This window comes from Streptomyces sp. NPDC107581 (assembly GCF_055657175.1).
In genome coordinates this window covers 57,672-169,881 of record NZ_JBVKBH010000012.1, presented here as the reverse complement: position 1 = coordinate 169,881, position 112,210 = coordinate 57,672, and the positions used below count along the sequence as shown (strand labels likewise).

Sequence of the window (112,210 nt, the reverse complement as noted above, 5' to 3'; positions counted from 1 at the left end):
CGAGCCCGTCCCCAGCCAGCCGAGCGCCAAGGAACCCCGTGCCCACCCAGGCGATGAACAGCACCAAGGGCCCCGGTATCCGCATGCCCCACGGCCGTACGAGGGCGAGCGCCATGGCGACCCCGATGACTGCCATGCCGATGGTCGTGGTGTTGAGCACCACCCACCCGGCCAGACCGAACCCGCCACCGATCGGCAGCAGCCCCGCCAGCGCACCCACCACCCAGACGACCTTGATCAACGCGTAGGGCGTGATCACCAGAGCCGCCCCGTACGCCGCAAGCCGCCCGCCCCGGTCCAACCGATCCACTCGATGCAACCGGTCCAACCAGTTCAACCAGTTCAACCGATCCAACCGATCCAACCGGTCCATTGCGGGCTCCCCTTCTCTTCCTGCTGGGAACCCCACCCTCGTCGGCGGCTTCGTCCGATGCGTCGTGCACAGGTCCTGTCCGCCTCCCCCGTCCGACGGAGAGGGACGGTCACGGTCCCTCCCCGCCGGACACCGCCGGCAGCCCGAACGCACAGCGGTCGCTCAACCCCCGGACAGGCGCTAGTCGTTCACACAGGTGTTGCCGAACGCGGGGTTGAGAAGCCCGATGACATTGACGCTGTTGCCACACACGTTGACCGGTACGTGCACGGGCACCTGGATCACGTTGCCGCTCAGAACTCCGGGCGAGTACGCGGCAACACCTTCGGCCCCGGCATCGGCCGCTGCGGCGCCTGCACATCCGAGTACCGCGGTGGCTGCGAGAGCGGCGGCGGCCAGAGTGGTACGTCCACGCATGGTGTTCTCCTTCGTTTGGAGGGCAGTCGCTCGATAGATCTCCCGGCATTCGGCAGAAAAACGCCGCTCCAGGAACAGCCCGGGGAAACCATCCCTTCAGGTAGAAGTGTGAACATCTCGGCCAATGTCCGAGGACGATGACGATGGCGATGGCGATGGCGAGGACGAGGACGAGGACGAGCACGATGGCGTGACGGTGACACTGGCAGGCGGCCGATGGCCGATGGCCAGGGCCAGGGCCAGGGCCTAGGCTTCTCCGCTTCGGATCGCGTGCCACAGCTCCGCCATCTCCTCCGCCACCCCTGGCGCCGACAGCAGCAACGGCTCGTCGTACGCCGGAACCCGCGGCAGTGCCACCGCCCCCGCCTCCGTCGCGATCAGGTAGGCCGGGAGACCGTCCACCGCGTGGAATTCACCGATGGCCGCGACGGTGGCCCGGCCTGCCGCCACCTGGGCCAGGGAAAGTGCCGTGGAACCCAACACCCTTGCCGTGCAGTGGCGGTGCGACAGCGCGGCCAACAGCGGGTCCAGGCCTGGCCAGTGGGCGTGAGCCGCCCACTCCGTGAGGAAGACATGGCCCGTGAGGGTGGTATGGGCGGCCGCCCGGACGGGGCTGCCGTTCAGGCGGGCGCCTCGCCCTCGGATCGCCGTGAAGGTCTCGCCCCGCCAGGGGTCGGCCACCAGGCCGAGCAAGGGGGTGCCGTCGGGGGCCGCGAGGCCCAGGGAGAAGGAGCACCAGCCAATGCCGTGGGCGTAGTTCGTGGTGCCGTCGACCGGGTCCACGACCCAGTACGGGGCGTTGGGGGTCGCGGGCGCGTGGGTGCCGTACTCCTCGCCCTCGATGCCGTGGGACGGGAAGGCCGCCCGCAGGACCGAGCGGACGTGCTTCTCGATCGACTCGTCCGTCTGCGTGACGATGTCCGCCGGGCCCGCCTTCTCCCGCACCCCGCCGGCACGCGGGCGACGGATCGCCTCCGACGCCCAGGCGGCCAGATCGGTAGCGACGGCCAGGGCCCGGTCCAGATCAAGGCCCAGGTCCAGATCAAGGTCAAGGTCAAGGCCCAGATCTTCGTCCTGGTCCTGTTCCTGGTCCGCGTCCAGGTCCATGCCGTCGCCGTTCGGATCCTGATCGGGATGCGGGGCGCGGTCGTTCACAGGGCTTCACCGCCGGTCTGCTCGGGGACGGTCCGGAGGAAGGATGCCACGGCGTCGTGCGGGCACTCCGGCAGGCCTCTCGGTCCGGCACCGGCCCAGCCGGAGACTTGATATGCCCCGACTCAAGTCCGAGCCGTCCGTGCACCTACGGGTTAGCCTCGGCGCGGGCATAGAAGGAACAGACGGACAGAACAGGCACACGAGGAGGCACTCATGGCCAGGGTTCCCAGTGCGGTGATCGCCGCGACCGGGCTCGTCGGCGGGTACGGCGTCGCCCGCTGGACCAAGAAGCGGCAGCTCGGCGGGGCCGTCCTGGCCGTCGCGGGAGCCACCGCCGCGCAGCAGTGGCGCAGGCAGGCGGGCGGGAAGGCCGCCGGTGCGCTGAGCGCCGCGTACGTCGCCGCGTTCGCCGGGTCCCACCCGCTGGCGAAGAAGGTCGGCGCCTGGCCGTCCGTCCTCGGCGTCGCGGGCGCCGTGGCCCTGGCCTCCTGGGCCGTCGCCGACCGCCGAGGCTGAGCCGGCCGACCGACGGGACCGGGGCAACCAGGCGCACCGGGGCCGAGTCCACCGGGCACCGGCACCCGGCCGGTCAGGTGCCGGCGTCCGGTCAGCCGGCCGTCCGCGACGTGTCGTTCGCCGAGCGGAACGACCGCCGGTACGCCTGCGGGCTCGTCCCCACCACCCGGCGGAAGCGTTCCCGGAAGGCCGTCGGGGAGCCGAAACCCGCCTGGGCCGCGATCCGTTCCACCGGGTACGGCGTCGACTCCAGCAGGTACTGCGCCCGCCGCACCCGCGCCCGGTGCAGCCACTGCAACGGCGTCGTACCGGTCTGCTCGCGAAAGCGCCGATTGAGGGTACGGCTGCTCATGCGGGCCTGCGCCGCGATCTCGTCCAGGGTCAGATCGCGGTCGCAATGCTCCTCCAGCCAGGCCAGCAGGGGCTCCAGGGTGGCACCCGAGGGCGCCGGGGGCAGGTCGTGGACGATGAACTGGGCCTGCCCGCCCTCCCGTTCCAGCGGCATCACGGACATCCGGGCCGCATGCGCGGCGACCGCCGAACCGTGGTCCTTGCGGATCATGTGCAGGCACATGTCCATCGCCGCGGCGGCACCCGCAGAGGTGAGGAACTGACCGTTGTCGACGTAGAGGACGTTCGGGTCGACGGTGATCCTCGGATACATCGCCGCGAGGTCCGCGGCCGCGCACCAGTGCGTCGTGGCCCGCCACCCGTCCAGCAGACCGGTCGCCGCGAAGACGAACGCACCCACGCAGATCGACGCGATGCGCGTACCGTTCGCCGCCGCCGCGCACACCGCCTCCGCGACGCCCGGCGGCAGCGGCGCGGCCGGGTCGGCGACCCCCGGCAGGACGATCGTGTCCGCCTCCGCCAGGGCCTCCAGACCGTACGGCGCCCGCACCGCGAAGACGCCCGCACCCGCACTCACCTCCCCGGCCGGGGAGCACACCCGCACCCGGTAGGCGGGTCTGCCGTCGGGCAGCCGGGCCCAGCCGAAGGTGTCGATCGGGACGGACAGGTCGAACGGGATCACCTGGTCCAGCGCCAGGACGGCCACGGTGTGCATGGCAGGAACATAGGCCTGCGACGAACTCTCGCCAAATACTCCGGCCAGGCCACTTCCCCTGGAACCCGCGGGAAACACCGCTGGCGAGAATCCGTCGGCCCATGGCAACACCGCCGCTTCTCCAAGATCCGCAGCCCGCCTAATGTCCTCCCGTGACCAAGTTCCTCCTCGCCGTCCACGTCCTCGCCGCGATCGTCGCCATCGGGCCCGTCACCGTCGCCGCCAGCATGTTCCCGCCCGCCGCCCGCCGCGCCCTGGCCGCTCCCGACGACATCCGGGCCGCGGAGACACTGCGGCTGCTGCACCGGATCTGCCGGGTCTACGCCGTCGTCGGCGTCGTCGTCCCGGTCTTCGGCTTCGCCACCGCGAACACCATGGGCGTGCTCGGCAGCGCCTGGCTGATCGTGTCCATAGCGCTCACCGCCCTGGCCGCCCTCGTGCTCGCCGCGCTCGTGCTGCCGGCCCAGACCGCGCTCGTGGAGGACGGCGGCACACGCGAGAAGACCGCACGGCTCGCCATGTTCACCGGAGTGTTCAACCTGCTGTGGGCGGCCGTGACGATCCTGATGATCGTGCGGCCGGGGTCGACCACCGGAGCCTGAGCCGGCCGCCGCGGAGCCCGACGGCCCGCTCCGGAACCTCAGCCACCCACTCCGAACCCTGAGCCCCAGCCGCTCCGGCCCCCGAGTCCCAGCCGCTCCGAACCCCGAGTCCCAGCCGTTCCGGCCCTTGAGCCAACCGCTCCGGACCCTGAACCCCAGCCGCTCCGGCCCCCGAGTCCCAGCCGTTCCGGCCCTTGAGCCACCCGCCCCGGAGTCCGGGCGAAACGCCGTCGGGAGCCCCTACAGCTCCGCCTGCCCCGCGCCCTTCAGGGCGCCCAGGTCGAAGACCTCGCCCATCTCGGCGAAGCCCCGGTCACTGGGGTGCAGATGATCACCGGAGTCGTAGTCGGGGCGCAGCCGGCGCGGGTCGTAGGGGTCCCTGAGGGACTTGTCGAAGTCGACCACGGAGTCGAACACCCGGCCGGCCCGGATCTGGGCGTTGACCCGCTGTCGCACCGCCTCCCGGGCCGGCGTCCAGCCGCGGTGCCCCTTGAAGGGCATCAGGGTGGCGCCGACGACCTTCAGACCGCGGGCATGCGCCTCGCGCACCAGCGTGCGCAGACCGTCGGCGATCCGGTCCGGATCGGCCAGCCGGGGGTTGCGCAGGATGTCGTTGACACCGAGGTCGATGACGACGACCTTGACATTGGTGCGCGAGAGCACGTCCCGGCCGAAGCGGCCCAGCCCGCTCTGGTTCTCGGCCGGGCGGCCGAGGCCGTCGGCGAGGACCTGGTTGCCGCTGATGCCCTCGTTGACGACGCCGTAGCGAGGCAGGGCGTCACCGCTCTCGACCGCCGCGCGCAGACGGCCGGCGAGGATGTCCGGCCAGCGGTGGTTGGCGCCGACGGTGGAGGTTATGCCGTCGGTGATGGAGTCACCGAAGACGACGACGGTGCCGGTGGCCTCGTTGCTCAGGACGTCGAGGTCCGTCAGATAGCGCCAGTACGAGGTCTGTTCGGTGTACGCGCCGCCGGTCGCGTCCTCGGTCCGGTCGCCCTGGGCGACGTACGAGACCTGCCGCGCGTGCGGGTGGTAGGTCACCGGGCCGGACGGGGTGGGCGAATAGGTGGTGACCAGGACGTCCGAGTCGTGCGGGACCGTGAGCCGCACGGCGTCGCTGAGCACCTGGCCGCCGGGCGGGATGACGACACCGGTGCTGCCGTCGAAAGTGAGGCGCCGCATCGTTTCTGCGTCGGCCGCGGCGGTACCGTCCCCCGCCGACAGGGCCAGCGAGGCATGCGTGATGGCCAGCGGGGACTGTCCATAGAGATTGGACAGCGTGACACGGGCACCCGTACCCCCCGTACTCGCATGCACGATGTTGCGCACGGAACGGCCGGCCATCCCACTGGCCTCGGTCCCCGGCTCACCCCCCACGGGCGCCGTGGACCACGCACCGACCCAGGTACCGGCCGAGGCGGGAGCGACAGAGGCACCACGGTGCGGACGGTCACCGGCGACGGCGGCGCGGGAACTGCCGTCGCCGGCGGCCACCGTGACATATATGACGGCGGACAGAACCACGACCAGCGCGACGAGCGCACCCAGGACGGCATAACCATGACGCTTGGTCATGCTTGTGTTGTTCTCCTCGGAAGACGGGAGCCCCAGGCCCCGATCAGATGAGTTCATGATGCGTCATGGGCTCGGCCGACCTGACAGGGCCCTGCCCAAAACCCCCCGCCCAGACAGACGCCGGGAACTCCTGTTCCGTTCCGGGAGTCGGTCAGGAAGGGACAATTGTGTGCGGGATCACCGAACGGGCGGAGCTGGACAGGTGGAGCTGATGGAACACACGGAGACCGAAACACCGAGCCGGACGACGTCGTACCGGACCATGACCGCCTTCACCCCCGCCGACGAGGAACGCCGGCGCGGAGTACGACACATGAAACTCACCGCGACCGGACTGCTGCTCTTCGTAGCCGTCGTCTACATACTCGCCAAATGGGGCTCCCACCAGGGCGCAGGCCCCTGGACGGCATACGTCGCCGCCGCCGCCGAAGCCGGCATGGTCGGCGCACTGGCCGACTGGTTCGCCGTCACCGCACTCTTCCGGCACCCACTCGGACTGCCGATCCCGCACACCGCCATCATCCCGACCAAGAAGGACCAGCTCGGCATCTCACTCGGCGAATTCGTCGGCGAGAACTTCCTCTCCCAGGACGTCGTACGCCAACGACTGCGCACCGTCGGCATCGGCAGCCGCCTCGGCACCTGGCTCGCCGAACCCGAACACGCCGACCGCGTCACCGCGGAACTGGCCACCGCACTCAGAGGCGCCCTGACCGTACTGCGCGACTCCGACGTACAAGCAGTCGTCGCAGAAGCCATCACCCGCCGGGCCAACGCACAGGAAATCGCACCCGGCATCGGCAAAATGCTCGAAAAGATCGTCGCCGACGGCGGACACAAACGCGTCGTCGACCTCGTCGTCACCCGCGCACACGACTGGCTCGTCCTCCACCGCGACGACGTCATGATCGCCGTAGAAGGCGGCGCACCCGGCTGGACCCCCCGCTTCGTCGACAAAAAAGTCGGCGAACGCGTCTACAAAGAACTCATGCGCTTCATCACCGAAATGCGCGACATGCCCTCCCACCCCGCACGCGGCGCCCTCGACCGCTTCCTCACCGACTTCGCCTCCGACCTCCAGTCCGACACCGACACCCGAACCCGCGTGGAACGCCTCAAAGGCGAAGTACTCGGCCGCGGAGAAGTACAGGACCTCATCGCCTCCGCCTGGACAGCCGTACGATCCATGATCGTCGCAGCCGCCGAGGACGAACACAGCGAACTACGACTGCGCGTCCGCGCCGCCCTCCTCTCCCTCGGCACCCGCATGGCCAGCGAACCGAAAGTCCAGGAAAAGGTCGACAGCTGGGTCGAAGGCGCAGCCGTACACATCGTGACCACCTACCGCAAGGAGATCACCTCACTGATCACCGACACCGTCGCCGGCTGGGACGCCGAACACACCACCCGCAAAATCGAGGCACACATCGGCCGCGACCTGCAGTTCATCCGAATCAACGGCACCGTCGTCGGCTCCCTGGCCGGCCTGCTGATCTACGTCGTGTCGCAAGCGCTCGGGGCCTGATTCCACCGGGCGGGGGCACACGATTCCTGTCCTCGACAAGGAGGAGAGCCCATGAGCACGGCGCAGGCCGCCACCGGCCGGACCATCACCACCGACATCCCCGCCCGACTCGACCGCCTCCCCTGGTCCCGCTGGCACTGGACGGTCGTGATCGGGCTCGGCACCGTATGGATCCTCGACGGCCTCGAAGTCACCGTCGTCGGCACCATCGCCGGCCGCCTCGCCGAACCCGGCAGCGGCCTGCCCGTCACCTCCGGCCAGATCACCGGCATCGCCGCCGCACTCTACGTCGCAGGCGCCTGCTCCGGCGCCCTCTTCTGGGGCCGGCTCACCGACCGCCACGGCCGCAAGAAACTCTTCATGATCACCCTGGTGGTCTACCTCGCCGCAACCGCACTGACCGCGATCTCCTTCGCACCCTGGTGGTTCTTCCTCTTCCGCTTCCTCACCGGCTTCGGCATCGGCGGCGAATACGCAGCCATCAACTCCGCCATCGACGAACTCATCCCCGCCCCGTACCGCGGCCGCGTCGACCTCATCATCAACGGCAGCTTCTGGCTCGGCGCCGTCGGCGGCTCCCTGCTCTCCATCGTCGCCCTCAACACCGACCTGCTGCCCGCCAACATCGGCTGGCGCCTCACCTTCGCCCTCGGCGCCGTCCTCGCCCTCGTCATCCTCCTCGTACGACGCCACGTCCCCGAAAGCCCACGCTGGCTGCTCATCCACGGCCGCGAACAAGAAGCCGAAGAAATCGTCACCGACATCGAACAAAAGATCGAAACCGAGACCGGCACACCACTCGCCGAACCCCAGAGCCAACTGGAGATCCACCAACGCAAGAGCATCTCGTTCACGGAGATCGCCCGAACCGTCTTCGGCCACTACCGCAAACGCGCCGTACTCGGCTTCTCCCTCTTCATCGGCCAAGCCTTCCTCTACAACGCCATCACCTTCGGCTTCGGCGCCATCCTCACCACATTCTTCGACGTCCCCACCGACCACACCGGCTACTACTTCGCCGTCATCGCCGTCGGCAACTTCTGCGGCCCCCTCCTGCTCGGCAAACTCTTCGACACCGTCGGCCGCAAAATCATGATCTCCTCGACCTACCTCCTCTCCGGCCTCCTCCTCTTCGGCACCGCCTGGCTCTTCGGCCGGGGATCCCTCGACGCGACCACCCTGACCGCCTGCTGGTGCGTCGTCCTCTTCTTCGCCTCCGCAGGCGCCTCCAGCGCCTACCTCACGGTCTCCGAGATCTTCCCCATGGAAACCCGCGCCATGGCCATCGCCTTCTTCTACGCCCTCGGCACCGCCGCCGGCGGCATCAGCGGCCCCCTCCTCTTCGCCGACCTCACCAGCACCGGCAAAGTCGGCGACACCGTCCTCGCCTTCCAGATCGGCGCGGCCCTCATGTGCGCCGCAGGCCTCGTCGCGGCGTTCCTCGCGGTCAAGGCCGAACGCCGCTCACTGGAAGACATCGCCCGCCCGCTCACCGCGGTGGCGAGCAAGGCCAAGACCGCAGCGAAGAACACCCGGCCGACCGGCACACCAGGAAGCACACAGGGACCCACGGCACCACCGGCACCACCGGCACCACCGGCACCACCGGCACCACCGGCACCACCGGCACCACCGGCACCACCGGCACCACCGGCACCACCGGCACCGAGCAAGCCGTAAGGGCCCCGACCGCCACAGGGCGCCACCGACCGCACAACCCGCCCCAGGGATACTGACCCCCATGACCCGCCTGATCCTCGCCACCCGCAACGCCGGAAAGATCACCGAGCTGAGGGCCATCCTCGCCGAGGCCCGACTCCCCCACGAACTCATCGGCGCCGACCAGTACCCCGACATCCCCGACGTCAAGGAAACCGGCGTCACTTTCGCCGAGAACGCCCTCCTCAAGGCCCACGCCCTCGCCCAGGCCACCGGCCTGCCCGCCGTCGCCGACGACTCCGGCCTCTGCGTCGACGTCCTCAACGGCGCCCCCGGCATCTTCTCCGCCCGCTGGGCCGGCCGCCACGGCGACGACCAGGCCAACCTGGACCTGCTCCTCGCCCAGCTCTCCGACATCGCGGAGGAACACCGGGCCGCGCACTTCGCGTGCGCGGCGGCGCTGGCCCTGCCGGACGGCACGGAGCGGGTGGTCGAGGGCCGGCTGCAGGGTGTGCTGCGGCATGCGCCCACCGGCACGAACGGCTTCGGCTACGACCCGATCCTGCAGCCGGAGGGCGAGAGCCGGACGTGCGCCGAGCTGAGCCCCGCCGAGAAGAACGCGATCAGCCACCGGGGCAAGGCGTTCCGGGCGCTGGTGCCGGTGGTGCGGGAGCTGTTGGGGTGAGACGCGGGAGGGGGGCCACCCAGATGGGTGACCCCCCTCAGTGTGCGGCCGGTGGGACTCGAACCCACACGGGCTTTCGCCCACAGCGTTCTAAGCGCTGCTCGGCTGCCAGTTACGACACGGCCGCGTGCACGGCCATGGTACCGGTCAGGCGGCGTTTGTCTGCGGGGAGCGTCGGCGCCCTCCACGGCACCAGGTGGCGGTGATCGCGTGGCAGTTCGGGCACAACAACCGCAGGTTCTCCCGCCGGTCATCACTCCAGTCCCCGTTGATGTGGTCGACCTCCAGGGTCATGGGCCGGCCCAGCCACTCGGAGGCAACGCCGCATTCGGCGCATGTCTCGGGCACGCCCACTTCCACAAGCGCCCTGCGCAGCAGATGGGTTCTCGTCCGGCGACTGCCGTCGTGCTGGATCAGGATGTCCGCTGCGCGCCTGCGTGGCACGGCCCCTGGACGCCCTCGTTGATGGGCCTGTCCTAGGAAGTGGGCGGTGTCAAGCCCGTCCTCCGTCACCCAGTGGCGGAGCAGGGTGCGCGGTCTGCTGTTGTAGGGCTCCATACCCAGAGCACGGAGCGCATCCGCGATGGAGGTCGCCCCCTCGACCGCACGGCGAAGCACGGCGGCAGCCGGTTTGGCAGGTGCCGCACTCGTTCGCCTCCCCCGCGGCATGTGGGAGACATCGATCCCGAAGTGGTCGAAGCGCCGGAAGAGGTGACGCCGAAGGTCGCCATAAGGCTTGCTGCCGAAGAAGGCGATGACCTCGTCAATGTCGGAACACTGAACGGCAGCTTCGGCCAACCGCTCGCGTGTGTACCGCATGCCCCCGCTCATGCTGCCCCACCCCTGGGGCGCCCCTTGCCACGCCCTCGGTAATGGTCCGTCACCGAATGGCAGTTGGGACAGAGGAGCCGCAGGTTCTCGACGCGGTTGTCCCGCCAGTCGCCGTCGATGTGATCGACCTCCAGCGGGAGCGAACGGCCCCGCCAGACTGCCTGCGTGCCGCAGAGGGCACAGCGCTCCGGGACGCCCACTGCGTTCATTGCCCACTTGAGCCGGTCGCTCGGGATGCGCCGAGCCTGCCCGCTCGGCTGCCGGACGAGCAGGCCTTCCGGTGTTCGGGGACGCCGGGGCTTCCCGCGCCGCGTCGGCACCTGGAAGTGCGAGGTGTCGATCCCGTACGCCTTGATACGGCGGCTGATGTGGGTGTGGTGACCGCCGACGACCCCTAACCCGAGCCGCCGCAGTACCTCGCACATGTTCGTGGAGGCGGCCACCGTCTGCTCCAAGATCTCCCGTGTCCATTTCACCCCCTCGCGCTCGAAGTGCGACACATCCACTCCCAGCTTCCTCATTCGCCCGAGCACGTACCGACGTGTCGGGCTCTTCGGATCCACCCCCAGCCTTTCCAGCGCCTCCGACAGCGTGCGTGCGCCTCGGGCCGCCTGTTCCAGCCGCTCTTTGGTGTATGTACTGGCCCCCATCGGGTCCCCTCTGTTCCGGTCCGTTCCGGCTGCGCGTTCGCAGCTCGTACGGAGTAACGAACCGTTTATCGGACAGTCACGCCCGGAAGGCGGGAGACGGCCGACGGCCCGCGCCGGAGCGTTCCGGGGCGGGCCGTCAGGGAGTGGGAAGGGGGCTCGGGGGTCAGATCCCCAGATCCTTGATGATCTTGGCCACGTGGCCCGTCGCGCGGACGTTGTAGAGGGCCCGTTCGACCTTGCCCTCCTCGTCGACGATCACGGTGGAGCGGATGACGCCCATGTAGGTCTTGCCGTAGTTCTTCTTCTCGCCGAAGGCGCCGTAGGCGTCGAGGGCCTTCTTGTCGGGGTCGGCGAGGAGGGTGATCTTCAGGGACTCCTGTTCGCGGAACTTGGCCAGCTTCTCCGGCTTGTCGGGGGAGATGCCGATGACGTCGTAGCCGGCGGCGGCCAGGAGGGAGAGGTTGTCCGTGAAGTCGCAGGCCTGCTTGGTGCAGCCCGGAGTCAGGGCCGCGGGGTAGAAGTAGACGATGACCTTGCGGCCCTTGTGGTCCGACAAGGACACCTCGTTGCCGTCGGCGTCGGGGAGGGTGAAGGCGGGGGCCACGTCCCCGGGCTGGAGTCGCTCGCTCATCGGTCCAGCGTAACGGGGGGCGTTGCGGCGCAGTGGGTGGTGGAGCTGACAGACTGTCCGGGACAGCATCAGGAGACTTCGGAGGCCGTACGGTGGCGGACACGTCGGACACCAGAACCCCGGCGCAGATCGAGGCGGACATCAAGCGCCGCCGCGAAGTGCTGGCCGAGACCCTCGACGAGATCGGGGTGCGGGTGCATCCGAAGACGATCGTCGGGGATGCGAAGGCCAAGGCCGTCGCTCATGTCGATCACACGGTTGGGCGGGCTTATGTCCAGGTCAATCGGGTGGTGAGTGAGGTGCGGGCGCAGTTCGTCGATGAGGAGGGTGCGCCGCGGCTGGAGCGGGTCGTGCCGGTCGCGCTTGTGGTGGTCGGGGTCGTGGGGCTGCTTGCCGTGGGTTCGCGGCGGCGGCGCAGGGGCTGACGCGGGCCGATGGGAAGAGTGGTGGCCCAGGGTCGTACGGGCTGGTACGGGGCAGGTAGGTTCGAGGCGTGAGCGCCAACAGAAACCAGCAGAGCACCTCTCAGCACGACAAGCTGCCCATTCGGATGCTGCATGACCGGGTGCTGGTCAGGCAGGAGACGGGTGAGGGCGAGCGGCGGTCGGGTGGCGGCATCCTGATTCCGGCGACGGCGGCGGTCGGGCGGCGGCTGGCCTGGGCGGCGGTCGTCGCGGTCGGCCAGAACGTGCGGACCGTGGAGCCGGGTGATCGTGTGCTGTTCGATCCGGAGGACCGGGCCGAGGTCGAGGTGCGGGGCGTGGCGTATGTGCTCATGCGGGAGCGTGATCTGCACGCGGTGGCCGCGGACCGGTTCGAGGGGACGGAAGACTCCACCGGTCTGTACCTCTGATTCTTCGGTTGAAGGGGGCTGGTGACTGCGGTCACCGGCCCCTTTTTGGTGTTTCTTTGCTATGTTCGGAGGAGCCCGACGAGACGCGCCGTACCGGGATGTAGGCAAAGACGACGCACCGAAGAGGAGTCGTCCGTTCGTCTCGGAGGTGTTTGTCGTGGCCTGGGTGCTGCTGGTGGTCGCTGGTCTGCTCGAGGTGGGCTGGTCGATCGGGATGAAGTACACCGATGGGTTCACCCGGCTGGTGCCCAGTGTGTTCACGGGTGCCGGGATCGTTGCCAGCATGGTGTTGCTGTCGTATGCGGCCAGGTCGCTGCCGATCGGTACCGCGTACGGCGTGTGGGTGGGGATCGGGGCGGCCGGGGCGGCGGTGCTCGGCATGGTGGTGCTGGGTGAGCCGGTCACCGCCGCCCGTATTTTCTTCGTCTGTCTGCTGCTGGTCGCCGTGGTGGGTCTGAAGGCGACCGGCGGTCACTGAGTGCTGCCCGTCGGCCGGGCCGGGCTGCCCGGGCTGTCGGCCGGTCGGGCCGGTCGGGCCGGTCGCTCATGGCTGCCCGGGCTGCGCGCCGGCCGGGCCGGTCATTGTGGTTGGCCTGCTGTGATGCCGCCGTCGGTGGTGCCGACGTCGGTGCCTCCGTCCGTGGTCGGGCCGCCGCCTGTGTCGCCGCCGGGTGTGCCTCCGCCGGTGGTGGGGCCGCCGCCGGTGTCGCCGTCGGTGGTGGTGCCGCCGTCCGTGGTGCCGCCGCCGTCGGTGGCCCCGCCGTCGGTGGTGTCTCCGCCGTCGGTGGCGCCGCCGTCGGTCGGCGTGCCGGTGGTGTTGCCGCCGTCGGTCGTGCCGCTGGTCGGTGTGCCGGGGGCGCTGGGGGTGCCGGTGGTGCCGCCGTCGTCCTGGCTGCCGGTGGTGCCGGGTGTGGTCGGGGCCTGCGAGCCGGGGGCCTGGACCTCGGCGCCCTGCTGGAGCTGGAGGTCGAAGTCGGCGACGGGCTTGCCCTTGAGGGCGTTGCGGGTGAACTGGGCCCAGATCTGGGTGGGCGGGCCGCCGCCGTTGATGCGGGGCAGGCCCAGTGCGCCGTACAGGGGCTTGTGGGCGGCGGTGACGGGGTCCTGGCCCATGACGGAGACGACGGTGGCGAGGTCGGGGGTGTAGCCCGCGAACCAGGCGGCGGTGTCCTCTTCGGCGGTGCCGGTCTTGCCGGCTGCGGGGCGGCCTGCGCCCTGGGCGGCGGTGGCGGTGCCGTTGTCGACCACGCTCTGCAGGATGGAGGTGGTGGTGTCGGCGGCTTCGCGGCTGACGGCCTGTTCGACCGGCTGCTGGGGCAGCTTGATCTCTTCGGTGCCGTCCTTGGTGATCTTCTCGATCATCGTGTATGTGCCGTGTTTGCCGTGGTTGGCGAGGGTCGCGTAGGCCTCGGCCATGTCGAGGACGCTGGCGGTGGCGGTGCCGAGGGCGATGGACGGGTAGGGCTGGAGGTCCTTGGTGTCGGCGGGGATGCCGAGGTCGACGGCGGTCTGCTTGACCTTGGCGGGGCCGACGTCGACGGCCATCTGGGCGTAGACGGCGTTGACCGAGAGGTCGGTGGCCTTGCGGACGGTGATGTCGCCGTAGGACTTGGAGTCCTCGTTCTCCGGGGCGTAGGCGCCGCCGGTCCAGCCTTGTACGGGGCGCTTGTTGGTGCCGTCGTAGTAGGTGTTCGGGCTGATGGTCTGGCCGTCCTGGGTGGCCGAGCCGTTCTGGACCGCGGAGGTGAACACGAACGGTTTGAAGGTGGAGCCGACCTGGAAGTCGCCGCGGGTGGCGCCGTTGGTGAACTGCTTCACGTAGTCGATGCCGCCGTACATGGCGACGACCTTGCCGGTCTTGGGGTCGACGGAGGCGCCTCCGGCGCGGACGGACTTGTCGGCCTTGTTGTTCTTCTTGTCCAGCTTGGACATCAGCTGGTCGTTGACGGCGTCGACGAAGGCGTCCTGCTTGTCCTTCTGGATGGTGGTGGTGATGCGGTAGCCGCCTGCGGCGAGCTGGTCGGGGTCGATGATGTTGTTGGTGGTCAGGTAGTGCTTGACCGCTTCGACGAGGTAGCCGCGCTGGCCGGAGAGGCCGGTGGAGATGGTCTGCTGCTTCGGCATGGGGAACTTCATGCCGGTGCGCTTGGTTTCGCTGAGCCAGCCCTGCTTGACCATGCCGTCCAGGACGTAGTTCCAGCGGGCGACGGCGGCGGTCTTGTTCTCCGGGTGGGCCACGACGTCGTACTCGCTCGGCGCGTTGACGAGGGCGGCGAGGTAGGCGGCGCGGGCCGGGTCGAGGTCGGTGGCGTCCATGCCGTAGTAGGCCTGGGCGGCGGCCTGGATGCCGTAGGCGTTGCGGCCGAAGTAGCTGGTGTTGAGGTAGCCCTCGAGGATCTCGTTCTTGGACTTGTTCCGGTCCAGCTTGATCGAGATGAAGAATTCCTTGGCCTTGCGGGTGACGGTCTGTTCCTGGGCCAGGTAGTAGTTCTTGACGTACTGCTGGGTGATGGTGGAGCCGGACTGCTTGCCCTTGCCGGTGGCGGTGTTCCAGCCGGCGCGGAGCATGGCCTTGGGGTCGATGGCGGACTCGGTGTAGAAGTCGCGGTCCTCGGCGGCCAGTACGGCGTGCTGGGCGTCCTTGGAGATCTGGGCGAGGGTGACGTTCTCGCGGTTGATCTGGCCGTCGCGGGCGAGCTGGGAGCCGTCGGCGTAGAGGTAGACGTTGCTCTGCTTGGTGGCGAGGGCGTTGGCCGGCGGGATGTTGACGAGTGAGTAGCCGACGAAGAAGAGGCCGACGATCAGCAGGATGCCGATCACGAAGGTGCCGAGGACCATGCGCCAGGTGGGGATGAGTCGCCGCCATCCGGTCCGCTTGGGCCGCTTGGGCTTCTTGCCGCCCTTGCCTCCGCCGCCGGCTGCGCCGCCTCCGCCGCCTCCGCCGCTCGCCGCGAGGGCGGTGGTCTCGTCGGCGGGGCCGGTTTCGGGGGTGCGGGTGGCCGCGGTGCCGGACACGCCGGTCGCGCCGGTTTGGGCTGCCTTGGCGGTGGCGGTGGCGCCGGCCATGGCGGCCTTGGCCGCGCCGGCCGCCGGGGCGGTCTGGGCGCCCTTGGCCGTGGCGCCTGCCGTGGCGGCCTGAGCCGCACCGCTCGCCATGGCGGCCCGGGGGCCGCCGGCCGCGCCGCTCGCCGTGCCGGGCCGGGTCGGCTGGGCAGGCTCGGTCTGCTGGGGGGCCTTGACCCGGCGGAGGACCTGGGTGGTCTCGGGCGGGGTGTTCTTGGGCGCCGGGTTCTTGCCCGTCTGCGGGGCGGCGGCCGTCTCGGCGGCGCCTGCCGTCCGGGACGCGGGGTCCGCCGAGGCGGCCGGCTTGATGCGCCGAAGGACCTGGGTGCTCTCGGCCGCGTGGGGCTGCTCGGGCCGCTTGGGCTGCTCGGACGCGTGAGGCTTCGCGGTCCCCTGGGTCTCCCCGGACCGCTTGGGTGCGGCGGCCTCCTGAGACTTCTCGGGCGACCGGGGCGTGGACGTCTGCGGGCGCCGAGGGCTCTCGGGCGCCTTGGAGGCCTCGGACGCCGCGGACGCCTTGGGTGCCTCGGGCGTCGGGGCCCCCTCCGCCCCCTTGGATCCCTCGGGTCGCTCGGGTCCCTCACCCGTTCGGCTGTCCGTGCCGGTCCGTCCCGTGCGACTCATTTGGGCGGCCAGCGCCGCCCGGCGTGCCCGCGCCGCCTGTACCGCGCCGGCGCCCGGAAGCGACTGGTCGCCGGACGGCCTGTCGGCCCCGGCCTCGGAACCGGCCCCGGCCGCCGTACCCGTCTGCTCCTGGGCAGCGCGAGGCGTCGCGTTCTCGCGGGCGGTCGGCCTGCCCTGTCCGGGGCCCCCGCCGGGTCGGCCGCCCGATCCGGGGGACGCCTTGTCGGAGGCCCGGGTGCGGGCCCCCTGCTCTGCGGTGCGGCCCCCCTGTTCCCCGGGCCCTTCAGCCGGCAGCGGCTTTTCCGGCGTGCCGCCCTCGTTCTGCTGCTGCGGCTGCGGCTCGTCGCTCATGTCGTGCACGGACTCCTGTTTCGCGTCGTACGTTCCCGTACGCCTCGTACGCCATCTGCGCCCCCTGTTTGAAGACTCTCGCACCTGGCGTTCCGTTCCCGGATTCCGGCACGCTTCCGGCACGGATAATGCGTGGCCGGCTGCCGGGCCTCCGGACTAGGCTCCTGCGCTTCGGTGTCGAGCAGTCCAGGGAGGTTGACTGACGTGGGCGCGGGACGGTTGTACGTGGCCGTCGCGGCGGGGGGATTCAGACGGTACGCGACGTATCGGGCTGCGACTGCGGCAGGGGTGTTCACCAACACGGCCTTCGGGCTGATTCTGGTGTACACGTATCTGGCGCTGTGGGACGAGAAACCGCACCTCGGAGGGTACGACCAGGCGCAGGCCGTGACCTATGTGTGGCTGGGGCAGGCGTTCCTGTCGACGCTCGCGATCGGGGGCGGTGGTGCCGAGGACGAGTTGATGGAACGCATCCGTACGGGGGACGTGGCGATCGACCTGTACCGGCCCGTGGATCTTCAGCTGTGGTGGCTGGCCGCCGATCTGGGCCGGGCGTTCTTCCAGTTGCTGGGCCGGGGGCTGGTCCCGTTCGTCTTCGGGGCGCTGTTCTTCCCGGTGTCGCTGCCGACGGACGCGGGCACCTGGGTGGCCTTCTGCGTCGCCGTGCTGCTGGCCATGCTGGTCGGCTTCGGGATCCGTTTCCTGGTGGCGTTGAGCGCGTTCTGGCTGCTGGACGGTGCGGGGGTGTCGCAGATGGCGTGGCTGCTCGGGTTCTTCTGCTCGGGGATGCTGCTGCCGCTGAACGTGTTCCCCGGGGTGCTCGGGGAGGTCGTACGGGCGCTTCCGTGGTCGTCGCTCCTGCAGGCGCCGGCGGATGTGCTGCTGGGGCACGCGGATCCGCTCGGGACCTATGTGTTCCAGGGGGCGTGGGCGGTTGTGCTGCTGGGCGCGGGCCGGCTGGTGCAGTCGGTGGCGACGCGGCGGGTGGTGGTCCAGGGTGGGTGAGGGCGGCCGTGTGGCGGAGGGCGTGCGGGCCTACCGGCTGATCGCGGGGATGTGGCTGCGGTCCACGATGTCCTATCGGGCGTCTTTCGCGATGACCACGTTCGGGAACTTCGCGGCGACCTTCTTCGACTTCGTCGCGATCATGCTGATGTTCTCGCGGGTGGATGCGCTGGGTGGGTACTCGCTGCCGGAGGTGGCGTTCCTGTACGGGCTGTCGGGCGTGTCCTTCGGGCTGGCCGATCTGGCGATCGGGTCGATGGACCGGCTGGGGCGGCGGGTGCGGGACGGCACGCTGGACACGCTGCTGGTGCGGCCGGTGCCGGTGCTGGCGCAGGTGGCGGCCGACCGGTTCGCGCTCAGACGGCTGGGCCGGGTGGCGCAGGGGTCGCTGGTGCTGGGCTGGTCGCTGACCCGGGTGGACATCGAGTGGACGGCGCTGAAGCTGCTGCTGATGCCGGTGATGGTGGTGAGCGGCTTCGCGATCTTCTGTGCGGTGTTCGTGGCGGGGGCGGCGTTCCAGTTCGTGGCGCAGGACGCCTCCGAGGTGCAGAACGCCTTCACGTACGGCGGTACGACGCTGTTGCAGTATCCGCCGACGGTGTTCGCGAAGGAGCTGGTGCGCGGGGTGACGTTCGTGCTGCCGCTGGCCTTCGTCAACTGGCTGCCCGCCACCTATGTGCTGGGGCGGCCGTATCCGCTGGGTCTGCCGGAGTGGGTGGCGTTCGCGTCGCCGCTGGTGGCGGTGGGCTGTTGTGCGCTGGCGGGGCTGGCCTGGCGGGTGGGCCTTCGTTCGTATCGGAGTACAGGGAGCTAGCACGGTGCCGGACAGTGGGTTCATTGCGCTGGAGAAGGTCGAGAAGGTCTTCGAGGTGCGCAGGAAGACCGGGTTCCTCAGACGGGAGCGGCGGCAGGTGCGGGCGGTGGACTCGATCTCGTTCACCGTGGCGCGTGGTGAGATGGTCGGCTACATCGGTCCGAACGGTGCCGGGAAGTCGACGACGATCAAGATGCTGACCGGCATCCTGACGCCGAGCGCGGGCCGGCTGCGGGTGGCGGGGATCGATCCTTCGCGGGAGCGGACGCGGCTGGCGCATCGCATCGGTGTGGTGTTCGGGCAGCGGACGACGCTGTGGTGGGACCTGCCGTTGATCGACTCCTACCGGCTGGCGCACCGGATGTACCGGATTCCGGATGGTCGTTACCGGGAGAATCTGGACCGGTGTGTGGAACTTCTGGAGCTGGGTGATCTGTTGGACGTGCCGGTGCGGCAGCTGTCGCTGGGCCAGCGGATGCGGGGGGACATCGCGGCGGCGCTGCTGCACGATCCGGAGGTGCTGTATCTGGACGAGCCGACGATCGGTCTGGATGTGGTGTCCAAGGCCAAGGTGCGGGGGTTCCTGAAGGAGTTGAACGCCGAGCGCGGGACGACGGTGCTGCTGACGACGCACGATCTGCAGGACATCGAGCAGTTGTGTTCGCGGGTGATGGTGATCGACCACGGCCGGCTGATGTACGACGGTGCGCTGGCGGGGCTGCACGAGGCCGGGGAGGGCGAGCGGACGCTGGTGGTGGATCTGGAGCGGGAGCTGCCGCCGATCGAGGCGCCGCCGTGCCGGGTGGTGCGGGTGGAGGGGCCGCGGCAGTGGCTGGCGTTCCCGGCGGGGCAGTCGGCGGCGCCGCTGGTGGCGTTCATCGCGGCCGAGTATCCGCTGGTGGATCTGTCGGTGCGGGAGCCGGACATCGAGGCCGTCATCGCGAAGATGTACGCGGAGAAGGCGGTCTCGTAGGCTTCTGTCATGAGCGACGACGCAGTCCCGGAACTCCGCGCATCCGATGCTGACCGTGAAAGGGTCGCCGAGGTGCTGCGGGAGGCTGTCGCCGAGGGGCGCCTGGACATGGGGGAGTTCGAGGAGCGGCTGGAGGCCGCGTACAAGGCGCGTACGTACGCCGAGCTGGCGCCGATCACCCGTGACCTTCCGGTGTCCGGGCCGGTGGCGTCCCCGCCCGTGTCCTTCACCAAGGAGCCGGTGGAGAGCGGGAGTTGGGCGGGCCGGATCGTGGGCGGCTCGGGGACACCGCAGACCGCGATCGCGATCATGTCCGGGTTCGAGCGCAAGGGCCGCTGGACGATGCCCAAGCGGCTCAACTGCGTCGCCTTCTGGGGCGGTGGGGAGCTCGATCTGCGGGAGGCGAACTTCGCGGACCGCGAGGTCGAGATCAACTGTGTGGCGATCATGGGCGGGATGCAGGTGATCGTGCCGCCGGGGGTCGAGGTCGTGGTGCGCGGGATCGGTGTCATGGGCGGCTTCGAGCACCCCAGGGACGACGAGCATCCCGATCCGGGTGCGCCGCGGGTGGTGATCAGCGGCTTCGCGTTCTGGGGCGGGGTCGGTGTGGAGCGCAGGGTGACCCGGGCCGAGCGGCAGCGGCTCAAGGAGCAGCGCCGCCAGGAGCGGGTGGAGCGCCGGGAGTCCCGGCACGAGCTGCAGCGGGCGCGGCACGAGGAGCGCCGGGAGGGGCGGGAGAGGCGCCGGCACGGGGAGTGACGGGGCGCGCCGACCGGGACGGGGAGTGACGGGGCGCGGTCACTGGCGCGGGGGGTGCTGAGCGCACTCCCCCGGCTCTGCCGTCTTCTTCCGGCGCCGGTCGGTCGCCTTCTCCCGGCTTCGCCGTCACCTTCCGGCTTCGCCGCCGTCTTTCGACTCGGCCGTCTTCTTCCGGCTTTGCCCCGGCCCTGTCGTCGCTACGGCGTGCAGACCTTGGTCAGTTCGCCGGCCGCGTCGGTGATGGGGCCGACGTCGGGGGTGCGGTCGCCGTTCCTGATGGCCGTGCGGACGTTCCCCACGGCCTTGTCCAGGTTGTCGACCGCCTTGTTGACGTCGGTGTTGTCCGTCTTGTCGCCGATCTTCTTCAGGTTCTTGTCGATGGCGTCGAGGGAGGCGTCGGCCTGGGTGGGGTCGTTCGCCGCGTTCTCCACGGCCTGCTGGAGGTCGGTGACGCTGTCGGCGATGGAGTCGGCGGTCTGCACGCAGTCCAGGGCCTTGCTGACGGCGTCGCAGCCGCTGGTGAGGCCCGCGGTGAGTGCAACGGTCGCGACGGCGGCGGCGACCGCGGTGAGGCGGCCTCGGCGTCGGGTGGCGGCCATGGTGGTGTGTTCCCTCCCCTGATACGGCTGGCCGGGCGCACGGTGATGGCCGTACGCCCGCATCCATAGGGACGCCTGGGAAGGGGGCGGGGGTTGCCCGCCGTACACCCGATGTTTGGTGTTCCCTTTACCTTTCGGGCTGTTTTCGGGCTGTTTCCGGACTCTTTTCGGGCTGTCCGCGCGTTGCCCGCGGGCTACTTCTCGAGGGTGCGGGCCAGCGCGGCCTGCTGGATCGCGGTCAGCTCGGAGCAGCCGGTGACGGCGAGGTCGAGCAGGGCGTTCAGTTCCTCGCGGGCGAAGGGCTCGGCCTCGGCGGTGCCCTGGACCTCGACGAAGCGGCCGTCGCCGGTGCAGACGACGTTCATGTCGGTCTCGGCGCGCACGTCCTCCTCGTAGCAGAGGTCGAGGAGGGGGACGCCGCCGACGATGCCGACCGAGACCGCGCTCACGGTTCCGGTCAGCGGCTGGCGGCCGGCCTTGATCAGCTTCTTGCCCTGGGCCCAGGAGACCGCGTCGGCGAGGGCGACATAGGCGCCGGTGATGGCGGCGGTGCGGGTGCCGCCGTCGGCCTGGAGGACGTCGCAGTCGAGGACGATGGTGTTCTCGCCGAGCGCCTTGTAGTCGATGACGGCGCGCAGGGAGCGGCCGATGAGCCGGGAGATCTCGTGGGTGCGGCCGCCGATCTTGCCCTTGACGGACTCCCGGTCGCCGCGGGTGTTCGTGGCGCGGGGCAGCATGGAGTACTCCGCGGTGACCCAGCCCTCGCCGCTTCCCTTGCGCCAGCGCGGGACTCCTTCGGTGACGGAGGCCGTGCAGAAGACCTTGGTGTCGCCGAAGGAGACGAGGACGGAGCCCTCGGCGTGCTTGCTCCAGCCGCGTTCAATGGTGACCGGGCGGAGCTGTTCGGGGGTGCGGCCGTCGATTCGAGACATGGCAACGAGCCTATCCGGAGTGACTCAAGGGGCTCCTCCCGCGGTGGGAAGAGCCCCTTTCAGGTGAACCCGGGTGATCCCGAGGGCTCACATCATGTCTTCGATCTCCGCGGCGATCGGGTCGGCGTCGGTGCCGATGACGACCTGGATGGCGGTGCCCATCTTGACGACGCCGTGGGCGCCGGCGGCCTTCAGGGCGGCCTCGTCGACCAGGGCGGGGTCGGACACCTCGGTGCGCAGCCGGGTGATGCAGCCCTCGATCTCCTCGATGTTGTCGATGCCGCCGAGGCCGGCGACGATCTTCTCAGCCTTGCTGGCCATGTTCCTTCTCCCTGATCCGAACCGCTTTGTCGCAGTAACCCACAGTTGGCCCATCTTTGCGAGCGGTCGTGCCGTACGTGCCCAATGATGGCGATCACGACAGCGGAACCGTCCGCCGACTGGTCTACACCACCGTGGGGACGGTCGCCAAACCGCGCCGGGTGAAGCGGCCAGGGAGGACGCCGATGAGCGCCGAAAGCACGGTCAGTCCCGCGCGCGCCCGCTGGCACAAACTCTTCCAGGGCCTGCAGAAGATGGGCCGCAGCCTGCAGTTGCCGATCGCGGTGCTGCCGGCGGCGGGCCTGCTGATCGGGCTGGGCCAGCCCGGCGTGGTCGGGGGCCAGGGCCTGGGCTGGACGACGGTCGCCCAGGTGATGCAGGGAGCGGGCGGCGCCCTGCTCGACGGTTCGCTGGGCCTGCCCCTGCTGTTCTGCGTGGGCGTGGCGATCGGGATGGCCAAGAAGGCGGACGGTTCGACGGCGCTCGCGGCGGTGGCAGGCTTTCTCGTCTACTACGGGGTGCTGCACCAGTTCCCCGAGGACTGCCCCGGTGGTTCCAAGGCCGTTCCGCAGGTCGGCTGCCAGGTGATCAGCGGCGGCTCGGTGTCGCCGTTCACGTTCCAGAACCCCGGGGTCTTCGGCGGCATCGTCATGGGGCTGCTGGCGGCCTTCTTCTGGGCCCGTTTCCACCGCACCAGGCTGGTCGACTGGCTGGGCTTCTTCAACGGACGGCGGCTCGTCCCCATCATCATGGCGTTCATCGCCATCGCCTTCGCGGTGCTGTGCCTGTGGGTCTGGCCGCCGATCGGCAGCGGCCTGGAGGGCTTCAGCCGCTGGCTGCGGGACGCGGGGTCGTGGGGTGCGGGCGTGTTCGGCGTCGCCAACCGTGCGCTGCTCGTGGTCGGCCTGCACCAGTTCCTGAACGTGCCCATCTGGTTCCAGTTCGGGAGCTACACCAAGCCGGACGGCACGGTGGTGCACGGCGACATCAACATGTTCCTGGCGGGCGACCCGCACGCGGGCCAGTTCACCACCGGCTTCTACCCGATCATGATGTTCGCGCTCCCGGCGGCCGCGCTGGCGATCACCCACTGCGCCAAGCCGCACCGTCGCAAGGAGGTCGGCGGGCTGATGCTCTCCGTGGCGCTGACCTCGTTCGTGACCGGCATCACCGAGCCGATCGAGTACTCCTTCCTCTTCATCGCGCCGCTGCTCTACGCGGTGCACGCGCTGCTCACCGGCGTCTCGATGGCGGTGACCTGGGCGCTCGGGGTGCACGACGGGTTCAGTTTCTCGGCGGGTCTGATCGACTACGTCATCAACTGGAACCTGGCCACCAAGCCCTGGCTGATCATCCCGATCGGTCTGTGCTTCGCGGCCGTCTACTACGTGGTCTTCCGCTTCGCGATCACGAAGTTCGACCTGAAGACTCCGGGCCGTGAGCCGGAGGAGGACGTCGAGGACGTCACCAAGCTCTGACGGCAGCCCCGGGCCGGCGTCACAGCCGCCGGGGTCACCGGGGTCCGGCGCGTCACCGCCGCCGAGGTCCGGCATCACCGCCGCCGAGGTCCGGCATCACCGCCGCCGAGGTCCGGCGTCGCAGTTGCAAGGGATCCGGCGTCGCGGTCACCGAAGTCCGGCGTCCCGGCTGCCGGGGTCCGGCGTCGCACAGGGCCGCTCGGAGTCTGCCCGGAGTCTGCTCAAAGAGGCCTTTCGGCCGGTACGGCGCGTAGCGCTGCGGTAGCGGATTCGCGGGTTCCTTATACCGCCTTCATCGTGCTACAACAGGTCTACACCACTGGGTGGTGTAGACCAGAGACGCTGCCGTCCCCTTCCATGGTTCCCGGGCGGCGCCCTGCCCCCTGGAGGAACTTGTGACCACGGCCAGCGCCGCCCCCGCGGCGGACAAGAAGAAGGGCGCCGGGGTGATGGCTGTGCTGCAGCGCATCGGCCGCAGCCTGATGCTGCCGGTGGCGGTCCTGCCGGCCGCCGCCCTCCTGGTGCGCCTCGGCAACACCGACATGCTGGGCGACCCGAGCTACCCCGCGTTCCTCACGAAGATAGCCTCCTTCATGGCGGCCGGCGGCAACGCGATCCTCGACAACATGGCGCTGCTGTTCGCCGTGGGCATCGCGATCGGCTTCGCGAAGAAGTCGGACGGCTCGACGGCGCTCGCCGCGGTCGTCGGCTACCTGGTCTTCAAGAACGTGCTCGGCACGTTCACCGACAAGAACCTGCCCAAGGTGGCGACGGCCGTCGACGGCAAGGTCGTCATGATGAACGCCCCGGCCGACGCCAAGGTCCTCGGCGGCGTGGTGATGGGCCTCACCGTCGCCCTGCTCTACCAGCGCTTCCACCGCACCAAGCTGCCGGACTGGGCGGGCTTCTTCGGCGGCCGCCGTCTGGTCCCGATCCTGTCGGCCCTGGCCGGCCTGATCCTCGGCATCGTCTTCGGCTACATCTGGCCGGTCCTCGGCACCGGTCTGCACAACTTCGGTGAGTGGCTGGTCGGTTCGGGCGCCGTCGGTGCCGGCATCTTCGGTGTCGCCAACCGCGCGCTGATCCCGATCGGCATGCACCACCTGCTGAACTCCTTCCCGTGGTTCCAGGCGGGCGACTACCACGGCAAGAGCGGCGACATCGGGCGCTTCCTGGCCGGTGACCCGACCGCGGGCCAGTTCATGACCGGCTTCTTCCCGATCATGATGTTCGGCCTCCCGGCCGCCTGCCTCGCCATCGTGCACTGTGCCCGCCCGGAGCGCCGCAAGGTGGTCGGCGGCATGATGTTCTCGCTCGCGCTGACCTCGTTCGTCACCGGTGTCACCGAGCCGATCGAGTTCACCTTCATGTTCATCGCGCCGGTCCTGTACGCGATCCACGCGGTCCTCACCGGCATCTCCATGGCGCTGACCTGGTCGCTGGGCATGCGGGACGGCTTCGGCTTCTCGGCCGGCGTGATCGACTGGGGCCTGAACCTGGGCATCGCGAGCAACCCGTGGGGTCTGATGCTGGTGGGTCTGTGCTTCGGCGTCGTCTACTACGTCGTGTTCCGCTTCGCCATCATCCGGTTCAACCTGCCCACCCCGGGCCGTGAGTCGGACGAGGAACTGGCGGAACTCCTGAAGGCCGAGGCCAAGTAGGCCGCCGCGGTCATCGCGACAGAACACGAATTCCCCGGCCGTGCATCGGCCGGGGAATTCTTCGTCTGCGGACACGCTCCGGGCGGGCCGCCTCAGATGTCGTAGACCGTGCGCGGAGCGGCCAGCTCCACCGGCCCGGCGAACACCTCGCGTGCGTCCGCCAGGTTGACCTGCGGGTCGGTCCACGGCGGGATGTGGGTGAGGACCAGGCGGCGGGCGCCCGCGCGGGCCGCCGTCTCACCCGCCTCGCGGCCGTTGAGGTGCAGGTCGGGGATGTTCTCCTTGCCGTGCGTGAACGCGGCCTCGCACAGGAACAGGTCGGTGTCCCGGGCCAGCTCGTCCAGCGCCTCGGTGACTCCCGTGTCCCCGGAGTAGGTGAGGGACTTCCCGGCGTGCTCGATCCGGATGCCGTAGGCCTCCACGGGGTGGCGGACCCGCTCGGTGTGCACCGTGAACGGGCCGATCTCGAACGTGGACGGCTTGACCGTGTGGAAGTCGAAGACCTCGCTCATCGAGGACGCCGAGGGGGTGTCGGCGTAGGCCGTGGTCAGGCGGTGCTCGGTGCCTTCGGGGCCGTAGACCGGGAGCGGGGCGCAGCGGCCGCCCTCGTGCCGGTAGTAGCGCGCGACGAAGTACGCGAGCATGTCGATGCAGTGGTCGGCGTGCAGATGGCTCAGGAAGATCGCGTCGAGGTCGTAGAGACCGCAGTGGCGCTGCAGCTCGCCAAGGGCGCCATTGCCCATGTCCAGGAGCAGCCGGAAGCCGTCGGCCTCGACGAGGTAGCTCGAACAGGCCGATTCCGCGGACGGGAACGACCCCGAGCAGCCGACGACGGTGAGCTTCATGAAGCAGAAACCTCCGTAGGCGGGAAACCGGGTGGGCGGGGAGCTGAGGAGAGGGGTCGGGCAAGGGGCGGGCGGGGGTCGTGCGGTTTGTCGAGCGTAAGGCGCAAAAGGGCCGGTCGCTCCTCCGCCAGGGGCCGTTGTGGGCGAACTCACCTGTGCTGTCACCGGTTCGGCTGGACCGGGGGCGCACGAAGAATGAAGAGGGCGCGCAATGCTGAGCGCGCGCCGGTAACGTCGTCGTTATGGACACGTCCTGGTGGCTGGCGCTCGCGGCGGTGGTACTGCTCGCGCTGATCGCCACGCTCGTCGACGGCTGGGGCCGCGGGCGCCGGCCCGGCGGGCGCCGGCTGCGTCCGCCCGGGCGCGCCGGGGCCCGGGACCGGGCCCGGGCGGCCCATCCGCACCCGGGGGACATCTGGTGGGCCAACGTGCCCTACGAGGACCGCGCGGACGCGAAGGACCGGCCCTGTCTGGTGCTGTCCGTGCGCGGCAACCGGGCCACGGTCGCGAAGATCACCAGCAAGTACCACGACGAGCGCTCCGGGGTGATCCCGCTGCCGCCCGGGGCGGTGGGCGACGCCCACGGCCGGCCCAGCTTTCTGCAGACCGACGAGCTGCGCGAGGTGCCGGTGTGGGACTTCCGGCGCCGGGTGGGCGTGGTCGACCCGGTCCTGTGGGACCAGGTCAGACACCTCGCCGGCTAGTAGCAGCCGCCCCTGTTTCATCCGTTTCGCCTATTTCACGGTCACGGTGACCGTCCACTCCTGGATGCCCTTGCAGGAGACCTGGCCGGGGCCGGTGGGCTCGGCGCACAGCGGGCGGGAGGACGTCAGTTTCGCGGTTCCCGCAGCCGCGGCCCGGTAGGCCGCGCTGGCGTCGCCCGGCTGGATGACGAAGCCCGCGTTGATCGCCCGCAGCGCGGTGCCGTTCGCGGCGACCGGCTTCCAGGGGCGGGACGCGGTGCCGTCGAGGGTGAGCCGCAGCTCGCCGCCCTTGGCCAGGCAGACGGTACGGCCGCTGTCGGCCGCCTTCAGCTCCACCTGGGGAGCGCATCCGCCGCCCGAGGAGGGGGCGGAGGGTTTCGGTGACACCTTGCCGTTGCTGCCGGTGTCGCTGTCCTTGCCGCTCTGGGAGCCGCAGCCCGCCAGGAGCAGCGCTGCCGCCGCGAGGGCGACGGGCGTCGTACGGCGCATGGGTGTCCGCCTTTCTGCCGTGGCCGGCCGACCGGCCCCTTGGTGCAGATGTGACGTACCACCGGCGCGGACGGATCCCGCACACGGATGGCGTCCGTGTGCGGGACCGGGTGCCGTACGGCTCAGCTGGTCGTCAGGGCGGTGTCGTCCACGACGAAGCTGGTCTGGAGCGAGGAGTCCTCCGCTCCGCTGAACTTCAGGGTGACCGTCTGGCCCGCGAACGAGGACAGGTCGAAGGTCTTCTGCGTGTACCCGGAGGCGGCGTTGGCGTTCGAGTACGTCGCGAGGGTGGTCGAACCGGCGGTCACGGTCAGCTTGTCGTACGCGGTGCTGCCGTGCTCCGCGGTGTCGATGTGCAGGTAGAAGGTGTAGCTGGCCTTGCAGCCGGACGGGATGGTCACCGACTGGGACAGGGTGTCGGTGTGCGTGGAGCCGTATCCGTCGAGCCAGGCCTTGTAGGAGCCGCTGTGCGCGGCCTCACCGGAGTCGGTGGTGATGACGCCGCTGCTGGCGCTCCAGGAAGTGCTGCCCGACTCGAAGCCCGGGTTTCCGAGCAGCTGGGCCGAGGTGCAGGTGCCGCCCCCGCCGGAGCCGACCGTCCAGGTGAAGGAGGTCGCGCCGGAGGCGCCGGTGGAGTCCTTGGCCGTGACGGTGACCTGGTAGGTGCCCGCGGTGGACGCCGTGCCGGAGATCAGGCCGGTGGAGCTGTTGATGGACAGGCCGGTCGGCAGGCCGGAGGCGCTGTAGGTCAGGGCCGCGCCCGCGCTGTCGGTGGCGTGGATCTGCAGGCTGGCCGAGCCGCCGGTGGTGGTGGACTGGCTGCCCGGGTTGGTGACGGTCACCGTGTTGCCGGTGCTGGTGCCGGCGGTGAAGGCGGTGGTGCCGTTCGGGGTGCCCCAGCCGGTCGGGCCGTCGTAACCGGCGGTCGCGGTGCAGAAGTACGACGGGGAGCAGGAGCCGTTGTTGCCGCTGGTCACGTCGTACAGGTTGCCGGTGTGCTGGTACGGGTACTTCGCCGGGTAGTCGCCGGAGCCCGGGGTGCCCGCGAGGGCGTAGACGCCCGCGACGATCGGGGAGGAGGCGCTGGTGCCGCCGTAGACCGCCCAGCCGGAGCCGCCGTAGGTGTCGTAGACCGCGACGCCGGTGGCCGGGTCGGCGACGGCGGAGACGTCGGCCTCCATGCGCTTGGAGCAGCCGGTGTCGGTCTGCCAGCTCGGCTTGGCGTCGTAGGCGGAGCAGCCGGAGCCGGTGCCCTCGGTGGAGCTGGTCTTCCAGACGGACTCGCTCCAGCCGCGGGAGTTGGAGGAGGTGCTGAGCGCGGTGCCGCCGACGGCGGTCACGTACTGGGAGGTCGCCGGGTATTCGGCGCCGTAGGCCTCGTCACCGGAGGAGACGGTGATCGCGACGCCCGGGTGCTTGAAGTACTGGGTGTCCTCGCTGGTCTGGGAGGAGTCCTCAGAGCCGCCCCAGCTGTTGGAGACGAACTTGGCGCCGAGCGTGACGGCCTCGTTCTCGGCGATGCCGAGGTCGGTGTCGTTCGCGGAGTTCGCCTCGACCAGGTCGATGTTGCAGTTCGGGCAGACCGCGCTGACCATGTCGATGTCGAGCATCTCTTCACCGGCCCAGCCGGTGTCGTTGGTCGGCAGCGAGGTGGTGGAGCCGGTCTGGCTGACCTGCTTGAAGCAGCCGTTGGCCTTGGTGCAGGCGGACAGGCCGTAGGTGGAGCGGTAAGTGGCCAGGTCCGACTCGGCGTTGGGGTCGTTGTAGGCGTCGACGATGGCGACGGTCAGGCCGGAGCCGCCGGTCGAGGGCAGGCTGTAGGCGCTGTGGAGGTTGGCCGGGGACAGGCCGGAGGGGGCCGCGGCGGCGAGCGCCGAGGCGAGCCGCTGCTTGATGTCGGTGCGCCGCTGGGCGAAGCAGGACGCGTGGCCCGGCTCGGCGGTGGCGCACAGGTGGGTCGTGGGGACCTTCTGCCCGGCCTTGCCGGTGGAGTGGAAGGTCTGCCGCTCGGGGGCGGTCAGGGCCTTGGAGTTCTGCGCGGCGCGGGAGGTGTGGGGCGTGGGGGCGGCGGCCTGGGCTCCGGCCGTAGGTGCCGCGGCCAGTCCGGCGACGGTCAGGGCGAGGGCGGGGAGAGCGACGGAGACGAGTCTTCGCAGACTCCGTCCCGGCCCGCTCGGGCGTGACTCACGCATGGGGTACTGCCTCCATGGGGAAGTGGGGTTTCTCGCACTGGTAGGGCAGGCCCGTGACGCGCGTAGCGGCGGCAGAACCGCGCAGTCATGAGCATGACACTCATAGCCACCCCGATGCCGAGTGAGCGTGACATGACAGGGTGCGCGAGGACCGTAGCCCCGGCCAAAGGACGACCGGCAGTACCGGACGGAATCCTTTGCCTCTCCGTAGGATGGGTTTAGCCCCCTCATGGGAGGGGGCTGGCGCGTGCTTGATGGGGCCGGGCCCGGCAGGGCGGGGCGGGCCGGGCCCGGCAGGGCCTACGCCCAGAGCTGGCCCTGCAGCGTCTCGATGGCCTCTTCGGTGGTGGCCGCCGTGTAGACGCCGGTGGAGAGGTACTTCCAGCCGCCGTCGGCCACGATGAAGACGATGTCGGCGCTCTCCCCCGCCGCGACGGCCCTCCGGCCGACGCCGATCGCCGCGTGCAGGGCGGCGCCGGTGGAGACGCCCGCGAAGATGCCCTCCTGCTGGAGGAGTTCACGGGTGCGGGTGACGGCGTCGGCGGAGCCGACCGAGAAGCGGGTGGTGAGCACGGAGGCGTCGTACAGCTCCGGCACGAAGCCCTCGTCGAGGTTGCGCAGGCCGTAGACCAGGTCGTCGTAGCGCGGTTCGGCGGCGACGATCTTGACGTCCGGCTTGTGCTCGCGCAGATAGCGGCCGACGCCCATCAGGGTGCCGGTGGTGCCGAGGCCCGCGACGAAATGGGTGATCGAAGGGAGGTCCGCCAGGATCTCCGGACCGGTCGTCGCGTAGTGGGCACCCGCGTTGTCCGGGTTGCCGTACTGATAGAGCATCACCCAGTCGGGGTGCTCGGCGGCCAGCTCCTTGGCCACGCGCACGGCGGTGTTGGAGCCGCCCGCGGCCGGCGAGGAGATGATCTCGGCGCCCCACATGCCCAGCAGGTCCCGGCGCTCCTGCGAGGTGTTCTCCGGCATCACGCACACCATGCGGTAGCCCTTGAGCTTGGCGGCCATGGCCAGGGAGATACCGGTGTTGCCGGAGGTCGGCTCCAGGATCGTGCAGCCCGGAGTGAGACGGCCGTCCTTCTCCGCCTGCTCGATCATGTGCAGCGCCGGGCGATCCTTGACCGAGCCGGTCGGGTTGCGGTCCTCCAGCTTGGCCCAGATCCGGACGTCGGCGGACGGCGACAACCGCGGCAGGCGCACCAGAGGGGTGTTGCCCACCGCGGCCAGCGGGGAGTCGTAACGCATGGGTGCTCAGCGACCGATCAGACCATGCCGCCGGCCACGGCCGGCAGGATCGTCACGGTGTCGCCGTCGGACAGCTTGGTCTCGATGCCGTCGACGAAGCGGACGTCCTCGTCGTTCAGGTACACGTTGACGAAGCGGCGCAGCTTGCCGTCGTCCACGATGCGGGCCTGGATGCCCGCGTGCCGGTTCTCGAGGTCGGCGAACAGCGCGGCGAGGGTCTCACCGCTGCCCTCCACCGCCTTCTGACCGTCGGTGTACTGGCGGAGGATGGTGGGGATGCGGACCTCGATGGCCATGGTTGGGCTCCTGTCGGAAAGGGTTCGTCGATTCGGTGTGCGCGCGCGGCGGCGCGCCGCGGCTCACGGCCGTACGGCGGCGGGGAACGTCAACAGATGGCGCTGTTGAGCCTGCACAGGTCGACGTGCAGCCGCGCCACGAGCAGGATGCCCGGCGTCTTCTCGCTCACGTCGTTCAGAACCATGGGCTCATCGTATCGATTCCCGGTCCGGCTCCTGGAGTGTGATCCCACATGACGGACAGATTTCAACCGCAGTTCGAGACGGAGCCGGAATCAGTACGTCTCCACGACCCTGACCTCCTCCTCCGTGACCTCTCCGTCGAGGATCCGGAAGGAGCGGAACTGGAACTCGCCGAGGCCGTCGGTGTCGGCGGTGGAGACCAGGACGTAGTGGGCGCCGGGCTCGTTGGCGTAGCCGATGTCGGTCCGGGACGGGTGGGCCTCGGTCGCGGTGTGGGAGTGGTAGATGATCACCGGCTCCTCGTCGCGGTCGTCCATCTCGCGGTAGAGCTTGAGCAGATCCTGCGAGTCGAACTCGTAGAACGTGGGCGAGCGGGCCGCGTTCAGCATCGGGATGAAGCGTTCGGGGCGGCCGGATCCCGCGGGGCCGGCGACGACGCCGCACGCCTCGTCGGGGTGGTCCTCGCGCGCGTGGGCGACGATCTGGTCGTACAGGGCCTGGGTGAGGGTCAGCATGGGGGTCAGGATAAGCATGCGGGCCGTCCCGTACCGAGGTGTGGTACGGGACGGCCCACATGGTGGACGCCCTGAGCGGCAGCCGCCGGGGGTGCCACGAGTACTCCCGGCGGCCGGACGTCCTGGGATGGTCTTCCGGGCGGTCAGCCCACCTTCTCCAGAGAAGGCTCGCCGCGGTCGGCGATCTGCGGCGTGCGGTTCTTCAGGACCAGCCAGCCGATGCCGAGCGCGGCAGCCCAGCCCGCCATCACGTACAGGCAGACGCGGGAGTCGGCGTCGTAGGCGATCAGGCCGGTGACGAAGAGCAGGAACGCGATGGCGATGTACGAGCACACCGCGCCGCCCGGTGCCGGGAAGGAGGAGGCGGGCAGCCGGCCCGCGACCACCGCGCGGCGGTACAGGACGTGGCTGACCAGGATCATCAGCCAGGTCCAGATGCCGGCCGCGGTGGCGACGGAGGTGACGTAGCCGAAGGCCTTCTCCGGGACGATGTAGTTGAGGACCACGCCGATGCCCATGCAGGCCACCGAGACCGTGATGCCGAGCGCCGGGGTCTTGGTCGACGACAGCTTGGAGAAGACGCGCGGCGCCTCGCCGTTGTCCGCGAGGGTGCGCAGCATGCGGCCCGTGGAGTACATGCCCGAGTTGCAGGACGACAGGGCCGCGGTGAGCACCACGAAGTTGACGATGCCGGCGCCGGCCGGGATGCCGATCATGGCGAAGGCCTTCACGAAGGGGCTGACGCCCGCCGCGAACTGGGTCCACTTCACCACGCACAGGATCACGGTGAGCGCGCCGACGTAGAACAGGGCGATACGCCAGGGCAGGGTGTTGATCGCCTTCGGAAGGGTCTTCTCCGGGTTCTCGGACTCGCCCGCGGTGACGCCGACCAGCTCGACGGCGAGGTAGGCGAACATGACGCCCTGCAGGGTCATCAGGGAGGAGCCGATGCCCTTGGGGAAGAAGCCGTCGAACTGCCACAGGTTCGAGACGGACGCGGTGTCACCGGCGGCGCTGAAGCCGAAGGTGAGCACGCCGAGGCCGATCACGATCATGCCGACCAGGGCGGTGACCTTGACCATGGAGAACCAGAACTCGATCTCGCCGAACAGCTTCACCGAGATCAGGTTGGCCACGAAGAGGACCACCAGGAAGACCAGCGCCGTCACCCACTGCGGGACGGACGGGAACCAGTAGTTGACGTAGATCGCGGCGGCCGTCAGCTCGGCCATGCCGGTCACGACCCACATCAGCCAGTACGTCCAGCCGGTGAAGTAGCCGAAGAACGGGCCCAGGAACTCCCGTGAGTACTCCGCGAAGGAACCGGAAACCGGGCGGTAGAGCAGCAGCTCGCCAAGTGCCCGCATGATGAAGAAGATGATCACGCCCGCGAGGGCGTACATCAGGATGAGGCTGGGGCCGGCCTTGGCGATGTTCGCCCCGGCTCCCAGGAACAGACCGACGCCGACCGCTCCGCCGATGGCGATCATCTGGACCTGACGGCTGCCGAGCCCGCGCTCGTAGCCTTCCTCAGGGGCTTCGGTGACCTTCTCAGAGGTCATGTGTGGTGCGCCTTTCTCCATGCCGACCCGGGCCTTTCGTCGGCCTCGGATCGGGTTTCGATCCCCCCGGATTGATGGAGCTGGGCGGGTTTTGCGAGCCCGCCCGTGCCTGGCCGGCGGTCGCCGGCTCGGTGGCGCACCCGGCCGAACATGGGTGGTGTTCGCCGGGCGGTCGTGAAGATTTATCACGGCCGCAACACTGATCACAGGGGTGCATTGTGGCGCACAGCACAGGAAGAAGCGGACAAAGAGCGCACTAATGCGGCAAACCAGTCCGCAACGGTGACAGGATCGTTATCCGGATTTGAGCGTCCTCTGAGCGAACACGGAACCGGGACGATCAGGGCATCAGGGTCGTCACCAGCGTCTCCTGGAGGCCGCCCAGCCACAGATAGGCCATCACCATCGGCTTGCGCGGGTCCTCGTCCGGGAGCCGGTAGAGCAGGTCGGTGTCGTCCTCGTCGGTGATCTCCAGCCGGGCGCCGATCGCCAGCCGCAGATCATTGAGGGCGCCCAGCCAGCCCCGCGACTCCTCGGGGGACAGCTTGAGCACCGCCCCGCCCTCCCCCACCGGGGACAGCGCGTCCAGGGAGCGGATGACGGTGAGGGCGCTGTCGCGCTTGCCGGCCCTGAGGTCGTTCTCGGTGTAGCGGCGGAACTCGGCGGAGTGCGCCTGCCGCTCCTCGGCCTCGCCCGGCGAACCGGGCGCCTTCTCCGGGTCGCAGTAGGCGTCCGGGAAGAGCCTTCTGAGCACCGGGTCGGCGGGCGGCTCGCTCGGGCCCTCGGCGAACAGCTCGGCGAGCGGGTCGGCGGAGGCGTCCTCGGCGGGGCCGGGGCCGATCAGCTCCAGGAGCTGTACGGCCAGCGACCGGATGATGGAGATCTCGACCTCGTCGAGCGCGACGGCAGCGCCGCCGCCGGGGATCGGTTCGAAGTGTCCGGGCATCGAAATGGGTTCGCTACTTCCGGTCCTGCTGGAGGGTGGCCCACAGACCGTAGCCGTGCATCGCCTGCACGTCGCGTTCCATCTCCTCGCGGGATCCGCTGGAGACGACCGCCCGGCCCTTGTGGTGGACGTCGAGCATGAGCTTGGTGGCCTTGTCCTTGGTATAGCCGAAGTACGTCTGGAAGACGTACGTCACGTAGCTCATGAGGTTGACCGGGTCGTTGTGGACGATCGTGACCCAGGGGACGTCGGGCTCGGGTACGGCGAAGACCTCCTCCGCCGACTCGGTGCGTTCGATCTCTACGGGCGCGGGTGACGTCACACAGCCATGCTGCCACGGGCTCGATAAATCGTCACACTGACGAAATGGGGGTAGCATGCTTGCCATGCTGCACATACCGGGGGTCAACCCCCGGGTCCCCGGCCGGGGCTGGGGTACCCGGCGGGTCACGAGCTAGGGGAGATTTGATGGACGTGGCGGACCTTGGACTGCCCGTGGACGTTCCCTCGACGGCACTCTTCACGGACCAGTACGAGCTGACGATGCTGCAGGCCGCGCTGAAGGCCGGCACGGCCGGGCGGCGCAGCGTGTTCGAGGTCTTCACCCGGCGGCTTCCGGACGGGCGCCGCTACGGCGTGGTGGCGGGCACCGGACGGGTCCTGGACGCGGTCGAGAACTTCCGCTTCGACGAGGGCGTCCTCGGCTTCCTGCGGGAGCGGAAGATCGTGAACGAGGAGACCCTGGAGTGGCTCGCCGGCTACCGCTTCAGCGGTGACATCTGGGGATACCCCGAGGGCGAGGTGTACTTCCCGGGGTCGCCGATCATGCGGGTCGAGGGCAGCTTCGCCGAGTGCGTGCTGCTGGAGACCGTGATCCTCTCCATCCTCAACCACGACTCGGCGATCGCGGCCGCCGCCTCCCGGATGGCCTCGGCCGCCGGCGGCCGCCCGCTGATCGAGATGGGTGCCCGGCGCACCCACGAGCTGGCCGCCGTGGCCGCGTCCCGGGCCGCCTACGTCGGCGGCTTCGCGACCACCTCCGACCTCGCGGCCGGCTTCCGCTACGGCATCCCGACCGTCGGCACCTCCGCACACGCCTTCACCCTGCTGCACGACCACGAGCGGGACGCCTTCCGGGCCCAGGTGGACTCGCTCGGCAGGAACACGACCCTCCTGGTGGACACCTACGACGTCGCCGAGGCGGTCCGCACGGCGGTGGAGGTGGCCGGACCCGAGCTGGGCGCGGTGCGCATCGACTCCGGGGACCTGCTGCTGGTCGCGCACCGGGTGCGGCAGCAGCTGGACGAGCTGGGGGCCACCGCCACGAAGATCGTCGTGACCTCGGACCTGGACGAGTACGCCATCGCCTCGCTCGCCGCGGCACCCGTGGACGCGTACGGCGTCGGCACCCAGCTGGTGACCGGCTCCGGGCATCCGACCTGCTCGATGGTCTACAAGCTGGTCGCCCGGGCCGAGTCCGCCGATCCGGCGGCGCCGCTGGTGCCGGTCGCGAAGAAGTCCACCGGGGGCAAGACCTCCGTGGGCGGGCGCAAGTGGGCGGCGCGGCGGCTGGACGAGGAGGGGGTGGCCGAGGCCGAGGTGATCGGGACCGGGCCGGTGCCGGCCGAGCTGGCCGACCGGCAGCTGCTGGTGGAGCTGGTCAAGGGCGGCGACGTCGTCACGCGCGAGCCGCTGGACGTGACCCGCGAGCGGCACATCGCGGCCCGCGCCAACCTGCCGCTGTCCGCGACACAGCTCTCCCGCGGGGAACCCGTCCTTCCGACGGAGTACGCCCACGGGCCACACCTCCAGGGGCGCGCGGGGAGCTAGAGAGCGCCCCCTGTCCGCCCCCGTTCAAGCCCCCTCCCGAACGGGCCCCGAAGTCTCTAGGCTCAGATACTCAACCGACCGTCGAAGGACACCCACCATGCGTCGCGCCTTGATCGTCGTAGATGTGCAGAACGACTTCTGCGAGGGGGGCAGCCTCGCGGTGGCCGGGGGTGCGGATGTCGCCGCCGCGATCACCGAGCTGATCGGGCAGGCGGCGGGGACCGGATACCGCCATGTGGTCGCCACCCGCGACCACCACATCGCGCCCGGCGGCCACTTCGCGGACAACCCCGACTACGTCCGCTCCTGGCCCGCGCACTGTCTCGCGGGCACCGAGGGCGTCGGCTTCCACCCGAACTTCGCACCGGCCGTCGCCTCCGGCGCGGTGGACGCGGTGTTCGACAAGGGCGCGTACTCGGCGGCGTACAGCGGCTTCGAGGGCGCCGACGAGAACGGGGTCCAGCTGGCCGAGTGGCTGCGCTCGCGCCACATCGACGAGGTCGACGTGGTCGGCATAGCCACGGACCACTGCGTGCGCGCCACCGCGCTGGACGCGGCCCGGGAGGGCTTCCGCACCCAGGTCCTCCTCGACCTGACCGCGGGAGTCGCCCCGCACACCACCGAGCGCGCCCTGGAAGAACTCCGCGAAGCCGGCATCGAACTCACCGGCAAGCCAGTCGTCAGCGGTTAGAAACCCCGGCACCGACGACCGCCGACCGACCTCGACACCGCCGACCGGTCACGGTCACGGCTGATCACCGTCGCGGCGGAGAAAGGGCGGACGGCGACGGAGGTGCGAGCACCGGGAACGGCGACCACGGCAAGCCCGGCACCGCCGGCCGGCACCGTCACGGCTGATCATCGTCGCGGCGAAGAGTCGCGGCGGAGAAAGGGAAGCGGTGGAGGCCGGCCCACACAAGCGACCGGCACCGGACCGCTCCGGGCAGGACAGCCAACCCAGGGGCGCGGGGAACTGCGCGACCGGCAAGACGAAGGCCGCACCACACAGGCAACCGGCACCGGACCGCTCCGGTCAGGACAGCCCACCCAGGGGCGCGGGGAACTGCGCGGCCGGGTGCGGCGTGCCCGCGGAGGCCCGGCGGCCTGTGCCACCGCCTGCGTGCCGCCCCCGGCCCAGGTCCCCGCCCCCGGCCCCCTCAGCCTTGTGCCACCGGTGGTCTGCGGAGCAGCGCGCGGATGGGGTGCCACAGCTCCATCACGGTGACACCGCTGTCGGGAGCCGTGCGCCATATGAGGCCGTCCGGGTGGTGCAGGACCGCGGTGATCTCGTCCGGCGTCGGAGGAGCGGCGTTCCCCCGGAGGTAGATCGCGCGCAGCCCCAGGTTGCGCAGACGCGTCAGGGCCCGGGCGCGGTTCTGGGCGTGCACCAGGACCCGCACCCCGGCGGGATCCCCGGCTGGGGTCGGGCTGGGCAGATTCAGCGCCACCACCACCGTGCCGTTCGGCAGCTTGCAGAAGCCTCCTGCGGCCATGCGGTCACATCCCCGTTTCGGTCGGTGTCAATAAGCGGACCACAGGACGCACCTAAACACGATCGGCGGCGACCCGCTAGGGGGTCACCGCCGATACGCTTCTGACCTGCAGAGTTATCCGTTACTTCACCGCGGGGCCGACTTCCAGCTCGATCGTCGAGCCATCCTTGGCCTGCTTGATGATCTTGATCTTGGTGTTGGTGTCAGTGATCTTGACACCGCCGGTCGGGTTCGACGCGTCGTAGTAGGTGCTGGTGTGGTCATTGAAGACCGGCACCCCCTTCTGCGACTTGATCTTGGTCGCGACGTCCGCCTTGTGCAGCGTGAAGCCGTCCGTGGCGTCCAGGCCGAACGGGGAGTCGTAAGCCTGGATGCGGTTGCGCAGCAGCGTGCCGTCGGAGTACTTCAGGGCCTTCCAGTGGGCGTCGACCGGAAGGATCTGGCCGGTGCCCGGGTGGCCGTTGGTGGCGTTCGTGTTGTTGTCCGCCTGGGAGGTGTCCCACTTCCAGATCAGCAGGCCGTTCTGGTACGGGTAGTGCTCCACCCAGCCCGGACGCTTGGCCGAACCGAAGTTGTACGGGCCGACCTTGAGGGTCTTGTCGTACGACACGTACTGGCGGTTCTCGGCGATGTAGTACTGCTTGTAGTCCTTGGTGAAGGACGCGCCGATGCGGGAGAAGCCGGTGGCGGTCCAAGCCGGGTCCGCCGTCTCCGCGTTGTCGGAGAACAGCGCCGTGCCGTCCGCGGTGACCGCGATCTCGTCGGCCGCGAAGCCCTTCTGCGCCACACCGCCGTCGGTCAGGTAGCGGAAGCGGACGTCGATCTTCTTGCCCGCGTAGGCGTCCAGCGAGTACGACAGCTTCTTGTAGCCGTCGACCGTGCCGGTCAGGGCCGGCTTGCCGGAGCCGTCGCGCCCGATGGCCTTGCCGTCCACCGTGCCGTCGAGCGCGGTCCAGTTGGCGCCGCCGTCGGTCGACGCCTCGGTGTAGAGCCAGTCGTAGCCGTTCTCGATGTCGTACCAGCCGTCCAGGCTGAGCGCGGCCGAGGACTTGCCGGTCAGGTCGACCGAACGGGTCAGCGTGTTCTTGAGGTTGTCACCGCTGCCGCTCCACCACTGGCTCGCACCCTGCGCGGGGGTGACGACCTCGGTCTTGACCGCCTTGTCGGGCAGCGAGACCACCAGCGCCTGGCGGTACTTGGTGTTGTACTCGGCGAGGCCCAGCTTGTGCCAGGAGGAGACACCGGCCTTGCCGCTGTCGTAGTTCAGCCAGCCCAGCTGCAGCTTGTCCCAGGCGTTCATGTCGCCGGGCAGGTTGCCGATGGACTCCTTGCCGGTGCCCAGCCAGGAGCCCGAGGACATCAGCGTCCAGAAGCCGGTGGAGTTGTCGCCGCCCGCGGTGTCGTACTCGTCCGGCAGGCCGAGGTCGTGGCCGTACTCGTGGGCGAAGACGCCCAGGCCGCCGTTCTCGGGCTGGATGGTGTAGTCGCCGACCCAGATGCCGGTGTCACCGATCTGCGCGCCGCCGAGCTTGTTGCCCGCGGGGCCGGTGGCGCCGGTGTCGGTGCCGAAGGCGTACCAGCGGTGGGCCCAGATGGCGTCCTTGCCCTGGGCGCCGCCGCCCGCGGACTCGTCCTCGCCGGCGTGCACCAGCTGGAAGTGGTCGATGTAGCCGTCGGGTTCGTTGAAGTTGCCGTCGCCGTCGTAGTCGTAGCGGTCCCACTGGTCGTACTTGGCCAGGTCCGTCTTGATGGCGGCGTCGGACTTGCCGGCCTTCTTCTGGTCGGCGACCCAGGCGTTGACGCCGTCGCTGACGGCGTTCCACACGCTCGGGCAGTTGGTCTGGCCGCAGGCGTTGTTGCCGTAGCGGGCCTCGTTGTAGGGGACCTTGACCCAGTCCGTGACCTCGCCGTCGACCGAGTAGCGGCCCGAGGACTGCTTCTCGTAGTACTTCTTCAGCGACTCGGTGTTCTTGCCGGTGCCGAAGTAGAGGTCCTGGTAGTGCTTCTGGTTGTAGTCCTTCTGCCAGGCCGTGCTGTTGTCCTTCTTGCGGTCCGGCGCGGCTATCTGGTTGTGCAGCGGGCCGGGGGTGCCGCCGTACTTGGGGTCCGTCTGGTTCCCGAACTCCACCAGGATGGTGAAGATCTTGTCGGTCTTCTCGCGGCCCAGCTCGACGTACTTGCTGTCGCCCTTCTTGCTCTTGAGCTGGACGACCTTCGAGCCGTTGCGCTCCTGAGCCTTGGCCTTGCCCGATATGAGCTGGTTCAGGGCCTCCTGGCGCTGAGCCTTCTGGGTCTTGCTCATCGGACCGTCGAGGTCGTGCTTCTGCTGCTTCACCGGGGCCGGGTCGTGCCGGTTCACGGCGGCGGACCGGGTCGCGGTGCCGGCCTCGGCGGCGGCGAAGGTCGCGAAGCCGGCGGAAGCCGTGGCGAGCGTCACGCCGATGGCCGCGGCTCTGAACATCCAGGGTCTGCTGGTCACTTGAGTTCCTCCCCCGCGCCGCGCACACGGACAGGGGGGTTCCGGGTCATGGAAAGGTCCGTGCGCGCATGATCAACGCGTGTAATCAAGTGACGACATTTGACTAGAGGTTTAGAAGAAAAGACAGACCTTGACTTGAGCAGAACAAGTGCACTATGCGGAGCAGAAGTTCGCTTTACGAACGGCTGAACATGCCGGCCGGCGGTCGCGCGGACCCGCCCTCGCGCCGGACGCCATGACTCCGTGCGCCCCCTGTGCACCGGCACCGTGGGTTAGGTCACGCTTACCCGGCGTCCGGTTCGGGCATGCACGCGAATAGAGTCGAAGGCACCCCCATCCATCTTCCGAGGACACGATTGCCATGCCTCGTCCGACTGCCGCACAGCTCCTCTACGGTTCGTGCACCGTGGTCTTCTCGACGCTCGCCATGCTGCTGCTGTCCCAGACGGGTTCGGGCCTCGGGATCACCGTCATCGCCCTGGCCGCGTTCGCGCTCGGGCTGCTCGTGGCCATGACGGTGCCACTGCCGAGGACGCGTTCGATCGCTTCGTCCGCCGAGACCGCACCCGAGGAGGAGCCGGTGACCACCGCGCTCTGACGGGCCGCACACGAAAGCGGCGGGCCCGCGTCCACTCCCGCGGACCCGCCGCTCTCGTATGGGCACCCATAGCGGCCGGGCACCCGCGCCGGCTCAACCGAGGGCGACCACGACCGTCTTGGCCGCCTTGTCGTGCAGTCCCTGTTTGTACGGCTTGTCGAAGAAGCTCCAGCCGCCGCAGATGGCCGTCCAGATGCAGGCGCAGCAGAAGGCGAACGGCAGCCAGAGCACCAGAGCCCGGATCAGCGAGGTCTGGGTGCTGGGGGTGGAACCGTTGTCCAGGTTCGCCACCCGCATGTTGAGCCACTTCTTGCCGAGGGTCTGACCCCACTTGGCGATCAGGACGGTGTCGTAGGCGACGTAGAGGACGGCGGCGGCGAAGGACTGCCAGAGGGACCGGCCGACCTCCATCTTGTCCCCGTTCACGTTGTACTCGTGCACCCCGAGGGGCCAGGTGACCAGCCAGACGACGATGCCCACGAGGATCATGTCGATGATCCGCGCGAGGGTGCGCTTGCCGCTGTCGGCGAGCGGGGGCATGCCGGCGAGCGGATCGGCAGGGTAGCCGGGGCCGCCGGCGCCGTAGGGCCCGCCACCGTAGGGGCCACCGCCTTGGGGAGGCTGTCCGCCGTAGGGGGGCTGTCCGCCGTACGGGGGTGGCTGCTGGTCGCCGCCGTAGGGCGGAGGCTGCTGTCCTCCCCACGGCGGGGGTTGCTGCCCACCCGGGGGTGGCTGGCCGCCGGGCGGTGGCTGGTCGCCGGGCGGTGGTGGCTGCTGGGCGCCGTACGGGGTGTCGTACGGCGAGCCCGACCCCTGGCCCGACGGGGGCCGCTTCTGGAACGGGTCGTCCTCGGGGGGCTGCTCTCCGGAGCCGGGGGGCGGTTCGCTGCTCATGGCCCGAGTGGACCGCGTACGCCCCGCCTTCGCATCCGACGGGCGGCCGTACGGAGTACAGCCGCCCCACCCGGTCAGCGCGCGACGAAGGTGTGGGCCGCCTTGTCGTGCCAGCACTGGTGCCAGGGCCGGTCGAACAGGCACCACAGCACACCGACGACCCCGATGCCGAGCAGGCCGGGGACGCTGTAGACCAGCCAGCGGCGCAGGGCCGCGCCGAACGCCGGGGGCTCGTGCCCCTCGATGTCCCGGACCTGGATGCCGCACAGCTTCTTGCCCAGCGTGCGGCCCCACTTGGCGGTGGGCAGCACCTCGTACAGCACACCGAAGAGCAGGAGCACGCCGAGGACGATGCCGAGCGCGGTGCCGGTCGTGCCGTCGAGGAGCCAGACGGTGACGGTACGGCCGGACAGCCTGGCCTCGTCGATCTTGTGCTGGACGTGGTCGGCCGCCTGGACGCCGAACGGGACCGCGGCGGCGGCGGTGACGGCACCGAGGACCACGTTGTCGATCAGACGGGCGGCGAAGCGCCTGCCGAGACCGGCCGGGCGGGCCGCGGCCTGCCGGCGGGCCACCGCCTGGAACGGGTCCTCCACCGGCGGCTTCCACGGCGCCACCGGCTGCTCGTCCCCGCCTCCGGCCAGCTGGTGCACCTGCTGTGCCCAGGAGGCCTGGCCGCCGCCGGGACCCGCGGTCAAGGGGGTGGCGGCCGCCTGCTGAGGGCCGCCCTGCTGCGGTACCGAGGGGGGTGCGGCGGAAGGGCGCGCGGAACCCAGTGGTGCCTGGGGCGCCTGCGGTGCCTGCGGCGGCTGGGGGGCCTGCGCTGCCGGCGGCGCCTGTGCGGCCGCGGCCCGGGCGGCGGCCGCCCCGGCGCCGAAACCGGGGCCGGCGGGCGGGGCGGACTGTGCCGAGGGCGCCCCGACCGGTCCCTGCACACCGGGTCCGGCGGCCCCGCCCCGACCGCCGGCGGCGGCCGGTCCCGGGTGGGCCGCGGGCGCCCCGACGGGCCCCTGCGCGCCGAAACCGGGCGTGCCGGTGGTGCCCGGGGACGCGGGACCGGGGGCTCCCGGCCGGCCGCCCTGGCCCGGTACCGGACGGAACGTCATCGTGCCGTCGTCGGCGACCGCCGCGGGGCCGGGGACCGGGCGGCGGAAGATGAACGTGCCGCCGGAGTCGGCGGCCTCGTCCTGTGCCGGCGGGATCGAGGCCGTGCCGTCGGCGCGGGCGGCATGGCCGGACGGCGGGGACTGACGGTCCGCGGGGATCCTCGGGTCGGTGCCCCAGGCGGGCTTGCGCTCCGGCCCGGAGGAACCCGGCTGCGGGTCCTCGTCGAAGAAGTGCGGGCCCGTCTCCTCGACGGCCGGGGCCGCCGGGCGGGCGCCGGGCGGCGGGGCGAGCGGTTCGCCGTCCTTGGGCGCCGGCCGGCTGGTGCCCGGCACCCAGGAGGCGCCGTTCCAGTACCGGACGTAGCCGGGGATGGACGGGTCCGGGTAGTAGCCCTCGCGGGGCCTGTCGTCACCGGGGGCCGGGGTTGGGGCGCTCATGTCCGTCGTCCCGTATCTGCTCGGGGGTGGGATGGGGGCCTCCACATCTATCAGACCCGGGCATGCCACACCGCCAGTCCCGCCGGACCCACCCCTTTCCGGGCGACGCCGTGCACGGGTCCGGCACCGGCGCGGGAAAACTTCCCCGAACCCGCGTAATGGCCGCGCCCCTGCTCCCTCTCCCCTGGTACGGGCCCGATCCGAGTGGCCCCGGGAGAGAGGAAACCCTGGTCATGCGTCACACCGTGGTGGAGCGGGAGCTGGAGATGAAGCTGATCCTGTCGCCCGAGCGGAGCATCCCGGTCCCGGCCCGGCTCAGCTACCGCTCCGACGATCCCTACGCGATCCACTTCAGCTTCCACATCAACTCCGAGCACCCCGTCAACTGGACGTTCGCCCGGGAACTCCTGGTGGAGGGGGTGTTCCGGCCGTGCGGGCAGGGGGATGTGCGGGTGTGGCCGACGAAGGTCGACGGGCGCAGCGTCGTGCTGATGGGGCTGAGTTCGCCCGACGGGGACGCCCTGCTGGAGGCGCCCGCCGCCCAGGTGTCGGCCTGGCTGGAGCGGACGCTGGTGGCGGTGCCCCCGGGGGCCGAGGGCGGGCAGCTGGGCATCGACGACGCGCTCGACCAGTTGCTCGCCCGGTGAGGGCCGTACGGGAGCGGCCGGCACGGCTCGCCGGGGTCTCAGAACAGCTTGCCGGGGTTGAGGATGCCCAGGGGGTCGAAGACCTGCTTGACCGCCCGCTGCATCTCCACGCCGACCGGGCCGATCTCCCGCGCCAGCCACTCCTTCTTCAGGACGCCCACGCCGTGTTCGCCGGTGATGGTGCCGCCGAGTTCCAGGCCGAGGGCCATGATCTCGTCGAAGGACTCGCGGGCCCGCCGGGACTCGTCCGGGTCGAGGGCGTCGAAGCAGACGGTGGGGTGCGTGTTGCCGTCCCCGGCGTGTGCGCAGACGCCGATGGTGAGCCCGTACTTGGCGCCGATCCGCTCGACGCCCTCCAGCATCGCGCCGAGCTTCGAGCGGGGCACGCACACGTCGTCGATCATCGTCGTGCCCTTGACCGCCTCCAGCGCGGTCAGCGCGAGCCGCCGTGCCTGCAGGAGGAGTTCGGACTCGGCGGCGTCCTCGGCCGGAACGACCTGGGTGGCGCCGGCGGCCTCGCACAGCGCGCCGACGGCGGCGAGGTCGGCGGTGGGGTCCGGGGTGTCGAAGGCGGCCAGCAGCAGCGCCTCGGTGGTCTCCGGGAGACCCATGTGGGCGAGGTCGTTGACCGCCTTGACGGTCGTACGGTCCATCAGTTCGAGGAGGGAGGGGACGTGACCGCCCTCCATGATCCGGCACACGGCCTCGCAGGCGGTGGCCGCGGAGGCGAACTCGGCGGCCAGGACCAGCTGCTGGGGCGGCTTGGGCCGCAGGCCCAGGACCGCCCGGACGACGATGCCGAGCGAGCCCTCGGAGCCGACGAAGAGGCGGGTGAGGTCGTAGCCGGCCACGCCTTTCGCGGTACGGCGCCCGGTGGACATCAGGCGGCCGTCGGCGAGGACGACCTCCAGGCCGAGCACGTACTCGGCGGTGACGCCGTACTTCACACAGCACAGGCCGCCCGACGCCGTGCCGATGTTGCCGCCGATGGTGCACATCTCCCAGCTGGAGGGGTCCGGCGGGTAGTACAGCCCGTGCTCCTCGACCGCGCGGGACAGGGCGGCGTTGACCACGCCCGGTTCGACCACGGCGATCCGGTCGACGGGGCTGATCTCCAGGATGCGGTCCATCTTGGTGAGGGACAGCACGATGCAGCCGTCGGTGGCGTTGGCGCCGCCGGACAGGCCGGTGCGGGCGCCCTGCGGGACGACCGGGACGCGCAGTGCGGTGGCGGTGCGCATGACGTGCTGGACCTGTTCGACCGTGCGCGGCAGGACGACCACGGCCGGGGCGCCGGCCGGGCAGAAGCTCGCCATGTCGTTGGCGTAGGACGCGGTGACGTCCGGGTCGGTCAGGACGGCCTCGGCGGGCAGGCCGGCCAGGAGCCGGTCGGTGAGGCCATCGGTTGCTGCGGCGTCCTCATCGCGACGCGCTTCGATACGGCTCATGATCACAGCGTCGCACTCGGGGCCATCGGTGTGAACCCCGTCCGTGCCTTCCTTGGGCCACCCGGGCGCGCTCGTCATATTGACGCACAGTGAGCGCCATGGAGATCCGACCGTACGGCCACTCCGCCCCCGGCCCGTCCCCGGTGGGCGGGCCGCCCTCGCCGCGCCGGCGCCGACGGTGGCTGCGGCGCGTGCTGGTCACCGCGCTGGCGGGCGGGGTCGTGGCGGGCGCCGTGCTGATGCTGCGGCCGGACGGGCCGCACCGCCGGGCGAGTCCGCCCGCGGCGGGCCCGCAGGCGCGGGCGCAGGCACGTGCGCAGGCACAGGCACAGGCACAGGCGCTGACGGCGGTCACCTCGGGGCTGCCGGCCGCGCTGCCCGATCTGGCGGTGCTCATCGGGCAGCAGGAGAGCAGGGTGCGGGCGCGGCCGCAGGACGCTCGGGCCTGGGCGGCGCTGGGGGCCGCGTACCTGGAGCGGGGGCGGCAGAGTGCCGATGCGGCGGACTATCCGAAGGCCGAGCGGGCTCTGCGGACCTCGCTGGAAGTGCGGGGCGCGGGGGCGGCCCAGAGCGCCCAGAGCGCGGTGGCGCTGGACGGGCTGGCCTCGCTGGCGAACGCGCGGCGCGACTTTCCGGCGGCGAAGCGGTACGGCGAGCAGGCGCTGAAGCTGGCCCCGAAGCAGTGGACGGCGTATCCGCCGCTGATCGACGCCTACACCGGGATCGGCGACTACAAGGCGGCGCGGAGCTCTCTCGACAAGCTGATGGGGCTGCATGCCGGGGCGGCCGCGCGGCCCGCGGTGATGGCGCGGGCGTCGGCGGTCTACCGGGACCGGGGCTGGCGCGAGGACGCGGTGGCCCAGCTGACGGACGCGGCGGCGGCCGCCCGTACCCCCGCCGAGCAGGCCGCCTATCTGACCGGGGTGGGGCAGCTGGCCTGGGAGCGGGGCGACCGGGAGGACGCGCTGCGGCACTTCGAGGCCGCGCTGCGGCTCGATGGCGGCCTGCGGGCGGCGCTGGCGGGCAGGGGCCGGGTGCTGGCGGCGCTCGGCCGCACCGAGGAGGCGCTGGCCGCGTACCGGGCGGCCCTCGCCGGGCAGCCGGATCCCCGGATCGCGCTGGAGCTGGGCGAGCTGTACGAGTCGATGGGGATGTTCCCGTCCGCCGAGGAGCAGTACGGCCTGCTGAAGAAGCGGGTGCGGGAGACGGTGGCCGGCGGGGTCGACGAGGAGCTGCTGATCGGGCAGTTCGAGGCGGACCACGGGGATCCCGAGGAGGCGGTGGCGCGGCTGCGGGAGGAGTGGCTGCGCCAGCCCGGCATCGAGGTGGCCGACGCCCTCGGCTGGGCGCTGCACCGCACGGGCGAGGACACGGAGGCGCTGGAGTACGCCTCGATCGCCACCGACAAGGTGAAGGGGGGCGGGGTGCGCAGTGCGCTGTACGCGTTCCACCTGGGCATGATCGAACGCGAGCTGGAGGAGTACGGGCCGGCCCGGCGGCACCTTCAGGAGGCGCTGCGGATCAACCCGTACTTCTCGCCGTTGCGGGCCACGGCGGCGCACTCGGCCTTGCAGGAGCTGGGTGAGGTACCGGACGAGCCCCTGCCCGCCGAGCTGCCCTAGCCGGGGCGACCGGCCCGCCGAACTGCCCCGGCCGGGGGCCGGCCGTCCCGCCGAGCTGCCCCGGCCGGGAGCCGGCCCGCCCGGCGGCTAAAGGTTGCCGCGCTTCTCCTGCTCACGCTCGATCGCCTCGAACAGGGCCTTGAAGTTGCCCTTGCCGAAGCCCATCGAGCCGTGCCGTTCGATGATCTCGAAGAAGACGGTCGGGCGGTCCTGGACCGGCTTGGTGAAGATCTGCAGCAGATAGCCGTCCTCGTCGCGGTCGGCGAGGATCTTCAGCTCGCGCAGCGTGTCGACCGGGACCCGGGTGTCGCCCACCCACTCGCCGAGGGTGTCGTAGTAGGAGTCCGGGGTGTCGAGGAACTGGACGCCGGCCGCGCGCATGGTGCGTACGGTCTGCACGATGTCGTTGGTGTTCAGCGCGATGTGCTGGACGCCGGCGCCGCCGTAGAACTCCAGGTACTCGTCGATCTGGGACTTCTTCTTGGCGATCGCGGGCTCGTTGATCGGGAACTTGACCTTGAGGGTGCCGTCCGCGACGACCTTCGACATCAGCGCGCTGTACTCGGTGGCGATGTCGTCGCCCACGAACTCCTTCATGTTCGTGAAGCCCATGACCTTGTTGTAGAACGCCACCCACTCGTTCATCCGGCCGAGTTCGACGTTGCCGACGCAGTGGTCGATGGCCTGGAAGGTGCGCCGGGCGGGCGGCTCGACCATCGGGGACGCGGAGACGAAGCCGGGCAGGTAAGGGCCGTCGTAACCGGTGCGCTCGACGAGGGTGTGGCGGGTCTCGCCGTAGGTGGCGATCGCGGCGAGGACGACCGTGCCGTGCTCGTCCTTGACCTCGTACGGCTCGGCGAGCGAGCGGGCGCCGTGCTCGATGGCGTACGCATGGGCGGCGCGCGCGTCCGGGACCTCGATGGCCAGGTCGATGACGCCGTCGCCGTGCTCGTCCACGTGCCGGTCGAGGAAGCGGCCCCAGTCGGTGCTCGGCTTGACGACCGAGGTGAAGACGAAACGGGCGGAGCCGTTCTCCAGCACGTAGCTGGCGGTCTCGCGGCTGCCGTTCTCCGGTCCGGAGTAGGCGACCAGCCGCATGCCGAAGGCGGTCGAGTAGTAGTGCGCCGCCTGCTTGGCGTTGCCCACGGCGAAGACGACCGCGTCCATTCCCTTGACCGGGAAGGGGTCGGCCTGCGCGGCGGTCGCGTCGGGAGTGTGGTGTGTGGTCTGCGTCATAGCGGAAGGGTGGCTCTGCTCTGCAAGGTGCGCAATAGTTCCCGCGTTCACTGGGCAATCTGCTCAGTGATACGACGGTGTCGGCGAGCTTTCTGTACAGGATGACCATCCGGGAGGCGGGCATGGCGATCGATCAACTGGACGGGCGCGTCATCGTGCTGCTGGCGCGGGAGCCGCGCATCGGCGTGCTGGAGATGTCACGGCGGCTGGGGGTCGCCCGGGGCACGGTCCAGGCGCGGCTGGACCGGCTTCAGTCGAATGGAGTCATCCGGGGGTTCGGACCCCAGGTGGACCCGGCGGCCCTCGGCTATCCGGTCACCGCGTTCGCCACCCTGCAGATCCGGCAGGGCCAAGGGGCGGACGTCCGGGCGTACTTGGCGACCGTGCCGGAGGTGCTGGAGCTGCTGACCACCACGGGCAGCGGGGACATGCTGTGCCGGCTGGTGGCCCGTTCGAACGCCGATCTTCAGCGGGTGATCGACCGGGTCATCGGTTTTGATGGCATCGTCCGGGCCTCCACGGCGATCGTCATGGAGAACCCCGTTCCGCTGCGGATCATCCCGCTGGTGGAGCAGGCCGCCCTAGGCGAACAGGCCGTGGAGCGCGGGCAGCAAGGAAGGGACCCAGCCGAGCCGGGGTGAGCGCGTGAGCTTCTGGGAGTACCTGGGCAGCCGTCACCAGCAGCTCCTCATGGACGCCTACCAGCACGCCAGCGCGGTCTTCCAGTGCATGGTCGTGGCGACCGTCGTCGGGGTGTTCATCGGGATCGTCACCTACCGCACCGAGTGGGCGGGGAACCTCGCCACCCTGACCACCTCCACCATCCTCACCGTCCCGTCCCTGGCCTTGATCGGCCTGCTCATCCCGGTCGTGGGTCTGGGCGTCGCGCCGACGGTGATCGCGCTGACCCTGTACGGACTGCTGCCGATCGTGCGCAACGCCATCGTGGGCCTGCGCGGGGTCGACCCGACCCTGGTGGACGCGGCCCGCGGCATCGGCATGTCCCGGCCGATGCGGCTCCTGCGGGTCGAGCTGCCGCTGGCCTGGCCGCCCATCCTGACCGGCATCCGGATCGCCACGCAGATGCTGATGGGCATCGGGGCCGTCGCCGCCTACGCCTCCGGCCCCGGCCTCGGCAACGAGATCTTCCGCGGACTGGCCTCGCTGGGCAGCAAGAACGCCCTGAACCAGGTGCTTGCGGGCACGCTCGGGATCGTCATCCTCGCGCTCCTGTTCGATGCCGCGTATGTGCTGATCGGGCGGCTGACCATTCCCAGGGGGATCCGTGTCTGAGACGTCTTCCCAGGGCTCCCACGGCGCCACGATCGAACTGGAGAACCTGACCAAGCGCTACCCGGGCAATCCGCAGCCGGCCGTGGACAACGTGAGCATGGAGATCAAGGCCGGCGAGACGGTGATCTTCGTCGGTCCGTCGGGCTGCGGGAAGTCCACGACGCTCAAGATGATCAACCGGCTGATCGAGCCCACCGGCGGCCGCATCCGCATCGACGGCGAGGACGTCACCGACATCGACCCGGTGCGACTGCGCCGCAAGGTCGGGTACGCCATCCAGTCCTCGGGGCTGTTCCCGCACATGACCGTCGCCCAGAACATCGCACTCGTACCGAAGATGACCGGCTGGTCCAAGTCCCGGATCCGGCAGCGGGTGGAGGAGATGCTCGACCTGGTCGGGCTGGACCCGGGCGAGTTCCACGGCCGCTATCCGCGCCAGCTCTCCGGCGGCCAGCAGCAGCGCGTCGGCGTGGCCCGGGCGCTGGCCGCCGACCCTCCGGTGCTGCTCATGGACGAACCGTTCGGCGCGGTCGACCCGATCACCCGCGACCACCTCCAGGACGAGCTGATCCGGCTGCAGCACGAGCTGCACAAGACGATCGTCTTCGTCACCCACGACTTCGACGAGGCGATCAAGCTGGGCGACCGGATCGCCGTGCTGCGCGAGCGCTCGCACATCGCCCAGTTCGACACCCCGGAGGCCATCCTCACCAACCCGGCCGACGACTTCGTCTCCGGTTTCGTCGGCGCGGGCGCGGCCCTGAAGCGGCTGAACCTGACCCGGGTGCGGGACGTGGAGATGCGGGAGTACCCGACGGTGACCCTGGACACCCCGCTGCAGCAGATCTTCACCATGCTCCGCGGCATCGGCACCAACGAGATCCTGCTGCTCGACAGGCGCCGCCGCCCCTACAAGTGGCTGCGGCGAGGCGACCTGATGCGGGCGCGGGGCTCGCTGGCCCGCGCCGGCACGCTGGTGCACGACACGGTGACCCGGGACGGGACCCTCAGGGACGCGCTGGAGGCGGTGCTCACCGACAACGCGGGGCGGGTCGCGGTCACCGGGCGACGCGGCGAGTACATCGGCGTGGTCGACATGGAGACCCTCATGAACTCGGTGCACGAACTGCTGGAGGCCGACCGGCTGGAGGCGATGGAGGCCCAGCACGAGCTGGAGGAGGCCCGCGCCCAGCAGACCCACGTCGAGCAGGAGGGCCACGGCGAGGAGACGAAGGCGTGAACACCGCCCAGCAGCGCCCCGAAGGGGAGCACGAGGTCAGGGGTGTCGTCTTCCGGGACGAGGGCGAGGCGGAGCAGGAGGCCCCGCCGCCGCGGCAGCGCCCGCCCGCACGCCGCCTGACCTGGCAGCGGCTGACCGTCCTGCCGGCGTTCCTGACCGCCCTGCTCCTGGCCACCTGGCTCTGGTTCCGGCAGGCGCAGCTCGACACCATCTCCGAGAACGCGCTGTCCGGCGGGCAGGTCTCCAAGGCGCTGTGGCAGCACGTGGAGCTGACGGTGATCTCGACCTTCTTCGTGCTGGTCATCGCGATCCCGCTGGGCATCCTGCTCACCCGCCGGGCCTTCCGCAGGGCCACCCCGCTGGCGATGACGATCGCCAACATGGGCCAGGCGACCCCGGCGATCGGCCTGCTGGCGCTGCTGGTGATCTGGCTCGGCACGGGCACGAGAGCGGCCCTGATCGGCATCATCGTCTACGCCGTGCTGCCCGTGCTGGCCAACACCATCGCGGGCCTGAAGGGCAACGACCCGACCCTGCTGGAGGCGGCCCGCGGCATCGGAATGTCCCCGTTCGGCGTGCTCGGCCGCGTCGAACTCCCCCTCGCCGTCCCGCTGATCCTCGCGGGCGTCCGTACCGCCCTGGTCCTCAACGTCGGTACGGCGACCCTGGCGACCTTCGGCGGGGGCGGCGGTCTCGGCGTGCTGATCACCACGGGCATCACCACCCAGCGCATGCCGGTGCTGGTGCTGGGCTCGGTCCTCACCGTGGCGCTCGCCCTGCTGGTCGACTGGCTGGCCTCGCTGGCGGAAGTGCTGCTGCGGCCACGGGGGCTGGAGGCGGGGTCATGAGACGCCGTGCCCGTGCACTGCTGGCCGCGCTGCTCGTCGTACCGTCCTCCGGCTGCGGTCTGACCAGCGGCTCCCCGATGGCCGACGACGTCGGGCCGGGCTCCGTCGGGGTGGGCGAGCCGCTGAAGGGAGCCCATCTCACCGTCACGTCAAAGGAGTTCACGGAGCAGCTGATCCTCGGCGCGATCATGGGGATCGCCTTCCAGGCCGCCGGGGCGGACGTCCTCGACCGGACGGGCATCCAGGGGTCCATCGGGTCACGGGAGGCGGTCAAGAACGGGGACGCGGACGCCCAGTACGAGTACACCGGCACCGGCTGGATCACCTACCTGGGCAACAGCCGGCCGATTCCCGACCCGCAGAAGCAGTGGGAGGCGGTACGCAGGGCCGACCTGAAGAACGGGCTGACCTGGCTGCCGCCCTCGAAGCTGGACAACACCTACGCGCTCGCCATGAACCAGGCCAACTTCCGCAAGTACCGCACCAGGACGCTGTCCGAGGTGGCCGCGCTCTCCAAGAGCGATCCGGCCGCCGTCACCCTGTGCGTGGAGAGCGAGTTCGCCAACCGGGCCGACGGGCTGCCCGGCATGGAGAAGGCCTACGGCATGAGCGTGCCGGCGAAGTACGTCACCCAGATGGACACCGGGATCATCTACACGCAGGTGGAGAAGGGGGCGTGCACCTACGGGGAGGTGTTCACCACCGACGGGCGCATCAAGTCGATGAACCTGGCCGTGATGGCCGACGACAAGAAGTTCTTCCCCAACTACAACGCGACGCCGGTGATCAACAGCAAGGTGCTGAAGAAGTGGCCGGCCATCGCGAGCGTCATCGAGCCCGTCAACGAGAGGCTGGACAACACGGTGGCGCAGACGCTGAACGCCAAGGTGGACGTCGACGGGCAGGATCCGCACCAGGTGGCACTGGACTGGATGAAGGAGCAGGGCTTCGTGAAGTAGGCGGCCGCGACGCGGGGAAGCCGGCAGCACCGGAACAGGGTGTCCCGTGCCACTGGATCTTGACCGTTTGCCATCGGACTTTGACCGACGCGAGTTTGTGTCATCGGAGTTTGATCACCTCAGGTCAGCGACTCAGAGCACCTTCGGTGCGTGCCGGGGGCGTGGTAAAACCCGTGGCGCGCTGGAGGTGCTGCTGTCTGCCCTGACGGCCATCTGCACGGGTGCAGCCTGTCGTCACCGTTCCGTCACAAGTAGTCGCCGCACGGAACCCTGCCGCTCTCCCGCCCTGTCTGCACTCACGTACCACGACCACGCGTACCGCGGGGCAGCAACCGACGACCGAAACCCGCGGACGAGACGACTCAGGGGGACGACAGCATGCGTCACAGCAACGGCATTCGCAGGGCGGCTCTGGCGACGACGGCGGTCACGGCCGTCGCGGCGGCGGTGACCGGCATCCTGCCCGGCACCGCCATGGCGGCGAGCACCACCACCTCCACCCCGCCGCCCGCCTGCCCGGCCTCCGCCCTCCAGGTCAGCGCCCGGCAGGCCGTCCACCGGCCCGTCGGGACCGGGACCGGGGCGGCGGTCGTGCAGTTCACCAACGTCTCCCGGAGGACGTGCGTCCTGAAGGGCCATCCGACAGTCGCGGGCGCCGGCAACGGCTCCCCCGCCCACAACACCCCGCTCAAGGTCACCCCCACCGGCAGGGCGGCCACCGTGACGGTCCGGCCGCACGGCAAGGCGTGGGTGAAGCTGACCTTCGTCCAGGTCCAGGGGGAGGGCGACGGCTACTGCGTGTCGGGCAAGGACCCGGTGACGTATCCGACGATGGTCATCGGGCTGCCGCACTCCGGGAAGCACCAGGTCGCCCTGAACGACGGGGTGTGGGCCGAGTGCGACAACAAGGTGACCGTCACCCCGGTCTCGGCGGTCAAGCCTTCCTGACCCCACCGTCCCCACAAATCGAGCAGCCTGCACGAAGATCGCAACGCTCTGACCTGCACGTTTACGAGGCACTGCACATAAGCGCAGGTCAGCGACTCAGCGCACCTTCGGTGCGCTGAGTCGCTGACCTGCGGTGATCAAACTCCGATGACACAAACTCGCGTCCGTCAAAGTCCGATGGCAAACGGTCAAGATCCAGTGGCACGGGACACAGGGGTCGCGAAGCGAGCGACCGCGACGCGGGGAACGCGGCTGTGGCGGAGCAGGGAAGCCGGCTGCGGCGCAACCGGTGCCGGGCTAGCAGCTCGGGACCGAGCCGTTGCCCTTCTCCAGCGCCGTCAGGACGTTCACCGCGCCCTTCAGCGTGGTCACCGGGATCAGGCGCAGCCCCTTCGGCAGCTCGGCCTTCGCATCGGCGCACTCGGCCTTCGGCACCAGGAAGACGCTCGCTCCGTCCCGCCGCGCGGCCTGCGTCTTCAGCGACACACCGCCGACCGCGCCGACCTTGCCGTCGGCGTCGATCGTGCCCGTACCGGCGATGGTGCGCCCGCCCGTGAGCTCGCCGCCGCTGCCGTCGCCGTCCAGCTTGTCGATGATGCCCAGGGTGAACAGCAGCCCCGCACTGGGCCCGCCGACATCGGCGAGCTTCAGGTCGACCTTCACCTTGTCGGCGCTCAGGTCCAGGTACTTCAGCGCCGCCTGGGTCGCCGCGTCCTGGGACTCCTGCATCTGGTCCAGGTTGTGCTTCTCGATCTGCTTGAGGCTGTTGCCGCTCGGGTAGACCGCGTCGCGGGGCATCACGGCCCGGTCGGTGCGGAACCAGTTGTCGACCACGTCCTTGAGGAAGACCCGAGTGTCCGGACCGGTCGCCACGATGGTCGTCATCCGCAGCTGTCCGCTGGTCTTCCGGGTCGGCGCCCCGGAGATCGTGATCACCGGGGTACCCCGGTTCTCACCGATCACGTTCGCCGTACTGCCGGGCTGTGCCACCGAGAACGGCAGCGGCGCGAACGCCGCCGTGGCGAGCAGGGCCACGACGGGCAGGGCACAGACGGCGACGGCCTGGCGACGCGTGAGACGTGAGAGCACGGAGTCAATCTAACGCGGCGCCCCGCTCCGGCCACCGGCCCCTCACCCGGCACACGGGCCCCGGCGTGCCCGGGTGGAACGCCGCAGCGTGGCCGGGAGCGGCTCGACACCGATGCGAGGCGTGGCCGGGAGCGGCTCGATGCCCATGCAGGACGCCTCCGGGAGCGGCTCGATGCCGATGCCCGGCGTGGCCGGGAGCCGTAGGTGGCCGTCCTCCGGAGCGGTAGGTGGCCGTCCTCCAGACCGGGAGGTGGCCGTCCTCCGCACCGGGAGGCGGCCGTCCCCCGGACCGGGAGGCGGCCGTTTCCCAGGACGAACGGCTCGGTGATGTTCGCGGCGACGCGGTGGGAGGTGGCCGAGGTGTCCCCCGGGAGGGTGCGGCCGGGCAGGGCGGCCGCACACGGATCAGCGCAGCGCCTCCGCAACCTCCCTGGCCGCGTCCACCACCCGCGGCCCCACCCGCTCCGGTACGGAGTCCGCGAGCATCACCACGCCCACGCTGCCCTCGACCCCCGTCACACCGACGAGCGGCGCCGCGGCTCCGCTCGCCCCGGCCTCCAGCTCGCCGTGCGTGAGCGTGTAGCCGGGATCGGCCGACGGCGACCGCCGCGCGGCGAGAATCGCCTTGCCCGCGGCTCCCCGGTCCAGCGGATGCCGGAAACCGGCCCGGTAGGCCACGTGATAGTCCGTCCACGTCGGTTCGACCACGGCGACGGCCAGTGCCTCGGTCCCGTCCACCAGCGTCAGATGCGCCGTCGCCCCTATGTCCTCGGCGAGCGAGCGCAGCGCGGGCAGGGCGGCCTCCCGTACCAGCGGGTGCACCTGGCGGCCGAGCCGCAGCACTCCCAGTCCGACCCTGGCCCGCCCGCCCAGGTCACGCCGTACGAGCGCGTGCTGCTCCAGCGTGGCGAGCAACCGGTAGACCACAGTCCGGTTCACGCCCAGTTTGTTGGAAAGCTCGGTGACGGTCAGCCCGTGGTCCGTGTCGGCCAGCAGCTTGAGGACGCGCAGTCCCCGGTCGAGCGTCTGAGAGGTCTCCGCGGTCACGACGCCCACTCCTTTGATGGTGAGGCCGGCGTCCCCTGAGCGGCAGATGCGTCACCGAGTCCCGTCGGCGACGCGCTTCAGAGGCCGCCGATCGGCAGGACGGCCCGGCGGCTCCGGGCCTTGTCGCTTCACGGCTGCGCTCCGCGGCGGCGCTGCCACGGGGCGTGTGCGTAGCGGGACATTAGCGAAGGCGGTTCGCTGAGCGGAAGTCTCCGTCCAGAATCCGGGCAAGGCCAGATCCGGCCTGCCTGCTTTCGTCCGGATACGCACGCCACCATGAATATGCAGCCCCAGGAACCTGCTGGGTCCTTGGCTGGTCAGCGCACGGCGGACTCCGGGGCGGAGCCCCGGGACGGCCGCCTCCCGGCCGAGCGGGCCGGCCGGGGTGACCGGCGTGACCGGGCCGGCCGGGTGGCCGGGTGACCGGAGTGAGCGGGTGAGCGGAGTGGCCGAGTGACCGGAGTGGCCGAGTGACCGGGGTGACCGGAGTGGCCGAGTGACCGGTGTGGCCGGGTCACTTCATCCGCGTGGCCCACTCCTGCACCTTGGCGATCCGCTGCCGCAGCTGCCCGGCGGTCGCCTCCGCGCTCGGCGGTCCCCCGCACACCCGCCGCAGCTCGGTGTGGATCACCCCGTGCGGCTTGCCGCTCTGGTGGACGTACGCGCCCACCATCGTGTTGAGCTGCTTGCGCAGCTCCATCATCTCCTTGTGGCTGACCACCGGCCGCCGCTCGGCGGGCAGTTCCAGCAGGTCGGCCTCGGTGTCCGGCTTCTTGCGGCTGTGCGCGATCTGCCGGGCCTGCCGCTTCTGCAGCAGCATCTGCACCTGGTCGGGCTCCAGCAGCCCGGGGATCCCGAGGTAGTCCTGCTCCTCCTCGCTCCCCGGGTGGGCCTGCATGCCGAACTCGGCGCCGTCGTAGAGGACCCGGTCGAAGACGGCGTCGGACTCCAGCGCCTCGAAGGGCAGCATGTCCTGCTCGCCGGTGTCCTCGTCCTGCTGCTTGTTCGCCTCGTCCATCTCCTTCTCGGACTCGGCGTACGGGTCCTCCTCACCCTCCTTCTTCGGCTTGTCGAGGGCGTGGTCCCGCTCCTTCTCCATCTCGTTGGCGAAGGTCAGCAGGTCGGGCACGGTCGGCAGGAACACGGACGCGGTCTCGCCGCGCCGACGGGACCGTACGAAACGCCCGACGGCCTGCGCGAAGAAGAGCGGAGTGGAGATGGTGGTGGCGTACACCCCGACCGCGAGCCGCGGCACGTCGACGCCCTCGGACACCATGCGCACCGCGACCATCCAGCGGTCGTCGCTCCCGCTGAAGTCGTCGATCCGCTGCGAGGCGCCGGCGTCGTCGGACAGGACGAGGGTGGCTCCGGTGCCGGTGATCTCGCGGATGAGCTTGGCGTAGGCGCGGGCGGATTCCTGATCGGAGGCGATGACGAGCGCTCCGGCGTCCGGGATGGCCTTTCTGACCTCGGTCAGCCGCTGGTCGGCGGCGCGCAGCACGCTGGGCATCCACTCGCCGCGCGCATCGAGCGCCGTGCGCCAGGCCTGGCTGATCGCGTCCTTGGTCATCGGCTCGCCGAGCCGGGCGGCGATCTCGTCGCCCGCCTTGGTGCGCCAGCGCATGTTGCCGCTGTAGCTGAGGAAGATCACCGGCCGGACGACATGGTCGGCGAGGGCGTTGCCGTAGCCGTACGTGTAGTCGGCGGAGGACCGCCGGATCCCGTCCGTCCCCTCTTCGTACGTGACGAACGGGATGGGGTTGGTGTCGGACCGGAAGGGCGTACCGGTCAGCGCGAGCCGCCGGGTCGCCGGCTCGAACGCCTCCAGGCACGCCTCGCCCCAGGACTTGGAGTCACCGGCGTGGTGGATCTCGTCGAGGATGACGAGGGTCTTGCGCTGCTCGACGCGGTTGCGGTGCAGCATCGGGCGCACGCCGACACCCGCGTAGGTGACCGCGACTCCGTCGTACTCCCTGCCGAGCGGGCCGGCGCTGTACTCGGGGTCGAGCTTGATGCCCACCCGGGCCGCGGCCTCGGCCCACTGCTTCTTCAGGTGCTCGGTCGGCGCGACCACGGTCACCTGCTGCACGACGTGGTGGTGCAGCAGCCAGGACGCGAGGGTCAGCGCGAACGTCGTCTTGCCGGCGCCGGGCGTGGCGACGGCGAGGAAGTCACGCGGCTGCTCCTGGATGTACTTCTCCATCGCCCCCTGCTGCCAGGCACGCAGCTTGCTGGCGGTACCCCAGGGCGCACGGCCCGGGAAGGCGGGGGAAAGGTGGTGGGAGGAGGAAGCGGCTGTAGTAGTCACGGTCTCCGTGGTCATGGGGTCGAATCGAAGGGGCCGCGCGCAACACGCCGGTCAGGATGGTGGCGGGTGACGGGCGGGCGGCTCGGCTACGTATGACAACCGGGCCACCCTACCGGCGCCCCACCCCCGTCAACGCGCGAACGTGGGCGGGTCGCCCATGGGTGGGATCCACGTCACAACTGCCGTGGCGGCGCCGCGATCACTCCGGCGCCGGTCACCTTCCCGGAGGCCGCATCGATGACCAGGGCGTATGCGGTGCCGCAGCCGTCCGGGACCGTTCCCGGCTCACCGTTCCCTCAGGCGCCCGGTCACCCACGCCCCCGCCAGCGCCACCCCCGCCATGGGCAGGAAGACGGCCGCGAAGGCGGCGGGACGGGTGCCGTCGGCCGCGGCCGTGGCGGCCGTCGCGCTGCCGCCGCCCAGGGCGGCGAAGGCGGCGCCGGTCGCGGCGAGGAGGACCGCGTTGGACAGGGCGTCGGAGATCTGCAGGGCGGCCGAGTTGGCGCCGGCCTCGTGCGGGGCCGACAGCCGGAGCAGGAGCACGCTGGTGGAGGAGATCACCAGGCCCATGCCGAAGCAGCCGAAGCCCCAGGCGACGGCGACGATCCAGACGGGCACGGAGTGCACCAGCACGCTGGGCGCGGTGGTGATCGCGGCGGCGACCAGCACCATCCCCACCGTGGTCAGCCGCTCCCGGTGCGGCTGCACGCGCGGCCGGGACTGCACCCACGACCCCAGCGCCCAGGTGCCCCCGCCCGCGGCGAGCGAGAACCCGGCCGGCGTCGGCGACAGTCCCCGCTGGGTGACCAGCATCAACGGTACGAAGGACTCGGCGGCGATGAAGGACCCGGCGGCCAGCCCGCGCAGCAGCACGACGGAGGGCAGCCCGCGCGCGGCACGGTAGGTGCCGCGCGGCAGCAGCCCGAGGACGGCGGGCACGAGCAGGGCGGCACCGGCGAGAGCGGGCAGCAGCGAGAGCCACCGCAGGTCCTGGGCGGCGTACTGGAGGAGGCCGGCGCCCAGGGAGACGGCGAGGGCGAGGCGGATGCGGCGCCGGTCGAAGGAGGCGGGGCCTTCGGCGCCCGGTACCGGCCCTGCCGCCCGCCGCCGTATCCGGGGCAGCGCGAGCGCGAGCGGGAAGACGACCAGCACGGGGATGCCGAGGAAGACCCACCGCCAGCCGAGGTGCTCCGTCACGGCGCCCGAGGCGAGCGGGCCGACGATGGACGGTACGACCCACCCGGCGGCGAAGGCGGCCATGATCGCGGGCCGCAGCCGCTCGGGGTAGGCGCGCCCGACGACGACGTAGAGCGCGACGATGACCAGCCCGCCGCCGAAGCCCTGCACGGCCCGGCCCAGGACGAACACCCACATCGCCTGGGCGGTCCCGGCCACGACCAGCCCGGCCGCGAAGGCGCCGATTCCCGTGGTCAGCGCGCCGAGCGGGCCCTTGCGGTCCGACCACTGCCCGGCCAGGACCATGCCGGACAGGCTCGTCGTGAAGTACCCGGAGAACGCGAACGCGTACAGGGCCACCCCGTGCAGCTCCCGCGCCGCGACCGGCATCGCGGTCCCGACGGCGGTCGCCTCGAAGGCGATGAGCAGCACGACCGAGACGATGCCGACGCTGAGCGCCCGGTAGGAGCGGCTCAGCACACCGCCGTCCGTCGCGGCGGCATCGTCCAGCGCGGTGGCATCAGGGGATTCGAGGGCGGCCATGGTCGCCAGAGTAAGTTCCACGACGGGGTTTGACCCCTGTCGGTGGTCCCGGCCGCCCTGGGACCTTGGTCGTACGCCCCGCGCTTCATGAACGCGGTGTGGCAGTCCCATTGCAACGCCGCCGTCTCCCTTGAGCCCCTTCCCGGCATCGCCGTACGGTCGTTCCACGAACACGGCCGTGTACCCGAGTGGTTGAGGGGCTCGCCCGCGCCGCATCCATCAGCGAGCGCCGCTCGCGGGGAGTTGCGTGGGTTCCATCCCCACCACGGCCGTGCAAGAAGAAGTCGACTACGGCCGTGTGCCCGAGTGGTTGAGGGGCTCGCCTGCAAAGCGAGTTACGTGGGTTCGATTCCCGCCACGGCCTCCAGCTGCCTGACCAGGCAAAACGAAAGGGTGGCATCCCTCCGGGGATACCACCCTTTACGCCGTTCGCCTCAGTTTCCGTCTCACTTCCTACATCTCCGGCCAGCACCCGACGCCAAAACTCACATGATCTGCCCCCATGGACGGGCCTTGAGTAGCACAATGTGGGGTCGCGGCTTGGCGGTACCGGATGTGCCTGAGGGGGTGGGCGTGGAACCGGAGTGGACGAGTCTCGTCGCGGGCGTGACACCAATAATGATCGGACTCATCGTTGGTTTCGCTAGCGACAAGGTGCGTCAGATCCTGGGATCGATCTTTTGGCGCCCCAGAGAAGATTCCCTGATCGTCCGCTTTGACGATAAACGACCCGAATTAACCGAATCTCAGCGCGCTCAAGTGGCACGCGCCCTCGCCGAGAACGCGCTTGCACGTGGACTCAGCAAGGCTCAAGCAGCAGATCTCGCTGCGAGCGTCGTTGCATTCCTGACGATCAAGGACGAAGCAACGTCTACCCCCTCGGGAGAGGCCTCTGTGTCCGCAGGAGGCGCGTCAGATGAGTGACAGTGCTGCGGGCACCGACTCCCAAGTGGCCAGCAATCCCACGATCACCGAAGCGCCAACGGGCACTGTAAGTACGCCAGTCGTCACCACAGTGACCGCCCACTTCAAGCTGGTCTTCCTCTGCGTAACGGTGATCACGGTAGTGACACTCATGGCATATCTCTACATTGGGATCTTCGTGGAGAAGCCCACCGAAGCGGCTAAGTCGGCGATGAACACTTGTGCCACCCTTGCCAACCTCGGTTTCGGTGCCATGGTTGGGCTCTTGGGAGGCAAGGCTGTGAACTAGGGGGCAGGCCAGAAAGCCTGCCCCCAAGCGTCTCAACGGACCGGTACAAGCACGTCGGCCGCCCCGTCGTCGCCGTCGTCCCGGCCGGTCCGTCTCGGGCTTCCAGATCAAGCCGTCCACCTGCCGCGCGATGTCCGTCCGCACGGCATCCACCATGTGCTGATAGCGGGCGGCCGTGGTAGCGGGTGCCCGGCCGGACCGCGCTTACCCGAGCCCGAGCGGTGCCGCCGGAGCCTGCGCGCCGCCAACACCCTTGCGACGTGCACCGGTTGACCGAGACGCCCCGTGGGCACGCCTCCCGCCGCGGCCTTGTGCCGGGCGGCGCTTCAGAGCACCCCGCCCGCTTCATCCTGGAAGAGCTCCGTCCAGTAGTGCCAGTCGGTGTCCGGGTGCGGGCCGGTGGGGTCTATGGACGTCAGGGTCTGGATCATGGCCGCGGCCAGTTGGTCGTAGGTGGCCGTTGTCAGTTCGTTGGCCAGGTGGCCGTCGATGGTGCGCTCGTGGTGCAGGAGCCAGAGGGTGAAAGCCAGGGTGGAGACGTCGGTGTTCAGGGGATGGAGCGTCGCCTCGGGCTCGCTGAAGGTGAGGACCGCTCCCGTCCTGCCGTCGACCACCAGACTGTTGTCCTCGACCAGGTACCCGAGGCGGATCAGGTGGTCGGCGTGAGCGGGGAGGTGGTCCAGCGGGTACTCGTCGGCGCGCTCGGCGGTGAAGTACTCGGTGAGGGTGGGCAGCGGGACGTCGGTGTCGGTGTGGAAGAGGACCGCCTCCTCCGGCAGGCCCGTCTCGCGCAGGAAGCGGCGGGTCGGCTCATGGGTGAGCGTGACCGGGAAGTCGACCTCCTCGAAGCGGGCCACCCGGCCGTTGCCGAACTCCTGGTCCAGGATGCGGGCGGGGACGTCCAGGGTGAGGCCTAGGGCCGTGCCGGGGCCCGCGATGAGGGCGAGCGGGCGGATCAGGGCCGCCACCTTCCAGTACGGCGGGACCTTGCCGTCCGTGCCCTCCTCGAAGAGTGCGAGGAGACGGCGGGAGGCCTCGGTCACCGTCTTGGGTCCGTACTGGCCCGACAGGGAGGCGAAACGGCCGCGCAGGCCCACGAGTTCCTCCGTGACCGCGGCGAATCTCAGGAGGGTGTCCAGGGAGGGGGCGAAGGGGCGGGGGTCCGACGGGTCGAAGAGGTAGGCCGTCGTGATCTCCCCGGTGTCTCCGTCGAGCAGGATCGACTCGCGCTCCATGCCCGCGGGGCTGAGGAGTTCGCCTATCACCAGGCGGCCGCGCAGGTCCTCGGCCAGGCGGAAGGGGCCGTCCGCGGCGTCGCCGAGGGTGCGCAGGCCGTGCCTGCGGAGCGGGGAGAACGTCAACAGGTCGGTGTCCGAGGGCAGTCCGGGGCCGGCGAGCAGGCCGCGCGTCGGCGCGTGCGTGACGTACCGCTCCAACTCCGCCTCGGTCAGCGTGATCGCCGGAACTCCGGCATCGGTCGTGCTCATCGCTCCCCCGCGATCTTCCTCTGTGCGTCCGTCCCCTGGGCGGGGCAGGCCCGGCCGGCCTCCGGCGTCCCGTCGGAAGCGGCCGTCACCCCACTGCCCGGAACACTACGCCGCACCACTGACAACGCCCTTGGACAAGAGACGTCTGCCGAGCCGCCTCCGTTCCGCACGGGGTGGGTCACTTCCGCACGGGGGACGTCACTCGCAAAAGTTCCTCGCAGAAGTCCCTCGAAGAGGTGCTTCGCAGAGGTCCTCCGGAAGAGGGCCCTCGCCTCGCAGAGGCCCCGCAGAGGCCTCACGGAAGGTCCTTGAAGAGCGGCCTTGAAGAGGGTCCTTGAAGAGGGTCCTTGAAGAAGTTCCCCGGGGAGAACGTCCTCGAAATCGGTTCCTCGGCATCGGTTCCTCGGGATCGGTTCCCCAGAGGCGGTCCTCAGGGGCGATTCCTCAGGTGAAGTAGATGCCGCCCAGGACCACGGCCAGCGCCGCCACGATGAACAGCAGGATCCACACGAACAACTTGCCCATGCTGGGCGGAGGTTCGTAACGCGGCTCTTCGGGGGGCGTGGGCGTGGTCACTGGGGCGTCACCACCGCGGCCTGCGGGCGGATCGGGAGGCGGTTGACCGGGCGGCCGGTCGCGGCGCGGACGGCCGCGGCGATCGCCGCGGGCGACGTCACGACCGGGACCGCGCTGACCGGCTTGGCGCCGAAGGGGGCGACCACGTCCCGTTCCTCGACCAGCTTCACGATCCGGATGTCCGGCGCGTCCAGGGCGGTCGGCAGGGCGTATCCGGTCAGATCGGGGTGGCGGAGCAGGCCGCGGGGCGTCCGCAGGTTCTCGGTGAGGGCGATGCCCACGCCCTGGGTGACGCCCGCCTCGATGCGCGCGGCCAGCTGCACCGGGTTCAGCACCTGGCCCACGTCCTGGGCGACGGCCAGCTCCACCACCCGGACCGAGCCGAGTTCGATGTCCACGTCCACCACCGCGCGGATGGCGCAGAAGGCGAGACCCACGAAGGCGTCACCCTGGCCCTCGGCGTTCAGCGGCTCGGTGGGGTGCGGGCGGCACTGGGCCGTGGCCCACAGCTCCTTGCCCTCCATCGCCTCGGTGACGGTCGTCGAGAGCACACCGTCGTACGAGGTGATCTTGCCGTCGGTGATCTGGAGCAGTTCCGTCGACATGCCGAACTTGTGCGCGAGGGGCTGCAGCAGCTGGGTGCGGACCATCTTCGCCGCGCGTTCCACCGCGCCGCCGGAGACCCAGGTGTGGCGGCCGCGGCAGCCTCCGCCGGCCGGCGGCTGGTCGGTGTCGACCGGTGCCACGTGTACCTCGTCGATGCCGAGCGTCTCCTGGACGATCTGCCGGGCGAGGGTGGTGAACCCCTGCCCCGTCTCGACGGCCGCGCACAGCACGGTCGCCACGCCGTCGTGGACCTTCACGGTCGCCGTGGACACCTCGTCGGCGCCCTCCGCGCCGAGCATGTGCACCATGCCCAGGCCGTAGCCGACGCCCCGGCGCACCGCGCCCGGCTCGCCCGCGCCCTCGGGGCCGCCGGGCAGCAGCCACTCCTCCTCCGGGGTGTCCTTGGGCAGGGCCGGGAGGGGGAAGTCGCGGACCGCCTGGAGCAGTTCGGCCACGGGGGCCGGGCAGGTCACCGTCTGGCCGATCGGGAGGACGTCGCCGGTCGCGAGCGCGTTGCGCAGGCGCAGTTCGGCCGGGTCCAGGCCGAGTTTCTTCGCGAGCTTGTCCATCTGCGCCTCGTAGGCGGCGCACACCTGCATGGCGCCCTCGCCGCGTACGTGGCCGGAGGGCGGGTTGTTGGTGCGCACGGCCCAGCCCTCGATGAAGGCGTTCGGGACGACGTAGGGGCCGCAGGCGAAGGAGACGGCGGCGGCGAGGGCCTCGGCGGAGGTGTCGGCGTAGGCGCCCGCGTCCAGCAGGATCTGCGCCTCGACCTTCACCAGCCTGCCCTCGGCGTCGGCGTGGTGGCGGTAGCGCAGGAGGGTGGGGTGGCGGTGGACGTGGCCGAGGAAGGACTCCTCGCGGGTGGCCGTGAGCTTCACCGGGCAGCCGGTCTTCAGCGCGAGCAGGCCGAGCGGGAGCTGGAAGCCCTGGTCCTCGCGGTCGGCGGTGGCGCCGGGCACCCCGGTGACGACGATCTTCACCCGATCGGGGGACAGGCCATAGCAGGCCGCGGCCGTGTTGCGGTCGGCGTGCGGGTCGGTGGAGGCCAGGTACAGCTCCACGCCGCCGTCGGGACGCGGCACGGCGAGACCGGCCTCGGCGCCGATGGGGGCCGGGTCCTGGCGGCCGATGCGGTACAGGCCCTCGACGACGACCTCGCCGGCCGCGTCCGGGTCGCCGTGGCGCAGCGGGATGTGCCGGATCAGGTTGCCGTCGGGGTGCAGGGCTTCGGCCTCGAAGGCCTGCTCGGGGTCGGTGACGGGTTCGAGCACCTCGTACTCGACGATGATGGCGGCGGCGGCCATCCGCGCGGTGTCCGGGTGGTCCGCGGCGACGGCCGCGATGGGCTCGCCGTGGTGCCGTACGACCTCGGAGGCGAACACCGGGCGGTCGGGGGTGCCCCGGCCGTGGCGGGGGGTGCCGGGCACGTCCTCGTGGGTGACCACGACCCGTACGCCGGGCATCTCGCGCGCGTGGGTGGTGTCGATCGACACGATGCGCGCGTGCGCGTGCGGGGAGCGCAGCACGGCCGCCCACAGCAGGCCCTCGGCCCACAGGTCGGCCGCGTAGGGGAAGGTGCCCTCGGTCTTGGCGCGGGCGTCGGCGTGCGGCAGTGAGGCGCCCAGGCCGTGCGGCAACGGGTCGACGGCGGGGGGTGCTTCCGCTGCGGTGGTCGCGGTGGCCGTTTCGTTGCTCACGCCTGGCCTCCGTCCTGGCCGTAGTGCTGGTCGTGCGGTCCCGGTGCACCGAAGGTGCCGGGGCTGTCGAAGACTCCGGGTGTGTCGAACGCCGACGGGTTGACGCCGCCGGAGCCCGGGCCCGCCTGGTGCGGAATACGCGCCTCGTCGCCGTCCGTCTCAGCGTCGGCGGCGGTGTGCGCCTCGCGTTCGGCGACGACCTCCTGGACGGCGTCCAGGACGCCGCGGTAGCCGGAGCAGCGGCACAGGTTGCCGCACAGGGCCTGCCGGGTCTCCAGCTCGGTCGGCGCCGGGTTGCCCTCCAGCAGGTCGTGCACGGTCATCGCCATGCCCGGCACGCAGAAACCGCACTGCACGGCACCGCACCGGGCGAGCGCCCGCTGTACGTCGGAGGGCTGTCCGTCGGCGGCCAGGCCCTCGACGGTACGGACCTCGCTGCCGGCCGCGGTGACCGCCGGGACCAGGCAGGACGCCACCAGGCGCCCGTCCACCTGGACGTTGCAGGCGCCGCACTCGCCCTGCGAGCAGCCGTCCTTGGCCCCGGCGAGGCCGAGCCGCTCCCGCAGGACGTAGAGCAGGGACTCGCCGATCCAGGCGTCGGTGACGGGGCGGTCGGTGCCGTTGACCCGCAGGACGTAGGAGGCGAGGGGGTGGTCGTCGTTCGGGGCGGCCGCCGGGGCGTGGTCCTCGGGGGCGTCCTGCTCCGGGGCCGCCGAAGCCTCGGGATCGTCCGGCGTGTCGTGGGTTCCGGACGTCTCGGACGGGCCGCCGGAGCCGGGCGTGTCGGCAGCGGCCGCGGTGCCGTGCGCCGCGGCCGTGCCGCTCGGGGCCGTCGGGCCGGCCGGGCCGGTCGCGTCGGCCGTGACGGCCGTTCCCGCGGCCTTTGGTGCGGGCTCGGGCTCGTCGGTCCCGTCGTGGCCCGCCGGGCCGTCCGTGGGGCCTTCAGGGGCCTGCGCGGGGCCGTGGCCGTCAGAGGCGGGCGTCGCCCGCCTCGCCGGGTGCTCGTCCGCGCCGGGCCCGTGTCCGGGGTGCGCGGGAGCGGGGCCGGGGTGTCCGGGTTCGCGGCCGGCCTCGGGTGCGGGCCGGGGTGCGTGCTCGGCCGGGGTCCCGCCGTACGTCCCCCGGGGCGCGAACCCCTCGGGCGCGAACTCCCCGGACGCGGAAGGGCCGGGGACCGCGGAGGGGTCGGCCGGATGCGCACCGGGGCCGGGGACGGCCGAGGGGTCGGCCGGATGACCACCGGGGCCGGGGTGCGCCGGCGCGTGGCCCGGCAGGCTCGCCGCGGCGGACTCGCCCTGCCGCGGCGTGGCCTCCGGCTGTCCCCACGGCTGTCCGGCGCCCTCCGTCGCCCAGGGTGCGGGCGCACCGCCGGGGAGGGTGGCCGGCGGGGTCCCGCCCCACTGCTCGACCAGCGCGGATGTCGTGAACTCGCCCGATTCGTCCGGAAGATCGCCTTCGGCGACCGGAATGGACCACTGCCCGGTGACGTCGTGTCCGGGCACGGGCGGGGCCGCGGGCTCCTCGAAGGTCCACTGCTGGGTGGCCGCGGGGTGGTACGTGAACCGGTCGTCCGCCGCCCGGTCCTGGGGCACGGCGTTCGGGTCGGGCCACTGATGACCGTCGGCGGGCCTCGCCCAGGTGCCGGTGGCGGCCGGATCGCCCGTGCCCGGGGTCGCCGCTATCCGCGGCGGCACATAGCCGTGGCCGGGGGCGGCCAGGGGGCTGTCACCGGACAGCAGGGCGTCGATGCCGCCCTCGGGGAGCTTGACGAACGCGGTGGCGCCGTCGTCGTAGTCGCCCTGGGGCAACGGGTCCCAGCGGCCGCCGCCGCGGGGCGCGCCCTCTCCGTGCTGGTCGTCGGTCACGACAGCGCCCTCCCCAGTGCTCGTCGGGCCAGCGCGGCGACGGTGCGCCGCAGGTGCAGTACGGCGGGCGGAAGCTGGGCCACGGAACCGTCCGGCTCCGGGGCCGGGTCGGGGATGCAGGCCGCGGCGACGTACTCCCCGAAGGCGTTCAGCGCCTCCGGGACGAGTGCGCGGTCGTTGTCCCAGTCGATGAGCCCGGCGACCCACTGCTCGGCCTCCAGGGGCCTGAGCGGCATCGGCGCTATGGCGCCCACCGCACAGCGCACCCCGCGCCGGGCCGGGTCGAGCACGAGCGCCACGGAGGCCGCCGAGCGGCCCGGGCCGGTGCGTCCGGTCGCCTTCAGGAAGACCTGCGGGGCGTGCAGCAGCGGCACGCGCACGAAGCCGATGAGTTCGCCGGTCCGCAGCATCTCCACGCCGGCCAGCAGGTGCGACACCGGGATCTCCCGGCGGGCTCCGCCCGGGCCCGCGATGATCAGCGTCGCCTCCAGGGCGGCAAGGACCGGCAGCGCGTCACCCGTAGGGGCGGCAGTGGCGATGTTGCCGCCCAGGGTGCCGGCGTTACGGATGTGCGGCGGGCCCGCGGCGCGCGCGGCTGCGGCGAGCGCCGGGATCAGGGCCGCGAAGTCGGGGCGGCCCATCCGCGCGTGTGTGAGGCCCGCGCCGAGCAGCGCGTGGCCGTCCTGGTACTGCCAGCCGCGGATCTCGCTGATCCGCCCGAGGCCCACCAGGGCGGCGGGCCTGAGCTGGCCGGAGTTGACGGCGGCCATCAGGTCGGTGCCGCCCGCCACCGGGACCGCCGTGGGCATGGCGGCGAGTGCCGCCACGGCCTCGTCCAGTGTCGTGGGCAGCGTGACGGCCTGCGCCGCCTGCGGTGCGTGCGTGGTCAAACCGGCTGCCCCTTCCCGCTGCCCCACCTGGTCCCACCTGTGTGGCCGTACGGTACGTGCTCACAGGGCGGACGTGGCAACTCTGGCACATCTTCGCAAGGGGCGAACGCGGGGGTCCGCTAGGAGGCATTCGCCCACCTCGCCGGGGAGATAGTCCGTTTTCGCACGTCATCGCCGCTGCGCACGAATTGCCACTCTTCAGAGGCCCTGTTGGGATTTTTCCGCTATCTGTTCTATGGGTCGCCCCGGGTCTTCCCCGAGTCTCCCTCGCGGGTCTCCCCAGGTCTTCCCCGAGTCTCCCTCGCGGGTCTCCTCAGGTCATTCCCGGGTCTCCCCCGAGCCCCCGGGGTCTCCCCGGGGGCTCTCCCGAGCCTCTACCGGTTCGGGGGCGGCCCCTGGAGCGGGCGGCCGAGCACGCCCGGGCGCCGCTGCCAGGGCCGGGGCCCGGCAGGTGGCCGATAGGCGACGCCGAGGGCGTCAAGTCGCCGGTAGTGGGTGGCCATCCGGCGTTCGAAGTCCGCGAAGTCCCGCTCCTGCGGGGCGGGCAGCCTGCTCCAGGCGACCTCGGCGAGGGCCGCCAGCCTGGGGAAGGTCTGGTAGTCCACGCGCGCGCTGTCCTCCATCACCTCGGTCCAGACGTTGGCCTGGGTGCCCAGCACGTGCCGGGCCTCGTCCTCGGTGAGTTGGGGCGGAACGGGTTCGAACCGGTAGACGTCCTCCAGGGTGCGCACGAAACCGATCGGCACGGGCTCGTCCTCGCCCGGCGCCTGCCGGTGGTCCAGGTAGACGTACTGCTCGGGGCACATGACGACGTCGTGTCCGGCCCGTGCGGCGGCGACGCCGCCCCCGTAGCCGCGCCAGGAGGACACCGCGGCGCCCGGCGCGAGCCCGCCCTCCAGGATCTCGTCCCAGCCGATCAGGCGGCGCCCGCGCGCGGCGAGCCACCGGTCGAAGTGCCCGATGAACCAGGACTGCAGTTCGTCCTCGTCGGCCAGACCCAGTTCCGTGATGCGGGTCTTGGCGGTCACCGACTCGCTCCACTGGTCCTTGCGGCATTCGTCCCCGCCGATGTGGACGAACGCCGAGAACTCGGCGGCGTCCGCCGGGAACAGCTCCAGGACCTCCTCCAGCACCTCCTCGTAGAAGCGCAGCGTGGTGTCGGTGGGGGCGAGTACGTTCGAAGAGATCCCCCAGGTGTCCCAGACGGTGAGGGCGGTGGTGTCGATGACGTCGGTGTTGCCGAGTTCCGGATACGCGGCGATGGCGGCCTGCGAGTGGCCCGGTACGTCGATTTCCGGGACGACGGTGATATGCCGCTCGGCGGCGTAGGCGACGATCTCCCGGATGTCGTCCTGGGTGTAGTAACCCCCGTGCGGTTTCTCCTCCCACAGCGGCGAGGCACGGTGACCGAATTTCGTCCGGGCGCGCCAGGAGGCGACCTCGGTCAGCTTCGGGTGGCGGCGGATCTCCATGCGCCAGCCCTGGTCGTCCGTCAGGTGGAAGTGGAAGACGTTGAGTTTGTGCGCGGCCATCAGGTCCAGGTAGCGCAGCACGCCTTCCTTGGGCATGAAGTGCCGGGCGACATCGAGCATGAGGCCGCGCCAGCGGAAACGGGGGGCGTCGTGGAGGGTGACCGCGGGGAAGTCCCACTGCGCCCGGCGGCCGACGGGGGCCCGCCGGAATGCCTCGGGACCGAGAAGCTGACGGAAGGTCTGCGCGCCCCAGAAGAGGCCCGCCTCACTCGCACCGTCGATGGCGATGAGATACCCGTCCGCGCACAGGCGGTAGGCCTCGGGGCTGCCGAGTTCGTCCGCGAGCGAGGGGACGATCCGCAGCAGAATGCGGTTCCGGCCGTCGCGGTGCGGCGGCAGCGGGAATCCGGTCGCGGCACCGACGGTGGAGCGCAGCCACCGCGCGACCCGTTCGGTTCCCTCGGTGGCCTCGATCTCGGTGTCCGCGCTGATGACGTAGCCGGTGCCGCCGTCGGGCAGCGAGGCCGAGACGCGGCCCGGCGCCGGGATCAACGCCACGTCGGGCTCCGGGAAAAACGGTTTTCCGACCTTGTCGTTCATGACCTCAGACCTCAGTCCTTCACCGCTCCGCCCAGCCCCGAGACCAGGCGTCGTTGTACGAGTACGAAGAAGACCAGCACCGGAATCGTCATCACCGTGGACGCGGCCATGACCCCGCCCCAGTCCGGCTCGTCCGGCTTGTAGAACACCAGCAGGGCCATCGGCAGGGTCGACTGCGAGGTGTCGCTGATGATGAAGGACTTCGCGAACAGGAAGTCGTTCCATGCCGAGATGAAGGAAAACACGCTCGTGGCGACCAGGCCGGGCAGGACGAGCGGGAAAAGGATCTGCCAGAGGAATCGCCCGCGGCTCGCCCCGTCCAGGTACGCGGCCTCCTCCAGCGCCTCGGGCACCGCTTTCACGAACCCCCGCAGCATCCAGATCGCGAAGGGCAGCGAGAAGGCGATGTGGGGCAGGATCAGCGAGCCGAGGGTGTTCAGCTGCCCGGCGTCCCGCATGAGGAAGAACAGGGGGATGGTGAGGGCTTCCACGGGCACCATCTGGGCCACCAGAAACATGATCAGCAACGTGGTCCGGAAGCGGAAACGGAATCGCGCGACGGCGGTCGCCGCGAGAAACGCGATCACTCCGGAGACGGCCACGACGGTGCCCGCGACGATCAGGCTGTTGACGAAGTACCGGCCGAATTCCTGCTGTCCGAAGACCCTGCGGAAGGCGTCCAGGGACGGCGAGAGCGTCCACGGCCTGGGCCGGTCGGACTCGATCTCACCGGCCGGTTTGAAGGCGCTCAGCACCATCCAGTACAGCGGGAAGGCGACGGCGGCCGCGATGAGCAGGGCCGAGGCCTCGGCGGCCAGCCGCCACGGACGCCGCACACGCACCCGGCGAGGATTCACAGCTCCTCCCCCTGCCGGCGCAGCAGCCGCAGGTACACCAGCGTCACGGCGAGCAGGATCAGCAGCATCACCACGCCGATCGCCGATCCGAGGCCGTACTGGGAGGAGGCGAACGCCTGTTGGTAGGCGTACACGTTCAGCACCAGGTTCTGGCCGGCGATGCCGCCGCCGTTCGTCATGACGTAGATCTGTGTGAAGACCTTGAAGTCCCAGATGACCGACTGGACGGTGACGACGGTGAGGATCGGCCGGAGCATCGGCGCGAGCACCGAGCGCCAGATCCGCCACTGGGAGGCGCCGTCCAGGGCCGCGGCCTCCAGCACCTCGGAGGGTACGGCCCGGATCCCGGCGTAGACCGTCACCATCACGAAGGGGAAGGAGCACCAGACCACTTCGAGCAGGACGAGGAGGAAGGCGCTGTAGCGCCCGTACGTCCACGAGTGGTCGCCCAGCCCCAGCACCCGGTCGACGGGCCCGAAGTCCGGGTCGAACAGGAACAGCCACACCGTGGAGCCGGTCACGGCCGGGGTCGCCCAGGCGCCGAGCGCGGCCAGCATCAGCGCCAGCCGGGGGGCGGCGCGCACGCGGGTGAGCAGGACGGCGAGCGCGCAGCCGACGGCCAGGGTGGAGGCGACACAGGCGGCGGCGAACACCACGGTGGCCAGCAGCACCTGCCAGAACTGCCCGTCGGAGAACAGGTCGGCGTAGTTGCCGGCCCCCCGGAAGGTGGCCGGTTCCCCGCCGCTGACCTGGGCCTGGGTGTACCGGAAGAGGGAGATCAGGCCGAGTTGGTAGACCGGGTAGCCGAGCAGCCCGCCGAGAACGACGAGGGCCGGGGCCAGATACAACCAGGGCGTCCACCCCGCCGAGGGGCGCGGGGCCCTGTCATGTGCGGCTCCGCCGCGTCGGTGCGGCAGACCGCGACGGACCCGCAGCCGCCCGGGAGCCGCGCTCCCCGAGCCGTCGGGCGCCCTCACCCGGCCGAACCGAACGCGGAGTCCATCTTCTTCGCCGCCCCCTCGGCCGCCGCGTCCACGCTCTTCTTGCCGCTGATGACCTCCTGGAACATCGTCGGCAGCACGAGCGAGGAGTCGATCTGCGACCAGGCGGGCGAGACGGGGACGAACCTGGTGCCGGACGCCAGCGTCCGTACGAACGGCTTCACGAAGGGCTGCCGGGCCGCCGCCCGGTCGCGGACATCGGTGAAGGTCGGCAGGAAGCCCATCGCGTCGAACAGGTCGGACTGCGTCTTCTTGGACGCCAGCCGCTCCATGAGGTCCACGGCGAGGGTGCGGTGGGCGGTGCTCTTGAGGACGCCTATGTTGTTGCCGCCCGCGAAGGCCGGGGCGATCGAGCCGGCGGCCGCGCCCGGCAGCGGTACGACCGCGTACTTGCCCTTCACCTTCCCTGCCTCCACGGCCGCATGGCTGAAGTCGCCGCCGATCGCCATGCCGGCCTTGCCCGCGGCGAACGCGGTCACCGTGTCGTTGCCGCCCATGCCCGCGCACTTGGCGGCGGGACAGTTGTCGGCGGAGAAGAGGGACGTGTAGGCCTTGATGCCCTTGCGGGCCGCCGCGCCGTCCAGGGCGGAGGCGTACGAGCCGCCCTTGCCGGTGGCCAGTTCGCCGCCGTCGGCCCAGATGAAGGGCATGGCGCCGTAGGTGTAGGCGCCGCCCACGGCCAGTCCGTACAGATCGGGTTTCGCGGCCCGGATCGTCCGGGCGGTGGTGGCCAGCTCGGCCAGGGACCGCGGGGGCTTCAGGCCCAGTTCGCGGAAGACGTCGGTGCGGTAGTACAGGGCGCGGACACCGACGTAGAAGGGCGCGCCGTAGACCTTTCCGTCCACGGTGACCGACTGCCGGGCGGTCGGGTCGGTGTTCTTCGTCTCGCTCCAGGCGGAGAACTCCTTGGTGATGTCGAGGAGTCCGCCGTCGTGGACGTAGCCCGCCGTGTCGGTGTTGCCGTACTCGATGACGTCGGGGGCGGACTTCGGGTCGTTGAAGGCGGCCTTCATGCGCTGGGCGCGGGTCTCGACGGGGATGTACTCGACGGCGGCCCTGGTGCCCCGGTGGGCCTTCTCGAAGGCGGCTACGACCTCGTCGACGACCTTCTTCTTCGGCGCGTTGCCCACCTCCTGGAAGAGCCAGACCCTCAGGGTGCCGGTCTTCTCGTCCTTGTCGGAGGCGGAGTTGGAGGAGGACTGCGGGGCGCAGGCGGTGGCGACGAGGAGGGTGAGCAGTGCGGCGAGTGGGACGGACGGCTTCATGGAGCGTTCCTCCGGAGAGTTAGTGCGTTGCAACATATGCAATGACTGTTTCGCTCTGCACAACACCACGGAGGCTATGAACAACATGAACATGCCGACAAGAGGTCTCAACCACTCTGTGACCAGAAAGCACAAAGGCCCCCGGGACGCGCCTGGACGCGTCCCGGGGGCCCTGCGGTGCTCGGCCGGGCCGGCAGACCCCTACTTCTTGTCGCCGCCCTTGTCGTCGCCGCCGCTGCCCATGGACTCGTAGATCTCCTTGCACATGGGGCAGACGGGGTACTTCTTCGGGTCACGGCCCGGGACCCACACCTTGCCGCACAGCGCCACGACGGGGGTGCCGTCGAGGGCGCTCGCCATGATCTTGTCCTTCTGGACGTAGTGGGCGAAGCGCTCGTGGTCGCCGTCGCCGTGGGACACCTGTGGCGTCGGCTCTACGAGGGTCCCCGTACCAGTCCCGCGCTCGGGCTCAAGAGTGCTCATATCAGCAAGGGTACTGAAGCTCACAGGCATCAGTTGAGAGACGGGTCGTCCGGATACGTCGCCACCATCGCCAGCTCGTTGCGCTGGCGGCGCAGCACCTCGCGCCAGAGTCGCTCCGGGGCCGGTGAGGACACGTCCCCCGGCTCGGACTCGACGACGTACCAGGCGCCTTCCACCAGCTCCTCCTCCAGCTGGCCGGGGCCCCAGCCGGCGTAACCGGCGAAGATCCTCAGCGAGCCGAGGGCCGAGGCGAGCAGCTCCGGCGGGGCCTCCAGATCCACCAGGCCGATCGCGCCGTGGACCCGCCGCCAGCCGAGCGGGGCCCGGTCACCGCCCGCGCCGCCCGGGATGACCGCGACGCCGAGCGCCGAGTCCAGCGACACCGGGCCGCCCTGGAAGACCACGCCCGGCTCGCCGGCGAGATCGGCCCAGCCCTCCAGGATGTCGCCGACGTCCACCGGGGTGGGGCGGTTGAGGACGACACCGAGCGAGCCCTCCTCGTCGTGGTCGAGAAGGAGCACCACCGCACGGTCGAAGTTCGGGTCCGCCAGGGCGGGCGTGGCCACGAGCAGCCGCCCTGTGAGCGAGGACACCTCGGTCATGGCAGACATGATCCCGCATCTTTCCCTGAAGTGGGGAGCCAATCGGCGTGCCGGAGTGAACGCAGCTCAGGGCGCAGAGGGGCGGCCCCGGCGCACGCCGGTCCGCCGGTGACCCCATGTGCCCGATAGGGAACGGTTCGTGTTGTGACACAGCTATGACGCGACTGGGTGGTACTCGGCCTTACGGGAGGGGGGTGAACGGCGACTACGCTGTCCCTCCGGCCCCCGCGCTATGTGATCGGCCGGCCCCTGCCCGACTCATCGGAACGCGAGATTCATGACCGTCAACGACGATGTCCTGCTTGTCCACGGCGGAACCCCGCTGGAGGGTGAGATCCGTGTCCGCGGTGCGAAGAACCTCGTGCCGAAGGCCATGGTCGCCGCCCTGCTGGGCAGCGGTCCGAGCCGTCTGCGCAACGTTCCGGACATCCGTGACGTGCGTGTCGTGCGCGGCCTGCTGCAGCTGCACGGGGTGACGGTCCGTCCGGGCGAGGAGCCCGGCGAGCTGGTGATGGACCCGACCCACGTCGAGAGCGCGAACGTCGCTGACATCGATGCCCACGCGGGTTCCAGCCGCATCCCGATCCTGTTCTGCGGTCCGCTGCTGCACCGGCTCGGCCACGCCTTCATCCCGGGCCTCGGCGGCTGCGACATCGGCGGCCGGCCCATCGACTTCCACTTCGACGTGCTGCGGCAGTTCGGCGCCACGATCGAGAAGCGCGCGGACGGGCAGTACCTGGAGGCTCCGCAGCGGCTGCGCGGTACGAAGATCCGGCTGCCGTACCCGTCCGTCGGCACGACCGAGCAGGTGCTGCTGACGGCGGTACTGGCCGAGGGCGTCACGGAGTTGTCCAACGCGGCCGTCGAGCCGGAGATCGAGGACCTGATCTGCGTACTGCAGAAAATGGGCGCGATCATCGCGATGGACACCGACCGCACGATCCGCATCACCGGTGTGGACAGCCTCGGCGGCTACACCCACCGCGCCCTGCCGGACCGCCTGGAGGCCGCGTCCTGGGCTTCCGCGGCGCTGGCGACCAGCGGCAACATCTACGTCCGCGGCGCCCAGCAGCGCTCGATGATGACGTTCCTGAACACCTACCGCAAGGTGGGCGGCGCCTTCGAGATCGACGACGAGGGCATCCGCTTCTGGCACCCGGGCGGCCAGCTGAAGTCCATCGCGCTGGAGACGGACGTGCACCCCGGCTTCCAGACCGACTGGCAGCAGCCGCTGGTGGTGGCCCTCACCCAGGCGACGGGCCTGTCCATCATCCACGAGACGGTCTACGAGTCCCGGCTCGGCTTCACCTCCGCGCTCAACCAGATGGGCGCGCACATCCAGCTCTACCGCGAGTGCCTGGGCGGCTCCGTCTGCCGCTTCGGCCAGCGCAACTTCCTGCACTCCGCGGTCGTCTCCGGCCCCACCAAGCTCCAGGGCGCCGACCTGGTCATCCCCGACCTGCGCGGCGGCTTCTCGTACCTGATCGCGGCCCTCGCCGCCGAGGGCACGTCCCGCGTCCACGGCATCGAGCTGATCAACCGCGGCTACGAGAACTTCATGGAGAAGCTCGTGGAACTGGGCGCCAAGGTCGAACTGCCCGGCAAGGCGCTCGGCTGACCTGAACCGCACGACCCCGGCGCCCGGAGAGACACCGCTCCCGGCCGGGGGTCCGGGTGGCGTCCCCGGGCAAGCACAGCACGGAGAGACCGGTCGAGCCGGGCGCCGAGGCCGAACTGCCCGGCAGGGCGCTCGGCCAGGCGTCACGAACGGCAAATGGGCGGCCCCCCTGTCACCAGGGGGACCGCCCGTTCGGCGTCTCAGGCTGAGGCGCGCCCTGCAGGGGCGCGGGGAACTGCGCGACCGGCCTCAGGCGGCCCGCAGTCACCCACAGCGCTCCCGCCGGGCGTCGCTCCGGAGAACCGGAGCGGCTCCCGTCGGGCGGCGCTCCACAGCGGAGCGCTTACTTGCCCTTGGCCGCTTCCTTGAGCTTCGAGCCCGCGGAGACCTTCACGCTGTAGCCGGCCGGGATGTTGATGGGCTCGCCGGTCTGCGGGTTGCGCGCGGTGCGAGCGGCACGGTGGGTGCGCTCGAAGGTCAGGAAGCCGGGGATGGTGACCTTCTCGTCGCCCTTGGAGACGATGTCGCCGACGACCTCGGCGAACGCGGCCAGCACGGCGTCGGCGTCCTTCCGGGTCACCTCGGCGCGGTCGGCCAGCGCGGCCACCAGCTCACTGCGGTTCATGTTGTTACTCCCGTGTTCTTCTTGCCGTTGAGGCGTGAGGTGAGATCGATGCCGATGCGCTCGCGCCCAGGGACGCATCCTGCCCCTACCTGCGGCGGGAAAGCCAATCCGGCACCCGTAGGAGTCGTGAGAACACCCTAGGGAGTCACACGAAAAGCGCCTGCTCGGCCGTCACCCTAGAGGGCGCCCGGCGCCAGGTGGTTCCGCGACGCGCCGGTGCAGGGGCCGTCGTGGCGATCCTCACAGCCCCTGCACAGTACGACACGAGCGGCTAGGACGCCGCTCCGGCCGCCTTCGCGGCCTCGCGGACCGCGCCCGCCACCGCGCCCGCGACCTTGTCGTTGAAGACGCTCGGAATGATGTAGTTCGGGTTCAGCTCGTCCTCGGTCACCACGTCGGCCAGGGCCTTGGCGGCGGCGAGCATCATCTCGGTGTTGACGGTACGGGACTGGGCGTCCAGCAGGCCACGGAAGACACCCGGAAAGACCAGTACGTTGTTGATCTGGTTCGGGAAGTCGGAGCGGCCGGTGGCCACAACAGCGGCCGTCTGACGGGCGATTGCGGGGTCGACCTCGGGGTCCGGGTTCGCGAGCGCGAACACGATCGCTCCCTCGGCCATGGCGGCCACGTCGTCGCCGTCGAGGACGTTCGGGGCCGAGACGCCGATGAAGACGTCGGCGCCGCGCACGGCCTCCTTGAGGGTGCCGGTGAGGCCCTCGAGGTTGGTGTTGTCGGCGATCCAGCGCAGCGGGGAGTCGGCCGGGGCGTCGACCAGGTCCTCGCGGCCGGAGTGCACGACACCGTGGATGTCGGCGACGACGGCGTTCTTGACCCCCGCCGCGAGCAGCAGCTTGAGGATGGCCGTGCCGGCCGCGCCGGCGCCGGACATGACGACGCGGATGTTCTCAATCGCCTTGCCCGCGACGCGAAGTGCGTTCGTCAGGGCGGCGAGCACGACGATCGCGGTGCCGTGCTGGTCGTCGTGGAAGACGGGGATGTCGAGGGCCTCGCGCAGCCGGGCCTCGATCTCGAAGCAGCGGGGCGCGGAGATGTCCTCCAGGTTGATCCCGGCGAAGCCCGGGGCGATCGCCTTGACGATCTCGACGATGGCGTCGGTGTCCTGGGTGTCCAGGCACAGCGGCCAGGCGTCGATGCCGGCGAAGCGCTTGAAGAGGGCCGCCTTGCCCTCCATGACGGGCAGCGCGGCCTTGGGGCCGATGTTGCCGAGGCCCAGCACGGCGGAGCCGTCCGTCACGACCGCAACGGAGTTGCGCTTGATGGTGAGGCGCCGGGCGTCCTCGGGGTTCTGGGCGATCGCCATGCAGACGCGGGCCACACCCGGCGTGTAGATCATGGAGAGGTCGTCACGATTGCGGATGGGGTGCTTGGACTGCATCTCGATCTTGCCGCCGAGGTGCATGAGGAACGTACGGTCGGAGACCTTGCCGAGGGTGACGCCCTCGATGCCGCGGAGCTTCTCCACGATCTCGTCGGCATGCGCGGTCGAGGTGGCCGCGATGGTGACGTCGATACGGAGCTTCTCGTGTCCTGACGCGGTGACGTCGAGGCCCGTGACCGAGCCTCCGGAGGACTCCACGGCGGTGGTGAGCTGCGAGACGGCGGTTCCGCTCGCGGGCACCTCCAGCCGGATGGTCATCGAGTAGGAGACGCTGGGCGCCGTTGCCATGGCCGACTTCCTCTGCTTTCACCGTGTCGCGAGTTGTGCCGTCCGATCGTCGCACCTACCCCTGAGTACGTGGTAGTCGCCCTGGATTGCGGACGTTTTGTTCACGGCAGGCGCGTGATTTCGGAAAATCACTTCCACCATACGAGAAGCGATCAGGCAAGGAAAGAGGCCGTCCAGGGAAAGCAGGAGGCCCACGTCACATCAGTGACGTGGGCCTCCCACACGTTCATGACACCGACCCGCCATGCTCGCCTCGCGGCAAGGGGTCCCTCGCAGGGACTAAGGTTGGGCCCGGGGGCTTGGATCGGGCCGGTGCCACACCAAGGCTAACAAACGGATCCCGTACGGCCATTCCCGTCGGCCGGGTTCACAGGATTCAGTCCCGCAGCAGGTCCGGCACCCCCGCCGCGTCCGGCTCGTCCCGCTCCCCGGAGACGACCGTGAGCTGCTGGGTCGCCCGGGTCAGCGCCACGTAGAGCACACGCAGACCGGCCGGGGACTCGTCCGCGATCTCCGCCGCGGACGCGACGATCGTCGCGTCGTACTCCAGACCCTTGGCCTCCAGGCTGCCGAGCGCCACCACCCGGTCGCCGAGCCCGGCCAGCCAGCGCCGGGCCTCCTGGCGCCGGTTCATCGCGACGACCACGCCGACCGTGCCGTCCACCAGCCCCAGCAGCCGCTCGGCCTCCGCGCGCACGGTCTTCTCCAGGGAGTCCCGGACGACCACGAAACGCGGCTCGACACCGGTGGACCGTACGGCGGACGGCGCCTCGGAGCCGGGCATGGCCAGGGCCAGGACCTTGGCGGCCAGCTCGGCGATCTCGGCCGGGTTGCGGTAGTTCACGGTGAGCCGGAAGCGGCGCCGGGGGCGGGAGCCCAGGGCCTCGTCGCGGGCCTCGGCCGCCTCGTCCGGGTCGGACCAGGAGGACTGGGCGGGGTCGCCGACGACCGTCCAGGTGGCGTGCCGGCCGCGGCGGCCGACCATGCGCCACTGCATCGGCGTGAGGTCCTGCGCCTCGTCCACGATGACGTGCGCGTACTCGGTGCGCTCCTGCGCGAGCCGCTCGGCCCGCTCGCGCTGGGTCTCCTCGCGCACCGGCATCAGCTCGTCCAGGCCGCTGAGCTGGTCCAGCGGGTCCAGCTCGCGCTTCTTCTTCGGCCGGGCCGGGGCGCCGAGGACCGCCTGGAGCTCGTCGAGCATGGCGATGTCGTGCACGGAGTACCCGTCCCGCTTCAGCGAGCGGGCGACCTTGCGGACCTCGCCGGGGTTGAGGATCCGGCGGGCCCAGCGGCCCAGGCGCCGCTCGTCCGCCATGGCGGCCAGAACCCCCTTCGGGGTCAGCTCGGGCCACCAGGCGTCGAGGAAGGCGAGGAAGGCGTCCTCGGTCGTGACGTCCTCGTCGAAGGAGGAGCGCAGCTCGGCGGCCAGCTCCGGGTCGGTGTGCCGGCCGGCCGCGCCGGACTTCGCCCAGAGGGCGTCCAGGAGCAGCCTGCGGGCGCGCGGACGGAGCAGGTTGACCGGCGCGGTGCCGCCGAGGGCGGTACGGCGGATACGTTCCAGCTCGGCGGCCTCCAGTTCGAGGCGACGCCCGAAGGCGACGACCCGCAGCCGGGCCGGCGGGCCGGCGGGGGCCTGCGGCGCGCTGTCGCCGTCCTCGTCGTCGAGCGCGAGCTGCCCGGCCGGGGCGCCGCCGCCCCGGCCCAGCTCCAGCGCGCCCCGGGCGGCCTTCCGCAGCACCTTCAGCATCCGGTACGAGCCCTTGGCGCGGGCCACGGACGGGGAGTCGTAGAGCGTGGCCTCCACGCCGTCGACGAGCGAGCCGATCGCGCGGATGGCGACCTGGCCCTCCTCGCCGAGCGAGGGCAGCACGCCCTCGGTGTAGGCCACCAGCAGCGGGGTCGGCGAGACGATCAGGATGCCGCCCGCGTAGCGTCTGCGGTCCTGGTAGAGCAGGTAGGCGGCGCGGTGCAGGGCGACCGCGGTCTTGCCGGTGCCGGGGCCGCCCTCCACGTAGGTCACGGAGGCGGCGGGGGCGCGGATGACCAGGTCCTGCTCGGCCTGGATGGACGAGACGATGTCCCGCATGGTGTGGCTGCGGGCCTGGCCGAGGGCGGCCATCAGGGCGCCGTCGCCGATGACGGCCAGCTGACGGCCGTCGAGGAAGGCCGTCAGCTCGGGGCGCATCAGGTCGTCCTCGACGCCGAGGACCCGGCGGCCCTTGGAGCGGATGACCCGGCGCCGCACGACCCGGCCCGGATCGACCGGGGTCGACCGGTAGAACGGGGCGGCGGCGGGCGCCCGCCAGTCGATGACCAGCGGGGCGTAGTCCTCGTCGAGCACGCCGATCCTGCCGATGTGCAGGGTCTCCGCGATGTCGGCGGTGCTGTCGGACCGGACCGCGCCCTCGGCGGGCTCGACCGCCGTGTACGCCCCGTCGGGGCCCTTCTTCCCGTCCTTGCCGAGAAGCAGGTCGATCCGTCCGAAGAGGAAGTCCTCGAACTCGTTGTTGAGCCGGTTGAGGTGGATACCGGCCCGGAAGACCTGGGCGTCCCGCTCGGCGAGCGCGCCCGGCGTGCCGACCTGGCCACGCTGGGCCGCGTCGTTCATGAGGAACTCCGCCTCGTGAATCTTCTCCTCAAGGCGTCGGTACACCCGGTCGAGGTGTTCCTGTTCGACGCTGATCTCCCGGTCCCGAACCGAGTCGACCGCGGTTTCCTGCTGAGCCTGAGCGGCCACCGGGCCCCCTTCTGACGTGCTGGGCAGCCGTCAACCGTACGCGAAAGGGGCCCGCAGAAGCTACGCGTCCACTTCGACGAGCTTCTTCCCGTCGAAGGTCATCACCTCGAAGTGGTCGATCTCGTTGGGCTTGAGCGCCGTGCCGCCGCCGATGTACAGCGGCTTCTTGGACTCCGGGGTCTTGGCGTCCGGGATGCCGTAGCCCCACTTCGGGACGGACCAGGAACCCAGCGTCTGGCGCTCGCCGCTCTTGGCGACGGCGACCAGGGAGCACTTGAGCGGCCCCTTGACGCCCTTGAGCTGGAGGACCGTCGAGGTGCCCCAGTCCTTCTCCGCCAGGCCGACGGTCGCCGAGGCGCCGGTCGCGCTGTCCGTGCCCGAGACCTTGTTCGGCATCTGGTCGAAGGTGGTCTGGGCGGTGGCGGCCAGCGGTGTGGCCGTCTGTCCGGAGTCACCGCCGTCGTTCACCGCCATGACCGCCAGCGGACCGGCGATGATCAGTGCGGCCGCCGCGGCGACCATGTAGAAGCTCTTGCGCCGCTTCTGCGCACGGTGGTCGGCGACCTCGTCGACGAGCCTCTCCACCACGCGCGGGCTCGGCCTGGCCGAGAGCGACTCGCCGATCGCGGGCGTGCTGCCGGAACCCGGCAGATCCGCGAGGGCGGCCAGCATCGGCTCCATCCCGGCCAGCTCGTCCAGCTGCTGGGCGCACCATTCACAGCCGGCGAGGTGTGCCTCGAAAGCGGTTGCTTCGGCATCGTCCAGGATCCCGAGGGCGTAGGCGCCGACGGTCTCGTGCTCGTTCGGGGCCTGTGATCCCTGCATGGACCCAGACATACCCGAACCACCCGTGCCGAACCCTTGCATACCCCCGTACCCGCTCATCACGCCGTCACCCCCCGCTCCTCCAGTGCCAGCTTCATCGACCGCAAGGCGTAGAACACCCGGGAACGGACGGTTCCGCTGGGTATGCCCAGAGTTTCCGCCGCCTCGTTGACGGTACGCCCCTTGAAGTACGTCTCGACGAGCACCTCCCGGTGGGCCGGGGTCAGGTCGTCGAGCGCGTCAGACAGCGTCATCAGCCACAGCGCCTTGTCGATCTCGTCCTCCGCGGGGATGACCTCCAGCGGCGACGGATCGACCTCCTGCGGCCGGGCCTGCCGGCTGCGGTGGCCGTCGATGACGATGCGGCGCGCAACCGTCACCAGCCAGGGGCGTACCGATCCGGTCGCCCGATTGAGCTGACCGGCGTTCTTCCAGGCACGGATGAGCGTTTCCTGTACGACGTCCTCGGCGCGCTGCCGGTCTCCGGCGACCAGCCTGAGGACATACGCAAGCAGAGGTCCGGCGTGCTCGCGGTACAGCGAGCGCATCAGCTCCTCATCCGGTTCCGAGGGCTGTGAGGACATGCGATGTCGGGCCCTCGTTCCACGTTCATTGGCCACGGCCGCATCCTTGCGCACGCCCACCTCCGGTGTCCGGGGGTTCCCCCAGTCGGTCGCTCGCCCACCCGTACGGACGGGGGCGGCCGGGCGTTCAATGTGACCTGACAGTTTTCCTGCGGATGACGTGACGAGCGGGACATGGGAGCACATTCCCACCGCGTGATCTTTACATTTCCGACACATCGCCTGGGGCGGCCGGGCTGCCCGTGCAAGCCCGCGGGCAAACCGGCGTGTTGCCGAAATCACGTCGGCCTTCTCGCGGAAGCAATCCGACAGAAGGCCCGTACCGGACAATCAGGCCTGGGCGAGGGCGACCCGTCGCCGGTGCCTGGCCACCCGCTCACGGTTCCCGCAGACCTCGCTGGAGCACCAGCGCCGCCGGCGACCCCGCGAGGTGTCCAGGTACACGAGCGGGCAGTTGTCCCCCTCGCACTCCCTGACGGCCGCCCGCGCCACGGGATCGGTGAGCAGCTCCACGGCGTCCCGCGCGACGATGGCGAGCAGCTCCGCGCACCCGGGCTCCCCGGCCAGCTCCTGCACCAGTGTGCCGTCCTCGCCGCGCACCACGCGCGGGGCGGGAGGCGCGGCACGGGCGACCTCGTTGAGCCGGCCGAGCGCATGATCGTACGACCGTGCGTCCGCCGGATCGGGTCCCGCGCTCCCGGCCGCGTTCGTACAGGGGGACCCCCACCGCACCAAATGCCCGACATGTCCGCGCAGTTCCCGGAACCCCGTCGGCCAGGAGGCGTCGGCACGGCCCAGCGGGGTGCCGGGCGGCACGAGTCCGGACCCGGCGATCCAGACGCACAACGGCCCGACGGCGTCCAGCCGTTCGACGGGGTGGGTGGTCGCGAGGAGATCCAGACAGATCCGTCCGGCGTCGAACCGCAGCTCGTAGGGGGCCGTGGGCGTACCCAGTGCCATGTGCCTGTCACCGCCTAGGGTCACCAGGGGAGGCGTCTGCCTCTCTCACAGTGCCTGCCCGCACACGACTCCGGAAGCCCTCGTACCGCCTGGGCACACCCCTTCGGGCCAAGCCGTGCCGCCCGGTCCGCGACGTCCCCGGGCGGCCCGTCCCCGGCGGGGACGGCGGTGCACCGCGCGTGGGTCCGGCTGCGGCTGCGGTTCCGGCCCGGCTGCGGCTGCGGCTGCGGCTGCACACGCGGTCGCACGCGCACTGCCGCGGGGCGGCCGGATCCGCACGGGGCGAACGAACCCGCGTGGCACGCCCGGCACCGCGGGCTGGACGCCCCCGTATGCGGGTGCGCGCTTCGGCCATGGGCGGGACGGGGGCGGTCCGGTTGGCTGAAAGACATGAAGGACACCAAGAACGCGTCGAGCGCGTCGAATCCGACGACCACAACGACTACGGCGGCTGCGTCGGCTGCGACGACTGCGCGGGTCGCACGCGGCAGCACGGTCGCCCTGGGCGCGGCCACGGTCGCCATGGGCCTGATCGCCGGGGTCTTCTACGTCTTCGCCTGTGCGGTGATGCCGGCGCTGGCGCGCAGCGACGACCGCACGTACGTCGCGGTCATGCGTGACATCAACGCCGTGATCCAGAACCCGGTGTTCTTCCTGAGCTTCATGGGGGCACTGGTGCTGACGGGGACATCGGCATGGCAGCTGCGGGGCTCGGCCCCCGCCCGCTGGGTCTGGGCGGCGCTCGCGGCGTACGCCCTGGTCTTCTTCGTCACGGCGGCCTTCAACATCCCGCTGAACAACGCCCTGGCGGGGAAGGGCGCGCCCGCTGCTCTGCGGGAGCACTTCGAGGACCCTTGGGTGACGTGGAACGTCGTACGGGCAGTGTTGTCGACGGTGGCCCTGGGATGTCTGACACGGGCGCTGCTGGTACACGGGCGCTCCAGCCGGCCTTCATGACACGTGCCTGCCGGACTGCGATTGCTCGGCGGCGAGTCGGCAGTCCTGTTGAGCCCGCTCGCCCTCCGCACCCCGACGTGCGGGACGAGCGGGCGGGCGGGTGAAGGGGGCGAGGCCTGCTGGACGTCTGACCGTGCCGGCCGCCCAGCAGGAGGCCCCGGCTTCCGTTTCGGGAAACCGTCAACACGGAGTGGACGAGCCTCCCCCATCCGCCGCGTAGCGAAGGAAGTCCGCCCAACTGGAGGAAGTGAGGGTGAGGTGGGGGCCGGTGCTGGTCTTCGAGTCGCGGATGTGGATGGCCGAGGGGGTGGTGGCTATGTCGACGCAGTTGGAGGCGTCGGGGCTGTAGGTGGACTTCTGCCAGTGGAATTCGGACATGCTTCCCTCAGATGGTCTGGACAATACGGTGGACAAGGTCACGGGACTCTTCGGGTTCGAGAGCGCTCGCCTCCATGCGGTCGAGGACGAGTCGGTACTTCTCCAACTGGGCCTCGGCGTCCAGGAACTCACATCCGTGATGGGTGTCCAACTGAACAGTGTCGAGCTGAGGAACCGGCCCCACCAGATAGTCGACGGACTGTCCCGTGCCGGGGTAGGAGCCCCTGCCGAACGGGATGATCTTCACGGTCACATGCTCCAACTCGCTCATCGTCAGCAGATGCTTGAGCTGAGCACGCACTGTGCCGGGACCGCCATATCCCATGCGCATCGCACACTCGTGGATCACTGCTGTGTACGCAGGCGGATTTTCGCGGTGGAGGATTTCCTGCCGCTTGATCCGGTGGCTGACCCGGTGCTCGATCTCGTACTGCCGCAGTGGCGGTACCGCCTCCCTGAAGAGAGCTCGGGCATGGTCGGTTGTCTGGAGCAACGCGGGGATGTGGATGACCAGGGCAACACGCAGTGCCGCCGCGTGGTGTTCCAACTCGGCAAGATCGGCGAGGCCGACGGGCAGGTGGTCGCGGTAGCTGTCCCACCAGCCACGAGTACGCCCGCAGCTCGGCACCCAGCCGTCGCACCGTATCCCCGCACGACACCTGGGTGTACGCGCTTCGCCTGCCCCATGATCCGCGTGCGGCACGCGTCGCACGTATGACCGTACGCGCGGCCTTGGACTCTCACGGGCGGCCCGAAGTCCGCGATGCCGTGGAGCTGTTGACGTCCGAGTTGGTCACCAACGCCTACCGGCACACGAGCGGCCCCGCGTCCCTGCGGCTGACCGCCCTGGCTGACGGTCGGCTGCGGGTCGGTGTCTGGGACGGTCACCCTCGGATCCCCGCCCCTTCGGCGAACCGCCCGGCAACCGTGTCCCGCTCGCCCCGGCGGACGCCGAAGAGGGCCGCGGGCTGCACCTCGTACAGGAATACGCCGACGCATGGGGCGGCCTGGCCCTGGCCGACGGCCCGCTGGATCGCGGCGCCGGGAAGCTGCTGTGGTTCGAGGTGGGAAGGCATCGGCCGGACGTCCTCAGGTCATGAGCGCCGCCCGCCGAACACCCAGTTGTGCACCTCGATGTCCGCGTACCGGTCCGGGGTCAGGACGGCGCGTGCCGTCTCCCGGTCCGGCGCCCGGACCAGTGCCGCGGTGCCGAGCCAGGCGGTGCCGTCGTCGGCCAGCAGGGGTCCGTAGGCGATCAGCTCGTCCCGGCCGGGCGGCACCGCGAGGTCGGCGGCCTGCCCGGCGCCGAGGCCGAGCACCAGGTAGCGGTTGCCGTCGGCCGGGCCGCCCGGGAAGTCCCACATGGTGCGACCCAGCAGGTTGCGCCACCGTCGCAGCAGCACGTCGCGGTACACGCCGGCCTGGTGGTTCGGCTCGTCGAAGGCGAACGCGCGGGCGGCTGCCGGATCGGGCAGGTCGACGATGTGCAGGCTTCCGGTGGGCGTGTCGCCGTCGTCGGCCAGGGTCGGGCCCCGGGCGATCATCTCCCTCGTGTACCGGTCCATGTAGGACCAGTGCTCTTCCAGCAGCTCGCCCCGCAGTGCTACGGAGCCGGGCCTGTCGCGGTGGTAGCAGAGGAACTCCATGTCCGGAGGATCTCCTCGAGGGGGCACCCCGGTCGAGCGGGTTTCCCCGGGCTACGCGTCCGCGTACTTCGCGTCCGTCGCCGGGTCCAGCGCCAGCCGGTACCCCCGCTTGACCACGGTCTGGATCAGCTTCGGCGCGCCCAGTGCCGTACGGAGGCGGGCCATCGCGGTCTCCACCGCGTGCTCGTCGCGCCCGGCGCCGGGCAGCGCGCGCAGCAGCTCGGCGCGGGCCACCACCCATCCCGGCCGCCGCGAGAGCGCCCGCAGGAGGGACATGCCGGCCGGCGGCACCGGCTTCAGCTCACCGTCCACCAGCACCGCATGGCCGCGGATCTCCACCCGGTGCCCGGCGATCGGCAACGCCCGGGCCCGTCCCGGCAGCTCCCGGCAGAGCAGCTGGACGAGCGGTCCGAGCCGGAACCGCTCCGGCTGCACGGTGTCCACGCCCCGGGCCTGCAGGGGAAGCGCGGTGACCGGGCCGACGCACGCGGGCACCACGTCATGGCCGAGCGCGACCAGCAGCTCACCGAGCAGCCCTCGTACCTCGGCCCGCGACAGCAGCGACGCGGCGGCCGGGGCGCTGGTGAAGGTGAGCGCGTCCACCTGGCGCGAGACGACGGCGTCGATCAGCCGGTCGACGGGCCCGATGTCCTCCGGCGGCATCCACCGGTACACCGGCACCGGGACGACCTTCGCTCCCCCGGCCCGCAGCGACTCCACGAACCCCGGCAGCGGCTCCCCGTGCAGCTGTACGGCGACCCGGCGCCCCTCGACGCCCTCCTCCAGCAGCCGGTCCAGCACCTCCGCCATGGACTCGCTCGACGGCGACCACTCCTCGGTGAGCCCGGCCGCCCGAACGGCCCCCTTCACCTTGGGCCCGCGGGCGAGCAGCTCCACCCCGCGCAGCCGCCCGAGCAGCTGCTCCCCGATGCCCCAGCCGTCGGCGGCCTCGATCCAGCCCCGGAATCCGATGGCGGTGGTGGCCACCACGACGTCCGGCGCCCGGTCGATGATCTCCCTGGTGGCGGCGAGCAGTTCGCCGTCATCGGCCAGGGGCACGATGCGCAGGGCGGGCGCGTGCAGCACGGTGGCGCCGCGCCGCTCCAGCAGCACGCCCAGCTCATCGGCACGGCGCGCGGCCGTCACACCCACGGTGAACCCGGCGAGGGGTCCCTGGTCGGGTTGCTGCTGTTCGTCGTACATGGCTCTCCTACCTGGCCCGCATACCGAACGAGCCTGTCAACGGTGCGTGACAGGCTCGGTTCGGCTTGATGTCCACGGTGTTACCGATGCGACGTCACACCTCGGCGTAGCTGAGCTGCGGCTTCGCCTCCGCAGCGGTGGCCTCGGCCTGGACCTGGGCTGCCGGGCGACGAAGGTATACGGCCCAGGTGACCACGAAGCAGACACCGTAGAAGGCGAGGAACGCGACGAAGGCGCCGGTGCCGGAGCCGTAGGAGAGGAAGGACTGGCGGAAGGCGAGGTTGATGCCGACACCGCCGAGTGCGCCGACGGCGCCGATCAGCCCCATGGAGGCGCCGGAGAGCCGCCGGCCGTAGGCGGCCGCCTCCTCTCCCTGCAGCCCCTTGGCGACGGCCTTGGCCTGGAAGATGCCCGGGATCATCTTGTACGTCGAACCGTTCCCCAGCCCGCTGAGCACGAACAGCACGACGAAGACGGACACGAACAGCGGCAGCGACTTCTCCATGCTGGCGAAGACGAGGCAGGCGGTGGCGGCGGCCATGCCGATGTAGTTCCAGAGGGTGATGCGGGCCCCGCCGTAGCGGTCGGCGAGCCGGCCGCCGACGGGCCGGATGAGGGAGCCGAGCAGCGGGCCGACGAAGGTGAGGTAGGCGGCCTGGAGGGGGGTGCGCCCGAACTCGTTGGTGAGCACCTGGCCGAAGGCGAAGCTGTACCCGATGAAGGAGCCGAACGTCCCGACGTAGAGGAAGGACATGATCCAGGTGTGCCCGTCCTTCGCCGCGTCCCTGGCGGCACCCGTGTCGTTCTTCACGGTCGCGAGGTTGTCCATGAACAGCGCGGCGAGGACGGCGGCGACGACGATCAGCGGGATGTAGATCCCCAGCAGCACGCGCGGCCCGCCGTTCGCCCCGATGATCGCGAGGGCGACGAGCTGGATGACCGGGACGCCGATGTTGCCGCCGCCGGCGTTGAGCCCGAGCGCCCACCCCTTCTTGCGCAGCGGGAAGAAGGCGTTGATGTTGGTCATGCTGGAGGCGAAGTTGCCACCGCCGATCCCGGCGAGGAGCCCCACGAGGAGGAAGGTGGAGAAGGACGTCCCCGGCTCCATCACCACGAACGCGGCGACGGTCGGGACGAGCAGCAGACCGGCCGAGACGATCGTCCAGTTGCGTCCGCCGAAGACGGCGACGGCGAAGGTGTAGGGCACCCGGGCGACCGCGCCGACGAGCGTGACCACGGAGGTCAGCAGGAACTTGTCGGCGGGGCTGAGCCCGTACTCGGGCCCCATGAAGAGCACGAGCACGGACCACAGCGTCCAGATCGAGAACCCGATGTGCTCCGAGAACACCGAGAACCAGAGGTTGCGGCGGGCGATGTTCTCTCCGCCCTCCTTCCAGAAGCCCTCGTCCTCCGGATCCCAGCGCTCGATCCAGCGGCCACTACGACGGGTTGGGGCTGGGGCTGTCATTGCGCCTCCACGGTGCTCCGGTGCTCGGTCGGCCCAGGACGGACTCAGCCCGAAGGTAGGGAGAGCGCGTTTCCTGCCTGTGGCTGTGAGTCACCGGAAGGGAACGTTGCTCTCACGCGCGGTGCGGGGCGTCGGTGAGGGAACGGCCGGGGGCATGGGAACGGCCGGGGGCATGGGAACAGCCGAAGGCGATGGGAACGGCCGGAGGTCATAGGAACGGCCGGCCGGGGACCATGGGAACGGCCGGGGACCATGGGAACGGCCGGGGACCATGGGAACGGCCGGGGTCATGGGCATGGCCGGGGTCATGGGCATGGCCGGAGGCCGCGGGAACGGGCATGCGGGGGGCTGCCGGGGTGTCACCGGCGCAGGCCCATCACCTCGTCGTCCGTGGCCGGAATCCATCGGTCGACGGGGCGTCGCAGCCACCCCTCGGCATGGGCGATCTCGGCCGCGGCCCTGCGCAGTGCGTCCAGGCCCGGATGGACCAGCCCCTTGCGCCAGACCAGCGACACGGGCGACAGCGGAACGGGGTCGACGAGCGGCCGCAGCACCGTGCGGGGCATGGCCGGAAAGTCCACCACGGCCAGAACCGGGTTCCGCGTCCTGGCCATGATCCGCTCGAACTCCTCGTCCCCGGCCGTCGGCGGAAGGGGCGAAGTGAGACGGATGCCGCGCCCCTCGAAGAGCTGCAGGGCGAGGTCGGTCCACTCCCGGGTGCGCGGGTTCCCGGCGCCCGCGTACACCGTCTCCCCGGCCAGCGCGGCCAGCGGCACCGCCGGCAGCGCGGCCAGGGGGTGGTCCTCGGGCAGGACGACGGCCATCGGCTCGTAGCGCACCGGCTGCTGCTCCAGGCCCGAGCGCAGGGCCGGGTCCAGGCCCGCGAAGCGCCCGAAGGAGGCGTCCAGCCGGCCCGCGAGCAGATCGGCCGCGGCTCCCGTCAGGCCGCTCTCGTAGCGGGCCATCAGCTCGCAGTCGGGGGCGAGCTCCCGGGCCCGGTGCAGCACACGGCGGCCGGTGCCGAGACCGGCCGAGTTCAGGTCGACCAGCATCGGCCGGGCCTGGCCGAAGGCGGCGAGCAGGTCGTCCTGGGCGGCGAGGACACGGCGCGCGTGCGGCAGCAGACGCTCGCCGTCCGGGGTCAGGGTGACCTGCCGGGTGGTCCGTACGAACAGCTCCGCGCCCAGCTCCCGCTCCAGCCGTCGCACATCCCGGCTGAGCGCCTGCTGGGCGACGTACAGGCGGGCCGCGGCGCGGGTGAAGTGCAGCTCCTCGGCTACGGCGAGGAAGGCCCGTAGCAGGCGGGGGTCTATGGCGGCGGGGGCGGACATGGCGCCGAACTTACAACGCGGGTGCGTGAATCGGCACCGAGAAGGTGTTGGACCGCTTGATCCTCTCCGGGCGACCGTGGAGCCATGCCGCAACAGACCACCGAGGACAGCCGGACACCCGACGGACAGGAGCAGCACACCGAAGACAGCCGAACAGCAGACATACAGCAGCAGCCCGCCGAAGACGACCGAACAACAGACGTACAGCAGCAGCCCGCCGAAGACGACCGAACAACAGACGTACAGCAGCAGCACACCGAAGACGACCGAACAACAGACGTACAGCAGCAGCACACCGAAGACGACCGAACAACAGACGTACAGCAGCAGCACACCGGATACCGGCGGCTCTTTTCGCTTCCCGGTACCCGCGCCTTCACCGCCGGCAATCTGATCGCCCGCCTGCCCATCGGCATGTTCGGTGTGAGCGCGGTCGTGATGATCGCCGGGTCCCGCGGCTCGTACGCCCTCGCCGGGGCCGTCACCGCCACCGGGCTCGCGGCGACCGGGGTGGCCGGGCCCTGGATCGCCCGGCTCGTCGACCGGCACGGGCAGGCCCGCGTCGCCGTACCGGCCACGCTCACCGCGGTGCTCGGCAGCCTCGCCCTGCTGCTGTGCGTCCGCTACGGCGCCCCGGACTGGACCCTGTTCGCCGCGTACGCCGCCACCGCGGCCACCCCGAACATCGGCGGTCTGTCCCGCGCCCGCTGGGCCCACCTGCTGGGCGAGGACCCCGGCGCGCTGCACACCGCGAACTCCTTCGAACAGGCCGCCGACGAGCTGTGCTTCATGCTCGGGCCGGTGCTGGCGTCCTTCCTGACCGGCGCCTTCCTCCCGGAGGCGGGCACGCTCGTCGGGGCCGTGCTGCTGCTGGCCGGGATGCTGCTGTTCACCGCGCAGCGGGCGACCGAGCCGCCGCCGCGGGCCCGTTCGAAGGCGCCGTCACCGCTGCGCAGCCCGGGGATACCGCCGCTGCTGGCCTGCTTCGTGGCGATGGGCACGGTGTTCGGTGCGATGGAGGTCGTCACGATCGCCTACGCCGACGCGCAGGGGCATCGCGCGGCGGCCGGTGCCGTCCTCGCGCTGCAGGCGGCCGGTTCGTGTGCGGCCGGCCTGCTGTACGGGGCGCTGAAACCGTCGGGCCTGAGCCTGGCCCGGTGCCTGCCGGCGATGGCCGTCCTGATGGCGCTGCCCTGGCTCGCGGCCGCCGTCACCGGTTCGCTCGTGGCCCTGGCGGGCGCGCTGCTGGTCGCGGGCATGGCGACCGCGCCGACGATGGTGACCGCGATGACCCTGGTGCAGCGGCGCACCCCGGCGGACCGGCTCAACGAGGGCATGAGCCTGGTGGTGACCGGGCTGCTCATGGGGATCGCGTCCGGTTCGGCGGCGGGCGGCTGGGCGGCCGAGCACCTCTCCTGCGCCACCGCCTTCGCGGTCCCGGTGGCGGCGGCGACCGCCGCCCTCTTGATCAACTCGGCGAGGGGCCGGACACGGACCGCATGACAAAGGCCCCGCCGCTCGAAGCGACGGGGCCTTGCCCACATGGGGTGCGGAGGAGTGCTCCACTGGTGGAGATGGCGGGAATCGAACCCGCGTCCAACGGTGCGGAATCAGGGCTTCTCCGTGTGCAGTCCGCTGTGATTTTCTCAGCCCCGGCGATCACGCGAACAAGTCGCCGACGGGCTCAGTCACTGTTAGATTTCCCTCTTCACCCCGTGACCGGGATCAAGGTTTAGTCCCCTAGCTGATGCCAGGATCCGGGTCGGGAACAGCCCCGGGCTGACACTTCGCAAGTCGCTACTTAGGCAGCGAGGGCGAAGGAATCGCGCTTGGTGTTGGCGATTATTTTTTGCGACATATGGTTTACGAGATCATTGCCGCTTCCTCGACACGCTTCCCCTGCTTCGACAGCCGCTGTCGAAACCGATCATCCCCATGTTGATTTTTCAATCCCTCCGGAGAGGGGGCGCGCACCCTCTGTGGAGTGCAGTGCCATCGTACGTGACCGACGCACGCCGATGCCAGCCCATTCCCGGCGGCCCGGCTAGACGCCGCGCTGCTTCCGCTTCGCCGCCGCGATCGCACGGTCCGACTCACGCCGGTCCTGCTTCTCCCGCAGGGTCTGCCGCTTGTCGTACTCCTTCTTGCCTCGCGCAAGCGCGATCTCGGCCTTCGCGCGGCCGTCCCTGAAGTACAGGGCGAGCGGCACGATGGTGTGACCCGTCTCCTGGGCCTTGGACTCCAGCTTGTCGATCTCCTCGCGGTGCAGCAGCAGCTTGCGCTTGCGGCGCGCGGAGTGGTTGGTCCAGCTGCCCTGGTGGTATTCGGGGATGTGGGCGTTGTGCAGCCACGCCTCGCCCCGGTCGATCTGGACGAAGCCGTCGGTCAGCGAGGTCCGTCCCTCGCGCAGCGACTTGACCTCGGTGCCGGTGAGCACGAGCCCGGCCTCGTAGGTGTCGACGATCGCGTAGTCGTGCCGGGCCTTCTTGTTCTGGGCGACGATCTTGCGCTTGCCGCCCTTCTCGCCGTCCCTGGCCTTGGCGGCCCCTGCGCCCTGCTTGGGCTGGGACTCCTTCGGTACGTACATTCCCTTGCTCATAGTGCCGACCATTTTCGCACCATGGAGGGGGTGGGTGGGAAGCGTATTTGGCGAGCTAGGAGGGGTCGCCGAGACCGGTGAGGACCGTCTCCGCCCGCTGGAGGGCGTCCTGCGGGCCGGCGTCCAGGTCCGGGACGATGCCCCGGCCGTCCACGGCGTGGCCCGAAGGGGTGCGGTAGTGGCCCACGGTCAGCTCGGCCACCGAGCCGTCGGGCAGCTCGGTCGGCATCTGGATGGAGCCCTTGCCGAAGGTCCGGGAACCGATCACGACCGCGCGGCCCCGGTCCTGCAGGGCCCCGGTGAGCAGCTCGGCCGCGCTCATGGTGCCGCCGTCGACCAGGACGACCAGGGGCCGGGTGGCGTCGCCCCCGCCGGCGGCGTGCAGGGAGCGCGGGGCGCCGTCGACGTCGTAGGTGGCGACCAGGCCGCTGTCGAGGAAGGCGGAGGCGGTGTCCACGGCCTCGGTGACCAGGCCGCCCGAGTTGCCGCGCAGGTCGAGCACGACTCCGGCATCGGCCGGGGCCTCGCGCAGGGCGGCGCGGACGGCGTCCCCGGAGCCCTTGGTGAAGGCGGCGATCCTGATGAGGGTGACTCCGCCGGACAGTGTGCGGGCGGTCACGGAGTCGGTGGACAGCCTGACCCGGTGCAGGGTCTCGGTCCACGCGCGCGTGCCGCGCTCCAGGCCCAGCCTGACCGTCGTACCGGCGGGCGCGTCCTCGGCGTCACCGCGGAGTAAGGAGACCACCTCGGTGACCGGCCGTCCGTCGACGGGTCGGCCGTCGACGCTGTGCAACCGGTCGCCCCTGCGGATCCCGGCGTCGGCCGCGGGCGAGCCGGGCTGGACCCTCGTCACCTCGATACGGCCGTCCTGCTCGCGCCGGGCCCACAGGCCCACGCCCGTGTACTGGCCGTCGAGGGCCTCCTGGAACTCCTGGTACTCGCCCTCGGAGTAGACGGCGCCCCAGCGGTCCCCGCTGCGGCTGACGGCCCGCTCGGCGGCCTCCATCGGCGACTTCCCGTCGGCCATGGCCTCGGCGGCGGCCTTCCGCACGTCCTCGTGGCGCGGGGCAGTGCGCTGCGGGCCGGCGGCGGCCCTGCGGCCCGGGGAGCCCGCCGGGCCGGTGTCCGGGAAGGATCCGGTGGCGGCGCCGGCGACCAGGACGCCGGCGAAGACCAATGTCAGGGCGGCCCCGCGGCGGGTGCGGCGGGGCGGACAGAACAGGTCTCGGCCTGACATGGCCGTGAGTCTAGGACAAGGCGGAGGGCCGCACGTCCGGATGCACGTACGGCCCTCTTGGCATGCGTCACACCTTCAAGTACTTGCGCAGCGCGAAGAACGCCGCAAGCGCGGGCATCAGCACACTGGTGGCGAGGATCAGCGGCAGCTTGGTCAACACCGCGTCCCAGCCGACGAAGTTGATGAGCGTGAGCTTGGCGGACAGGGCCATGCCGTGGTCGATGGTGAAGTACCTGCCGACCACCAGGAACACACAGGCGAGGCCGCCGCCGATCAGGCCCGCGACCGCCGCCTCCATGATGAACGGCGCCTGGATGTAGAAGCCCGAGGCGCCGACCAGGCGCATGATCCCGGTCTCGCGCCGCCGGCTGAACGCGGAGACGCGCACCGTGTTGACGATCAGCAGCAGGGCGATCAGCAGCATCAGCGCCATCACGAAGAGCGCCGCCTGGTTCATCAGGCCGAGCAGCTGGAAGAGGTTGTCCAGAATGCCCTTCTGGTCCTGCACCGACTGCACACCGTCACGCCCGTTGAAGGCGGACGCGATCACCTGGTACTTCTTCGGGTCCTTGAGCTTGATCCGGTACGACTCCTGCATCTGGTCCGGCGTGAGCGAGCCGGCCAGCGGGGAATTGCCGAACTGCTGCTTGTAGTGCTTGTACGCCTCGTCCTGCGACTCGTAGTTCACCTTCGCGACGATGGGCATCTTCTGCAGGTCGGTGAGGATCTGCTTCTTCTGGTCCTCGGTGACCGCGCCCTTGGCGCAGTTCACGTCCGACTGCGCGTCGCTCTTGTTGCACAGGAAGATCGAAACGTTGACCTTGTCGTACCAGTAGCCCTTCATGGTGCTCACCTGGTCGCTCATCAGCAGGGAGCCGCCGAAGAGGGCCAGGGACAGGGCGACGGACACGATGACGGCGAAGGTCATCGTCAGGTTGCGGCGGAGACCGACACCGATCTCCGACAGGACGAACTGGGCGCGCATGGCCTCGGGTTAAGCCTTTCCGTGGACGTGACTCGGGGTGCGGGTCAGTGCTGGTAGCCGTAGACGCCGCGGGCCTGGTCGCGGACGAGGCGGCCCTTCTCCAGCTCGATGACGCGCTTGCGCATCTGGTCCACGATGTTCTGGTCGTGCGTCGCCATGATGACGGTGGTGCCCGTCCGGTTGATCCGGTCGAGCAGCTTCATGATGCCGACGGAGGTCTGCGGGTCGAGGTTGCCCGTGGGCTCGTCCGCGATGAGCAGCTTGGGCCGGTTGACGAAGGCCCGCGCGATGGCCACGCGCTGCTGCTCACCACCGGACAGCTCGCCCGGCATACGGTCCTCCTTGCCGCCGAGCCCGACGAGATCGAGCACCTGCGGCACGGACTTGCGGATCTCGCCGCGCGACTTGCCGATGACCTCCTGGGCGAAGGCCACGTTCTCCGCGACCGTCTTGTTCGGCAGCAGCCGGAAGTCCTGGAACACGGTCCCCAGCTGGCGGCGCATCTGCGGCACCTTCCAGTTGGAGAGTCGCGCGAGGTCCTTGCCCAGGACGTGCACCTGGCCGTGGCTGCACCGCTCCTCGCGGAGTACGAGCCGCAGGAAGGTGGACTTTCCGGAGCCGGAGGACCCTACGAGGAAGACGAACTCGCCCTTCTCCACCTCCAGGGAGACATCCCTCAGGGCTGGGCGGGTCTGCTTGGGGTAGACCTTGGAGACGTTGTCGAATCGGATCACGGATGCACCACGGGTCGCCGGGGGTAGATGAGCGTGACCATACGCGAACCGAGTACACAAGCGCAGGGTCCGGTTGCGGTTGGGCGAGACTTGTGCCTTTTTGTACGGGACTTTCCCTCGCGGCCGGGGCTGTCGCGGCGAGGGCACGGGGCCGTATCGGCGTGCGACCGCACCGGGCGGGCGCCGGAGCCCGCGGCGGACCGGCGGTCGTGCCCCGGCGGAGACCACCGCCGCACGGGCGCCCCGCGCAAGCCGCGCGGGAACCTGGCAGAGTGGAGGGGGAACGTTCTCGTTCCAGGAAGCGTTGTAGGGATGATGGCCGGAGCAAGGAGGGCGACCGCATGACGTACGACCGGTTGGTGTGCGCGAACTGCGCGGCGCCCGTGAGCGAGGGCCGGTGCCCGGTGTGCCGCGCCAACCGCGAGCGACTGCAGCAGCAGGCCTTCTTCGCGGGCCTGAATCCGATGGCGCTGATCGCGCTGCTGGCGGTGCTGATCGCCGCGGTGGCGCTGCTGGCGCACCAGACCGCGTAAAAGGACCGGCAGAACCGGGCAAGGACACGGGAAGGGCCCGGAGCGTCACGCTCCGGGCCCTTCCGCGACGTACCGCACCTACACGGCGCGTCCGTACGGCTACGCTCAGGCGGCCGCGCCGCCCCGGCCGTTCACCAGACGCGGCAGAACGCGGAAGCCGATGCCGCCGGCGATCATCGTCGCGGCGCCGACCAGCAGGAACGCGGTCTGTCCGGCACCGGTCTCGGCGAGCTGCTTGTCGCCGCCCTGGGCCGAGGTGTCCGAGCCCGTGTCGGTGAGGGCCGAGGAGCCCTCCTCCTGGGAGGCGTTGTTGTTGCCGCCGTCGGGGGTGGTGTGCCCGTTCCCGCCGGAGGTGCTGGAGCCGCCGTTGTCACCGCCGGTGCTGGAGCCACCCGAGGTGCTGGAGCCACCGGAGGTGCTGGAACCACCGGAGGTGCTGGAACCACCGGAGGTGCTGGAACCGCCCGAGGTGCTGGAGCCACCCGAGGTGCTGGGGCCACCGGCGTCGTTGCCGCCGGCCGACTGGCCACCGGCGTCGTTGCCACCGGCGTCGTTACCGCCCGCGTCATTGCCGCCCGCGTCGTTGCCACCGGCCGACTGACCACCGGCGTCGTTGCCACCGGCGTCGTTACCGCCCGCGTCGTTACCGCCCGCGTCGTTACCACCGGCGTCATTGCCACCGGCGTCATTGCCGCCCGCGTCGTTGCCACCGGCGTCGTTGCCACCGGCGTCGTTACCGCCCGCGTCGTTACCGCCCGCGTCGTTGCCACCGGCATCGTTGCCGCCGGCCGACTGGCCACCCGCGTCGTTGCCACCGGCGGACTGGCCACCGGCGGACTCGCAGATCCCGATCGGGTCGCAGCCGGTGCCACCGGCGTCGTTGCCACCGTCGGCCGGGCCGTCGGTGCTCACACCGATGTCGATCGGACCCGCCTGGACATCGATGCCCGCGGCCGAGGCGGCACCCGCGGCGGTCAGCGAGGCACCCACCGTGATCACGGCGCCGGCGGCTATCCGCGCGACCCGGATCCGCGTCTTCTTCGTCATATGGTTGCTACCCCCAGTAGCTGTTCGTCAATGAGGCGGCGTGCGGGGTTTGCCGTGATCGACGGGGGTGGCCGACGAAACCCGAAGCGGCGTGCGAGCCGGTCCGAGTCATCCATTCCCCCGGTTCACATGCGCCCCAGAGATACGCATGCCACGCTTCACCCTTCCCACTTTTCAAAGCAACGTCAAGGCCGTTGCGCGCGCAATGTCCGATGGGGCGGCGTTTGCCGGGACTTGGAGCCTGTGAGTGTGATGTAAAACCCAGACATACGACAACTGCCGCCACTCGGGCGGCAGTTGTCATGTCGACAAAGTTACTTCTCTTGCTGCTTGCGCCAGCGAATGCCGGCCTCCAGGAACCCGTCGATCTCACCGTTGAACACGGCCTCGGGGTTGCCGACCTCGTACTCGGTGCGCAGGTCCTTGACCATCTGGTACGGGTGCACCACGTAGGAACGCATCTGGTTGCCCCAGGAGTTGCCGCCGTCGCCCTTGAGGGCGTCCATCCTGGCCTGCTCCTCCTGCCGGCGCCGCTCCAGCAGCTTGGCCTGCAGGACGTTCATCGCGGTGGCCTTGTTCTGGATCTGCGACCGCTCGTTCTGACAGGAGACGACGATGCCGGTGGGGAGGTGCGTGAGGCGTACCGCGGAGTCGGTGGTGTTCACGCCCTGGCCGCCGGGCCCGGAGGAGCGGTAGACGTCCACGCGCAGCTCGGACTCGTCGATCTCGATGTGGTCGGTCTGCTCGACCACGGGCAGCACCTCGACACCCGCGAAGGAGGTCTGGCGGCGGCCCTGGTTGTCGAAGGGCGAGATACGCACGAGGCGGTGGGTGCCCTGCTCGACGGAGAGGGTTCCGTAGGCGTAGGGAGCCTGGACGGCGAAGGTGGTGGACTTGATGCCCGCCTCCTCCGCGTACGACGTCTCGTACACCTCGGTCTTGTAGCCGCGCTGCTCGGCCCAGCGCAGGTACATGCGCTGCAGCTTCTCGGCGAAGTCGGCGGCGTCGACGCCGCCGGCCTCGGCGCGGATGTTGACGAGCGCCTCACGGGAGTCGTACTCACCGCTCAGCAGCGTCCGGACCTCCATCTCGTCCAGCGCCTTGCGCACGGCGGCCAGCTCGGAGTCGGCCTCGGCACGGGTGTCCGGGTCGTCCTCCTCCTCGGCCATCTCGAAGAGCACGCCGAGATCGTCGATCCGGCCGCGCAGCGCCTCCGTCTTCCTGACCTCCGCCTGGAGGTGGGAGAGCTTGCTGGTGATCTTCTGCGCCTCGTCCGGGTTGTCCCACAGGGACGGCGCGGCCGCCTGCTCCTCGAGCACGGCGATGTCTGCCCTCATCTTGTCAAGGTCCAGAACGGCCTCGATCGACTCCATGGTCGAGGAGAGGGACTTCAGCTCTTCGGATACATCGACGACTGCCACGCCTCCAGCGTAACGGCTCCACCGACCGGCGAGGGCCGGGCAGGGCGAGCGGGTGCCTGCCGCCGGGGCCGGGCGGGGCCGTGGGCAGGGCGGGGCCGCGAGCCGAGCGGGCTGCGGGCATGGGCGGGGTCATGAGCCGCGCGGGGCCGTGGGCATGGGCGGGGTCATGAGCCGCGCGGGCCGTGGGCCGGGCAGGGCCGTGGGCCGGGGGGTGAGCCGTGAGCCGCGCGGGCTGCGGGCCGGGCGGAGGACGCGGGCCGGGCAGGGCCGTGGCCGCGCGGAGGTCCGGAGGGCGGAGCGCCCCGGAGGGCGTCAGGGGCCCGAGGTGCTGTGGGTGTCCTGCGGCGGCCCGTCGTCCCCCGAGGTGGCCGCCCAGGCGCCGACACCGATCGCCGCGGCCAGCACCACCCCCGCGACACCCAGGGTGATCCTGCGGCGCCGAGCGGCGGCGCGATGCCGCGCGGACCCCGGCCGCGGCGCACCGGAGGCCCGCGGCGCCCGCGCGGTCCCCCGCGCACCGCCCGCCAGCTCGTCGGCCGCCGGCACCCTCATCGACGTATGCGTGTCCCGGTTGGAGTCCGGCTTCGCGCCCGGCACCAGGGACACCGCACCGCGCCGGCGCGGCGGCTCCCCGGACGCGGCCGGCGCCGGCGCCTCCTGCGGCCCCTCCCCCTCCTCGGGGGACTCCGTCTCCGGCTCGTCCACGTCCAGCGGCGGGATCCCCGTCAGCATCGGCAGCTGCTCCCGCAGCCGCGCCCCCAGCTCGGAGGCCCGCAGCCGGGAGGCCGGCGCCTTCGCCAGGCACTGCACGATCAGCTGCCACAGCTCGTCGGGGATGCCGGGCAGCGGCACGACGGTCTCCGTGACGTGCCGGCGCAGCACCGCGCCGGGGTGACCGCCGCCGAACGGCGTGAAGCCGGCGAGCAGCTCGTACAGGACCGTCGCCAGGGCGTAGATGTCCACGGCGGCCCGCGGCGGCAGTCCCTCGATGATCTCCGGGGCGAGATAGTCGGGCGTACCGATGATCTTCGTGGCCCGTGTCCGCTTCGGCGAGTCGATCAGCTTGGCCACACCGAAGTCGGTGAGCAGCGCGGGATGCGCACCGCCCGGGCCGAGCGGTCCCTGCATGTCCAGCAGGACGTTCTCGGGCTTCACGTCCCGGTGCACGACCCCGGCCGCATGGGCCGCCGCCAGCCCGTCGGCGACGTCCGCGACGATCGCCACGGCCGCCTCGGGGGCGAGCCTGCGCTCACGCTCCAGCCGGGTGCGCAGATCGGTTCCGCGCACCAGGTCCATGACGAGGGCCAGGTCGTTGCCGTCGACCACCAGGTCGCGCACCGAGACGATGTGCGGGTGCTCCAGGCCGAGCAGTGCGGTGCGCTCCTGGACGAACCGCCCCACGAGCTCCTGGTCGGACGCGAGATCCTCGCGCAGCAGCTTGACGGCGACGGGGCCGTCCGGTCCCTCGCCCAGCCACACCGTGCCGGCGCTGCCCCGCCCCAGGATCTGGTGCGCGGTGTACCGGCTGCCGATCTTCCGTGCCAAGGCTGCTCCTACAGACGCGTGTTGTCGCTAAAACTACGCGCCCTGGGAGCCAACCTTCACCCCGGAGACGGAAATCACCCGCCAGGTGTCGACAAATCCCCAAACCAGCGATCAGTTGCCGCCGCCCGAGGAACTGCCCAACCGCTTGACCCAGTGGCTCACCGAACCCACCAGGTCCTTCACCTGGTGCCAGTAGCCCTTGCCGTGTCCGATCCAGGTGTGCAGCGGGGTCAGCTCCCAGACCAGCCAGCTCGCGACGACCAGGATGACGATCACGAACAGGCAGCCCTTCAGGCAGCCGAGCCCGGGGATCTTCATCGGGTTGGCGCTGCGCTGCCGCGGCGCCCGGGGCTCGCGCGCGGGCCGCTGCGGCTCGGGGGCGGGCGGCGCGTACCGCTGGGGCTGCTGCTGCGGGGCGTACTGCTGAGGCTGCTGGGGCTGCTGCTGCGGATAGCCGTACCCGGCCGGCGGCTGCTGCTGTCCGCGCGGCTGCGGACGCTGCTGGCGCGCCTGCGGGGCCGGGCGCTGCTGCTGCGGCCGGGCGACCTGGCGCTGGGGGCGGCGGCGCAGCGGGTCCTCGTCGGGGTCGAGGTACTGGATCTGCGTCTGCTCGTTGCGGTCCCGGGCCGCGCGCAGCTGGGTCTGCCAGGGGTGCGGCTGATCGGGCTGCTGCCCCTGGCCGCCGGGCTGGCCCTGCGGCATCGGCGGCATGACCGCCGTCGGGTCCGCCGCACCGGTGTTCGGCAGTACGGCGGTCGGGTCGGCGGCGCCGGCGGGGCCGCCGGTGTGCGGCAGGAAGCTGGTCGCGGCGTTCGGGTCGTGGACGCCGTACGCCCCCTGCGGCGCGTTCGTGGGCAGCACCTGGGTGGGGTCGGCGGCGCCGGGCACGCCCGGGACGGCGGCCGGGTCCGGGTCCGGGGCCAGCAGGGCACCGACGCCCTCGGCCGCGGCGATCTGCGCGGCGTTGGCGTGCACACCGATGCCCTCGGCGACCACGCGCAGGCCGCGTGCGAGGTTCTCGGCGCTGGGCCGCTCCCCGGGGTTCTTGCGCAGGCAGCGCTCTATGACCGTCCACAGCGGGTCCGGAATGGTGGAGGGGCGGCGCGGCTCGGCGCTCAGGTGCTGGTGCAGGACTTCGAGGGCGCTGCCGCCGGAGAACGGCGGGCGGCCCGTGACCAGCTCGTACAGCAGGATGCCGGCGCCGTAGATGTCGACGGCGGAGGTCTGCGGGCGGCCCTCGGCGGACTCCGGCGCCACGTACGCGGGCGTGCCGACGAACTCGTGGGTGCGGGTCAGGCCCGGCGAGTCGGCGAGGCGGGCGATGCCGAAGTCGGTCAGCATCGGGTGCATCCGGCCGTCGTACTGGCTCAGCAGCACGTTGGCGGGCTTCAGGTCGCGGTGGACGACGCCGTCGTCGTGGCTCGCGGCCAGGGCGTCGGCGATCTGTGCGGTCATCAGCGCGGCGGCGACCGGGGTGAAGGGGCCGTTCTCGCGCAGGTAGCGGTGCAGGTCGGGGCCGTCGACGAGGTCCATGACCAGGGCCAGCAGGTCGCCCTCGACGACCAGGTCGCGGACCCGGACGATGTTCGGGTGGGTGAGCCGGAGCAGAACGGACCGTTCCCGCAGGAACCGCATCACGATGTCCGGATCGCTCGCCAGCTCCTCCTTCAGGACCTTGATCGCGACGGTCTCGCCGGGCTGGCCGGCGACGGCCGCCTCGGCGCCCGCGGTCTCGCGCTGGCGGGCACGCCAGACGGTGCCCGTGGCGCCGCGTCCGAGCGGCTCCTCGAGCAGGTACTTGCTGCCGACTGGCCGCACGTCACGCGCTCCCTGCTGCTTGTGGTTCTTGCTTGCCTGGATTCCGGTGTTCCGACCCACTGTAGTGCCGGTCCACAGGGCACTACGTATGCGTTCCCGGCGATGTTCGCCGGTCCTCCCCGACCGTGTCGGTCCGGGTTCACGTCCAGGTTCACGTCCAGGTTCGAAGGAAAGACGCTCACCTCGGTCTCCTGGTTGCCGCACACCGGACGTGACCGATCTCAACTGATCGCCGATGCATTACCGGTCAGGCACTTTTGGGGGCAGAGCTGACCAATCAAGATCACTTGGCGCCGGGCCGTGGGCGCGTTGTCAGTGACAGGTGCGAGGATGCGTGCAGTACTGGCCGACGTGCTCGTGCGGGGGTGGGGGATGTCCGCGCCCGGGCAGAAGGGACCGCTGACGGCGATGCAGATCCGGCTGACCGTCGTAGACCCGCTGGGCCCGTCCGCGCAGCGGGAGCGTGCCACGAGCCGCGACGTGCTGGTGACGGCACCCACGGGCACGGACCTGGCCGCGGTGGCGTCGGCGCTGGCCGCGGCGGTCACCGGGGAGGGCGGCACGGGACGGGAGTCCAGCGGCGCCGCCGTCGTGCTGTACGCGGGTGCCGAGCGGCTGGACGCCCGCCGCTGCGCCCTCGGCGAGCCCCCGCTGGTCGACGGCGCCGTGCTGTCCCTGGGCGCCCCGGCGGCACCCGAGCCGCATCCCGAGCTGGACGACGCCCCGACCCAGCTGCACGTGGTGGCGGGTCCGGACGCGGGCGGGGTCCATCTGCTGCACGGCGGCCGGATCACGGTCGGCCGCTCCGCCGACGCCGACGTCCCGCTGGACGACCCGGACGTCTCCCGCCTGCACTGCGCGGTCACGGTCGCCGCCGACGGCCGTGTCTCGGTCGCCGACCTCGGATCCACCAACGGCACGGCCCTGGACGGCACACGCCTGAGCGACCACCCGGTGCGGTTCCCTCCCGGCGCGCTGCTGAGGATCGGCGAATCCGCCCTGCGGGTCACCCCGTCCGGCGGACCCGGCGCCCGCGTGCGGACCGTGCCGGACGGGGAAGGGTGCGTGCGCATCACCCCGGGCGCCGGCGGGACGGCCGGGCAAGGGGAAGCCGGCGGTTCCGGGGGTGAGCCGGAGCCGGGCGCCGGGGCCGGGGTCGGTGGTGACGGCGGGGCCGGTGCCGGTGGCGCGGGGCACACGCGACCCGCGCCCGCCCCGGGCGCGGGTGCCCGCGGCCCCTCGGGGCCGACGCATCATGCCCACGGCTCGGCGGGCTGGGGATCCTCGGGCGGACTCGCGGGTGCTCAGGAACACCGCCGCGGCGAACAGCCGACGGTGCCGGGCCAGGCCGGGGCCCCACACATCGAGCACCGGGACGGAAGCACGGAGCCTCAGGGCCCGGCAACCGCCGGTCCTGCCGACGGCGGGCGCGCGGAGGCAGGCCGAGCGGACGCGGGGCGCGGGGGCCCAGGGCGCCCCGACGGAGGACACGCGGGCTCAGCGCGGACGGACGCAGGACGCACGGGCTCAGGACGCCCCGACGGAGGACGCGCGGGCTCAGGACGTCCCGACAGGGACCGCGCGGGCTCAGGGCGGACGGACGCAGGATCCCCGTACGCAGGGCGCACCCACGCAGCGGACACGAATGCAGGACACCCGTACGCGACGGACACCGACACAGGGGACACGCACGCGGGGCGGCACGGCGTCGGCGGCCCGGGGGGCCCGCACGCAGGCGCATACGGCGATGAGCCGTCGCCGCTCTCCGCGCCGGGCACCGCCTCCTCCGGCAGGGAGGCGGACGGCGGCAGCGGCAGCGGCAGCGGCCGCAAGGGCACACCGCTGCGGGGCACCGACGTACCCCAGGGCGTCCGCCGGCGGGGCGGCCTCGGCTCATGGGCCCGGCGGCTGACCGGCGGACGCGGGGAACAGCCGGCCGCCGGCTCGCAGGCGTACGGCGGTGAGGCCGCCGGCCCCGCGGACACTGCGGTGACCGGTGCCCCGCAGCGGCCCGAGACCTGGCCCGACCCGGCCGCGCTGCTGCTGACCGCGCTGGGTCCCGGTCCCCGGCTGTGGGAGCGCGGGCCGGGGCACCCGGAGGCGCTGACCGTGCGGGTCGGCACGGCCGACCGGAGCGCACCGGACGGCTCGGGCACGCTGCCCGCCGTGCCGGTGACCGCCGCCCTGCGCGAGGCGGGCGCCCTGGGCCTGGCCGGTCCGCGCCCCCGGCTGTCCGGGCTGGCCCGCGCGGTGCTGGCCCAGCTGGCCGCGCTGCACTCGCCCGACCTGCTGGAGATCGTGCTGATCAGCGCGGACCGCTCCCGCCCGGAGGAGGAGCGCACGGCCGAGTGGTCCTGGCTGGGCTGGCTGCCGCACGTCCGTCCCGGCCGCGGCCAGGACTGCCGTCTTCTGCTGGCCTACGACCGCGAACAGGCGGCGGCCCGCGTGGAGGAGCTCCTGCACCGGGTGGAGGAGTACGCGGCATCGGGCCGCAGCACGGCCCAGCCCGCCCCGCCCCGGACGCCTCCGGCGGGCACACCGGCTCCGCCGCCCACCGGCCCGGGCTCGGTACCGGGCGTCGGCGCACCCGCATCCGGCGCAGCACCCTGGGCCGGCCCCGACCCCTCGGCCCGGTCCGCCGCAGTCCCCTCGGCCCGGTCCGCCCCGGCGTCCTCCGCCCGGCCCGGCGACGAGCACGGCGCGGCCGATCGCACCGCCGCCCCGACGGGCGGCCGTACCGGAGAGGGAGTCTCCCCCTCGCCCCGGGCCGGCGCGGGCACCGGTTCACCCGAGCGGGCTCCCGCCCGTCGTCCCTCCTGGGCCCGGGAAGGTGCCGAGCCGGCCGGTCCGGGCGGCTTTCCGGGGCCGTACACCGTGGTGGTCGTGGACGGGGATCCCGGCGGTGCCGGCCTGCGGGAGGGCGTGGCGCGGCTGGCCGTGGCCGGGCCGCGGGCCGGGATCCACGTGGTGTGTCTGGCCGAGACCGCGGCCGCCACTGCGGCCTCGCCGGTGGCACAGACGTACGAGGCGGCCTGCGCGGTCACGCCCACCTTGCGGCACTGCGGGACCGCCGCGCTGCTCAGCGGTGATGTCGTCGGCACTCTGCATCTGATGCGCGTCGCACCCGCCGGTCCCGTCGGTCCCGGTGCGCTCGCCGCCGTCGACGCCGTCTCCCCCGCCTGGGCGGAGCGGTTCGCGCGGGCGCTCGCGCCGCTGCGTCCGGACGGCCCCGTCGGCGAACGGCACGCGCGCGTGGCCGCGCCGCTGCCCCAGTCGGCCCGGCTGCTGGACGAGCTGGGACTCGCCCGGGCCACCCCGGCCTCGCTGATGGCCCGCTGGGCGGACGCGGCCGACGACACCGAGTCGCTGGGCGGGCGGGCCCGGGCGGTGCTCGGTGCCGGGCCGCGTGGTCCGCTCACCGCCGACCTGGTGGCGGACGGGCCGCATCTGCTGATCGAGGGGCCGTCCGGCAGCGGCCGTACGGAGCTGCTCCGCGCGCTGGTCGCCTCGCTGGCCTCGGCCGAGCGGCCGGACCGGCTGGGCATGGTGCTGATAGACGGCCGGGACGGCATCGGCACGGGAGCGGCGCGGGGTGAAGGACTGCGCGTCTGCACGGACATACCCCATGTGACGACCCATCTCATCGCCAACGACCCCGTCCGCATGCGGGAGTTCGCGCAGTCGCTGAGCGCCGAGCTGAAGCGGCGCACGGAGCTGGTCGGGCGCACCGACTTCGCCCAGTGGCACACCGGCCGGGAGGTGTCGGGCCGTATCGTCGCCCAGCGCACGCCCGGCGGCCGGCCGGCCGCGCCCGGGACGGGGACCGCGCCCGGGACCGGAGACATAGAGGCGCCGCCCAGCTCCACGCTGCGGCTGCGGCCCGGCGCCGCCGCCCGGCAGCGCACCGAGGCCGCACCGCCGCTGCCCCGGCTCGTCGTGGTGGTGGACGACCTGGACGCCCTGGTCTCCCCCGCGCTCGGCTCGCCGGGCCGGCCCGCCGCCGGTTCGGTGATGCGGGCGCTGGAGGCGGTGGCCAGGGAGGGCGAGCGGCTCGGCGTGCACCTGGTGGCGGCGTCCGGGAGCGGCGGCCGTACGGCGGAGACGGAGCCGGCCAGGACGGCCACCCTGCGCATCGCCTTGGACGCGCCGTCCGCGGGGCCCGACGAACCGGCACCGGGACGCGGCAGGCTGACGTACCCGGACGGGCGGACCGTCGCCTTCCAGGGCGGCCGGGTGACGGGCCGTATCCCGCGCACCGCGACCCAGCGGCCCACGGTCGTTCCGCTGGAGTGGCAGCGCATGGGCGACCCGCCGGCCCGCCGCCCCGTCCGCGAACTGGGCAACGGCCCCACCGACCTGGCCCTCCTGGCCAGCGCGGTGGAGCGCGCGGCGCGCGAGGTCGCCGCGGCGGAGGTGCCCTCGCTGCTCTGACCGCAAGCAGCCGGGATCGGTACGCATACTCCCCTGATCACGAGCCGGTCACGATGGGCCGCCGGACGGCGCAGGCGCTCTTGCCGCCCTTGCGGGGCCCGGCGTAGACCGGAGCGCACGGACAGTGTTCTGAGTTCAACGGAGAACGACGAACGGGGAAGTGATGCGCAGCAACAGCAGCACGATCCGGACAGACAGGGCCGCCCCCGCACTCGCCGCGCTGGTCGTGGGAGCCCTCGCGCTCACCGCCTGCTCCAGCAGCGACAGCACGGAGGACAACGGTCACCACAGCGTGCCCAGCGCCTCCGGCTCCACGCTCACCCTGCCGAAGCTGAACGGCGCGAGCCTGGAGGTCGCCGCCGTCTGGACCGGCACCGAGCAGAGCAACTTCAAGAAGGTCCTAACAGAGTTCGAGAAGCGTACCGGTGCGAAGGTGACGTTCGTGCCCGCCCAGGACCCGATCATCAACTTCCTCGGCTCGAAGATCGCGGGCGGTCAGCCGCCGGACGTCGCGCTGCTGCCGCAGCCCGGGGCGATCAAGCAGGCCGTGGACAAGAAGTGGGCCAAGCCCCTCGGGCCGGACGCGCTCAAGGAGCTGCAGAAGAACTACTCGCAGGGCTGGCAGGACATCGGCAAGGTCGACGGCAAGCAGTACGGCGTCTACTACAAGGCGGCCAACAAGTCGCTGATCTGGTACAACGCCAAGGCCTTCGAGAACGCGGGCGCCAAGGAGCCGAAGACCTGGCAGGACCTGCTGACGGCAGCCCGGGCCGTGTACGACTCCGGCGTCACCCCGTTCTCGGTCGGCGGCGCCGACGGCTGGACGCTGACGGACTGGTTCGAGAACGTCTATCTGTCCCAGGCGGGCCCCGAGAAGTACGACCAGCTCGCCCAGCACAAGATCAAGTGGACCGATCCGTCCGTGAAGCAGGCCCTGACCACGCTGGCCCAGATCTGGGGCAAGAAGGACTATGTGGCGGGCGGCGCGGACGGCGCGCTGCAGACCGAGTTCCCGGCCTCCGTCACACAGACCTTCACCGGCGGCGACCAGCCGAAGGCCGCGATGGTCTACGAGGGCGACTTCGCGCAGGTCAACATCGCCGACACCAAGGCGAAGGTGGGCACGGACGCGAAGGCGTTCCCCTTCCCCGCGGTGGGTTCGTCCGCACCGGTGGTCTCCGGCGGTGACGCGGCGGTGATCCTGAAGGACTCCAAGGCGGCCCAGGCGCTGGCCACCTTCCTGGCCTCGCCCGACGCGGCGACCATCCAGGCCAGGCTCGGCGGCTATCTCTCGCCGAACAAGAACGTGCCGGACACGGCGTACCCCAACGCCGTGCAGCGGACGATCGCCAAGGCGCTGGTCGCGTCCGGGGACGACTTCCGCTTCGACATGTCCGACCAGGCCCCGCAGGCCTTCGGCGGCACCCCCGGCAAGGGCGAGTGGAAGGATCTGCAGGACTTCCTGAAGAACCCGAAGGACGTGGCGGGCACCCAGGCACAGCTGGAGAAGGACGCGGCGGCCGCGTACGGGAACGGGAGCTGATCCGGCGATGGCGTCGGCAGCGGCGGCCGGGGCTCCTGCGGGCCCCGCCGCACCGAAGAACCGCAAGAGCGTGACGGGCACCCGCAGGACCGTGGCAGTCCTCTTCCTGCTGCCGGCCCTGGTGCTGCTCGGCGCGCTCGTGGTCTACCCGATCGGGTACTCGGTCATCCGCAGCTTCTCCAACGCCTCCGGCGACGGCTTCGCCGGTTTCGACAACTACAAGGCGCTCTTCACCGACGACGGCATCCGTACGGCGCTGAAGAACAACATCCTCTGGGTGGTGTTCGCACCCACGGTCTCCACCGCACTCGGCCTCGTCTTCGCGGTGCTGACCGAACGGGTGCGCTGGGGAACGGCGTTCAAGCTGGTCGTCTTCATGCCGATGGCGATCTCTATGCTGGCCGCCGGGATCATCTTCCGGCTGGTGTACGACCAGGACCCGGACAAGGGGGTCGCGAACGCCGTCTGGGTGGGCGTCCACGACACCTTCGCCCAGTCGTCGGCGTTCCCGAAAGCACACCCGGGCCGCAACTCGCCCCTGAAGCCGGACGGGGGCGGCTTCCTCACCACGGCCACGGTGCACACCGGCGCGGCGGTCGCGCTCCCGCTGGTCGGCGTCGCCCCCGACCAGATGCCCGACAGCGCGCACAAGGCGGTGGCCGCGAAGCCCGAGCCGGGGAAGATCACCGGTACGACCTGGCAGGACTTCACGCGCGGCAAGGGTGTCGGCAGGCTCGGCGCGCCCGACCCGTCCGAGCTGGGCTACGCCGGGATGCGGATCGAGGCGGTCAGGGACGGCAGGGTGGTGGCCACCGCCAAGGCGGCCGCCGACGGCACCTTCACCCTGCCCGCGAAGGCCGACGGCGCTCAACTGAGGCTTCCCGCGAGCAACTTCAAGGAACCGTACAACGGCATCGACTGGCTCGGCCCGGGGCTGGTGACCCCGGCCATCATCGGGTCGTACGTATGGATGTGGGCGGGCTTCGCGATGGTGCTGATCGCGGCCGGGCTCGCGGGCGTGCCCCGGGAGCTGCTGGAGGCCGCCCGGGTGGACGGCGCCACCGAGTGGCAGGTGTTCCGCCGGGTCACCGTGCCGCTGCTCGCGCCGGTCCTCGCGGTGGTCACCGTCACGCTGATGATCAACGTGCTGAAGGTGTTCGACCTCGTCTACATCATCGCGCCGGGCTCCTCCCAGGACGACGCGAACGTGCTGGCCCTGGAGCTGTACCGGAAGGGCTTCGCGGAGGGCCAGCCGGGCATCGCGAGCGCCATCGCGGTGCTCCTGCTGCTGCTGGTGATCCCGGTGATGTGGTTCAACATCCGTAGGCTCAGGCGGGAGGTGCGGCGATGACGACCGCCACCGGAAGCATCGCGAAGGCGGCCTCCGCCGGCACGGAGGCGAGGGCCCGGCAGTCGCTCGGATCGAGGATCACCGAACGGCTCAGCGGCGGGCTGGTCCGTGTCTTCCTCATCCTCGTCGGCCTGTTCTGGCTGGTCCCGACCATCGGCCTGCTCATCTCCTCGCTGCGCGCACCGGAGGACATGAGTGCGAGCGGCTGGTGGAAGGTGTTCGCCAAGCCGTCCCAGCTGACCTTCGAGAGCTACCGGAAGCTGCTGGAGAACGGCGACATCACCCACTCCCTGGTCAACACCGTGCTGATCACGGTCCCGGCGACGGTCCTGGTCGTGGTGATCGGCTCGCTGGCCGGCTATGCGTTCGCGTGGATGGAGTTCCCGGGCCGGGACTGGTGGTTCCTCGGCGTGGTCAGCCTGCTGGTGGTGCCCGTGCAGGTGGCGCTGATCCCGATCGCCGAACTGTTCGGCGACATCGGCCTGTTCGGGACGATCTTCGGGGTGATCCTGTTCCATGTGGGCTTCGGTCTGCCGTTCGCGGTGTTCCTGCTGCGGAACTTCTTCGCTGAGATCCCGAGGGAGCTGCTGGAGGCGGCCCGCCTCGACGGCGCCGGTGAACTGCGGGTGTTCGCACGGGTGGTGATGCCGCTCGGCGGGCCGGCGATCGCGAGCCTCGGCATCTTCCAGTTCCTGTGGGTGTGGAACGACATGCTGGTCGCGCTGGTGTTCACCAAGTCCGGCTCACAGCCGATCACGGTCGCCCTGCAGACGCAGGTACGGCAGTTCGGCAACAACATCGACGTGCTGGCGCCGGGCGCGTTCATCTCGATGGTGATCCCGCTGGCCGTGTTCTTCGCGTTCCAGCGGCAGTTCGTGTCCGGGGTGATGGCGGGCGCGGTCAAGTAGCAACAAAAAGGACACCTTTCGGGGGGCGGGCCGCCACCGGCCCGTCCCCCGGCGTTCGCCGCATGTCCCCCACATGCCGTACGAACCGTAACCAAGTCACTCCATCGGCCGTTCCCGGGCAGAACGCCCGCGCCGACCGACCCATGGATGTCCCTTGCCCAGGTTCAGTGTCATTGTCCCCGCGTACATGGTCCAGGCGTACCTGTCCGAGTGCCTGGATTCGGTGCTCTCGCAGTCGTACCCCGATCTCGAACTGATCGCCGTGGACGACTGCTCCCCGGACGGATGCGGCGCCATCATCGACGAGTACGCGGCCCGGGACGCGCGGGTGAAGGCCGTGCACCTGCCCGAGAACAGAGGGCTGGGCCCGGCCCGCAACGCGGGCACGGCCGAGGCGACCGGCGACTACCTGTTCTTCCTGGACAGCGACGACACGCTCACTCCGGACGCGCTGCGCTCCATCGCCGACCGGATCAAGGAGACCGGCGAGCCGGACGTCCTGGTCTTCGACTACGCGCGCACCTACTGGAACGGCGAGACGGTCCGCAACCAGCTCGCCGCCCCGCTGTCCCAGCAGGGCCCCGCCCCATTCCGCCTGGAGGACCGCCCGGGACTGCTGCGGGTGCTGATGGTCGCCTGGAACAAGGTCTGCCGGCGGGAGTTCGTCGAGCAGCAGGGCCTGGAGTTCCCGACCGGCTACTACGAGGACACGCCCTGGACCTACCCGGTGCTGATGGCCGCGGACTCGATCGCCACCCTGGACCGGGTGTGCGTCCACTACCGGCAGCGGCGGCAGGGCAGCATCCTCGGCACCACCAGCCGCAAGCACTTCGACGTCTTCGAGCAGTACGACCGCGTCTTCGCGTTCGTCGACCGGCACCCCGAACTGGCCTGCTGGCGACCGGCGTTGTTCCGCCGCATGGTCGACCACTTCACCACGATCTTCACGAAGAAGGGCCGCCTGCCGCGCGATGCCCGCGCCGAGTTCCTGCGCACGGCCCGGGCCCACTACCGCCGCTACCGCACCCCGGGGGCCGCCGTCCCGCTGCGCACCCGGCTGCGGCACACCCTGGTCCGTCTGGGACTGCACCGCTGTTACCGGGCCCTGCAGCTGGCCATGACCGCGCGCCGCCGCACGCTCAAGCTCGCCGTCAAGCTCGCCCGGGCCCTGAAGGCCGGCGTCCTGCAGCTGCACTACCGCATCCAGCTCCGTCTGCCGCTGCGCGCCGACCGCGCCGTCTTCGCCGCCTACTGGGGCCGCGGTCACGGCTGCAACCCGGGGGCGCTGGAGGCCGCGTTCCGCCAGTTCGCCCCGCAGGTGCGCACGGCCTGGATCGCCCGCCCCGAGCACCAGCAGACCCTCCCGCCGGGCCCGCAGCGGCTGCGTCCGGGCACGGCCGCGTACTGGACGGCGCTGGCCCGCTCCAAGTACCTCGTCAACAACGTCAACTTCGACCGGCGGCTGCGCAAGCGCCCCGGCCAGGTCTTCGTCCAGACCCAGCACGGCACCCCGCTCAAGCACATGGGCCTCGACCTCCAGGAACACCCGGCGGCCGCCAAGGACATGGACTTCGAGGAACTCCTCAAGGGCGTCGACAAGTGGGACTACGTCCTGTCCGCCAACCGCCACACCACGCTGACCTGGGAGCGCGTCTACCCCGGCGGCTACACCACGCTGGAGTACGGCTACCCGCGCAACGACGTCTTCCAGAGCGCCACTTCGGACGACGTGGCCCGGATGCGCTCACTGCTCGGCATCCCGGAGGGCACGGTCGCGGTCCTGTACGCCCCGACCCACCGCGACTACTGCCGCACCCAGCGCCCCGCCCTGGACCTGGAGCGCGTCCTGCGCCGCCTCGGCCCCCGCTTCGTCGTCCTCGCCCGCGCCCACTACTGGCACGGCGGCCCGCTCGCCCGCTCCAGCGCCGAGCGGATCATCGACGTCAGCGGCCACCCGAGCGTGGAGTCGCTCTGCCTCGCCTCGGACGTGCTGGTCACCGACTACTCGTCGCTGATGTTCGACTACGCCAACCTGGACCGGCCGATCGTCGTGCACACCGGTGACTGGGACGCGTACGA

At 71.0% G+C, this 112,210-nt stretch carries 101 protein-coding genes, 3 tRNA genes, 1 other RNA gene, 2 pseudogenes and 1 riboswitch (1 of these 108 running past the window's edge); of the genes and pseudogenes, 41 read left to right on the top strand and 66 right to left on the bottom strand.

All coding sequences use genetic code 11. The features are described from left to right. The first annotated feature begins 38 nt into the window (after positions 1 to 38). Entirely contained in the window at positions 39 to 248 is a 210-nt protein-coding gene (locus ACZ7P3_RS28630) for a hypothetical protein (RefSeq protein ID WP_472085977.1), read from the top strand. Positions 249 to 553: 305 nt separating this feature from the next. On the opposite strand, the gene ACZ7P3_RS28625 is transcribed toward ACZ7P3_RS28630, so the two are convergent. Continuing rightward, positions 554 to 790 carry a chaplin gene (locus ACZ7P3_RS28625; RefSeq protein ID WP_472085976.1) on the bottom strand — a complete coding sequence of 79 codons (237 nt, stop codon included), beginning with the start codon at positions 788 to 790 and terminating at the stop codon, positions 554 to 556. Positions 791 to 1,036: 246 nt separating this feature from the next. After that, positions 1,037 to 1,945, bottom strand: a complete 909-nt coding sequence (locus tag ACZ7P3_RS28620) for an inositol monophosphatase family protein (RefSeq protein WP_472085974.1) — start codon at positions 1,943 to 1,945, stop codon at positions 1,037 to 1,039. A gap of 213 nt (positions 1,946 to 2,158) precedes the next feature. Here ACZ7P3_RS28620 and ACZ7P3_RS28615 point away from each other — a divergent pair, with 213 nt between their 5' ends. Continuing rightward, positions 2,159 to 2,461, top strand: a complete 303-nt coding sequence (locus tag ACZ7P3_RS28615) for a hypothetical protein (RefSeq protein ID WP_472085973.1) — start codon at positions 2,159 to 2,161, stop codon at positions 2,459 to 2,461. Positions 2,462 to 2,552: 91 nt separating this feature from the next. On the opposite strand, the gene ACZ7P3_RS28610 is transcribed toward ACZ7P3_RS28615, so the two are convergent. Next, complete coding sequence (locus ACZ7P3_RS28610) at positions 2,553 to 3,527, bottom strand: GlxA family transcriptional regulator (protein ID WP_472085971.1); 975 nt, start codon at positions 3,525 to 3,527, stop codon at positions 2,553 to 2,555. Between the two features lie 152 nt (positions 3,528 to 3,679). Here ACZ7P3_RS28610 and ACZ7P3_RS28605 point away from each other — a divergent pair, with 152 nt between their 5' ends. After that, positions 3,680 to 4,129 (top strand): hypothetical protein, encoded by a 450-nt coding sequence (locus ACZ7P3_RS28605; protein ID WP_472085969.1) that lies wholly within the window; start codon positions 3,680 to 3,682, stop codon positions 4,127 to 4,129. A gap of 240 nt (positions 4,130 to 4,369) precedes the next feature. Here the strand turns inward: ACZ7P3_RS28605 and ACZ7P3_RS28600 are convergent, their stop codons facing one another. Further along, positions 4,370 to 5,704, bottom strand: a complete 1,335-nt coding sequence (locus ACZ7P3_RS28600; protein WP_472085967.1) for an SGNH/GDSL hydrolase family protein — start codon at positions 5,702 to 5,704, stop codon at positions 4,370 to 4,372. A gap of 211 nt (positions 5,705 to 5,915) precedes the next feature. Here ACZ7P3_RS28600 and ACZ7P3_RS28595 point away from each other — a divergent pair, with 211 nt between their 5' ends. From ACZ7P3_RS28595 to ACZ7P3_RS28585, 3 genes are all read left to right on the top strand, one after another. After that, positions 5,916 to 7,229, top strand: coding sequence for a DUF445 domain-containing protein (locus ACZ7P3_RS28595; protein WP_472085965.1), 1,314 nt, complete (start codon positions 5,916 to 5,918; stop codon positions 7,227 to 7,229). 51 nt (positions 7,230 to 7,280) lie between these two features. Next, complete coding sequence (locus tag ACZ7P3_RS28590; protein WP_472085963.1) at positions 7,281 to 8,909, top strand: MFS transporter; 1,629 nt, start codon at positions 7,281 to 7,283, stop codon at positions 8,907 to 8,909. Between the two features lie 61 nt (positions 8,910 to 8,970). Next, positions 8,971 to 9,573: an XTP/dITP diphosphatase gene (locus ACZ7P3_RS28585; protein WP_472085961.1), complete on the top strand. Its 603-nt coding sequence runs from the start codon at positions 8,971 to 8,973 to the stop codon at positions 9,571 to 9,573. 43 nt (positions 9,574 to 9,616) lie between these two features. On the opposite strand, the gene ACZ7P3_RS28580 is transcribed toward ACZ7P3_RS28585, so the two are convergent. The 4 genes from ACZ7P3_RS28580 to bcp form a co-directional block, all read right to left on the bottom strand. After that, positions 9,617 to 9,700 (bottom strand) — tRNA-Leu (locus ACZ7P3_RS28580). A gap of 20 nt (positions 9,701 to 9,720) precedes the next feature. Then, positions 9,721 to 10,392, bottom strand: a complete 672-nt coding sequence (locus ACZ7P3_RS28575) for an HNH endonuclease (protein WP_472085959.1) — start codon at positions 10,390 to 10,392, stop codon at positions 9,721 to 9,723. Positions 10,393 to 10,400: 8 nt separating this feature from the next. Beyond that, entirely contained in the window at positions 10,401 to 11,054 is a 654-nt protein-coding gene (locus tag ACZ7P3_RS28570; RefSeq protein ID WP_472085958.1) for an HNH endonuclease signature motif containing protein, read from the bottom strand. A gap of 163 nt (positions 11,055 to 11,217) precedes the next feature. Next, complete coding sequence (gene bcp / locus ACZ7P3_RS28565; RefSeq protein ID WP_472085957.1) at positions 11,218 to 11,685, bottom strand: thioredoxin-dependent thiol peroxidase; 468 nt, start codon at positions 11,683 to 11,685, stop codon at positions 11,218 to 11,220. A 92-nt stretch (positions 11,686 to 11,777) separates the two neighbouring features. Here bcp and ACZ7P3_RS28560 point away from each other — a divergent pair, with 92 nt between their 5' ends. The 3 genes from ACZ7P3_RS28560 (at position 11,778) to ACZ7P3_RS28550 (ending at position 13,016) form a co-directional block, all read left to right on the top strand. Continuing rightward, positions 11,778 to 12,110 carry a DUF3618 domain-containing protein gene (locus ACZ7P3_RS28560; RefSeq protein ID WP_472085956.1) on the top strand — a complete coding sequence of 111 codons (333 nt, stop codon included), beginning with the start codon at positions 11,778 to 11,780 and terminating at the stop codon, positions 12,108 to 12,110. 125 nt (positions 12,111 to 12,235) lie between these two features. Then, positions 12,236 to 12,538 carry a GroES family chaperonin gene (locus ACZ7P3_RS28555; RefSeq protein WP_472086174.1) on the top strand — a complete coding sequence of 101 codons (303 nt, stop codon included), beginning with the start codon at positions 12,236 to 12,238 and terminating at the stop codon, positions 12,536 to 12,538. Positions 12,539 to 12,587: 49 nt separating this feature from the next. Then, positions 12,588 to 12,658, top strand: a riboswitch (guanidine-III (ykkC-III) riboswitch). A 37-nt stretch (positions 12,659 to 12,695) separates the two neighbouring features. Further along, complete coding sequence (locus tag ACZ7P3_RS28550) at positions 12,696 to 13,016, top strand: DMT family transporter (protein WP_472085955.1); 321 nt, start codon at positions 12,696 to 12,698, stop codon at positions 13,014 to 13,016. A 101-nt stretch (positions 13,017 to 13,117) separates the two neighbouring features. Here the strand turns inward: ACZ7P3_RS28550 and ACZ7P3_RS28545 are convergent, their stop codons facing one another. Beyond that, the gene (locus tag ACZ7P3_RS28545; RefSeq protein ID WP_472086172.1) at positions 13,118 to 15,604 is read right to left on the bottom strand and encodes a transglycosylase domain-containing protein; all 2,487 of its coding nucleotides are present in this window, start codon (positions 15,602 to 15,604) and stop codon (positions 13,118 to 13,120) included. Positions 15,605 to 16,780: 1,176 nt separating this feature from the next. Between ACZ7P3_RS28545 and ACZ7P3_RS28540 the strand changes: the two genes are divergently transcribed. From ACZ7P3_RS28540 to ACZ7P3_RS28525, 4 genes are read left to right on the top strand one after another with little or no spacing between them, the layout of a single operon-like run. Beyond that, positions 16,781 to 17,581 carry an ABC transporter permease gene (locus ACZ7P3_RS28540; protein WP_472085954.1) on the top strand — a complete coding sequence of 267 codons (801 nt, stop codon included), beginning with the start codon at positions 16,781 to 16,783 and terminating at the stop codon, positions 17,579 to 17,581. Between the two features lie 49 nt (positions 17,582 to 17,630). Then, the gene (locus ACZ7P3_RS28535; protein ID WP_472086170.1) at positions 17,631 to 18,395 is read left to right on the top strand and encodes an ABC transporter permease; all 765 of its coding nucleotides are present in this window, start codon (positions 17,631 to 17,633) and stop codon (positions 18,393 to 18,395) included. A 4-nt stretch (positions 18,396 to 18,399) separates the two neighbouring features. Further along, the gene (locus ACZ7P3_RS28530; protein WP_472085953.1) at positions 18,400 to 19,368 is read left to right on the top strand and encodes an ABC transporter ATP-binding protein; all 969 of its coding nucleotides are present in this window, start codon (positions 18,400 to 18,402) and stop codon (positions 19,366 to 19,368) included. A 9-nt stretch (positions 19,369 to 19,377) separates the two neighbouring features. Then, positions 19,378 to 20,127, top strand: a complete 750-nt coding sequence (locus ACZ7P3_RS28525) for a DUF1707 SHOCT-like domain-containing protein (protein WP_472085952.1) — start codon at positions 19,378 to 19,380, stop codon at positions 20,125 to 20,127. A 197-nt stretch (positions 20,128 to 20,324) separates the two neighbouring features. On the opposite strand, the gene ACZ7P3_RS28520 is transcribed toward ACZ7P3_RS28525, so the two are convergent. The 3 genes from ACZ7P3_RS28520 to ACZ7P3_RS28510 all read right to left on the bottom strand — a co-directional run bounded on the left by ACZ7P3_RS28520 (position 20,325) and on the right by ACZ7P3_RS28510 (position 21,979). Next, a complete protein-coding gene (locus tag ACZ7P3_RS28520) occupies positions 20,325 to 20,726 on the bottom strand; it encodes a hypothetical protein (RefSeq protein ID WP_472085951.1) in 402 nt (133 codons plus the stop codon). 194 nt (positions 20,727 to 20,920) lie between these two features. Beyond that, the gene (gene rph, locus ACZ7P3_RS28515) at positions 20,921 to 21,658 is read right to left on the bottom strand and encodes a ribonuclease PH (RefSeq protein WP_472085950.1); all 738 of its coding nucleotides are present in this window, start codon (positions 21,656 to 21,658) and stop codon (positions 20,921 to 20,923) included. Between the two features lie 87 nt (positions 21,659 to 21,745). After that, entirely contained in the window at positions 21,746 to 21,979 is a 234-nt protein-coding gene (locus ACZ7P3_RS28510) for a PTS sugar transporter subunit IIB (protein WP_014672981.1), read from the bottom strand. 185 nt (positions 21,980 to 22,164) lie between these two features. Here ACZ7P3_RS28510 and ACZ7P3_RS28505 point away from each other — a divergent pair, with 185 nt between their 5' ends. Together ACZ7P3_RS28505 and ACZ7P3_RS28500 are read left to right on the top strand one after the other, a co-directional pair. Then, on the top strand, positions 22,165 to 23,457 hold the full coding sequence (locus ACZ7P3_RS28505) for a PTS transporter subunit EIIC (RefSeq protein ID WP_472085949.1): 1,293 nt from the start codon (positions 22,165 to 22,167) through the stop codon (positions 23,455 to 23,457). Between the two features lie 395 nt (positions 23,458 to 23,852). Then, positions 23,853 to 25,118 carry a PTS transporter subunit EIIC gene (locus ACZ7P3_RS28500; RefSeq protein ID WP_472085948.1) on the top strand — a complete coding sequence of 422 codons (1,266 nt, stop codon included), beginning with the start codon at positions 23,853 to 23,855 and terminating at the stop codon, positions 25,116 to 25,118. 92 nt (positions 25,119 to 25,210) lie between these two features. Here the strand turns inward: ACZ7P3_RS28500 and ACZ7P3_RS28495 are convergent, their stop codons facing one another. Further along, entirely contained in the window at positions 25,211 to 25,963 is a 753-nt protein-coding gene (locus tag ACZ7P3_RS28495; RefSeq protein ID WP_472085946.1) for an MBL fold metallo-hydrolase, read from the bottom strand. A gap of 242 nt (positions 25,964 to 26,205) precedes the next feature. On the opposite strand from ACZ7P3_RS28495, the gene ACZ7P3_RS28490 reads away from it, so the two are divergent. Next, positions 26,206 to 26,667 (top strand): type II toxin-antitoxin system PemK/MazF family toxin, encoded by a 462-nt coding sequence (locus ACZ7P3_RS28490; RefSeq protein WP_472085945.1) that lies wholly within the window; start codon positions 26,206 to 26,208, stop codon positions 26,665 to 26,667. A 30-nt stretch (positions 26,668 to 26,697) separates the two neighbouring features. Here ACZ7P3_RS28490 and ACZ7P3_RS28485 read toward each other — a convergent pair whose 3' ends face one another. The 9 genes from ACZ7P3_RS28485 to clpS all read right to left on the bottom strand — a co-directional run bounded on the left by ACZ7P3_RS28485 (position 26,698) and on the right by clpS (position 34,480). Further along, positions 26,698 to 27,156: a hypothetical protein gene (locus ACZ7P3_RS28485; protein ID WP_472085944.1), complete on the bottom strand. Its 459-nt coding sequence runs from the start codon at positions 27,154 to 27,156 to the stop codon at positions 26,698 to 26,700. A 122-nt stretch (positions 27,157 to 27,278) separates the two neighbouring features. Next, entirely contained in the window at positions 27,279 to 29,348 is a 2,070-nt protein-coding gene (locus ACZ7P3_RS28480) for a putative Ig domain-containing protein (protein ID WP_472085943.1), read from the bottom strand. A gap of 300 nt (positions 29,349 to 29,648) precedes the next feature. Then, positions 29,649 to 30,599, bottom strand: a complete 951-nt coding sequence (locus ACZ7P3_RS28475) for a PLP-dependent cysteine synthase family protein (RefSeq protein ID WP_472085942.1) — start codon at positions 30,597 to 30,599, stop codon at positions 29,649 to 29,651. Positions 30,600 to 30,616: 17 nt separating this feature from the next. Continuing rightward, complete coding sequence (locus tag ACZ7P3_RS28470) at positions 30,617 to 30,895, bottom strand: MoaD/ThiS family protein (protein ID WP_472085940.1); 279 nt, start codon at positions 30,893 to 30,895, stop codon at positions 30,617 to 30,619. 89 nt (positions 30,896 to 30,984) lie between these two features. Next, the gene (locus ACZ7P3_RS28465) at positions 30,985 to 31,080 is read right to left on the bottom strand and encodes a putative leader peptide (RefSeq protein ID WP_020940333.1); all 96 of its coding nucleotides are present in this window, start codon (positions 31,078 to 31,080) and stop codon (positions 30,985 to 30,987) included. 90 nt (positions 31,081 to 31,170) lie between these two features. Beyond that, entirely contained in the window at positions 31,171 to 31,593 is a 423-nt protein-coding gene (locus ACZ7P3_RS28460; RefSeq protein ID WP_472085939.1) for a M67 family metallopeptidase, read from the bottom strand. 143 nt (positions 31,594 to 31,736) lie between these two features. Further along, positions 31,737 to 33,155, bottom strand: coding sequence for an amino acid permease (locus ACZ7P3_RS28455; RefSeq protein ID WP_472085938.1), 1,419 nt, complete (start codon positions 33,153 to 33,155; stop codon positions 31,737 to 31,739). A 340-nt stretch (positions 33,156 to 33,495) separates the two neighbouring features. Then, positions 33,496 to 34,101, bottom strand: coding sequence for a DUF2017 domain-containing protein (locus ACZ7P3_RS28450; RefSeq protein ID WP_472085936.1), 606 nt, complete (start codon positions 34,099 to 34,101; stop codon positions 33,496 to 33,498). Between the two features lie 13 nt (positions 34,102 to 34,114). Next, entirely contained in the window at positions 34,115 to 34,480 is a 366-nt protein-coding gene (clpS, locus tag ACZ7P3_RS28445) for an ATP-dependent Clp protease adapter ClpS (RefSeq protein ID WP_472086168.1), read from the bottom strand. A gap of 89 nt (positions 34,481 to 34,569) precedes the next feature. On the opposite strand from clpS, the gene ACZ7P3_RS28440 reads away from it, so the two are divergent. Next, positions 34,570 to 35,931, top strand: coding sequence for a nicotinate phosphoribosyltransferase (locus ACZ7P3_RS28440; protein ID WP_472085935.1), 1,362 nt, complete (start codon positions 34,570 to 34,572; stop codon positions 35,929 to 35,931). Positions 35,932 to 36,028: 97 nt separating this feature from the next. Next, on the top strand, positions 36,029 to 36,622 hold the full coding sequence (locus ACZ7P3_RS28435; protein WP_472085934.1) for an isochorismatase family protein: 594 nt from the start codon (positions 36,029 to 36,031) through the stop codon (positions 36,620 to 36,622). Positions 36,623 to 37,088: 466 nt separating this feature from the next. On the opposite strand, the gene ACZ7P3_RS28430 is transcribed toward ACZ7P3_RS28435, so the two are convergent. Together ACZ7P3_RS28430 and ACZ7P3_RS28425 are read right to left on the bottom strand one after the other, a co-directional pair. Next, a complete protein-coding gene (locus ACZ7P3_RS28430; RefSeq protein WP_472085933.1) occupies positions 37,089 to 37,424 on the bottom strand; it encodes a hypothetical protein in 336 nt (111 codons plus the stop codon). Positions 37,425 to 37,545: 121 nt separating this feature from the next. After that, the gene (locus ACZ7P3_RS28425; protein ID WP_472085932.1) at positions 37,546 to 39,903 is read right to left on the bottom strand and encodes an immune inhibitor A domain-containing protein; all 2,358 of its coding nucleotides are present in this window, start codon (positions 39,901 to 39,903) and stop codon (positions 37,546 to 37,548) included. A 361-nt stretch (positions 39,904 to 40,264) separates the two neighbouring features. Here ACZ7P3_RS28425 and ACZ7P3_RS28420 point away from each other — a divergent pair, with 361 nt between their 5' ends. Continuing rightward, positions 40,265 to 40,501, top strand: coding sequence for a hypothetical protein (locus ACZ7P3_RS28420; protein WP_472085930.1), 237 nt, complete (start codon positions 40,265 to 40,267; stop codon positions 40,499 to 40,501). Positions 40,502 to 40,594: 93 nt separating this feature from the next. Here the strand turns inward: ACZ7P3_RS28420 and ACZ7P3_RS28415 are convergent, their stop codons facing one another. Beyond that, positions 40,595 to 41,395, bottom strand: coding sequence for an RDD family protein (locus tag ACZ7P3_RS28415; protein WP_472085929.1), 801 nt, complete (start codon positions 41,393 to 41,395; stop codon positions 40,595 to 40,597). Between the two features lie 74 nt (positions 41,396 to 41,469). Next, positions 41,470 to 42,939: an RDD family protein gene (locus tag ACZ7P3_RS28410; protein WP_472085928.1), complete on the bottom strand. Its 1,470-nt coding sequence runs from the start codon at positions 42,937 to 42,939 to the stop codon at positions 41,470 to 41,472. A 233-nt stretch (positions 42,940 to 43,172) separates the two neighbouring features. Between ACZ7P3_RS28410 and ACZ7P3_RS28405 the strand changes: the two genes are divergently transcribed. Continuing rightward, positions 43,173 to 43,586 carry an SsgA family sporulation/cell division regulator gene (locus ACZ7P3_RS28405; RefSeq protein ID WP_472085927.1) on the top strand — a complete coding sequence of 138 codons (414 nt, stop codon included), beginning with the start codon at positions 43,173 to 43,175 and terminating at the stop codon, positions 43,584 to 43,586. A gap of 38 nt (positions 43,587 to 43,624) precedes the next feature. Here the strand turns inward: ACZ7P3_RS28405 and ACZ7P3_RS28400 are convergent, their stop codons facing one another. Then, positions 43,625 to 45,040, bottom strand: coding sequence for an FAD-binding oxidoreductase (locus ACZ7P3_RS28400; RefSeq protein WP_472086167.1), 1,416 nt, complete (start codon positions 45,038 to 45,040; stop codon positions 43,625 to 43,627). A 92-nt stretch (positions 45,041 to 45,132) separates the two neighbouring features. Here ACZ7P3_RS28400 and ACZ7P3_RS28395 point away from each other — a divergent pair, with 92 nt between their 5' ends. Further along, on the top strand, positions 45,133 to 46,656 hold the full coding sequence (locus ACZ7P3_RS28395) for a tetratricopeptide repeat protein (protein WP_472085926.1): 1,524 nt from the start codon (positions 45,133 to 45,135) through the stop codon (positions 46,654 to 46,656). An 87-nt stretch (positions 46,657 to 46,743) separates the two neighbouring features. On the opposite strand, the gene hppD is transcribed toward ACZ7P3_RS28395, so the two are convergent. Then, positions 46,744 to 47,892 (bottom strand): 4-hydroxyphenylpyruvate dioxygenase, encoded by a 1,149-nt coding sequence (hppD, locus tag ACZ7P3_RS28390; protein ID WP_472085924.1) that lies wholly within the window; start codon positions 47,890 to 47,892, stop codon positions 46,744 to 46,746. A gap of 122 nt (positions 47,893 to 48,014) precedes the next feature. Here hppD and ACZ7P3_RS28385 point away from each other — a divergent pair, with 122 nt between their 5' ends. The 6 genes from ACZ7P3_RS28385 to ACZ7P3_RS28360 all read left to right on the top strand — a co-directional run bounded on the left by ACZ7P3_RS28385 (position 48,015) and on the right by ACZ7P3_RS28360 (position 53,180). Next, a complete protein-coding gene (locus ACZ7P3_RS28385; RefSeq protein ID WP_472085922.1) occupies positions 48,015 to 48,533 on the top strand; it encodes an Lrp/AsnC family transcriptional regulator in 519 nt (172 codons plus the stop codon). A 4-nt stretch (positions 48,534 to 48,537) separates the two neighbouring features. Next, complete coding sequence (locus tag ACZ7P3_RS28380; RefSeq protein ID WP_472085921.1) at positions 48,538 to 49,185, top strand: ABC transporter permease; 648 nt, start codon at positions 48,538 to 48,540, stop codon at positions 49,183 to 49,185. Next, positions 49,178 to 50,425 carry a betaine/proline/choline family ABC transporter ATP-binding protein gene (locus ACZ7P3_RS28375; RefSeq protein ID WP_472085920.1) on the top strand — a complete coding sequence of 416 codons (1,248 nt, stop codon included), beginning with the start codon at positions 49,178 to 49,180 and terminating at the stop codon, positions 50,423 to 50,425. Before ACZ7P3_RS28380 ends, ACZ7P3_RS28375 begins: the two co-directional genes overlap by 8 nt. Then, complete coding sequence (locus tag ACZ7P3_RS28370) at positions 50,422 to 51,273, top strand: ABC transporter permease (protein ID WP_472085919.1); 852 nt, start codon at positions 50,422 to 50,424, stop codon at positions 51,271 to 51,273. Before ACZ7P3_RS28375 ends, ACZ7P3_RS28370 begins: the two co-directional genes overlap by 4 nt. After that, a complete protein-coding gene (locus ACZ7P3_RS28365) occupies positions 51,270 to 52,232 on the top strand; it encodes a glycine betaine ABC transporter substrate-binding protein (RefSeq protein ID WP_472085918.1) in 963 nt (320 codons plus the stop codon). Before ACZ7P3_RS28370 ends, ACZ7P3_RS28365 begins: the two co-directional genes overlap by 4 nt. Positions 52,233 to 52,610: 378 nt before the next feature. After that, positions 52,611 to 53,180 carry a DUF4232 domain-containing protein gene (locus ACZ7P3_RS28360; protein ID WP_472085917.1) on the top strand — a complete coding sequence of 190 codons (570 nt, stop codon included), beginning with the start codon at positions 52,611 to 52,613 and terminating at the stop codon, positions 53,178 to 53,180. 297 nt (positions 53,181 to 53,477) lie between these two features. On the opposite strand, the gene ACZ7P3_RS28355 is transcribed toward ACZ7P3_RS28360, so the two are convergent. From ACZ7P3_RS28355 to ACZ7P3_RS28340, 4 genes are all read right to left on the bottom strand, one after another. Next, on the bottom strand, positions 53,478 to 54,269 hold the full coding sequence (locus ACZ7P3_RS28355; RefSeq protein ID WP_472085916.1) for a S16 family serine protease: 792 nt from the start codon (positions 54,267 to 54,269) through the stop codon (positions 53,478 to 53,480). Positions 54,270 to 54,674: 405 nt separating this feature from the next. Beyond that, positions 54,675 to 55,316 carry an IclR family transcriptional regulator gene (locus ACZ7P3_RS28350; protein WP_472085914.1) on the bottom strand — a complete coding sequence of 214 codons (642 nt, stop codon included), beginning with the start codon at positions 55,314 to 55,316 and terminating at the stop codon, positions 54,675 to 54,677. A 514-nt stretch (positions 55,317 to 55,830) separates the two neighbouring features. Further along, positions 55,831 to 57,624, bottom strand: coding sequence for a DEAD/DEAH box helicase (locus ACZ7P3_RS28345; protein WP_472086166.1), 1,794 nt, complete (start codon positions 57,622 to 57,624; stop codon positions 55,831 to 55,833). A gap of 285 nt (positions 57,625 to 57,909) precedes the next feature. Then, a complete protein-coding gene (locus ACZ7P3_RS28340) occupies positions 57,910 to 59,343 on the bottom strand; it encodes an MFS transporter (RefSeq protein ID WP_472085913.1) in 1,434 nt (477 codons plus the stop codon). Between the two features lie 174 nt (positions 59,344 to 59,517). Here ACZ7P3_RS28340 and ACZ7P3_RS28335 point away from each other — a divergent pair. From ACZ7P3_RS28335 to ACZ7P3_RS28320, 4 genes are all read left to right on the top strand, one after another. After that, positions 59,518 to 59,615: transfer RNA gene (locus ACZ7P3_RS28335), tRNA-OTHER, on the top strand. A 20-nt stretch (positions 59,616 to 59,635) separates the two neighbouring features. Continuing rightward, a tRNA-Cys gene (locus tag ACZ7P3_RS28330) sits at positions 59,636 to 59,710 on the top strand. Positions 59,711 to 59,916: 206 nt separating this feature from the next. Next, on the top strand, positions 59,917 to 60,267 hold the full coding sequence (locus ACZ7P3_RS28325) for a hypothetical protein (RefSeq protein ID WP_472085912.1): 351 nt from the start codon (positions 59,917 to 59,919) through the stop codon (positions 60,265 to 60,267). Further along, positions 60,260 to 60,556 carry a hypothetical protein gene (locus tag ACZ7P3_RS28320; protein ID WP_472085911.1) on the top strand — a complete coding sequence of 99 codons (297 nt, stop codon included), beginning with the start codon at positions 60,260 to 60,262 and terminating at the stop codon, positions 60,554 to 60,556. The genes ACZ7P3_RS28325 and ACZ7P3_RS28320 overlap by 8 nt, the downstream gene beginning before the upstream one ends. A gap of 32 nt (positions 60,557 to 60,588) precedes the next feature. Here ACZ7P3_RS28320 and ACZ7P3_RS28315 read toward each other — a convergent pair. The 12 genes and pseudogenes from ACZ7P3_RS28315 to ACZ7P3_RS28260 all read right to left on the bottom strand — a co-directional run. Next, positions 60,589 to 60,733 (bottom strand): annotated as a pseudogene (locus tag ACZ7P3_RS28315) (site-specific integrase); the annotation flags it as partial. 149 nt (positions 60,734 to 60,882) lie between these two features. Next, the gene (locus ACZ7P3_RS28310; protein ID WP_472085909.1) at positions 60,883 to 62,043 is read right to left on the bottom strand and encodes an SUKH-4 family immunity protein; all 1,161 of its coding nucleotides are present in this window, start codon (positions 62,041 to 62,043) and stop codon (positions 60,883 to 60,885) included. Positions 62,044 to 62,487: 444 nt separating this feature from the next. Next, the gene (locus ACZ7P3_RS28305; protein WP_472085908.1) at positions 62,488 to 62,619 is read right to left on the bottom strand and encodes a hypothetical protein; all 132 of its coding nucleotides are present in this window, start codon (positions 62,617 to 62,619) and stop codon (positions 62,488 to 62,490) included. Then, complete coding sequence (locus tag ACZ7P3_RS28300) at positions 62,616 to 64,925, bottom strand: xanthine dehydrogenase family protein molybdopterin-binding subunit (protein ID WP_472085906.1); 2,310 nt, start codon at positions 64,923 to 64,925, stop codon at positions 62,616 to 62,618. Before ACZ7P3_RS28300 ends, ACZ7P3_RS28305 begins: the two co-directional genes overlap by 4 nt. Continuing rightward, positions 64,922 to 66,790 (bottom strand): (2Fe-2S)-binding protein, encoded by a 1,869-nt coding sequence (locus ACZ7P3_RS28295; protein ID WP_472085904.1) that lies wholly within the window; start codon positions 66,788 to 66,790, stop codon positions 64,922 to 64,924. Before ACZ7P3_RS28295 ends, ACZ7P3_RS28300 begins: the two co-directional genes overlap by 4 nt. Continuing rightward, the gene (locus tag ACZ7P3_RS28290) at positions 66,787 to 67,680 is read right to left on the bottom strand and encodes an FAD binding domain-containing protein (RefSeq protein ID WP_472085902.1); all 894 of its coding nucleotides are present in this window, start codon (positions 67,678 to 67,680) and stop codon (positions 66,787 to 66,789) included. The genes ACZ7P3_RS28295 and ACZ7P3_RS28290 overlap by 4 nt, the downstream gene beginning before the upstream one ends. A gap of 374 nt (positions 67,681 to 68,054) precedes the next feature. Beyond that, positions 68,055 to 69,752, bottom strand: a complete 1,698-nt coding sequence (locus ACZ7P3_RS28285) for a beta-N-acetylhexosaminidase (protein WP_472085900.1) — start codon at positions 69,750 to 69,752, stop codon at positions 68,055 to 68,057. A gap of 11 nt (positions 69,753 to 69,763) precedes the next feature. Continuing rightward, on the bottom strand, positions 69,764 to 70,609 hold the full coding sequence (locus ACZ7P3_RS28280) for a carbohydrate ABC transporter permease (RefSeq protein ID WP_472085899.1): 846 nt from the start codon (positions 70,607 to 70,609) through the stop codon (positions 69,764 to 69,766). Further along, positions 70,606 to 71,526 (bottom strand): carbohydrate ABC transporter permease, encoded by a 921-nt coding sequence (locus ACZ7P3_RS28275; RefSeq protein WP_472086164.1) that lies wholly within the window; start codon positions 71,524 to 71,526, stop codon positions 70,606 to 70,608. The genes ACZ7P3_RS28280 and ACZ7P3_RS28275 overlap by 4 nt, the downstream gene beginning before the upstream one ends. Positions 71,527 to 71,582: 56 nt before the next feature. After that, on the bottom strand, positions 71,583 to 72,875 hold the full coding sequence (locus ACZ7P3_RS28270; RefSeq protein ID WP_472085897.1) for an extracellular solute-binding protein: 1,293 nt from the start codon (positions 72,873 to 72,875) through the stop codon (positions 71,583 to 71,585). 201 nt (positions 72,876 to 73,076) lie between these two features. Beyond that, positions 73,077 to 73,358 (bottom strand): DUF3039 domain-containing protein, encoded by a 282-nt coding sequence (locus tag ACZ7P3_RS28265; protein ID WP_031159440.1) that lies wholly within the window; start codon positions 73,356 to 73,358, stop codon positions 73,077 to 73,079. A 29-nt stretch (positions 73,359 to 73,387) separates the two neighbouring features. Further along, positions 73,388 to 73,960: a YqgE/AlgH family protein gene (locus ACZ7P3_RS28260; RefSeq protein WP_472086163.1), complete on the bottom strand. Its 573-nt coding sequence runs from the start codon at positions 73,958 to 73,960 to the stop codon at positions 73,388 to 73,390. A 277-nt stretch (positions 73,961 to 74,237) separates the two neighbouring features. Here ACZ7P3_RS28260 and murA point away from each other — a divergent pair, with 277 nt between their 5' ends. Then, positions 74,238 to 75,578, top strand: a complete 1,341-nt coding sequence (gene murA, locus ACZ7P3_RS28255; protein WP_472085895.1) for a UDP-N-acetylglucosamine 1-carboxyvinyltransferase — start codon at positions 74,238 to 74,240, stop codon at positions 75,576 to 75,578. A gap of 343 nt (positions 75,579 to 75,921) precedes the next feature. Here murA and ACZ7P3_RS28250 read toward each other — a convergent pair whose 3' ends face one another. From ACZ7P3_RS28250 to ACZ7P3_RS28225, 6 genes are all read right to left on the bottom strand, one after another. Further along, a complete protein-coding gene (locus tag ACZ7P3_RS28250) occupies positions 75,922 to 76,203 on the bottom strand; it encodes an HU family DNA-binding protein (protein ID WP_067001509.1) in 282 nt (93 codons plus the stop codon). 271 nt (positions 76,204 to 76,474) lie between these two features. After that, positions 76,475 to 77,890, bottom strand: coding sequence for an NAD-dependent malic enzyme (locus ACZ7P3_RS28245; RefSeq protein WP_472085893.1), 1,416 nt, complete (start codon positions 77,888 to 77,890; stop codon positions 76,475 to 76,477). 376 nt (positions 77,891 to 78,266) lie between these two features. Next, the gene (locus ACZ7P3_RS28240) at positions 78,267 to 80,627 is read right to left on the bottom strand and encodes a HelD family protein (protein ID WP_472085891.1); all 2,361 of its coding nucleotides are present in this window, start codon (positions 80,625 to 80,627) and stop codon (positions 78,267 to 78,269) included. A gap of 60 nt (positions 80,628 to 80,687) precedes the next feature. After that, entirely contained in the window at positions 80,688 to 81,452 is a 765-nt protein-coding gene (locus tag ACZ7P3_RS28235; RefSeq protein WP_472085890.1) for an anti-sigma factor family protein, read from the bottom strand. A gap of 59 nt (positions 81,453 to 81,511) precedes the next feature. After that, positions 81,512 to 82,096, bottom strand: coding sequence for a sigma-70 family RNA polymerase sigma factor (locus ACZ7P3_RS28230; RefSeq protein ID WP_472085889.1), 585 nt, complete (start codon positions 82,094 to 82,096; stop codon positions 81,512 to 81,514). 270 nt (positions 82,097 to 82,366) lie between these two features. Then, a complete protein-coding gene (locus tag ACZ7P3_RS28225; RefSeq protein WP_472085888.1) occupies positions 82,367 to 82,996 on the bottom strand; it encodes a CGNR zinc finger domain-containing protein in 630 nt (209 codons plus the stop codon). Positions 82,997 to 83,386: 390 nt separating this feature from the next. On the opposite strand from ACZ7P3_RS28225, the gene ACZ7P3_RS28220 reads away from it, so the two are divergent. Further along, on the top strand, positions 83,387 to 83,953 hold the full coding sequence (locus ACZ7P3_RS28220; RefSeq protein ID WP_472085886.1) for an anthrone oxygenase family protein: 567 nt from the start codon (positions 83,387 to 83,389) through the stop codon (positions 83,951 to 83,953). Positions 83,954 to 84,133: 180 nt separating this feature from the next. Here ACZ7P3_RS28220 and ACZ7P3_RS28215 read toward each other — a convergent pair whose 3' ends face one another. Together ACZ7P3_RS28215 and ACZ7P3_RS28210 are read right to left on the bottom strand one after the other, a co-directional pair. Continuing rightward, complete coding sequence (locus tag ACZ7P3_RS28215; RefSeq protein WP_472085884.1) at positions 84,134 to 84,331, bottom strand: DUF397 domain-containing protein; 198 nt, start codon at positions 84,329 to 84,331, stop codon at positions 84,134 to 84,136. A 7-nt stretch (positions 84,332 to 84,338) separates the two neighbouring features. Then, positions 84,339 to 84,977: a DUF5753 domain-containing protein gene (locus ACZ7P3_RS28210; protein WP_472086161.1), complete on the bottom strand. Its 639-nt coding sequence runs from the start codon at positions 84,975 to 84,977 to the stop codon at positions 84,339 to 84,341. Positions 84,978 to 85,045: 68 nt separating this feature from the next. On the opposite strand from ACZ7P3_RS28210, the pseudogene ACZ7P3_RS28205 reads away from it, so the two are divergent. Next, positions 85,046 to 85,207: pseudogene (locus tag ACZ7P3_RS28205) on the top strand (ATP-binding protein); the annotation flags it as partial. A gap of 8 nt (positions 85,208 to 85,215) precedes the next feature. On the opposite strand, the gene ACZ7P3_RS28200 reads toward ACZ7P3_RS28205, so the two are convergent. The 5 genes from ACZ7P3_RS28200 to ACZ7P3_RS28180 form a co-directional block, all read right to left on the bottom strand. Then, positions 85,216 to 85,407 (bottom strand): hypothetical protein, encoded by a 192-nt coding sequence (locus ACZ7P3_RS28200; protein WP_472086186.1) that lies wholly within the window; start codon positions 85,405 to 85,407, stop codon positions 85,216 to 85,218. 18 nt (positions 85,408 to 85,425) lie between these two features. Further along, the gene (locus ACZ7P3_RS28195; protein ID WP_472085883.1) at positions 85,426 to 85,977 is read right to left on the bottom strand and encodes a YciI family protein; all 552 of its coding nucleotides are present in this window, start codon (positions 85,975 to 85,977) and stop codon (positions 85,426 to 85,428) included. A 51-nt stretch (positions 85,978 to 86,028) separates the two neighbouring features. Continuing rightward, the gene (locus ACZ7P3_RS28190) at positions 86,029 to 87,180 is read right to left on the bottom strand and encodes a uroporphyrinogen-III synthase (protein ID WP_472085881.1); all 1,152 of its coding nucleotides are present in this window, start codon (positions 87,178 to 87,180) and stop codon (positions 86,029 to 86,031) included. Between the two features lie 94 nt (positions 87,181 to 87,274). Further along, complete coding sequence (locus ACZ7P3_RS28185; RefSeq protein ID WP_472085879.1) at positions 87,275 to 88,648, bottom strand: nitrate/nitrite transporter; 1,374 nt, start codon at positions 88,646 to 88,648, stop codon at positions 87,275 to 87,277. Between the two features lie 359 nt (positions 88,649 to 89,007). Then, on the bottom strand, positions 89,008 to 89,979 hold the full coding sequence (locus ACZ7P3_RS28180; protein ID WP_472085877.1) for a LysR family transcriptional regulator: 972 nt from the start codon (positions 89,977 to 89,979) through the stop codon (positions 89,008 to 89,010). An 84-nt stretch (positions 89,980 to 90,063) separates the two neighbouring features. Between ACZ7P3_RS28180 and ACZ7P3_RS28175 the strand changes: the two genes are divergently transcribed. Continuing rightward, positions 90,064 to 91,482, top strand: coding sequence for an MFS transporter (locus ACZ7P3_RS28175; protein WP_472085875.1), 1,419 nt, complete (start codon positions 90,064 to 90,066; stop codon positions 91,480 to 91,482). A gap of 63 nt (positions 91,483 to 91,545) precedes the next feature. Here ACZ7P3_RS28175 and ssrA read toward each other — a convergent pair. From ssrA to ftsE, 5 genes are all read right to left on the bottom strand, one after another. Continuing rightward, positions 91,546 to 91,914: a transfer-messenger RNA gene (ssrA, locus tag ACZ7P3_RS28170) on the bottom strand. Between the two features lie 109 nt (positions 91,915 to 92,023). After that, on the bottom strand, positions 92,024 to 92,566 hold the full coding sequence (gene smpB / locus ACZ7P3_RS28165) for an SsrA-binding protein SmpB (protein WP_472086159.1): 543 nt from the start codon (positions 92,564 to 92,566) through the stop codon (positions 92,024 to 92,026). Between the two features lie 67 nt (positions 92,567 to 92,633). Beyond that, positions 92,634 to 93,815, bottom strand: coding sequence for a S41 family peptidase (locus ACZ7P3_RS28160; RefSeq protein ID WP_472085874.1), 1,182 nt, complete (start codon positions 93,813 to 93,815; stop codon positions 92,634 to 92,636). A gap of 67 nt (positions 93,816 to 93,882) precedes the next feature. After that, on the bottom strand, positions 93,883 to 94,800 hold the full coding sequence (gene ftsX, locus ACZ7P3_RS28155) for a permease-like cell division protein FtsX (protein WP_472085872.1): 918 nt from the start codon (positions 94,798 to 94,800) through the stop codon (positions 93,883 to 93,885). A gap of 44 nt (positions 94,801 to 94,844) precedes the next feature. Next, positions 94,845 to 95,534 carry a cell division ATP-binding protein FtsE gene (gene ftsE, locus ACZ7P3_RS28150; RefSeq protein WP_031159396.1) on the bottom strand — a complete coding sequence of 230 codons (690 nt, stop codon included), beginning with the start codon at positions 95,532 to 95,534 and terminating at the stop codon, positions 94,845 to 94,847. 341 nt (positions 95,535 to 95,875) lie between these two features. On the opposite strand from ftsE, the gene ACZ7P3_RS28145 reads away from it, so the two are divergent. Beyond that, positions 95,876 to 96,067, top strand: a complete 192-nt coding sequence (locus ACZ7P3_RS28145) for a hypothetical protein (protein ID WP_472085871.1) — start codon at positions 95,876 to 95,878, stop codon at positions 96,065 to 96,067. 105 nt (positions 96,068 to 96,172) lie between these two features. On the opposite strand, the gene ACZ7P3_RS28140 is transcribed toward ACZ7P3_RS28145, so the two are convergent. The 4 genes from ACZ7P3_RS28140 to ACZ7P3_RS28125 form a co-directional block, all read right to left on the bottom strand. Beyond that, entirely contained in the window at positions 96,173 to 97,114 is a 942-nt protein-coding gene (locus ACZ7P3_RS28140) for a hypothetical protein (protein ID WP_472085869.1), read from the bottom strand. Between the two features lie 314 nt (positions 97,115 to 97,428). Beyond that, positions 97,429 to 98,535, bottom strand: a complete 1,107-nt coding sequence (prfB, locus tag ACZ7P3_RS28135; RefSeq protein WP_472085867.1) for a peptide chain release factor 2 — start codon at positions 98,533 to 98,535, stop codon at positions 97,429 to 97,431. A 312-nt stretch (positions 98,536 to 98,847) separates the two neighbouring features. Next, positions 98,848 to 100,080 (bottom strand): serine/threonine-protein kinase, encoded by a 1,233-nt coding sequence (locus ACZ7P3_RS28130; RefSeq protein ID WP_472085865.1) that lies wholly within the window; start codon positions 100,078 to 100,080, stop codon positions 98,848 to 98,850. Between the two features lie 111 nt (positions 100,081 to 100,191). Continuing rightward, complete coding sequence (locus ACZ7P3_RS28125; RefSeq protein WP_472085863.1) at positions 100,192 to 101,898, bottom strand: serine/threonine-protein kinase; 1,707 nt, start codon at positions 101,896 to 101,898, stop codon at positions 100,192 to 100,194. Between the two features lie 408 nt (positions 101,899 to 102,306). Here ACZ7P3_RS28125 and ACZ7P3_RS28120 point away from each other — a divergent pair, with 408 nt between their 5' ends. The 5 genes from ACZ7P3_RS28120 to ACZ7P3_RS28100 form a co-directional block, all read left to right on the top strand. Further along, the gene (locus ACZ7P3_RS28120; RefSeq protein ID WP_472086157.1) at positions 102,307 to 106,329 is read left to right on the top strand and encodes an FHA domain-containing protein; all 4,023 of its coding nucleotides are present in this window, start codon (positions 102,307 to 102,309) and stop codon (positions 106,327 to 106,329) included. A gap of 163 nt (positions 106,330 to 106,492) precedes the next feature. Next, positions 106,493 to 107,872 (top strand): ABC transporter substrate-binding protein, encoded by a 1,380-nt coding sequence (locus ACZ7P3_RS28115; RefSeq protein WP_472085862.1) that lies wholly within the window; start codon positions 106,493 to 106,495, stop codon positions 107,870 to 107,872. Between the two features lie 7 nt (positions 107,873 to 107,879). Further along, positions 107,880 to 109,223 (top strand): carbohydrate ABC transporter permease, encoded by a 1,344-nt coding sequence (locus tag ACZ7P3_RS28110; RefSeq protein ID WP_472085861.1) that lies wholly within the window; start codon positions 107,880 to 107,882, stop codon positions 109,221 to 109,223. Next, positions 109,220 to 110,131 (top strand): carbohydrate ABC transporter permease, encoded by a 912-nt coding sequence (locus ACZ7P3_RS28105; protein WP_472085859.1) that lies wholly within the window; start codon positions 109,220 to 109,222, stop codon positions 110,129 to 110,131. Before ACZ7P3_RS28110 ends, ACZ7P3_RS28105 begins: the two co-directional genes overlap by 4 nt. A 154-nt stretch (positions 110,132 to 110,285) precedes the next feature. Beyond that, positions 110,286 to 112,210, top strand: the 5' portion of a protein-coding gene (locus ACZ7P3_RS28100) for a bifunctional glycosyltransferase/CDP-glycerol:glycerophosphate glycerophosphotransferase (RefSeq protein WP_472085858.1). 340 nt of this gene lie beyond the right edge of the window; 1,925 of the gene's 2,265 nt are visible here — the first part of the coding sequence; it begins with the start codon at positions 110,286 to 110,288; its stop codon lies beyond the right edge, outside the window.

Coding starts and splice junctions, on each gene's coding strand:
- ACZ7P3_RS28470 (WP_472085940.1), bottom strand. CDS start 30,895: ATGGCCATCGAGGTCCGCATCCCCACCATCCTCCGCCAGTACACCGAC.
- ACZ7P3_RS28455 (WP_472085938.1), bottom strand. CDS start 33,155: ATGACCTCTGAGAAGGTCACCGAAGCCCCTGAGGAAGGCTACGAGCGC.
- ACZ7P3_RS28180 (WP_472085877.1), bottom strand. CDS start 89,979: ATGTCCGCCCCCGCCGCCATAGACCCCCGCCTGCTACGGGCCTTCCTC.
- ACZ7P3_RS28460 (WP_472085939.1), bottom strand. CDS start 31,593: ATGCTGACCCTCACCCAGGCCCTGTACGACCAGATCGTCGCCCACGCG.
- ACZ7P3_RS28525 (WP_472085952.1), top strand. CDS start 19,378: ATGAGCGACGACGCAGTCCCGGAACTCCGCGCATCCGATGCTGACCGT.
- murA (WP_472085895.1), top strand. CDS start 74,238: ATGACCGTCAACGACGATGTCCTGCTTGTCCACGGCGGAACCCCGCTG.
- ACZ7P3_RS28385 (WP_472085922.1), top strand. CDS start 48,015: ATGGCGATCGATCAACTGGACGGGCGCGTCATCGTGCTGCTGGCGCGG.
- rph (WP_472085950.1), bottom strand. CDS start 21,658: ATGTCTCGAATCGACGGCCGCACCCCCGAACAGCTCCGCCCGGTCACC.
- ACZ7P3_RS28160 (WP_472085874.1), bottom strand. CDS start 93,815: ATGTCAGGCCGAGACCTGTTCTGTCCGCCCCGCCGCACCCGCCGCGGG.
- ACZ7P3_RS28595 (WP_472085965.1), top strand. CDS start 5,916: ATGGAACACACGGAGACCGAAACACCGAGCCGGACGACGTCGTACCGG.
- ACZ7P3_RS28190 (WP_472085881.1), bottom strand. CDS start 87,180: ATGTACGACGAACAGCAGCAACCCGACCAGGGACCCCTCGCCGGGTTC.
- ACZ7P3_RS28270 (WP_472085897.1), bottom strand. CDS start 72,875: ATGAAGCCGTCCGTCCCACTCGCCGCACTGCTCACCCTCCTCGTCGCC.
- ACZ7P3_RS28430 (WP_472085933.1), bottom strand. CDS start 37,424: ATGGCCGCAGGAGGCTTCTGCAAGCTGCCGAACGGCACGGTGGTGGTG.
- ACZ7P3_RS28415 (WP_472085929.1), bottom strand. CDS start 41,395: ATGAGCAGCGAACCGCCCCCCGGCTCCGGAGAGCAGCCCCCCGAGGAC.
- ACZ7P3_RS28260 (WP_472086163.1), bottom strand. CDS start 73,960: ATGACCGAGGTGTCCTCGCTCACAGGGCGGCTGCTCGTGGCCACGCCC.
- ACZ7P3_RS28600 (WP_472085967.1), bottom strand. CDS start 5,704: ATGACCAAGCGTCATGGTTATGCCGTCCTGGGTGCGCTCGTCGCGCTG.
- ACZ7P3_RS28465 (WP_020940333.1), bottom strand. CDS start 31,080: ATGGTTCTGAACGACGTGAGCGAGAAGACGCCGGGCATCCTGCTCGTG.
- ACZ7P3_RS28220 (WP_472085886.1), top strand. CDS start 83,387: ATGAAGGACACCAAGAACGCGTCGAGCGCGTCGAATCCGACGACCACA.
- ACZ7P3_RS28250 (WP_067001509.1), bottom strand. CDS start 76,203: ATGAACCGCAGTGAGCTGGTGGCCGCGCTGGCCGACCGCGCCGAGGTG.
- ACZ7P3_RS28175 (WP_472085875.1), top strand. CDS start 90,064: ATGCCGCAACAGACCACCGAGGACAGCCGGACACCCGACGGACAGGAG.
- ACZ7P3_RS28440 (WP_472085935.1), top strand. CDS start 34,570: ATGGACGTGGCGGACCTTGGACTGCCCGTGGACGTTCCCTCGACGGCA.
- ACZ7P3_RS28285 (WP_472085900.1), bottom strand. CDS start 69,752: ATGAACGACAAGGTCGGAAAACCGTTTTTCCCGGAGCCCGACGTGGCG.
- ACZ7P3_RS28490 (WP_472085945.1), top strand. CDS start 26,206: ATGGACACGTCCTGGTGGCTGGCGCTCGCGGCGGTGGTACTGCTCGCG.
- bcp (WP_472085957.1), bottom strand. CDS start 11,685: ATGAGCGAGCGACTCCAGCCCGGGGACGTGGCCCCCGCCTTCACCCTC.
- ACZ7P3_RS28405 (WP_472085927.1), top strand. CDS start 43,173: ATGCGTCACACCGTGGTGGAGCGGGAGCTGGAGATGAAGCTGATCCTG.
- ACZ7P3_RS28475 (WP_472085942.1), bottom strand. CDS start 30,599: ATGCGTTACGACTCCCCGCTGGCCGCGGTGGGCAACACCCCTCTGGTG.
- ACZ7P3_RS28520 (WP_472085951.1), bottom strand. CDS start 20,726: ATGGCCGCCACCCGACGCCGAGGCCGCCTCACCGCGGTCGCCGCCGCC.
- ACZ7P3_RS28545 (WP_472086172.1), bottom strand. CDS start 15,604: ATGGCCGGCGCCACCGCCACCGCCAAGGCAGCCCAAACCGGCGCGACC.
- ACZ7P3_RS28195 (WP_472085883.1), bottom strand. CDS start 85,977: ATGGAGTTCCTCTGCTACCACCGCGACAGGCCCGGCTCCGTAGCACTG.
- ACZ7P3_RS28265 (WP_031159440.1), bottom strand. CDS start 73,358: ATGAGCACTCTTGAGCCCGAGCGCGGGACTGGTACGGGGACCCTCGTA.
- ACZ7P3_RS28245 (WP_472085893.1), bottom strand. CDS start 77,890: ATGGCAACGGCGCCCAGCGTCTCCTACTCGATGACCATCCGGCTGGAG.
- ACZ7P3_RS28610 (WP_472085971.1), bottom strand. CDS start 3,527: ATGCACACCGTGGCCGTCCTGGCGCTGGACCAGGTGATCCCGTTCGAC.
- ACZ7P3_RS28120 (WP_472086157.1), top strand. CDS start 102,307: ATGCAGATCCGGCTGACCGTCGTAGACCCGCTGGGCCCGTCCGCGCAG.
- ACZ7P3_RS28435 (WP_472085934.1), top strand. CDS start 36,029: ATGCGTCGCGCCTTGATCGTCGTAGATGTGCAGAACGACTTCTGCGAG.
- ACZ7P3_RS28215 (WP_472085884.1), bottom strand. CDS start 84,331: ATGTCCGAATTCCACTGGCAGAAGTCCACCTACAGCCCCGACGCCTCC.
- ACZ7P3_RS28105 (WP_472085859.1), top strand. CDS start 109,220: ATGACGACCGCCACCGGAAGCATCGCGAAGGCGGCCTCCGCCGGCACG.
- ACZ7P3_RS28185 (WP_472085879.1), bottom strand. CDS start 88,648: ATGACAGCCCCAGCCCCAACCCGTCGTAGTGGCCGCTGGATCGAGCGC.
- ACZ7P3_RS28365 (WP_472085918.1), top strand. CDS start 51,270: ATGAGACGCCGTGCCCGTGCACTGCTGGCCGCGCTGCTCGTCGTACCG.
- ACZ7P3_RS28555 (WP_472086174.1), top strand. CDS start 12,236: ATGCTGCATGACCGGGTGCTGGTCAGGCAGGAGACGGGTGAGGGCGAG.
- ACZ7P3_RS28505 (WP_472085949.1), top strand. CDS start 22,165: ATGAGCGCCGAAAGCACGGTCAGTCCCGCGCGCGCCCGCTGGCACAAA.
- ACZ7P3_RS28450 (WP_472085936.1), bottom strand. CDS start 34,101: ATGCCCGGACACTTCGAACCGATCCCCGGCGGCGGCGCTGCCGTCGCG.
- ACZ7P3_RS28145 (WP_472085871.1), top strand. CDS start 95,876: ATGACGTACGACCGGTTGGTGTGCGCGAACTGCGCGGCGCCCGTGAGC.
- ACZ7P3_RS28510 (WP_014672981.1), bottom strand. CDS start 21,979: ATGGCCAGCAAGGCTGAGAAGATCGTCGCCGGCCTCGGCGGCATCGAC.
- ACZ7P3_RS28585 (WP_472085961.1), top strand. CDS start 8,971: ATGACCCGCCTGATCCTCGCCACCCGCAACGCCGGAAAGATCACCGAG.
- ACZ7P3_RS28485 (WP_472085944.1), bottom strand. CDS start 27,156: ATGCGCCGTACGACGCCCGTCGCCCTCGCGGCGGCAGCGCTGCTCCTG.
- ACZ7P3_RS28590 (WP_472085963.1), top strand. CDS start 7,281: ATGAGCACGGCGCAGGCCGCCACCGGCCGGACCATCACCACCGACATC.
- ACZ7P3_RS28410 (WP_472085928.1), bottom strand. CDS start 42,939: ATGAGCGCCCCAACCCCGGCCCCCGGTGACGACAGGCCCCGCGAGGGC.
- ACZ7P3_RS28360 (WP_472085917.1), top strand. CDS start 52,611: ATGCGTCACAGCAACGGCATTCGCAGGGCGGCTCTGGCGACGACGGCG.
- ACZ7P3_RS28235 (WP_472085890.1), bottom strand. CDS start 81,452: ATGCAGGGATCACAGGCCCCGAACGAGCACGAGACCGTCGGCGCCTAC.
- smpB (WP_472086159.1), bottom strand. CDS start 92,566: ATGTACGTACCGAAGGAGTCCCAGCCCAAGCAGGGCGCAGGGGCCGCC.
- ACZ7P3_RS28115 (WP_472085862.1), top strand. CDS start 106,493: ATGCGCAGCAACAGCAGCACGATCCGGACAGACAGGGCCGCCCCCGCA.
- ACZ7P3_RS28615 (WP_472085973.1), top strand. CDS start 2,159: ATGGCCAGGGTTCCCAGTGCGGTGATCGCCGCGACCGGGCTCGTCGGC.
- ACZ7P3_RS28480 (WP_472085943.1), bottom strand. CDS start 29,348: ATGCGTGAGTCACGCCCGAGCGGGCCGGGACGGAGTCTGCGAAGACTC.
- ACZ7P3_RS28340 (WP_472085913.1), bottom strand. CDS start 59,343: ATGGCCGCCCTCGAATCCCCTGATGCCACCGCGCTGGACGATGCCGCC.
- ACZ7P3_RS28395 (WP_472085926.1), top strand. CDS start 45,133: ATGGAGATCCGACCGTACGGCCACTCCGCCCCCGGCCCGTCCCCGGTG.
- ACZ7P3_RS28310 (WP_472085909.1), bottom strand. CDS start 62,043: ATGAGCACGACCGATGCCGGAGTTCCGGCGATCACGCTGACCGAGGCG.
- ACZ7P3_RS28320 (WP_472085911.1), top strand. CDS start 60,260: ATGAGTGACAGTGCTGCGGGCACCGACTCCCAAGTGGCCAGCAATCCC.
- ACZ7P3_RS28110 (WP_472085861.1), top strand. CDS start 107,880: ATGGCGTCGGCAGCGGCGGCCGGGGCTCCTGCGGGCCCCGCCGCACCG.
- ACZ7P3_RS28625 (WP_472085976.1), bottom strand. CDS start 790: ATGCGTGGACGTACCACTCTGGCCGCCGCCGCTCTCGCAGCCACCGCG.
- ACZ7P3_RS28575 (WP_472085959.1), bottom strand. CDS start 10,392: ATGCGGTACACACGCGAGCGGTTGGCCGAAGCTGCCGTTCAGTGTTCC.
- ACZ7P3_RS28140 (WP_472085869.1), bottom strand. CDS start 97,114: ATGACGAAGAAGACGCGGATCCGGGTCGCGCGGATAGCCGCCGGCGCC.
- ACZ7P3_RS28200 (WP_472086186.1), bottom strand. CDS start 85,407: ATGCCTTCCCACCTCGAACCACAGCAGCTTCCCGGCGCCGCGATCCAG.
- ACZ7P3_RS28570 (WP_472085958.1), bottom strand. CDS start 11,054: ATGGGGGCCAGTACATACACCAAAGAGCGGCTGGAACAGGCGGCCCGA.
- ACZ7P3_RS28495 (WP_472085946.1), bottom strand. CDS start 25,963: ATGAAGCTCACCGTCGTCGGCTGCTCGGGGTCGTTCCCGTCCGCGGAA.
- ACZ7P3_RS28225 (WP_472085888.1), bottom strand. CDS start 82,996: ATGGCACTGGGTACGCCCACGGCCCCCTACGAGCTGCGGTTCGACGCC.
- ACZ7P3_RS28420 (WP_472085930.1), top strand. CDS start 40,265: ATGCCTCGTCCGACTGCCGCACAGCTCCTCTACGGTTCGTGCACCGTG.
- clpS (WP_472086168.1), bottom strand. CDS start 34,480: ATGCTACCCCCATTTCGTCAGTGTGACGATTTATCGAGCCCGTGGCAG.
- hppD (WP_472085924.1), bottom strand. CDS start 47,892: ATGACGCAGACCACACACCACACTCCCGACGCGACCGCCGCGCAGGCC.
- ACZ7P3_RS28535 (WP_472086170.1), top strand. CDS start 17,631: ATGTGGCTGCGGTCCACGATGTCCTATCGGGCGTCTTTCGCGATGACC.
- ftsX (WP_472085872.1), bottom strand. CDS start 94,800: ATGCGCGCCCAGTTCGTCCTGTCGGAGATCGGTGTCGGTCTCCGCCGC.